Consider the following 115,343-nt stretch of genomic DNA (forward strand, 5'->3'; position numbering starts at 1 on the left):
CGTAAACGAATCCACAGTAAACTTGGTTATTTATCGCCGGTTCGCTTTGCTGCGCTCTTTCAAAAGAAGAAGAATGCATAATAAATTTCTTAACGGAGTGTCTACTTTCTTGACGGTGGTCCAGTATTCCAGCTAATTCGTTTGTATAGAGCCAAAGTGTCGGAGAATGGATGAGTTAATGGGAGAAACTCCAGTTAGAACGTGGGAAGTTGGGCTCTCGCGGAAAAGTAACAGGAGTATTGGAGGTTGTCCTCATATGAGGTGATGTATGTTCATCAGGATATAAGATTCCACCTCTGTTTGCATAAACCAGGTAGTTACTGTATCGTTTATGATGTTGGAGTAGCAGGTCTCGTCGTATGTATCCTGATAAGCCCTGTCGCATTTGGATTGGACATACTTCAATATATAGAATGAATAAATGACGTATGGGAAGTGAATAACAATGAATGGTCAACTAAGATCAACCATATCCGCAGGACTTGAAGTAGATATCGTACTGAAACAAGATCAACCAACGGGTAAGTTAACTAGAGGAATCGTTAAAGATATTCTTACGAATTCGCCGAAGCATCCTCATGGGATTAAAGTTCGTTTAACCAGTGGACAGGTTGGACGCGTGCAACATATTATCCAGAAATAACTAGGTAACGAATGAATATTTGTGAACATAACAATTACATTGATATCCGTGAACATAACAAAGGCAGATTAGAACTTGGTTAATCAAGTTCTAATCTGCCTTTGTCTTGTGCATTAAATGTGATGAGATGCTATTGCATCATCCCAAAACGTTCTAATTGATCCCACAAATTCTCTTCTATTAATATCTCTCGCTGCTTAGGACCGAGAAGATCGAAATGTGGAAACGTCGTTCGATTATGAATATATTTAGGTGGTAAGTCATGAGCGATACACCATTCCGATAGGCGATTTACATCCGCACAGCCTACTTTTGTAACGGTATTGAAATTTGGAAATCGAGGGTCGATCCAATAATGAGTCAGGTAGGCAATTTCGCCTCTGTTTACGGCAGCTTTCCACTGTAATAGTTCTTCTCTTTTTATACCAAATGCCATATCTGCTGTTCATCCCTATCTGTTTATTACTACTCATTATACATGGGTTGTATGTAAGATTCTATTTTGTATGTTCTAAGGTTCTAAAGATTCTAAAGATTCTAAAGATTCTCAAGGGTCTAAAGCTTCTGAGGTTCTATAGGTTCTAAATGCTCTAAATTCTCTAAATTCTCCAAAGACTCAAAGCTCCCACAAACATTTGTAACTTTATGAATATTATTCGCGTTATAAGGTAGATGAATTTAAGAAAGGGTAGGTGTATTCAATGTCATCATGGCATAAAAAGTGGACCAAAACAGGTATAGTATTGCTTGCTATACTAACCGTATTTCTTAACGTATTCTCCACAAATAGTACGGTATCTGCTGATAAGGCTGTCATCTCTATACAAAACTCTGTTAATAAATTAGAGGTTCCCCTGGTGATGCCAGCTTGGACTTTTACGGTAGACAAATCAACTAGTGTAAACTCAGACATGGCTCAACAAAAGGCTGTAGCTGAAGAAGGGAAAGTGTTCGCTTTCGTTAATAAAAAGTTGATTGCTGTAAATGCGGTCACAGGTAAGAAAATATGGTCATATGGTGCCCAACTGCAACCTATAATTATCTATCATCAGGGGATACTGATCGGGTTGACTCAAGATCATAAAATCTACGCGCTCGATGCCAAGTCTGGTCAGAAAAAATGGTTATCTTCCACCACAATCATGGGTGAAGGAACTCTTATACCTCGAAATGACACATTATATGTTCTCCAGTCCCAAACAACACATTCGATTGATCTGAAGACCGGAAAATTGAATTGGTCTGCAGATGAGCTATCTTCAGTGGGAGGTTCAGGAACGGATATCATAGAATCAGATGGGGTTGTGATTCGTTCTTTTGTGGTGCAAGGGGCACTATCCTATATTCAAACGGATGGGTTTGATCAACAAACGGGTAAGAAACGATGGGAGATTTCGCATCAGAGTTTCCCTATAGCCGTGAAAGATGGACTTATGTATTCGGTTTCTTATAATTACGCATTGGATACGAATACGATGTATGAGCGTCACCATATTATGAATGTATTTAATGTGAAAACAGGTGAAAAGAAGGGTGAGCGGATTTATAAATGGAAGCTCCCAGTTGATTATTATAATCCGGGTCTGCAAGGTGGAATGAACGGATCCATGTTCGTTGACGGCAATGATCTGTATGTATTTCAAGGTAACGTCATTGCGAAGTATGATTTCGCTAATTATAAGGTAGATGGTAAGCCCGTTCAGAAATGGAATGCTCCTTCTGAGGTCAAACCCCCATTACTGACACTTCATCAAGGAAGAATGTTCTTCCGAAGTTCATCTGATGTGCTTCTATCAGGGATGAAGCTTAATGATGGCCAACAGATTGGGTGGTACGGCGACAATCCGGCGGCACAAATTGATATCTATGGGAATGGGATATACAGAGCGCAGACAGATGGAGTGTTCTATGCGTATAATCTATTAACCACAAGTTCTGTATTGAGCGTGATAACAGGTTCTAGAAACTATGGACCTACTTTAAAGACGGGACAGATGGCTATCATCCAAGCAGAGGGTAAATTAATAGGAGTGACTATTCCAACCGCATTAAAGTAAGTAAGTCATTAAATAATGTCACAATAATATGTTTTGCGAGAGGAGAGGGGACAGAAATCTCTTCTTTTTTTACGTACTTCGTACTTGTGACAAACTATCCTATTTCAAATGTGAGAACGTTTCTAATCGACAAATAACTTGGGTATTCGACAACGAGGCTATGATATATTTACGGGTGCTTCTCTACAGCATTTATACGAATTAGGAGGAACATCCATTGAGTATTATTGAAGTGAGACGATTAACTAAGTCATTCCGACAAGCTGTGAAGGAACCTGGTTTGAAAGGGGCCTTGAAACATTTAGTAGTACCAAAATACATAGATAAAATAGCTGTAAAACCGCTGGATCTTACCATAGAAGCAGGAGAATCTGTCGCCTATGTTGGACCGAACGGGGCAGGTAAATCGACAACAATTAAGATGTTAACAGGCATTCTTGTGCCGACCTCTGGCACGATTGCCGTTAATGGTATTAATCCACATAAGAAAAGAATGGAGAACGCACAGCAGATTGGAGCGGTCTTCGGTCAACGGACACAGTTATGGTGGGATATTCCGATTGTAGAATCATTCTCGTTACTTAAGGATATTTATCAAATTCCTGAAGCTACATACAAATCGAATCTGGATCAGTTCATTGAGATGCTAGGAATGAATGAGTTCATTCATTTATCCGCTAGAAAACTTTCTCTGGGTCAACGTATGCGTGCTGATCTAGCTGCTTCTCTTCTACATAATCCACCAATTCTATATTTAGATGAGCCGACGATTGGATTGGATGTATCTGTCAAACAACGAATTCGCGAGTTTATCAAGAAAATTAATCAAGAGCAAAAAACGACAGTGATGCTTACTACACATGATCTGGGTGATATCGAAGATTTATGTAAAAGATTGATTATCATCGATCAAGGATCGATCATATATGACGGTACCTTAGAACAAGTGAAACGTCACTTTGCGAAAGATCGACGTATTTTTTTCCAAGTGACATCCCCTCGTCCGTTATTATTGGCAGAAATCTCAGAAATTCCAGAATTACAACTGGACGTCCTTAGTGAGTTAGAGTTCTCCATCTCATTTGATCGATACCAGTATACCGCGAGTGATATTGTCAGTCGGGTGATGAAGCATGGGGAAATACAGGATTTCCGGATGGAAGAGTCTGATATCGAACATGTCATTAAAGCGGTCTATGATGGGAATTTGGATTTAAATCAGACGTTGTAACTGTAAGGAGGACGTTAATTTCATGGTAAATATCAAAAAATATAAAAGTATCTCGAATCGTTCTCTACAAAATGTATTAGCCTATCGAACATCCTATATCATCACGGTTGCGTCTAATTTCGTGAACTTATTGGCTATTTATTTTCTATGGCAAGGTATTTATGGCGGACGAGCTGAGCTCGGAGGATACACATGGGACCAGATGAAGACGTATTTACTCGTGACTTTTCTAGCAAACTCAATTCTTTCCTGGTACTCCGAGACATCGGTATCTGGCAAAATACTAGACGGTAGTGTCGCAGCGGATTTACTGAAACCGATTGATTTTCAAAGTGCGAGATTTGCAGAAACATTAGGATCAAGTGTACTAGAAGGCGGAATGAGTGCCATCGTTATAGGTACATTCATGTTATTTACTCCGGGTGTCACGATCCCACATTCACCGTGGGTCTGGTTATTATTTCTCGTAAGTATGTTTGCTGCAATGATCGTGAAATTCGGCATCGTTTATTTAGCAGCTTTGCTATGTTTCTGGTCAACGGGTTCAATGGGGGTCGTATTAACTCGTATTGCGGTTACCAATTTACTATCGGGTGCTTTGGTACCGTTGGCATTCTTCCCAGGCTGGTTAGAGAACTTAGCGATGTTTCTTCCCTTTCAGAGTATTATTCATACACCAACGGTGATCTTCTTACAACAAACCGATAGTTATGAGATGTTGAAGCTGATCGGAGTTCAATGTTTGTGGGGATGTTTGTTATGGATGGCAGGTAAATGGATGTGGAGTTGGGCTGTTCGTCAAGTGACCATACATGGTGGTTAATAGGATAGATTACAGTCAACGCGCATATTTAACTTTTAAATACAGGTGAGATGGGGCGAGATCAGATGCAGCTTTCACGAATTCTTTTTTTGTATAAAAGAATGTATATCCAGCAACTCAAGTCAATCTTAGAGTATAACAAGGACTTCTACATATTGATGTGTTCGGCAGCCTTGACTCAGGCACTTGGTTTTATCTTCTTATGGGTCATTTATGATCGGATCCCAGATATCAATGGTTGGCAGTTCTGGGAAGTGGCATTTATGTATGCGATGATATTTCTAACAGAAGGCATTGCATCCTTATTCTTTGAAGGAACGTGGAGGATGGGTGGGCTTGTGAACCGAGGAGAGTTGGACCGATATTTATTGCGTCCTGTCCCGGTGATTTTGCAAATTTTCTGTACGGGAATTGGTATAAACGGCATGGGGAATTTACTTATTGGAAGTGTGATTGTGTGGCAAGCGTTTAGCCATGGTAATATAGATTGGTCCGTGGCCAAAGTAGGGATTATCCTTCTGCTCATGATCACAGCGATTATCATTCGTGTATCTATTAATCTAGCAGGCAATTCAGCAGCGTTCTGGATTCGAAATGCGGGAAATGCCTTCCCATTAATGGTGCATAGCTTAGCCGATATGGCTAAGTATCCGATTACCATATTTAATCAGGGAATACGTATCTTTATTACGACGTTCATTCCTTATGCATTTATTAGCTTCTATCCTGCTACCTATATTTTTGATAAAAGTGACTGGTACGGTTGGTGGATGTTAGCACCCGTAGTAGCTGTAATTAGTGCGTTCGCGGCATATGGCATATTCCGTGTGGGACTTTCACGATATGAAAGCACAGGGAATTAGAGCGATTTTGATGGATTTATGAATGCTTGCTTAAGATCTTGAATCCTTAGGGGGGAGGACTAATATCGATGAAATATATTCAACTAGTAAAGGAAATTATGGATTGTGCACAGGTTCGTAAGGACCTCGACCTTGTTCGGGAATTGAACCTTCCACAGAGTTGTATCGCTGCAGGATATGTACGAAATCGTGTATGGGATGCTCTGCATGGGTATGAGCATGAGACACCGTTGAATGATATGGATGTGATCTATTATGACCCTACAGATCTATCCGAGGAGAGGGACAAGTTTCTTAGCTTAACGTTGATTATGAAGGATAAGAAAGAGGGTTGGTCCGTGAAGAATCAAGCACGCATGCATCTACGGAATCATGTACCTCCTTACGATTCAACAAGTGACGCTATGAGTTGTTGGCTAGAGACAGCAACGGCTGTTGGAGTGTATCTTGATGGGTTAGATCATATACAGGTTATTTCTCCATTGGGTCTGGATGATCTATTTCAATTAAAGGTAAGGCAATCTCCAAGATACTTCGATACAGCTCATTTCATGAAAAGAGTGACAGAAAAGCAATGGCTGACACAATGGCCGAATCTTACTTTATGTGAATAATGAGATAGGAAAGTCATGGTGGAAGAGGTTGAGAAATTTGCCTCTTTTTTGTTGTTTTTGAATATCATTTTCATTAACTGTTAAATGTTGTTAGAATGATTAAAGGGAATTACCTCCTATCAGCGAAACTATATTAGTGATAAGGAGCATAAAAGGAAGGGAGCCGATTGATTTGAGTAAATTCACCAGATTGTTCAAAAGTGAAAAAAAGATGGTCGAAGCAAAGCCAAGTCTTGTGGTATCTTCTTTAGAAAAAAGACATATCGCTATATACTTAGATGAGCAACCACTTGTTGTCATAACAGGAGAGACTGCAGACGCTCGTCATTTACTTTCTAAGAGAATGAAAGAGCTATGTAGGAAGAGTGGGTATACGTTCCTGGAGGATACTTCAAGAGAAGAAATGACGGTCCTTACGAAAGACAATACATACAAACTAATAGTCGATTATTATTATGAAGTTCATGAAGGGGAAGTTAAGCTTCATATGAATGAAATGGTGATATTGTTTCCGCAAAAAGATAATAAAGTAGATTTTTCAAGTGCTCATCACTTTCTAAGTTCTACCTTTTTTCATAAACTATAACATGATGAGGAACATGTACAGAGCATGTTCTTTTTTGTTTTGATTCAGACAATATATGAGAAGTTCAATCACATAAGGTGCGTCTTAGTTGATATTCTCCATCAAACCCTTTAAAGTAACGTAATGGAGCTATTGTGATTTGAACCCATTTGCTGGAGGTATACACCATATGTTAATTAACGTGAAATCATATATTCACAAACCGGAAGTAGCAGAACTACTCTCTTACGCTGTTTTTCCAGATGATAAGTCCTTAAGAACTGCGGTACAACATTATGAGGAGACGGACTCATTGAAGTTGTATGGCTTTGAGGATGAGGAGCTATTAGTTGGATTAATCGGCTTTGAGATGGATGGGGATAGAGTCCTCACGGTTCACCATTTGGCTGTCTTGCCAGAGAATAGACTGAAGGGATATGGACGGGGAATATTCTTTGAGTTAATTAAAGCTCAGAAGCCATCTCAGATGATCGCAGAAACCGATGAGGATGCCGTAGACTTTTATCGTAATATTGGATTTGTGGTTATCAGTCTAGGTGAGACATATCCGGGTGTGGAACGATTTAGATGTATTTATGATGTTGAGGACGAAGACGAAGAATAATCATAGGATAGAAGAATTAGACCGAAGGAGAGTACTCTGGATGGTCTTTTTTTTTTGTTCTGATAAGCCCTTTAGTTTAGATGTTTGTAAACGATTTTTCAGATTTTTTTCTGAAAAGGGGTGGAATCATTTATAAAAACGTTAATAAGTAATTTATATTCATAAATACATGAACTAATTAATATATATGTTTTCATAAACGTTATTTTTTATTTTGAAAGCGAATACATCTAGCGTGACTTGAATGATTATCTAGATGGCATTACACAATGTGATATCACAATTATTAGGAGGGTTATACATGAAACAAAAGTGGTTGATTGGGGTTATGGTTATCTCCATGTTGCTGTTTCTAGCGGGTTGTGGCAAGTCATCCAATAATGCGGATGGGAAGACTTCAGTTCTAGATGGTGGAGCAGGCGAGACGGCAACTGAGCTATCCTATTGGACATTTGTAGAGTTACATGGACAACATTTTGAAGAGATGCTTAAGAAATGGAATACAGTCAACCCAGACCGTCAGATCAAGTTGAATGTTACTGTCATGCCTTATGATGATATGCATAATAAATTGTCCATTGCAGTTCAGACGGGTGTAGGAGCACCAGATATCGCAGATATTGAGCTTGGGAAATTTCCAGACTTTTTGGCAGGAACACCGCAGTTAGAAACGTTGAACGATGTAGCTGAGCAATATAAAGAATCGGTTGTCCAATCTCAATTGGATCTGTACAGCAAAGAAGGAAAACTCTATGGATTGTCCACTCATGTAGGAGCAACCGTCGCCTTTTATAATACCGAAATATTGGAGCAAGCAGGCGTCAACTATAAGGATATTGTGACATGGGATGATTTTAAAAAAGCAGGGATTCAAGTATATGAAAAAACCGGAAAATACATGGGTACAGCAGATACAAGTGCAGGATGGCAGGCTTCGTTGTTGCTAGCGCAACAAGGTGTTGATTTCGTAGATGATTCTGGGAAACCGAAAGTTAATTCAGAACAAATGATTAAAGCTATGAGCATGCTGAAAGATCTGCAAGAAAACAATGTTGTATCTACAATCGCCGGTGGCCAACCGGATACGGAAGAAGCGTATGGTGAATACAATGCGGGGAATTACGTTACAGCTTTCATGCCTTTGTGGCAGATGTCGAGATATACGAATTACATGGCTGATCTGCAGGGTAAGATTGCTTTAGCACCACTTCCGGTATTTGAAAAAGGAATGCCTAGATCATATGGTGGTGGCGGAACGGGGACTGTGGTGACCAAAACAGCTAAAGACGTTAAGTTGGCAAAAGAATTTGCAGCGTATGCCAAATTATCACTAGATGCCAATATCGAAATATGGAACACGCTCGGGTTCGATCCGATCAATATGAGTGTGTGGGATATGAAAGATGTTACACATAATCCTGATAATCAGTTCGTGAAATATTTTGTGAATAATCCGTTTGATGTATTAAATGAAATTCGAGATGAAATCAAGTTGATTAAGTCCACATCCGTATCACCAACGATTAATAACGTTCTTAATACAGTTACATTCAATGAAATCTTTGAAGATGGTAAAGATATTACACAATCATTAAATGATGCCCAAGCGCAGATTGAGCAAGAGTTGAAATAACAGGATTGCAAAAAAATAGGGGCTACTCTTAATCAGGGTAGCTCTATTATAAAGGAGTAAGGTGATGATAAAAAGATTCCTATACTCACAGAAGGTCGCTCCTTACGTATTTGTGTTGCCTTTTATCATTATATTCATCGTATTCTGGGTATACCCTCTAGCGAATTCATTCCAAATGAGTTTTCAAAAAGTAACACTTGGTCAAGAAGCAAGTTGGATAGGTGTAGATAACTACACCAAATTGATGGGTGACAGCATTTTTTTAAAATCGATTTATAACAGTGCCATATATATGATCCTGACATTGGTGGTCTTAATTCCATTTCCGATGCTCTTTGCAGTACTGATTAACAATAAATTCATGTGGGGTAGGGGATTGTTCAAATCGGCTTTTTTCTTTCCGGCCCTTACTTCAGTGGTTGTAGCTGGAACGATCTTCAGATTGATGTTTGGGGAAATGGAAGGGTCGATGATCAACAATATACTAGGTATATTCGGAATTGAGCCCACGAAATTTCTGAAGGGACAGGTGACAGGATTTATTGCGTTACTGTCGCTAGCCACTTGGAGGTGGACAGGTGTTAATATGCTCTATTTTCTATCAGGATTGAAGAATATACCGGATGAATATTATGAAGCTGCTTCTATTGACGGAGCATCCGCATTCCAGAAGTTCACGAGAATAACGATGCCTTTATTGAAACCTACCACAATCTATGTGCTAACGATCAGTATCTATGCCGGTCTATCGATGTTTATCGAGAGTATGATGCTGTGGAATGGAAATAACTCTCCCAAGAATATTGGACTTACCATCGTAGGTTATTTATATCGTCAAGGGATTGAGAAGAATAACCTGGGATATGCCGCAGCTGTGGGGATTGTACTATTGGTCATTACGATGATCATTAATCTAACACAACTATCCTTTAGTGGCATGTTTAAGAAGGAGGATTAATATGAAAAAGGAGAATGTAATTCGAATAATCCTCTTCATTTTCTTTGTAATTCTTAGTGTTCTGATTCTATTACCATTTTACGCAGTTACCATATCTTCTTTTAAGCCAGGTGAAGATTTGATCCGATATGGGCTTAACTTGAAGTTTGATCTATCCGTTATGAATTTCGATAACTTTAACTATTTATTTACGGGAAATCATTCGTACTTTACATGGTTTGTTAATTCGATTGTATTAACGGTTGTACAAGTAGCCTTGACGTTGATCGTAAGTGCTACAGTAGCTTATGGGTTTGCAGCATATGACTTTAAGGGCAAGAACTTTCTATTTATATGTGTCTTGCTAATCATGATGGTTCCTTTTGAGATATTGTTATTGCCTCTTTATACTTTGACCTACAAGCTGGGGTTGATGGACAGCTATGCTGCTATTATTCTACCGGGGATTGCGAATGCGGCAACGATTTTCTTTTTCAGACAATATTTAAGAGGAATTCCTAGAGAATTGATTTCAGCCGGTAGGGTAGATGGGGCTAGTGAATATGGAATCTATATTCGGTTGATTCTGCCTATTATGAAGCCGTCCTTTGCGGCTATGGCGATTCTAAATGGAATGAATAGTTGGAATAATTTCTTGTGGCCATTTATGGTTCTGAGCAGCGATACGAAATATACACTTCCGATAGGTTTGAAGACGTTACTTACGCCGTATGGGAACAATTATGATCTGCTTATCGTAGGATCGTTTTTTTCTATTCTGCCTATCTTTATTCTATTCGTAGCTTTCCAAAAGTACTTTATCGATGGCATGACAGCAGGTGCGGTGAAAGGATAAGTTGATCTGGATTTGTATGTATAGATATGTCTCGAGTAATTAAGGTGGCGACTTGAACAAAGGAGAAATCATATATGAGTACAAATAAGAACTATATCAATCCACTAGTTGAGCAACGAGCGGATCCATGGGTATATAAGCACACAGATGGTTACTATTATTTCACGGCTTCTGTGCCGGAATATGACCGGATCGAAGTGCGGAGAGCAACAACGATTCAGGAGTTACCTGAGGCACAGCCAGTAGTCGTATGGTATAAGCATGAGTTCGGCCCAATGAGTATCAATATATGGGCACCTGAAATTCACTTTATTGATGGTAAATGGTACATATATTTCGCAGCTACTCATACAACAGAGACGAAGGATGGGGTATTCGACCATCGTATGTATGTATTGGAGAATGAATCTTTCAACCCTTTGGAAGGAACGTGGAATGAGAAGGGACAAGTGATAACAGCTTGGGAATCCTTCGCTCTGGATGCGACTTCGTTTGAACATCAAGGTATCCAGTATTTCGTATGGGCGCAGAAGGATCCAAATATTCCAGGTAACTCTAATCTCTATATTTCAAAAATGTGTAATCCCTGGACATTAACGGGACCGCAGACTATGATCTCTACCCCCGAACATGCATGGGAGAATATCGGGTACAAGGTAAATGAGGGTCCAGCTATACTGAAACGTAACGGGAGCATATTCATCAGTTTCTCGTGTAGTGCAACTGACTTTAACTACTGCATGGGACTGTTGGTAGCGAATGAAGATACTGATCTATTGAACCCTCGTCGTGGACCAAATTGCCAGATCCCGTATTCCAGACGAGTGAAGAGAATGGACAATATGGTCCAGGCCATAACAGCTTCACAGTCAATGAGGACGGAGAAGATGTGATCATCTACCATGCTCGTAATTATAAAGAAATCATAGGTGACCCTCTTTATGATCCAAACCGCCATACCCGTGCTCAAGTCTTCCATTGGAATGAGGATGGCTTCCCGGATTTTGGGGTGCCTGTTCGAGATGGGAATGAGGAATGAAATGAGGCATTAGATACAAAATCCCGGTGGAGAAGATCCCACCGGGATTTTGTAGTAATAGAACGATTGAAACTTAAATAAACAATCGAATAATATCATTTACCGTTTCGGGGTCATTAATTGATCTCCAAATAATCAATGTAAGCATCCCATGTTCCGTCATCCGCTGTTACAACGAGCTCAATCTCTTGATTTCCAGTGCCGTGGCTAACATTGTTTAGGGAATACACCGCAGGGCTGCTCCCACCGAAGTAAAAGGTACCCTTTGTCTGTCCACCGATTTTCAAGTCGACTCTGGCCATACTGGAGTTATTCGAAGCGCCGCGGAGTGAGAAATTATGGGTGCCGTTCGCGAAATACTGTGTGTATTTTACCAAGTCGTTGTTAGCGTATAACGCAACTCCTGAGAACGGAGAGCTGATATTTCCAGTGTACTGGCCGCTTTTGGTCATACTTTCGGCTTCCTTTTTGGTACCTGTACTTGGAGGATTTGTTCCTCCGTCTCCACCTCCGTCGTCAGGAGCGACTGCCCTTCCGGTACTCGGCGAGATCTTACCAGAACAAAAGCCGCGGCTCTTGAGATTCTGAGCGATCTGTGGGATCGCTTGGAGTGTAGTCTGATACTGATCATGCATCAGAATCACATCACCGTTTTGTAGTCTACCTGCAGCGGCTACGATCTGGGCGGTGGTGGCGCCATTCCAGTCCTGGGAGTCAACGTTCCATAACACTTCGGTAAGGCCATTTTGGGCCAAGATGGACTTCAAGGTCGCATTAGTCTCGCCATAAGGCGGACGGAATAGATTCGGTGTGGTTCCACTAGCTGACTGGATCGCCTGCTGCGTTCGTGTTATTTCTGAAGTTATTTGTGAGCTGCTCAGTGTAGTCAAGTGTGGGTGTGTATAGGAGTGGTTACCAATCCACATGTTAGCACTTACTTGGGCCTGTACCAGAGACGGGTTATTCTGCGCATTTTGCCCGAGATTGAACATCGTTGCTCGCAAACCTGACTGTTTCAGCGCATTGAGTAGATTAGTCGTGTTGCTGCTATTGGGGCCATCGTCGAACGTAAGACCTACGTAACCATTTGGGCAATTGGCATCGGCAGCATTAACGATAGGCATCATTGGACTAGAGAATAATGGACATAAGAGTGCCAAGGCAGCCACCCCTTTTACTAGAATTGATTTGAACATAAAATTATACCTCCTCTTAATAAATTGCCAGTATAGTTGCTCAGGTCACTCCGTACCGATTCAACTTTCTTTACTAGATTAGGTTGTAGGCAACATCTCCTTCCGAATATTCAAATTAAAAGAGCGCTTACAATAAATAACTGCTAACTCTACCTTTTCGTTGGTGAGAATAACTTGTGCAAGGTGAACAAAGTATAAATGATGCGAATATGAAAGTAAACTTCCAATTTAAACATTTTATAGTAGTTTTTAATCTTTGTTATTTTCAACTTTTAAATACAAAGATCTATACTTTTCACTGTATAATCTTTAATTTGTTAATGGATGAATAAGGAAAAATTTGATAAATTTATATTTGTAAACGCTTACAAGTAAAGTGTTAAAAGGAGGTGATGACGTTAGCGGTTGCCTAGTACAGGCAGCACAGCATTATAGTAACACTAAATGCAATTTAATTCATAAGGAGGACTGTTTAATGAAACCAAAGAGATTGAGGTTAATGGTCGCGATTTTAACTTGTTTTGCGCTTATATTACCTGCAGTAAGCGTACAGGCGGCAACAACGATCACCAGCAATTCAGTTGGCACCCATGAGGGCTACGATTATGAATTCTGGAAGGATAGCGGTAATGGAAGTATGACTCTCAATAGTGGTGGTGCGTTCAGTGCCGATTGGAATAATATTAATAATATTTTATTCCGTAAAGGCAAGAAATTTAACGAGACGCAGACACATCAGCAAATTGGGAACATATCCATAAACTATGGTGCCAACTACCAGCCAAACGGTAATTCATATTTGACTGTCTATGGGTGGGCGGTTGATCCACTCGTAGAATATTACATCGTCGATAGCTGGGGCAGTTGGCGTCCGCCAGGAGGAACGTCGAAAGGCACTATTAATGTAGACGGGGGTACTTATGATATATATGAGACTACCCGAGTAAACCAGCCATCTATAAAAGGTACTGCAACTTTTAAACAGTACTGGAGTGTTCGGACATCGAAACGCACAAGTGGTACCATATCTGTTAGCGAACATTTTAATGCGTGGGAGAGCAGAGGAATGTCGATGGGTAAGATGTATGAAGTCGCGCTTACGGTAGAAGGTTATCAAAGTAGTGGAACTGCTAATGTATATAGTAATACTCTAACTATCGGTGGTAGCTCAGGAGGAGGAGATGGTGGTACAACTCCCCCAAGTACGAAAAAAGAAGCCGAAAGTATGACCAAAAGCGGTCAGTACACCGGAAACATCAATTCCCCGTTCTCCGGAGTAGCTTTATACGCCAACAACGACTTGGTGAAATACACGCAAAATTTTGCGAGCGGCACGCATAATTTTTCACTCCGCGGCTCTTCGAATAATTCCAATATGGCTAGAGTCGACTTGAAAATTGGTGGGCAAACGAAGGGGACCTTTTACTTCGGCGGGAGCAATCCTGCGGTATATACTCTAAACAATGTTAGTCATGGTACAGGAAATCAAGAGATTGAGCTCGTTGTAACCGCGGATGACGGAACATGGGATGCATATATTGATTATTTGGAGATCAATTAATTTCCCAGAAGAGGTAAATGATCTTTGAGTTATTGATCTGAATTCATATCGTGTTTTCAAACAAAAGTCCGGGCGGAATTTTCTCTGCTCGGACTTTTGTGGTATCCCCGCAAGAAGATATACTGACTTTTCTTAATGAATTTCTTACTTTTGTTTATGTTTATTATCACTTATCTTTCCTATAATGAAAGCGTAGTCAAAGTTGAAGGAGGGTTGGTACATGTCACACAAAAAATGGATTTCGATGTTTATGATCGTTCTAGTACTGCTAGTATCTGCTTGTTCTAATGCTGCAAACAAAACAAACAAGGAGAGCGCATCACCGTCAACTACACCTGCATCAACCACAGCTGAGAGCACTCCACCTGATGAATCGGCCAAGTCAGTAGAACTTCGTATGTCTTGGTGGGGTTCAGATGAGAGACATGAAAAAACACTAAAAGCAATCGAACTATTCGAACAGAAAAATAACGGCATTAAGATTACAAGTGAATACTCAGGATTTGATGGGTATATGGATAAGCTGAACACTCAGATTGCTGCAGGTAATGCACCCGATTTGATCCAAATGGGCGGCAATATTAAAGAATACGTGGATAAAAAAGCAATGCTCGATTTGACTCCTTATGTGGGTAATGTGATTAAGCTCGAAGATTTCAATCCAACCTTAGTGCAATCTGCTACCTTCGATAGTAAATTATATGGGGTTACGCTTGGGGTTAGCTCCTCTGCATTACTGTATAATGCGAATATGTTTGATAAAGCAGGCGTAAAAGTTCCAACAGATCAATGGACGTATGATGAATTAAAAACGATGGCTATTACGATTTCTCAAAAACTAGGTAAAGGCAATTATGGTGTTTATGACCTTTCTAGCGATGCTGCCACGTTAGGATCTTTTCTTGGAAGCCATGGTAAAGAACTGTATCGTGATGGTGGACGTCTGTTTGAGAAAGAAGATATAGTGAATTGGTTTACGATGTGGGAAGAAATGCGTGCAGCGGGTGCAGTTGTACCTGCAGACGTTCAAGTGGCCAGCCCGTCTTCAGCGGTAGACAAATCCTTAGTTGTTAAAGGGCAAGTTGCTATTCAGAGTGCATCAGCTTCCCAAATATTCGGTTATCAAGAGCTAACAGAAGATACGCTTGGGCTAATTATGTATCCGAATGGATCTGACGGTAGCGGCATGATTCCTCCGATCTCTGGTCAATACATTACTTCCTATTCAGGTACCAAACATCCTGAGGAAGTTGCGAAATTTATTAATTTTATGGTGAACGATCCTGAAGCTGGTGTCATCCTAGGAAGTTCAAGAGGCGTTCCTCCTGCGGGTGCAATCCGCGACTTATTAGCTGCACAGTCTACACCTGTAGATAAAGTGCTGTATGATTATATTTCACTGGTATCGGATACAGCTCCACCCGTGATCTATCAGCAATTCCCACTCGATAACGAATTCACGAAGCTGCTCCTACTGACAAGCGAGAAAGTAGCTTTCGGTGCACAGAAAATCGATGTTGCGGTTGATGAATTCATGTTGGAATTTGATAAACTGCTCGAAAAAGCGAAGCAACAATAATACGTGGTCTCAGTAATACCATTTATATTGGGATGATGGTGAGCCCTTAGGGGCTCGCCTTTCCTAAGAAGGGGAGCTAACAGATGGGAAAACATAAAACGTATATGGCTGGTTATTTATTTCTGTTACCATGGCTCATCGGTTTTATCTTTCTATATGCCAGTCCGATCATCGCTTCGTTGTATTTATCTTTTACAAATTATGATTTGCTGTCCACACCTAAATGGGTTGGCTTAGCTAACTATAAGACGATGTTTACGGAGGACTTCCGTATGGGGGACTCCATTAAGGTCACATTTCAATATGTATTCCTGTCGGTCCCGGTCCGTCTTGCATTCGCACTAGGTCTGGCTGTATTACTTAATCAGGGAATGAGATATCTTAACTTTTATCGCACGATTTACTATATTCCGTCCTTACTTGGTGGGAGTGTAGCTATCTCCGTATTGTGGAAGCAAGTATTTGATAAAGAGGGAATATTCAACGCGGGGTTAGGGATGTTCGGTATCGAAGGTCCCAATTGGATCGCCGATCCGAATTCCGCTATTTATTCGTTAATCGGATTATCGGTATGGCAGTTCGGAGCAGTTATGATCATCTTTCTAGCAGGACTTAAGCAAATTCCTCAAGAACTATATGAAGCAGCGACGGTAGACGGAGCCGGTGTCTTTCGTAAATTTATGCGGATTACAATGCCGCTACTGACGCCCGTTATATTTTTTAATCTAACCATTACTATAATTCAATCGTTCCAAACATTCACCAAAGCATTCATCATTAGTAACGGGACGGGTGGTCCTATCAATTCAACGCTACTCTATTCATTGTACTTGTACATGAAAGGGTTCACATTTCTAGAGATGGGCTATGCTTCAGCAATGGCTTGGTTATTACTTATCATTGTTGCAGCCTTTACTGGAATATTGTTCTTATCCTCACGGTATTGGGTGTTCTACTCAGATGGGGGGGAATAACTCATGGAAATGCAAAGAAAAGTAAAATCTATTGTGTTCCACGTCCTAGTGTTAGGGTTCGGAATATTGATGCTATACCCTGTGTTCTGGCTAATCATTAGTTCTTTGAAACCAACGGCAGAAATCTTCACTACTAGATTGTGGCCATCGAAGTTTACACTGGAACATTATTCAAATGGGTGGAATGGTTTGCGTAATATTCAATTTGGTCAGTTCTTCCTGAATTCTTTCATGTTATGTGTCATTGCTGTTGTTGGTACAATTGTTAGTTCGTCTATGGCTGCCTTTTCATTCGCTCGTATGAATTTCCCTTTAAAAAACTTGTTATTTGCGTTGATGCTGGGCACGATTATGCTACCTGGCCATGTCACGCTGATCCCACAATATATTATGTTTCACAAGCTTGGGTGGGTAGATACTTATTTACCGCTTACCATACCGAAATTCGTCGGGGACGCTTTCTTTATCTTTCTGATTGTTCAATTTATAAGAGGAATCCCTAAAGAACTGGACGAGAGTGCCAAAATCGATGGGTGCGGCTCGCTCACTTTATATTTACGCATCATTATGCCACTTAGTATGCCAGCACTGATTACGGCAGCTATCTTTACATTTATGGGAACATGGGACGACTTCTTCAGTCAATTAATATATATAAGTGATATTAAGAAATTCACGGTTCCACTTGGTTTGCGTCTATTCTTGGATTCTAGCGGGAGTTCTAACTGGGGAGCTGTCTTTGCTATGTCAGTGTTGTCGATCTTGCCAAGTTTAATTATTTTCTTCCTGGGTCAAAAGTATTTTACTCAAGGGATCGCAACAACCGGCATAAAGGGATAAAATGGACATATTTACATAAAATGAAGAGGGCTGAAAGTGATGCGCAAACGGTTTAAATATCCTACAAAACTATTTACGCTCATGGTGCTTTATTTCATCGGATTCAGTAGTCTACTATTACTGATTTCTGGCATCGTTTATTATGGGACGTATTCCGAACTAGCCTATCGCGAAATACGGGCAACAAAGGAAGAGTTGCTTGATGAGACTTCTCAAAAGCTTACGAATTATGTGAAGAGTATTCAGGATACGGCCCTATTCTTGGTAACGAACTCGATGGTACGCCAGTACTTATCGGTAGCACCGGACAACTTTTTTGACTATGTATCCAGGAACCGTGACTTCTACGAAGAAATTCAGCAGTGGGTTACTGTGAAAGAAGGTGTTATTTCCATAGAAATATATACCGACTGGCTTCAAGACTACGAACCCATTCAAGAAGGTTTCATGCATAGGATTACGGATGCTGAAGAAGAAGGATGGCTTGGGCGTATGGATCAATCGGATGGATTCTGGCTTCCGTCCCATGAATATCTGGTTTCCGGAGATATGATTAATGTTGTTAGTTATGTACATCGAATTATTGGTGTCCGAGGGCAAATTCTGGGGATCGTAAAAATCAACATTCCCGATCAGGAGCTTTTCGATATTCTAAACAAGCGTAACTCTCTATCAGACAATTATAAATATTACGTGGTGATAGACTCACAAGGCGATTATATTGCATCTGTACTACCAGAGGACATTACCGTACGTAATCATCTAGATGAGATGGTAGAGGAAGTCTCGGATACTAAGTATGATCTCATCCAATCGGATACGAATACGCAATCTTTAAGGCTTCTGCAGCTCATTAGTAAAGAGGTGTTGAAGCAGAGTGGCAAGGATATTAGGATGTTAATCATCGGATTGTTGGCGGCACTAATCATTCTGTCCATTCCGATAGCTTTCTGGGTATCCAGGAAGTTAACTTCTCCAATCTATGCCATTGTCGAAGGGATGTCTTCGATTGAAAAGGGTGATTTCAACGTACGGATGAACAAGTCCAACATTCAAGAGTATTTCTATCTCACAACACAATTCAACCGAATGGTATACCGATTGAAAGATTTAATCGGACGGTTAAATCAGGAGCATCGTGATCGTCGTGAAGCGGAAATACAGTTATTACACGCGCAAATTAAACCTCACTTTCTATACAACACGCTCGACCTGATTCATTGGAGAGCTCTCGATTATAATGCGCATGAGATTAGTGAAATGGTTCAGCAATTATCTAAGTTATTCCGTATAGGAATCAGTAATGACAATTGGTATGTTACCGTCCGTGATGAGCTTGCCCATGCTCACTGTTATATGGCGATTCAAGGGTACAGGCAAAATTACAGTATAGAGTATGTAGAGAATATTCAGAGTGATCTACTGGATGTCTATATTCCGAAAATTATATTACAACCTTTTCTTGAGAATGCCGTTATTCACGGATATCCACATCGGAATGAAAACGCATTCATCAAAGTGAGTATAGATCACCTAAATGGAGCAAGGAATCAACAACTTCTGGTGACCATTTCGGATAATGGAATAGGATTGCCGTACGGATTTGATATTGGAATGACACGCGGTATTGGGATTCGTAATGTTATGGACCGGATACATCTATATTGCGGTAAGGATTATGGCGTGAAGGTCAGATCAGGAGATCTTGGAGGAACAGAGGTCATCATTAATTTACCGTTGATTCATCGTGAAGAGGAGATGAAGAAACTGACAAGGAGTTTTTACGATGAATACGATTCTTTTGGTAGATGACGATGAATATGTCATCAATGGATTGCTGAAGCATATACCATGGCATGACATGGGTGTACGTTCGGTTGGAACGGCTTCTGACGGGCAAGAGGGCTTAGAGAAGTTCCGTGAATTGAAACCGGATTTTGTTATTACTGATATTTATATGCCCATTATGGATGGATTTCAGCTAACAGAAGCGATCCATGCGATTGATCCTAGTGTTCCTATTGTGATCCTAAGTGGATATGATGATTTAGCAAACGCAAGAAAAGCCGTATCCTCTGGTGTTCATCATTTTCTACTGAAGCCACCAAGTATTGCAGAGATCGAGTTTGTCGTACGCGAGGTTCTTCAATTACTGAATGAATCTCAAGTGCAAGATGAACTGCTAGCCAGCTATTTACAACAGCAAGAGATCGTTCAGCGTTCGATGAAAGATGCCTTTTTCCGGGATGTATTGTCTACTCGGTACCGATCAGAGGAGCTACCAGCTAGTAGAATTGCATTTATGGAGCTGCCGGAATTGACAACAGTACAAGTATTGACATTCAGCCTTATACGTCCGAATCTCTCTGCAGGAGAAGAACGAGATTGGCAATTACTACGTTTTGGAACAGGAAATATTATAAGGGAAATGCTGAATGTCAATCTGAATGATCATTCACTTCTGTCTGCTGAAGTTTTGGAATATTCCGATCAAGAATTCTGTGTCATTTTTATGGGTGATCCAATTCAGAACGAACACCAGCAGGAATTCATCATGGAAATATCACATGTGATGCTGGATAATATACTTCAATATATGAAACTGTCCGTGTTAGCTGGACTTGGTTCTGTTCGGAATGGCTACCACCAAATGATAGATTCATACTTGGAAAGTCGTAACGCTGTGGAGACTGCAGAAATGAACGAGTGGAATCGTGTATATGCCTATACAACCATTAGTCTATCAGAGCCAAATAGGAGCGTATCTATGGATACCGTGCGCTTCCTTCACGATGCCATGTTTCAGAAACAGTGGCAACAGGCCTATGATCTATGGAACCAGTTAAAGAACGAAATGGTGAGGAGTAAAAGATCCCTCTCTGTTAATAAAGGCATTTGTTCAGGCATATTAAGCGTCCTATGGACGGCCTCGTTTACGATGGATACACCGTTGGAAACAACGAATTATGGACTGGAAGATATACTAACCCAACTAAATAGGTTCGGATCCTCCTTAAATATGCTCGAATGGATGAATGATACGGTTACACAGATGATCGTTCAGATAATGGAAGAACAAGTTGGTAAGAAAAGTCATGCTTTAGTAGATCGTGTTATTAAGGATTATATTGAACAATGTTACCATGAGGATATCTCGTTGGAAAGGATTGCGGCCAGTCTTCACGTGAATCGAAATTATTTAAGTCAACTTTTTAAGCGAGTCACTGGCGAACCATTCGTAACTTATTTCAATAAATTCCGTATTCGAAAGGCGATTGAATTAATCCGTACAGGCAAATACCTAGTCTATGAAATTAGCGAGAGGGTAGGGTTTCAGAATCCTACTTATTTCAGTCAAGTATTCAAATCGATTACAGGGTACAGCCCATCGGAATATGATAGTAAGTCTTCCAATAAAGGAGCACTTCGCTTATGACTAATCTAATAGAGAAATTGCGAGCCATCGATGTGATCGATAGAGCGGGTGTATGTAACTCGGAATCAGGAAAAGAGATCCATGCTGAGTTCATCTCTTCGGGTGTCAAATTCGCCGCTTCACCGGGGTTGTTGGAGGATGTATATTATTCGGCTATAGGTAAGCTGGCAGATTGCATCCGCCCAAATGTTAAGGGGAAGTCCGTATTGCAAGAGGGTGGTGTCTATGACGGTTGTTGGTTGGAAAGTACGGGGACAATCAATGCCGAGATCTTAGCTCGCTTCTGCCCAGAAGTGGCACAGTCGACATTCGCGCAGTTCGCCGATCATCAACGTAAGGATGGATTACTCCCTTATAAAATAACGAGTAGTGGGCCAGTATTTAAGCAAATTCAATTGGTTACTCCACCAGCTAGAAGCGTCTGGAATCACTATAGATTGAATGGACGGGACCTTACATTTCTAAGAAAAATGTATGAATCACTTATACGTTATGATGAATGGCTGGCGACGTATCGTAATACCCGTGGAACGGGTTGTGTTGAAGCTTTCTGTACGTTCGATACCGGACATGATTTATCACCTCGATTCTGGCATGTACCCGATACCCCTTATGAAGATGATCCGAAGAAATATGATCCACATTCACCGCTAATTCCACTTCTTGCCCCTGATCTTACGGCCAGTGTATATTGTAACCGCCGCTATTTATCGGAGATGGCTAACGAACTTGGACTTGTCGATATGAGTCACACCTGGAAGCAAAAGGCGGATGTGACGCTGAAAAGTTTAGTCACTCATTGCCTCTGTGAGGAGGACGGATTCTATTACGATGTAGACAACCATGGAAGATTCAATCGTGTCCAATCTGATGTACTATTGCGTGTGCTCACCTGCGAGATAGGAGATGACGCCTTTTTTGCTTCTTCACTTTCAAGGTATCTGCTGAATACCCGTAAGTTTTTCGCGAAATATCCACTTACGTCCATCGCCATGGATGATCCTCGATTTGATCCCTTTACCGTGTATAACACTTGGGGAGGTGCGGTTAACTTCCTAAGCTTAATTCGGGCACCACACGCATTTGAACATCATGGGCGACATGTCGAGTTGACTTGGGTGATGCAACCGATTATCTCAGCAATATCCCGAATGACTCGGTTCGGTCAATGTTTGAGTCCATGGACAGGAGAAGAGGGGTATACAGAGACATATTCACCAGCTATTCTGTGTGTGCTAGATTATATTGAACGATTGTGCGGTATTCAGCCGACGCCGAACGGAGAACTTCTATTCACCGGGTTGCTTCCACAGTCGCTGGATCATGGGATTCATCTTGCGGATGAGACAGCATACAGTCGATATGTGGATGGTTATCATTATGAACTTCACAATACACGGGAGGAATGTTCCATATTTCAAGATGGTCAATTACTATGTCGGTTTCCCACAGGTGTACGGATCGTGACGGACCGATTAGGTAATGTACTTAAGTTAGTGGGTATGTCGGTACGAACCGTGAGGGGAATGTTACACCTAAATGATCGGGACATTCCGTTGAGTATAGAGGGAAATGAGACGTTGCTGTATAAGGCTGGACATCTCCATGTGGAAACGGTAATAGGCGTTATTCTCCCAACAACGTAATTGAATATACAGGAAAGGAACAACTGCCACGATGTTAAATAAGGAAGAGATCCATATGAGGGACCCTTTTGTGCTCAAGCAGGAGAGCGAGGGATTTTATTATTTATACGGGTCGACCGATCCTGATATTTGGAAGGGGAAAGCGATTGGATTTGATGTATATCGGAGTCGTGATCTAACAGTTTGGGAGGGACCATTTCCCGCTTTTCGCCCTGAACCTGATTTCTGGTCTGACACGAACTACTGGGCACCCGAAGTGCATGCCTATCAAGACAAATATTATATGTTTGCTACATTTAAAGCAGAAGGTGTATGTAGAGGGACTCAAGTCTTAGTTGCTAATCACCCATTGGGGCCATTTTATCCCCATAGCATAGGTCCAGTAACACCTCACGATTGGGAGTGTTTAGATGGTACACTATGGATTGATTCAGACAATACCCCGTGGATAATATTCTGTCATGAGTGGGTTCAAGTTAAGAATGGTACGATCTGTGCCTTACAGTTAACTCCTAAATTGGATCGAGCATTGGGTGATCCAATTCTGTTATTCTCTGCGCAAGATGCATCATGGGTAGAACCAATTAAGGGTGGTTCTGCTTACGTTACAGACGGCCCTTACACTTATCTATGCGATAATGGTACATTGTTATTGTTATGGTCTAGTTTCAGGCATGGCAGGTATGCTCAAGGAATTGCTAGTTCGGCCTCTGGTAACATACTTGGACCTTGGATTCAGGAGACTGCCCCTATTTTCGAGAACGATGGTGGTCATGGTATGATCTTCCGAACGTTTGATGGGAAAATGATGTTAGCGCTACATACTCCCAACGAAACACCGAACGAGCGCCCGGTGTTTATTAAGCTAGTAGAAGAGAACGGGCGAATAAGCGTACGGTGATACACCTATGAAGATGAAGAATGATTAGAAGTAAGTCGGGTTAAAGAGCAAGAATCGTCGAGTGTTGGATATGAATTTTATAATAAGATTGGCTGGTGATTGGAGTGAATATATGGATTACTCAAAAGATGTTTCTTACGCATTAAATTATATTGAGCAGAATTTGGAAGACGATTTATCATTGAAGTCCTTATCCCAAATCTCACCTTTGTCTCAATACCATTATCATAGAATATTCTTAGCTCATATGGGTACATCAATAATGAATTATATTCGAACTAGGAGAGTTGTTAGAGCATCTTATCAGTTAATTTTATCGGATAGTACAATTACTGATGTTGTATTTAATTCAGGATTTGAATGTATAGACACATTTACAAGAGTATTTAAAAGATTGTATGGAATTACTCCTTCTGAGTATCGTACTTTTCACTTGAAAAACAATAGTTATATTCAACAGGAGGTTCTATTAATGAGTGAGCAACAAATATTTAGTAAGTTAGAGAATTGTACCTTAGAAGAAAAGAGGGAATGTTTGAATGTGCTAGAAAGGGTAATTGATTTATCTAAAAAAGCACACAAACATGGCTTGCTATCGCTAGAAAGTGAACTGAATATCGGGCAAAGTTTATTTCTGAATAAGGGATTAGAACTACTATTAGCGGGAATAAAACCTAATCAACTAAAAGAGATCTTATGGAATTATGTTAAAGTTGGTAAGTATACTTCAAAGGAAGTCCTTGAAAGAATGATAGTACTTCATGGAATACTTCTCATTCAAAAGGGAGAATATCCTTGGATAATCAGAGAACAATTAAGTTCATTTTTTGGTGAATATTTTATTGGAGAGATCGATGATTGGTATGGTATTAATGAGAACAGAAGTAATCGTATTTTGGAATTCAAAGATAAAATAGGAGGCAAGAAACCTTTTTCAGATGAAACAACGATACTTGAAAAAGAAATTAAGCATATGGATGTAAGGTCGATCCAACGTCTAGTAAGAGAATTAGACATTATTATACTAGCATTTGCGATTGAAGGGACTAGTGGAGAAGTGAAGTTGAAATTAATGAATGGCCTTTCAAAGCAGAATCAACAGATTCTACTAGAAACGTTCGAACTACTTTCAGATATTTCAATAGCACAAATCGTTGATAGTCAAAAAGAAGTATTAAAAATCATTAAAGCATTACGATTAAGCAAAGATATTAAGTGAGTTAAGACTATACATAAAACACACAAGACATTTATGGATATGGAATCGAAGAAGAAAGGGTAGCGAATTAAATTCTTAGCATTAGGAACCCTCTATAATCTTTAGTAATCTCAGCAGATAAAATTTAAAGGAGCGTTCTCAAAATTGACATCCGATTGTTCTATGCATTTCGCTTATGGGGAGCACTGATCACAGTTTGGTGTTCTTCGTTTACCTGATTTGGCTGGACGACATCCAGTGATTATTGCTATACACGGTGGTTTTTGGCAGTCCCGGTATGGGCTTGAAGAGAATGACAACCTTGCTGAGGACCTTACTCGCCGTGGTTATGCAACTTGGAATATCGAATATCGTCGGGTTGGTGAAGAAGGGGGAGGCTGTAGACACTTTATTTAAAGAATAATGATGATTATGATAACTACTTTGCTATTTAGTTATCGAATCACGAGCTAAAGATAACACATATTCCTGCTGCGAGGACACGATATAGAGGTGCACACGATCAAGTAGGCAGGGCGTGGATAACAATTTATTATGAAATCAATCATTATTTCTGTTCAGTCAAAAGAATGTATAAATATAACACTCTTGCATATGAGGTTAGAACGTAAACTATTGGGAAGATCCAGATCAGCAGAAAGCTTACTATCAGGCATATAATCAAGCTGATGACGAAATGGAAAGACAAGGGATACATAACCGACGTCAGGAATGCTAAACGTTATACGCTACGCAATACCCTAAAATATATTTATGAGATCATTATTCAAAGCGAGGAGTTTTGTGATGAATATTTGTTTGAAGTTCGGTGATACAAACTTTATCGGATTAGTTAATGACATGGAATATAAGTCTTTCGTAAATGAAGATTGGGAATTAGTTGAATTATTAAATCATTTCTCAAGTGAGATGTTAATTGGAAATATCTTGGTATACCAAATGACAATTGAGGGAATTGAACATTCTTGGAATATAGATATAGAAATTGGTTCAGAGGTCAATGATGAATAATGTTTTAGAAAGGCTGAAGGTTATATAAAAGTTACGAATAACAAACTGTATATATTGGACTACGATTGTTTAACTATGTCTGCACAGTTTGAAGATAATAAAGTCCCAGATAAAAACTGTGAGAAGAATCAAATCAATCTAAATAACGGGGACTTACAAAGTATCCTTTTACCAGTATTATAATGTGGATGAGAACAGATTTATTGGTAGAACAGATATTGATATTAAGATTATTTTCAATTTAGTATCTAATTTCGAGGAAACGACAGACAAAGTACTCTGGTGCACATTCTTCTAGAATGCTTAATCGACGAAGAGGGTACTGCGTATAAGATTATATGAAATTACTAGAAGAAAGAGATGTTAAACCATGAAACAAATTAAACTAAATAATTGGCACTTAGAATTTGATTACGATAAAACCAAAGAGTTCTATGCTTCTTATCACTTGATAACAGATGATTGTGAATGTTTGAATTGTAAGAATTTTGTTGAAGCAATAAATTATTTACCTAAGGACGTTTTATCATTCATCGCAAGATTTGGTATTGATCTTAGGAAAGAAGGCGAGGTATCGGAGTACTGTGAGAGTGGAGATGGAACTCATTTGTATGGTGGGTTCTTTCATATAGTAGGTAGATTAATAAGTGGACCTGATGTTTGGGTGAAGACCAATGAAGAAGGCACACATTCTTATTTGGATAGTAGTTTATATGAATTGAGTGGCTTCAGCTTTGGTTTTACATATGGTATAAGTTTAGTGCCTGAGGGATTCCCAGAACCAGTGTTACAGATCGAATTTCAAGGGAATATACCTTGGGTTATTTTAGAGAAGCCTGGTAACATCATCTAACATAACATTTCTGCGTCGTCGCATTCGCTCCTAGTCGCCAAGAGGATTTTCGGAGAAGTGTTATCAGGCCACACATCCAACCGGCTAAGTGGCAGAGCACCCGGACCTGCGGTCTTTAAGCCGTTCGGACGTCAGAAATGTGCAACGTTAGATGAAAGATAGACTACATTTATTTTTATGAAGTATTTCAATGGAGGAACTAATTCTATAAAAGATTATTATTGAGATATTGAGAGGTGGTTAAGCTTGTGGGAGAGGCTTGTAACTTGAGTTGCGGGAACTGCTCTTTTAATCAAAAAGTGTATTTAGGCATTGGCTTAGATATATAACTTTGATATCCATCTTGGAATGGTATAAAGAGGATGTCGGTAGACAACATATCAGAAAATTTATTAACGAGAAGGATATGACTTATGATTGTTTTGATGGTCTGTATGTATGTCAGAAGTGTAACTATCTATTGAATGAAATATATCTAGATTTGAGATCCGAATCTGAATCTTATACGAATAGTTATGTTTGTCCACGTTGCACAACTCCAATGCCATCAAAGCCTTTAGAAGATTTTAAAGATATTGAACTAGATTGTCCTGATTGTGGGGAAGAAAAGTTAGTGATTAATTTTTTTATGGATTGGGATTAAGAGGTCTATTTTTGAAGGCCTATCCATTATCTAATGCTACATTTCTATTGCGGGTATTCGCCCTTGATCGCTAAGAAGGATTTTCAAGGGGATTATTCAGGCGACACATCCAACTAGCAAAGTCTGAAGACCGGTTCCCTTTGGTCATTTAAGCTGTTTGGACGTTAGGAATGCCAAACGTTATCTGAAATCGGCATAAAAACAAAAAAATAATAACGTTAGTTAACTTTCTAACGAATAAAAGGATGACTTCCTTGAAAATTAAATTAATTATTTATTTTAGTGTGATTGTAGTTGTTTTAAGCGTGTGGTTATCATGGAATAACGATTATTCGGAAGATGTTCCTTATCTGACAGATGTATATCAATTGCTACAAGATCAAAAGTTTTTTACTGCAAGAATTGAAAATAAACAAGTCATATTAAAAGATGAGGAATTCGAGGAAATTAAAAGAATAAATATACAGACAAATAAAAAAGTGATAAAGGTAAAGGCTATATTCAAGGAAAATGATCAGATGTTTTTTGCAATCAACGGATCAACAGATGATAATGAAGGGGTCATGTTCGTAAAGGATAGTTCTTACATAAATGTGGATGGTTTGTGGAAGATAAATAGACTATCTGGTGATGCATTTTATTATTCTACTAGAAAGTAATAATAGGAGTTAAAGAGATTATTATGAGTTAAGTCAATGAAGTTGCCGACATCTGATAACTATGCATTTCTGTATCGTCGCTATCGCTTCTCAGTCGCCGAGAGATTTCAAAATGTAGTTTCAGACGACATATCCAACCGACTTAGTGGCTGAGCCACCCGGAGCTGCGATTCTTAAATCGTTTGGACGTCAGAAATGAGCGAACGTTATACGAACATCAACAGAAGCAAAATTAAAATTATCACGGTGAAGTACGTACTTCCTCTTTATTAGGGAGAACGTTTAAGTTGGATTTACTTGGCACAAGTTTAAGACTAAGGGAGGGAAGATAAATGAGTGAAATAAACTCTCATAATTGCAATCTAAATATATGGTATTATCTACCTGATGAAGTATGGGATAAAGTTTCTAATATATATAAGTCTATGCCTGGTTGGATAGGGTATAAAAATGGAATTCCATATTGGTTTGGGCAGGAAGCTAATGATGTTTATATTGAGGCATCAGTTGAGTCGAGTGGATTATCATTTTATGCACAGATGAATACTAGCGATTGGGATTCTTGGCTAGAAAGATTTAAATCGGAAGCAACGAATGTACTAGGTTTTGATGTTGGTGAACCCGAAGATGGATTTATGTAACAAAAAACAGGTGGGATTTTTTAGAATTGAAAATAGTAGTTGGACAATATAATAGAAATAAAGATAGGGTAACTCCGGTTGGCATCGCATAACATAGCTTTCCTACCGCGACATTCGCCCTTGATCGCCAAGGGGAATATCAATGAAGTGAATTCAGACGACACATCCAAACAGCTAAGTCTAACGACTCGTTCCCTTTGGTCACTTAAGCTGCTTGAACGTCAGGAATGCGCGAACGTTATGCGCCATTACCGGAATTATTAAAGATAATATTTAAGGAGATAATTTATGAAAGGTAAGATACTCTTATTATTTTTTATAACGATAGTGTTTTCATCTTGTCAAAATAGTAGTCAATCGACTACCTTGAACAGCGAAACTAAATCAATAATAAATTCTGAAATGCCTCCTGATGTAGTGAGTACAGGTAATGGAACAGAATCGAAAGAAATAACTGAAGGTCGATCAGTTCCTTCTAACAATGAAGTGTTATCCATGAGCATTGGGAACTATGATTTGACTGGAGATTTTTATGATGAAATGCTTCGAAATCCTATAGATCATGATTATGAAGTGGAATTTAATGAATTTCAAAATTCCAAAGAGATTATTACAACATTGGGATGGGGGGCGTTGGAAGGTAAATATACAGAGATTTGGGATAAAGAGTTGAATCAAATATATAAAAAGCTTCTTTCTAAATTGGATAGCGAACCAAGAGAAGCACTAATTGAATCGCAGAAAGAATGGTTACAGTATCACTTAAGGGAGACGAAATTTGTTGAGAAGACATTTATTAATAATGGTTACCTTGGAACACAAGGATCGGTAAGCCTAGCTACGGTTATACGGGAGCGAATTAGAGAAAGAACAATGCAATTATTTGAATATCGATATTTGCTAGATGGTGAAGTTGAGTTTTTATACCAAAATAAAAAATAGAGTTGGAATCTTGATCAAAGGTTTTTAGGTAATGCTTCGAAGACATTAACGGCGCATAACGCTGTATTCACGCTGCGGGGCTACCACCCTTTGGTTGTCAGATGTATAATCATGGAAGAACACTCAGACAACAAACGACCCAGCCTAAGATAAGAGCTATCTAAGGCTGGATCGTTTCGTGAATAAAGAACGTTATGTTCAATTCTTGCAAAGATATTAATTAAACTTGTTTACCTCTTCGTCTGAATAAGAACAAATCAAAATAAAGCTATTAGTTACGCTGACTTGGTTCTTCTAGATTTTCATAAAGATTAATGCGCCAATCGTTGCATTGCATAATGCTCTCTGGCGGGTATTCGAAGGAGCACTCGGTGACGAACGAGAAGTTGAGTTTCCTGCATATTGCGTTTGAGGCAGGATTATCGACTGACGGAAATGCATGAATGAACCTATGTTTCTGCTCAGCACTTGCACTTGTGAGAGCAGCCATTGTAGCGGCAGCTGCTATACCTCTGCCCTGGAAAGGCGGCAAGACACCCCAACCGATTTCATAAATGGTTTTCTCCTGCCAGATACGCTCCCAGTACCCAATGTTGCCGACCTTTTCGTTTTCAGGAAGTAGAATGATGGAGAACATACGTCCAGTCCCCTTCCCAGCAATCTCAAGGTACCGTTTATGGCGTGTAAGGACTTGTTCCTCGGTTTCCAGACCTCCCAGATGTTCTAGCATTTCCGGTATATTGAGACGATAAAGCAGAGCAAGGTCGGAATCTGACCAAGGATCAATTCGTACGTTAATTTGCATTGTTTCCTCCTGCGACAATAGTGGCAGTAAATGAATGTGAATTTCCGAAAAAAGAAGAGCATGTATTATTTATAACATTTAAAGGTGAGGTAATCGGTGGGAATGAAGAAACATATTTTAACGAAGGTAATAAGTGATTTTGGCGTCGAGAACACACCAACGGGACCATGAATTTGCCTGGAAATCGCACACACGGTAGCCTGGTAAAGAGCTGTTCGGAGGTACGAAGAGCCCCCCGTTTAGATATTCGATTCTTTTTAGATTTGAAGGTTCCTGATTCGTGAACAGCTGAATCGGGGTATGAACAAAATGCGAGGGCATAAAACACTTTATGCGACGGGATCTATGTCCCAACAAAACATGCGTTTTCAGCCCAATGTATCCTCCAGTATAAAGAAAAAGTTCATCCCCGAGCCAGTCGGGTATGAACTGAGAATACCAACAAAATATTCCTAGGTCGTCGCTTACGCTCCTTGGTCGTCAGGAATGCCAAACATTAGCTGAAATCAACGAAATATTATTAATAAATCGAAAGGACTATTTTAATGAAAATGAATCAAATCCTTATAGAACCAGTTAATAAACATAATTGGGAAGTTGCAATCTCGATATCTTTACTGGAGACTCAAGTGAAACTTGTACCAACTGTTATCGAATCTCTTGCGTATGCTTACATTAAACCGTGGGATGAAGCTTTTGATCCATATATATTGTGTCAGGGTGATAAAACATTTGGATTTTTCTATTTATCCTATACACCAAATAGTACGAATAATTACTGGATCGGTGGCTTTCAGATAGATAAGGAATATCAAGGGATGGGATTAGGAATACAATCTCTTAAAAGAATACTAGAATTCATTCAGGAAATACACAAACAATGCGAAGTAATCTCTCTAACAATCGAAAAAAGTAACGATCATGCCAGAAAGCTTTACGAGAAATTAGGATTTGTAAATCAAGATAAAGAGAACCAAGATGGCGAGATTATATATAAATTAAAGTTGAAATAATACTAATAAGAATTTACTAGGTTAATCATAAAAAACACAAGCAAGACACCCATTTGCCTCTTAAGATTGTTATACCCACCTATCCATTCATTTTTCATGTTTATTTCAATTCTCAAAATAATTTTACTCCCCTCGATATACATATTATTTTAAATAGAAGAAAACGATAATCGCGAACTTATCTAATGAAGGAAACATTAAAATTGATAGTAGATCATAAAAGGGATTCCGTCGTCTAGCGTGAATGTGTTCCTGACGACCACCATAAGGTGGATATGTCATTTGAATCTACTTCTTGAGATCCCTCTGATGGACCAAGGGGCTTAGCCCCGCAGTAGGAGAATGCTCTTTCGTTCAGAGAAAGGTAGTGAAAGAGTACTGAGAGATTTGATCTAAAATCTTCTATAGAATAATAAAATCCAAAAGAAATGGGGGAGAATTATGAATGCAATCACTGTATTTGTGTTCATACTCATAGGACTACAGTTCTCATTGGACAAAGTAATATTAGAGTCTAAACGTAAAATAAGCGATACTGAAGTTGGGTATTACTTTTGATAGCTTCAACATTTTTAACACCAATGAATAGGCCAAATCTAATTTTTGCTCTTTTGATGACATTCATTTGTGCTTATCGTGCCTTCATGGAATGGAAATATAATAAAGAGTCAAAAGGTTATATCGTTCAATTAGCTTTATTGATAGGATCAATTTTATTTACCATCATCGCTTTAGTTGTTGGTTAATTTTCTTAATTTAAGAGCGATTGAGATTAAAGGTTTATCATTTATGGACTTCCGTCTTAGCATAAAGTGATAAAAAAAGTAGGAATAAGAATTGATGTAGTGATTAATATACAGACACAGATACAGTTTAAATATATAATCCGTATAACTAAAGAATTTGAGATAAATGTGTAGGGAAATTCACAGAAATCAATAACTTCATCTAACATTGCATTATCACAGTGTGGTCACCAAGAGGACTCTTGTCGAAGTGATTTCAGGTGAACACATCCAACCAGCTAAGTGGAGAAGCCACCCGGACCTAAGGTTCTTAAGCCGATTGGACATCGGTAATGCGCGAACGCTAGACGAAATCTCTACAAGGAATAAAAAAGAATCAGGGGTTGAGTCAATAACTCAACCTTTGTACCTAGAAAATAAGCCGATCCTTGGATGCCAAAGATATCAAAGGTTCTGCCATCGTACACACCACCTGTGGTTTGCCTGTGAAGATTGTCTTTGTGCGCAACAGGAATAAAAAACGGGAATGGCTTGCGATTTTGAGTACTGATGTAACGCTAGATGCTGCTGGAATCGTAAGAATCTACGGCATGCGTTGGAGTATTGAGACCGTTTTCAAAGTCACTAAAAGCTATTTGACATGAGTTTAATTCTCGAAATGTCGCAAGCGAAAACTAAGAAGAACAAAACAGCTGTTTTGGGTCAACTACAGGATTGGATCTCTAGTTTACCCAGCTATATCACGGGTTTGTTTAGAGATTTGAGCTGCGAAAGTTGAGCTGTGTAAATATTATATTTAATGTTGAAGGAGAGTAGATAATGAAGATAGATCGTAGATATCACTATGTTAACAAAGTAATCGCTTGTGTTCTGTCACTCGTATTGATAATTATGGCATTCGCGGTACCTGTCCACGCTGAGGTAGAGAATATTGAGACTACGCCCTCCAGGATTCCGTTGTCATCGCTAGAGGAAACGATTGATTCTTATGTGGCAACGAATCAGAAGAATACCGCTGCTGTTTCGGTTGTGGCTATAAAAAACGGTGAGACTGTTGTTAATAAAGCATATGGCTTCGCAGATATTGAGCAACAAAGAAAGGCAGATACATCTACTGTTTTTGAATGGGGTTCAGCCTCTAAACTGTTGGTCTGGACTAGTGTGATGCAGCTTGTCGAGCAGGGGAAGCTTGATTTGGATACAAATATCCTGGAATATCTGCCAAAAGGATTATTAAAGAAGCTGGAATACGATGCTCCCATTACCCTCATGAACCTTATGCATCATAATGCGGGTTGGGAGGATAGACTGATCGACTTATGGTATTCATCTGAGAATGAAATTGTGGATTTAGGAGAGGCCTTGCAGAAATTTGAAGCGAGACAGATTTATGAGCCAGGGGACGTAGTGGCTTATTCGAACTTTGGTGTTGCTATGGCAGCTTACATCGTGGAAGTGCAAAGCGGACAACCCTTTTATGAATATGTAAATGAACATATATTTAAAGCGTTGAATATGAAAGACACTTCGATTCATCCGTCACAACAAGATCGTCCAGACGTAGTGTTAAGAAGAAATGAAATTCAAGGTTATACTACTAATTTGAAACTCATCCCCAAAAACAGAGTATACATGAGCTTTTATCCTGCAGGAGGGGCCATTGGCACAGCAGAAGATGCAGCAAAATTCCTTGCAGCTCTGATGCCTGTTGATAGTAGCAATTTATTATTCACTAATAAGGATACGTTAAACGAAATGCTGTCAACAAGTTTATATTATGATGGAACATCTCAACCTCGAATTGCACATGGCCTCTTTGAGGTAGAGTACTGGGAATCTGCACTGGAGCACGGTGGAAATACGGCGGCATTTTCAAGTAAGTTTGTTTTTGACCCGGAATCCAAGTTTGGGTTAGTGGTGATGACAAATCAGCTAAATGAAATGGCTTATTGTGTTGGTCTTGTTAATAAAGTGTTTGGAAATAGTTTTAACACTAGTTCTGTTGCATCAGAGAATGGAGGATATTATCTGCCTGCACGACGGGTTACTTCCGGATTTTCTAAGGGATATTCGCTGTTAGGTTTGCAGAAGTATTCAACATTTGATCTTAGTAACTTTACAAATGTTGTTGAGAGTAATGGTACTATTGAGAAAGTTTCCATTCCGTATTATGACTATTTGCCCGTATCAAACATAACAATAAACTTGATCAAAGTATCCTTAATTTCTCTCGCAATAGCCATCATTTTAAATTTAAGAGCTGTGATTGGCTATTTAATTCGGTTATTAATTTACAAATCGAAAAAATGGGAAAAACCTGGCACTATGTTTGATAAATATCATGTTGCTATTAATATCGCAGGTCTGGCATTTATTCTGAATACTATCCTATTGTTCATGCGCGCATTAGGTTTCTCTTCCTATGCTTCATTACGCATCCATTTCATCTTAAACATAGTTTATATGATTCTTGCTGTAGCGTATCTGGTCATGCTTATCTACAAGATGAGAAAGCTAAGTTGGAGCAAAAAGCAAAAATCAGTATACATCATGTCTGGAATTTCGGCTTTATTGTTTGCTATTTTTATTGTGGAATGGGATTTGTATTTTTAGGAAAACGAATGACACTTCCAGTTATATAAGGTTTTTTTGAAGATTTGAGTTGCGAAAGTTGAGTTAATAAGTATCATGATCAATCTGAATAATCGATATATGTTGGCCCAAGTTTGTTGAAGTAGAAGAGTGTATTCTAATTCAAAAGAGTTTAGAAAGTACCTTCAGAAGGACTATAATTTGCAAAGAGATCCAATTGGCTAAGTGGAAGAGCAACGCAGACCTTCGGTCTTAAGCCGTCTAGACGTCGGTAATGCGCGAACGTTATCTGAAAGATCAGAAGATTGGAATCATATTTATTCAAGTACTTTAATCAATGGACATGAGAACTGCACGACTGCACAAAACATCTTGAGGTTTTTTTTATTAGTCCGAGAAGCCACCGGCATCTGATAACAATACATTTGTGCGTCGTCGCTAGTGCTCTTAGGTCGCCAAGAGGTTTTTCGGAGAGTTGGAATCAGGCAACACATTCAATCAGCTAAGTCTGACGACCCGGTACGGATATTATTGAAAGAAAGTATAGGAGAATGAAAATGAGAAAAGTAGTTGTGTCTGAGTTTGTCTCGTTGGATGGCGTCATGGAGAATCCGCAGTGGACGATCCAATTTCGTAGTGAGGAAACAAAGCAATTCAAGTTCGATGAACTGAAAGCAAGCGATGCTCTTCTGCTTGGTCGCGAAACATATGTAGATTTTGCAGCGGCTTGGCCTAATATGATTGAGCAAGAAAGGGAATATGGCCGGATGATGAATGGTTACCCCAAGCATGTGATTTCAACAACTCTGAAAAAAGTGGAATGGAACAATTCATCGCTGATCAAGGGCAATATCGTGGAGGAAATATCCAAGATGAAGCAGCAGCCTGGTAAGGATATCTTGGTATTTGGTAGCTGCAAGCTCGTTCAAACTCTAATCCAGCTTGATCTCATCGACGAATATCGACTCATGGTTTTCCCAGTTGTGCTTGGGAAGGGAAAGCATCTCTTTGGAGAAGGGATCGATAAGAAAGTATTGAAACTGGCGGAAACAAAGACTTTCGGTTCAGGCGTAGTTGTTCTGACTTATCTTCCGGATAAGTGAGAATGATCAGGAAATTAACTAAGAGCTTGCGGGAAAACTGCCTAAATAAACCTATCCAGTAGAGAACGTTTTGTTGGATGTTAATTTCCAATTATGAACTCGAGAGTTTTAAAAGCTTGACCAGACGTCCACATTCCAAAAATAATGCGTAAAGGCTTGGGCATGGTTTCCCTTCGAAGGGAGGTGAAGCCATGGAAATAAAAGATGCATTAACGATAATGTTCCTATTTGGGATGTTTATCCTTGCTCTTTTAACATCAATAATAACAACAAGAGAAAATAAAAACCCACCCATAGATTAAGAGCCTAAGGTGGGTTTTAGTTCCTGAACGACTTAGAAGGGAATATACCATCCAAGTCAATTGTACTGACCAAGTGTATCAGCACTTGGTCTTTATTAAAAATATAATAACACACTTAAAAACATGTATCCAAACAGAAAATGAAAAAAATAATAAATAATATTAAAGAAAGATATATCCCCATTATATAACATTACATATTTGCGTGGTCGCTACGCACCCTTGATCACCAAGAGGAATATCGTAGAAGTTGATATTGATGATTGATGGCATATCCAACCGACTAGGTGGCAGAACCACCCGGATCTACGGTTCTTAAGCTGTTTGGATGTTAGAAAAGCGCAATGTTTTCGGAAATCTGTACAAATAAGGAGATAAAGATGAAGAAGAAACTTGTTTTGTTTCTTATTACAATAACTTTAACAACCGTAGCAATTGTTATATTTACGTATTTTTATCCTAAGAAGATTAATATTAATGCACAAGGTTTCAAATACCGTTTAGGAACTGAGCTTTTAGAGTCAGAAAAACATGTAAATGTAAATATTGAAGGAAAGTTATACAAAAGCATCTTCGGGGAAAGAAAATTTGAAGGTATTATAGACATAACGGGTGAAGAAATACCTGTTCCATTAGATCAGAGAAAACTAATTATATTAATTACAAATGAAGGTTGGGGTGCTATTAACTATCCGTATTTTAAATATAGAGAAGAGGATAATGCAACAGAAAGTTCTCATAATTATCAATATGGATCTCTAGTGATAGATAACGATTTCACTAAGGTAACAATATTAGTTTCGGATCAAAATCAATCAAAGGATAAGAGTGGTATTATTGGATGGAATTCAGAGAGTGGTCAAATGATAACAGCTCCAGCCAGTAGTAGAATTGAAGCAATTAGTATAACCAATGAGATAACAAAAAAATTTTTAAAAGGATTAAAACTAAAGTGATTAAAATAAGTGGTAGAAAAATCAGGATGGCACATCCGATAACAGCATAATCTCAACAAGATCAGTGTCAAAGATAGTTGTGGAGCATCCAGTATCCAAATGAGCAAAACGATTAATAGGAGACATTCGCTATACAAGTATTATTCAAAATAATGATGATGTTGATTTCGGGAGTTACATCATCTTCCGAGTATAAATATTATAGTGCGGAGTGGCCATCCATGGCTCCAACCATTGTATCAAAGGATCGTCTAACAGTTGATTCAACCTATTATAACGAACATATCATAGAGCGTGGCGACATTATTGTATTTACTGACTCAATTAATGGATCGGACTTCGTAAAGAGAGTAGTAGGATTATCGGAAGATACAGTAAAGATAACTGATAATAAACTTTATGTTAATGATGTAATACAAGAAGAGAAATATACACAGGCTGAAATTAGAATGAGCTTTTGATAGTAAAAATCTAGTAATGACAAAAATATTAAAAGATACTAAAGATACTCACGTTGGATGTATGTACATTGAAGCAATGGAATAGTTGGTCTACATCAAGCACAGGTACCACAATTGTTCTTAGTTGTGAGTGGTGAAGGAATCGTTAAGGGTAAAGAGGATAAATAATTAATTATTAAGGCAGGATTTGCAGCATATTGGGAAGCAGAGGAATGGCATGAAACAAAAACAGAAAAAGGATTAACAGCTATTGTTATTGAAGGTAACTCATTAGAACTAATGATGGAAGAGAAAGAATGGTTATAAACTAATTAATTCATCTCAAGGAGGTTTTGTATGAAGACCACTATTTATATGGTTAGACATGCCGAGTCACCATACAATGAAGGAAGCGAAAGGACAAGAGGACTTACCCCTAACGGTAAAATGAAAATTGAAAATGTAACAGAGATTTAAATAAATGAAGGAGTAGACATTATTATATCTAGTCCTTATGCTCGGGCTATTCTAAGTGTCGAGGGATTAGCTCAACAGTTAAACTTAGATATACATATATTTGAGGATCTCAGAGAACGACATTTTGCTGGAGAAGATTATAGGATTGATAATACAGAGTTATTGTCAATGATCCGAGAGAAATTTAATGAACCTGATTATTCTTTACCCGGAGGAGAGTCCAATACGGTTTGCCAGAATAGATCAGTCGCAGTGCTAACAAGCATATTGAAAGAATACGAAGGGAGAAAAATTGCTGTTGGAACGCACGGTCTTGTAATGACCTTGATGATGAATCATTTTGATTCAAATTATGGTTTAGATTTTTTAAATCAACTAAAGAAACCAGATATCTATAGAATGGAATTTGAAGATTCTAAATTGAAAGAAGTAACAAGATTATGGAATGATACCAACATAGAAGCCCACTTAAGATAAGAACTATCAAGGTGTCTGTCGTATATCTAATTAATATGAGGAGTAGAGGTGAGTCTATGAATAAAGGTCATTTTATAATCACGGGTACATCAAGAGGGATCGGTGAACAGTTAGCTAGGATGCTCCTTAATCAAGGTAATGTTGTTTATGGGATTTCACGTGGCGATTTTAATGGTTTAGATAAGTACAAGAATTACATTCATCATCATTTCGATCTGAGTAATATATTAGGAATCGAACGTATGTTGAAGGGGATTTTCAATCAAATGAACTTACATGATTCGGAAATGATATGCCTTATTAATAATGCTGCCATGCTCGAACCGTTAAAAACGATCGACAACTGTTGCGCTGAAGAGATGAATAAGAATATAGAAATTAGTCTAATTGCTCCTATGGTTATGACATCTTACTTTATAAAGCAATTCAATTCTGTCCCAATAAGGAAAAAGATAATTAACATTTCTTCCGGATCTGGGACATACCCAGCACCTGCCATGAGCGTGTATTGTACAGCAAAAGCTGGAATAAATATGTTTACTCAATGTATTGGAGCTGAGCAATCGAAACAACCATACCCCATAGAAATAATCGCTGTAGAACCAGGTATGGTGGAAACGGAATTACAAGTAACGGCCAGAGGAAAGAATGATCAAGATTTTGAAATGGCGAAGTTCTTTAGACAAGCACATGAAACAGGACAGTTACAATCAACAGAAGAGCTTGGGAAATACTTACTACATATTATTGATCAGAAGATGGAGTCGGGAAAGTTGATTCAAAGGCATATTAGCATATAGCGTATTAACCCTTTTGCACATCGAGGATAAAGAGACGGCATTAAATAATATTTACAATTCGCTTAAAAATAACGGTTTATTTGTATTATCAGTTAGCAAAGATGATGACTGGTTTGACTATGGTGACAGGAGGATAAAGCTTTATCCTATGGAATTAGATGAATATGTTCATCTTTTTCAATCCGTTGGTTTTCAAATTCAATCGATTCAGGAAACGGAAGGTAAATATGCAACAATCATGATTGGGAAGAAATAATATAAGGATGTTAAGGAGAATTGATATGCAAATCGAGACTCAAAGATTAATCATTCGTGACTTTAATAAGGAAGATTGGATAGATGTACATAAATATGCTTCGCTCCATGAAGTGACTAAATTCATGATCTGGGGACCTAATAGCGAAGATGAGACCAAGATGTACATACAGGAACAACTTGAGAAGCAACAATCGGTCGACAGAAATGATTATGAATTTGCTGTAATTCTAAAGGAATCTAATGTACTTATTGGTGGATGCGGGATTTATATTAAACAGCATAATGCTGAGATTGGGTATAGTTTCAACCCCGAATATTGGGGGGGTGGATATGCCACAGAGGCATCACAAGCATTGCTACTCCTAGGTTTTGAAGAATTTAACGTTCATAGAATGTTTGCGACTTGTCGTCCTGGAAATGTACCTTCTGCAAATGTACTGAGAAGAATAGGAATGAAACAAGAAGGACATCTAAGAGAACATATGTGGTTTAAGGGAGCATTTCATGATTCCTTTTTATTCTCAATCATTGTCAGTGAATTTTCTGAAATCATATAACTTCATATACTGACTAGGGGTAGCTTGATCCTATAATCGAAAGAAGGTAGCTATATGAGAAAAGTATTGATACTTTTGTTCACAGTATTAGTGGTTATCACTTTGTTTATTGGTATAAATCATGCCCATAACAATGAACCAGATATATGGGGGTCCATTAATCATGTTGAATGGGATTATAACGATAGTTTCCCAGGCTCAGGTATGTATTTTTTTGAAGAAAACAATAAAAAGTATTGTATGTTTATGCTCTATGGAAGTGGAGTCTATGTCATGGCACACCACCAATCTGAAGTTAAGATCATAAATAATCAGGAAATAGAGATCGAAATTCCTAATCATTTTATTCATTTAGCGGAATCGATCATGAGAATTAATAAACATAGAGTTAGATTAAAACAAGGAAATTTGATTATGGATAAGAAGATTTACAAAGCTTCCGAAACACCCAATAACTATAAACATATTTTGAAGTGAATTAATGTTTTTTTTAAAAATGATAGAAGGTAGAGGGGATTTATATGAGTTTAGATGAAATTCTATGCTTCCACATCGTACACTCATTTATTTCATGAAGGCGTTAGAGCAGTAGTTGAAGAATATAATTATAAATATACAGGTTGTTACCAATGTGGGAAATGTAAAGATGCTTGGAGGGTTGTTCCAGAAATACTACAGTTACTTAAAAATCAGCATGAACATTACTTATCGAAACTATAACAATTAATGAATTTTACTCAATTAAAAGGATGTGCAAGTGTTGTCTATTAAAACAATTCCAACCGAAAATTTTCAAAATCATTTTAGTGCAGACTGTGAAAAGTGTTTTGGTATATGTTGTGTGGCACTACCCTATGCCAAATCTGCTGATTTTGCTTTTAACAAACAGGGTGGGACACCTTGTTCAAATCTGCAAGCTAATTATCGTTGTAGTATTCATGACAAACTAAGAGTAAATGGTTTCAGGGGCTGTACGGTATATGAATGCTTTGGGGCAGGACAAAAAGTTTCACAAACCACATATAACGGAAAAGATTGGCGAGATCATCCCGAGACGGCTAAGGAAATGTTCGATGTATTTCTCATCATGCAACAACTTCATGAAATGTTATGTTACTTACATGAAGCACTTCACATAGCGGACGCTAAGCCTATTTATAAAGATTTACAAAAAGCCTTAGAGGAAACAGAACAACTTACATATCAATTCCCTAGCGCTATATTAGACCTACATGTACCAACACACAGGGCAATTATAAATCATTTACTTCTAGAAACAAGTGAATTAGTCCGTGTACCATTTAAGGAGAACATCGAGTACTGGAACCAGAAGGGAATAGGTAAGGGGAAAGACCACATTGGAGCAAGTTTAAGAGGTGCTAATCTTAAGGGTGTCAATCTGAGAGGCGTTTTATTTATAGCTGCTGACCTCAGAGATGCTGACATGAGGATGACGGATCTGATTGGTGCAGATTTGAGAGATGCTGATCTATGTGGAGCTAATCTTAATGGAAGTATCTTTCTCACACAAGCACAAGTGAATTCGGCAAATGGCGATATAAATACGATATTACCAGCACATCTAAGTAGACCACATCATTGGGTTAAGGAACAACTGGATAGCCTAATCCTATCTAAGAACCAGAAATAACATGATTCATGGGATTTTTGAGCCCTGAAGAGATATTAAAGAAGCTAATGAATACATACAATACTACTATACTAAAGAAATGAGACAGTTTTCTGACCATATTTGGAGGTGTAGTATGATTAGAGTAGGGATCGTCGGGGGTACAGGGAAACTGGGAAGTGATATTATTAGATTGTTAATGGATCATAACGAAATAACATTAGGTGCCGTTATCGCTCGAAAGAACAACCCCTTCGTTGGGAAAGATATCGGTTCTATCATTGATAATCAGAATACGGATATTAGAATCCAGGATGATGTTCTTGGATCAAGAGAAAAATGTGATGTATATATTGATTGTACAAATGCGGATTCATTTATAAATAATTATGAGGCATATGTTCTTAGTAATAAACCCGTGATCATTGCAACTACAGGGTTTGATTCCAACCAGATGAGAAAGATTCATGAGCTTGCTGAATCGATTCCTGTTGTTATATGTCCTAACTTTTGTATCGGAGTATACAAATTCCTTAAATTAATCAGATTGGCAGCTATAGAGTATGGATTAAATGCAGATATTGATATTTTTGAGTATCATCATAAACATAAGAAAGATAAGCCAAGTGGAACTGCTATGGCCATAGCTTCTACAATAAGAGACACAGGGCGTGAAGAACACATTAATTTGCATAGCGTAAGGGCAGGAAACATTATTGGTGAGCACAGTATTTTGTTTACCAATGATAACGAAAGAATCGAGATTTCACATAAAATATATTCCCGAGAAGGCTTTTCAAGGGGAGTTATTGAGACCATTAAATGGATGATCCATCAAGAGGCCGGTTTGTTCGGGATCGAAGATATTATTAGATAAGATTCATACAGCGAAAGGGACACAAAAATGAGTGATATCCAATATAATATACAATTTGAAAAATTATGTAGTCTTTTGCAAATTGGAGATATAGTCGGTGTACCTGAAGCAATATCGGGTGGGTTCTTACATAGAATGTACGCTCTTGAGACCACCCTTGGAAAATATGCAATTAAAGCATTAAACCCTCATATCATGCTTAGACCTGTGGCACGACAGAACTTTATCAATTCAGAACGAATCGCTCATATCGTTGCAAATAATAGGAACATACCTGCTATCCCAGCTACAATAATTCATGGAGCTTGTATACAAGAGATAGATAACCAATGTTATCTTGTATTCGATTGGGTAGAAGGTAGAAGTCTAAAGCCTAATGAAATCAATAGAGTCCATTGCTTACACATAAGTGCTATTCTTGCTGAAATACATATGACGGATTTTATAGAATCAGGTATAACGATAGAATGCTCGGATCATGAACAACATACAGATTGGAACTACTATTTGCAAAAAGGACAAGAGAATCATGCGACGTGGGTTGATTTACTTCTCGAACATATGGACATGCTGTACGATTGGAATGTCCAAGCCAATCATGCAGCAAAAGTGCTGTCATCAGAACGTGTGATTAGCCATAGGGATTTGGATCCAAAAAATGTGATGTGGAATCAAGATAAGCCGATGATTATAGATTGGGAGGCGGCTGGCTATATAAATCCGATGCAGGATGTAATTGAAACAGCTATTTACTGGTCTGAAAATGAACGAGGAAACATTGATAAAGATAGATTTCTGGCTTTTATCGGTGGATATAAAGAGAGAAACGGAACAGTGCAAGCGAATTGGAGAATGGTCTTGGTACATGGTTTTTTAGGTAAATTAGGTTGGCTGGAGTATAATTTGAAACGGTCTTTATGGATTGAATGTACGGATCATCAAGAACAGCAGATGGGTACAGCCGAAGTAATAGCAACAATTCATGCGCTTAGACGGTATGCAGAGATGATTGATGAAATAGAAGTATGGTTGAACGTCGTCTAACATAATGTAAATACCGTTATTACGATGCTGGCTTGGGTACATGCGACATATATGTTACGATTCAAGAGACATGTATTCGTTGACCGGCCATTGAAGCACCATCTTTAGCATGTTAACAGATTGTCCCTAATGATATATAGAGAGCAGGTTTATAGTGAATGGCAGAAAATAGACAGCAGAGCTTTCGTTTCAGCGAAGCACCCATCTGGGATTTGCAACGGACGTATTTTGAAGAACAAGGAATGCAAGCGTGGAATAATGACCAGGTTCCGCAATATATCACGAGTAACCCCATGATTGCCAATGCCTACGCAGAAATGATATTTGGATTCCTTCAAGACTGTGCCGGAAGAGGCAACACTACAGACCCCGTTATCATTCTAGAACTAGGAGCGGGAGTAGGACGTCTTGCATTCCATGTATTGCATAAGTTGTGCGAGCTTAGAGATTATGCAGGTATTGCGTTACCCCCTTTCTGTTATGTGATGACAGATTTGGCTTCAAAAAATGTTGTTGGTTGGCAGAATCATCCTGCTCTACAATCTTTTGTTCAACAGGGAGTGCTGGATTTCGCACGTTTTGATGCCGTGCATGATACGGAGTTGAATCTGGTTGAATCCCATACAACGATCTCACCGGGTGATCTGAAGCAGCCGTTACTGATCGTCGCTAATTATTTTTTTGACAGTATTCCGCAAGAGCTGATCTATGTGGGTGATGGTAAGATTTTTGAATGCGATGTGTTAATTGAGTCCCCGGAGAATTCCGAGCTACTTAAGCCATCAGAAGCATTGGAACAAATGACACTGAGTTACGAGCATCGCCGGGCGCCTGAATACGAAGAAGATTCCTACTTGTATAAAGATGTGATTTCACTTTATCAACAGGAACTTGAGGATTCGCATATTCTATTTCCAGTGGCTGGATTGACATGCTTGGAGCGGCTGAATCAGCTATCACAGGCCGGATTCATGTTGCTTACAGCGGATAAAGGTGACCACCGATTAGATAACTGGAAGTTTGCAGAACCACCTCAGTTAATTCTACACGGTAGTTTCTCTTTGACGGCTAATTATCATGCTATTCAACATGTGTTTGAGCAACGAGGTGCACAGACACTCTTTACAACACATCATTATAAGAATATAAATGTGGGATGTATTCTCATGTTGAAAACACCAAATAGCTATACGAATACTCGATTGGCTTATCGTCGTTTTATCGAACGTTTTGGACCAGATGATTTCTTCACTATGAAAGAATGGGTAGATCAGCAATTCGAGACGATGGGATTGCAGCATATTTTGGCCTTTTGGCGTTTGGGTGGGTATGATGCGGAGTTCTTCATCCAGAGTACGAAATGGTTCTCGTCTCTGATGCTTGAAGCGAGCGATGAAGAGATGTTAGATATCCAAAAAGGTATACACATCATGTGGTCATCCTATTATGCGATGGAACAGCGTTATGATTTAGCTTTAGACGCAGGGTTACTGTTGTTTGAGATGGAGATGTACGAGGATGCGAAATTGTTCTTGGAAAGCTCACTTCATGCAGACGAAGATGAGCCCGTGCCAACGGTCTTATACTGTTTGGCAATATGTAGTTATGAGCTTGAGTTGGAAGAAGAAGCACTGGCATACACACGTGCAGCCCTTGTTCTGGAACCTGAGCATGAAGAGGCTTTAGCGTTACTGAAATGTTTTGAATGATGTAATACTATAATCAAGTAAAGGGGCTACGGCCCCTTATTGGTTAGAAGAATCCACTTGATTTATTGAATCAAAAAAGGATAATATAGTATTTCAATGTATAAAAAGTTCTTATAACAACGATAATTAAACATCTATGATAGTGCTAGGAGTGTTAATATGAAAGAATTAATTGATTGTCATCCCTTGAACTGGATCGAGGCCAATACGTTACAACCATTATCATATGAATCGGATAAATATGAGTATAAAACGGTAGAAGGTGCTATTCCGAGAGGGTTTCAAGCTTACTGTAAAATACTACACGCTATGTACATAGACGAAACTGTGAGTGATAAGAGTGAATTGTGGGACACTTATGAGGATGTGGAACCTACCCTTTCAAGGCGAATCTATTGGAGTGATATCTCCAAAGAACTAGGGATCCCACTGAAACCTGAGATCAATGGATTTACCTTTTGGTGTCATTTTAATAAGAATTGGCCAAGGTATCTTGTCAGTGCTGAAGTCGGTACGATGGATAGTGATTCTTTTGAACAACTTATTGAACTACTTCCCAATGATGAGAGCTGCTATTATTACTATCATTTATTGAAATCAGAGAGTTATCATCCTCGTCTATTTCGGGGGAATCTATCGGAAGTGAATCCATTGATCCAACAAGATGACCTAAGAGGAACTCCCACATATATATGGTCTGAAGACAAACATTGGTGCGTGTGTACGGACTATGATTTGGATTTCACGATTGTTGGTGGAACGGAAGAGTTAATCGAAGAAATTTGTGCAAATGAAACGTTGGAGACACTACGAGTTGAGCTTACGACTCGAATTGATTATAAGTCATATGTTGTATAAAAAAAGAGATCCGAAGATGGTTAGTCTTATATTTCAACGCTAAACGTTTCTTCGCCGCTAAAGGACGGCGAGGTCGTTTATGCTTGCTATCTTTTTTATTTGAAAGAAGCAAATCCTTCATCAGCCATTACAACACTTCCGTTAATTGCACTAGCTTCTGGCAGAGAGAGTAAATACACCGTATCTGCTATTTGTTCAGGTTGAGTTAATTTGTTACCCATGACTTTTTTCTTCATATCATTAATCATTCCTTGGTCTTTATATCCTTGAATAATGGGGGTATCAACAGCACCTGGTGATGCCAAGAATCCAAATACAGAAGCGGTATTAATGATAACACCTTTGATTCCAAGCTCACGCATTTTTTTACCTGCAGCAATGATACCATGGGCTACACCGTGCTGATTGACATTAATGACACAATTTAATGGCGGTTTCTTTTCTGATTCCACTTGCTCCACCTGTTATTACGGCTACTCTTTTTTCTGTTATTTGAGTTTCCTCCTTGTGAAATATAGTTATACTAGGTATGAAAGGTTACTTGCTAACTAATTAAAATTTTAACATTAACAAATCTTAAATAAAATTTAACTATATTTAATAAGTATTAAGTAATAATTAATACCAGGAGAATGCGATCTATGAATTTAGAACAGTTAGAGAATATCGTTGAAGTTGCAAAAATAGGCTCACTTACCAAAGCTGCGCAGAACCGTCATATCACGCTATCTGCTATAATATGGACCTGTTAATGTCTTATTTGTAAGCAATAATACTCGGGCGATTGAGAATGCAGTGGCAGGGGGTATAGCGATCACGATTGGTCTAGATTATTCCTTTCTAAAAACATCCGGAGTCACGCATCAAATTATGAAAACCATTGAACTTCGTTCTCCTGATTGCGATACGAAATACTTCGCGTCTGTGATACCCACGGGTAAACATGCTTCGCAGATTGCGCGAAGGTTTATCCATAGGCTTAAATATGAATTTGAGGAAGTCTTAAGAGGTTAACGTTCGTCAATCTAGCATTTGTGAGAATACAGAAGGAAAATATCAGAGTTTGTCGAAATACTTATGATGATAAAACCTCCTAAATATTCCTTTATATTCAAAAGTGAACATAAAAGATGAGTAGCTAGCTGCTTTATGTTTTTTTTGGAGAGGTAAATACGAAGGTCAGATTACTAGAAATGAATAACGAATCATATGTTGTAGGTGTAGGAGGTACGGAGGTCAGTGACTCAATGGCTCAGCTTACATAAGTAATAAAAATGGAGATGAATAACACATGGTTAATAATTTGATTATCGTGTTTGTGTTGACAATGATCATACATACGGCAGAAACGTTATCTTATTCTGTTCGATATGCAGGAGTCAAGATTAATAAAATCACGGTTGCATTAGCGTTAACAGGTATTATTGTACTGGTATCAAGAACGGCTAACTTAATACAGGCACCAATGACGGCTACATTCGTTGACTTTGCTAAGGCTAATCCTTCTTTTGACTTAATGCATAATTTAAGAATTATCATATTGGCTTCATCTGTAGGTACATTACTGGCTATTGTTCTATTTCCTACATTCGTTAATATTTTTGTTAGAGTTATTTCTAAACTTGAAGTTGCCGGTTCACTTCCGAGATTAATCTCGAGTGTGACGATAGGACAATTGAAAAATACGAAATACTATTTAAAAAAGCCTTCATTTAAAGTTCATCAATTCAGGTACTTAGGGATCCCCAAGAGGTTTTTACTTTTAAACGTGTTTGTAACCGCATTTTATACGATAGGTGTTTTGTCTTCATTATATGCCGCTCACCTATTGCCTGAATTAAGTACAACTGCTTCACAAGCCTCTGGGTTAATTAATGGAATTGCAACGATCATCCTGACTATATTTATTGACCCTCAGTTAGGACTCATCACGGATAAAGCACTACATAACGAGAAATCTAAAGATCAACTGGGCAAAATATATGTATTGTTAATGGTATCGCGATTCTTCGGGACCCTGTTGGCACAAGCATTTATCATACCCGCGGCTTATTTAATTAGTATGATCGTAAAGTTGATGTAATCGGAATAAATCAGTTAACAACGGGGATTGGGAGGTTCTAATGATGAGTAGACCGCAGATTGTACTTGATGTTGCAGGAGTATTAATTACTAATCTAACTCTCGCATGGCAAGAAACAGCTCATCAAGCTGGGATGACTCTTGGATCCTTAAGTGAGGTATTCAAGAGAGAAGTGCGTGAACCTTTATGGAAAGGAGAGATGACTGAGAGTGAGTTCTGGATATGGCTTACTAGCTATTGTCCAACATTGGATACTACATATGCACGAAGGTTGATTGATATACACATGGCTCCGCTACCTGCTTTTGAACAGTTAGTATATTGGAGCCAGATTGCAGACATCCATCTTCTTAGTAATCACAGAAAAGAATGGATAGATGATATATTGAAAACTATTAAACCTTATATTAAGAGCATCACTATTTCTAGTGAAGTAGGCTTGTGCAAACCAGATCCTTCAATATATACACTTGTAAGTTCTCAATTTGATAGTGATACTCAACTCATCATTTATGTGGATGACCAAGAGAAAAACCTGGTGCCAGCAAATGACCTAGGCTGGATGACTTGCATTGCAGATGATGAGGGGTTATGGATCGATGAAATAACCACAATATTTGACGTGTCCGATTAAGGAGAGAGGTAAATGATAGATATTTCTGAAATACTTGAAACAGAACTAGTAAAGATTATTATTGGTGCCTCTTCACAAACGTATCCGGGTTGGATTCAGACACAAGAAAATGAACTGAATTTATTAGTAAGAGATGATTGGAATAGAAGCTTCGGAACAAGAAGAATTAACACCATTTTGTCTGAACATGTATGGGAACATTTAACCTATGACGAAGGCGTAGAAGCTGCACGGAATTGTTATGATTTCTTAGATGTTGGTGGATATATTCGTTGCGCTGTACCAGATGCCTACTTCCTTAATGAATGGTATCAAAATATAGTCCAGATTGGTGGTCCAGGACCGAAGGATCATCCCGCTGCTAGTCATAAGATTGTACATAACTATAAGACGTTAATGAGAATGTTCGAAGAGGTAGGGTTTGAAGTTCATTTACTTGAGTATTGTGATGAAGACGGTGAATTTCATTATCATGAATGGAATGCTGAGGAAGGCTTTATTTATAGATCATACAGGTTCGATCATAGAAACCAAGGGGGAGAACTAGGTTTTGTCTCGCTCATCGTAGATGCAAAGAAGCTAGTGTAAGTATTAGATATGCAGGAATCATCATTTAGTCAAATATGATTTCAGAACAACTCGAAATGTAACTTAATACCTTATATAACGTTATATCATTAGTGATTCCAAGTCAGTGGTCACGAAGAATATTTCTCATAGGAGGAGATCAACATGTCTAATTTTAATGGACCCCCTGGTTTTTTTAGTGGTGTACCTATCTTTTTCATCATCTTTGCAGGAATCATCATTTCTGGATTCGCTTATGTAATTATTAAAGGAATTACGTCTTGGAGTACAAATAATGCTGCTGAAATAGTAACACAGAGATGTAAGGTTGTAGATAAGCGAACGGAGGTCTGGGGAGGATCAGGTGATTCCAGTGCCAGTACGAATTATTATATTACTTATGAATTTGAAGATCACACACGAAAGGAATTGCATGTTAGAGATAACTATTATGGATTAATCACTGTAGGAGATCAGGGTGAGTTAACCTATCAAGGAACTAGATTCAAGGAGTTCTTAAGACAAACTAATAACTGAAGAGGTGCGCTTAGATGAAGACTAAGAGCTTATTTTTCATTATTGCGTTCTTATTATGTACGAATATCATTACCCTCTCGTTATTAACAAAGTCAGAACCATTAATTGAGGGAACACAAAGTAATACTCCTGAGTTCGAACTATATCAATTAGAGGGAAAAGGGACTAAGTGGGAAGTGGATAATTATAAGGTTATTAAAACTCCTAAGCAAATAATAAGAACCTCTGCAAGATTAGCATATCTGGATGATGTTAAAGAAATAGAGAAATCCACCTATTATAGTGTTGATATTATTGAAGATCATAAGGTTGTCTATTCTAATACTGCTTCCGGTGAGGGTGGACCGGTCGGTGTAGTATTAAATATTGATGATATAGGATCTATAGAAAATGACTTGACAGAGTTCGATAAGAACATCAATCGAGGGACAATTGATAACACCCAATTAAAAATAACTTGGAAAGATAGTAAGGGGCATATCAATGAAGAGACGGTTAAACTGTCAATCATTGATGAGTTAATTGATGTTACCTCAGACCAAGGAAGTGGTTCCTAGTGTGTACAAGTTTTGTGGTACATAAGGATAATACAATTATCGGAATGAATTTTGATATATCCAAAAGACCGATCAAGATGATATTACAGAAGAATAATCAATTCTTGATTCTTCAGTATGAGGATGGAGAGTTTCTTCCTGCGTTTGGATTCAATAATAGTGGTACGTTCATGAATTTATTAATGGTGGATCCGAACGAAGAAGGCAAGTATAGACGTGGCAAACATTGTGTTAATATCATGAAGTTATTTGATGAAGTTTTATCCGAAAAGATTGAATTATCTTCATTACATGAGTATCTACAGGATCATTCGATTGTGAATGTTCCTAATTTCAGTGTGCACAGTATGATTGCGGGGATGAATCGGAATTCTTTTATTATTGAGCCCGGTAGAAGCAATGTGAACATGAGTGAACTGGAACAGGACTTTATGGTATTAACCAATTTCTCCTTATCTGATCAGAGCCATGAGGATTATAGAGAAGTTATAGGACCTGGAAATGAACGTTATACACAAGCATATGAAACTATTCTGAGAAATAAAGAAACGTTTAATAAGGATGTTGGGTTCTCTGTACTAAAAAAAACAGCACAGCATGATGGTGAGTATCCTACTCAATTATCGGTTATATCAGTTCCTGCAGAAGGTCTCATTTATTTTACTTTAGACGGAGATTTTAATAAGACTTTTGAATTCTCATTCACTGATCTTCAGATCCGCACAAGTAAGGGATTCGTAAATTCGAAATATTGCACACTTACTAAAAAAGGAGTCCTACTTGAAGAACTTAAAGGATGGTAAAGGTTTAAGAAGGAGCTTAGCATAATGGGAGTTGGAGTTATCATCCTTATCGCAATCGATGATGATAAATTTATCCGATATACGGATAATTGGACCAATCGGTAAGAAAAGAGGCGGATTTTCGTTCGATTTATGAACGGAGGGTCGCCTTTCTTTAAGTTTTACTTTACGAAGTAGCGAAGAGAACGGAATTGTCCTGAAGAAGCGTTAGCGTTCGGCTACAAGATTTCCGTAGGAAATCTACATCGGAAGCATAATCTGGCCATCGGATTTCAACTGATATTGGGGTTATACAATCAAGAAATCTGAGGGCAATAGCGATCGTAAGGACAATCCGTTATCGTAGCGGTAATTTTTAAAAAGGAGTGAAATCATGATCATTATGATTAACGGAGCTTTTGGTTCAGGAAAGACAACTACAGCGAATAAGCTTCTTCCATTGATTCCAAATAGTATGATGTTTGATCCAGAAGAAATTGGATACATGCTTCGAAATATTATTCCTGAAGCGATCCGATTAGATGTTGAGAGAACGGATGATTTTCAGGATATAGAATTATGGAGAGTTCTAACGGTACAAACAGCGGAGGCATTACAACATCAGTATAATAAGCACCTCATTGTGCCAATGACGATATATAAACCTCAGATTTTCGAATACATCGTTCATGGATTTCAGAGAATGGATAACCAAGTTCACCATTTCTTCCTTATGGCATCAGAAGATACTATATATAAAAGATTGACAGGGCGGGGAGATGAAGCCCATGGTTGGACCTTTCAGCAAACAGTCAAATGTGTGGAGGCTTTTAAAAATGCTAGATTTGAAGAACATATTATAACGGATGAAATGACGTCAGATGAAGTTGTGAATACCATTTTATTAAGGACGTTACCACAAATCGAAGAAAAATAGTTTGAATAATAGAATGCCATATATGTATATGTGTTTTCCAAAGAATATTGACAGAATTAGTGTTAATATTACATAAAGGGACAAAATATATGAAAATAAAGACTTTTTTATTAATATCTGTTATTGTAATGTTTGCTCTATTCATAGTTCTCAAGATAGGTAATCAGCCAAAGGATTCCATGGTAGAGTCCATAATCGACACAACAAAGGATAATCACTATGGAGACACCTTACAAATTCAAGGGAAATGAACTGCTCTATACGAATTTATAGTGAGTAAGTTGTCAGGTAGTTACGGTATATACACGAATTATTTGGATAGTGATCAGAATCCCAACATGGCTACTGGACACGAGGTATTAAGCGAGTCGGAAGGGTTAATGCTGCGTTATTATGTGATGACCCGACAGCAGGATGCTTTCGTTTAGGAATGGGCGCTCGTTGAACACAACCTCAATCTTTCATCAGGATTCAGTTATCGATATAGTCCCAAATGACTTACGAATTATTCGTGCGCTCTATGAAGCAGGGGTTGTTATGATATATTAACTTAACAACTCTGGAACAACTTCCACTTTCATCCGATCACATCCAGCAAATCTCCACGAATATGCTTGAAATTATACAGAATGGGTATTTGTCTGATAGCTTTCCACTATACGAGACTCGCTATCAATATGAGACAAACTCCTATAACTCAGAGAACATAAACACCGCTGAATCTTTACTTACTATACTTTCCCTTGCTGAAGTGAAGCAACAGAACCCATCGAGTATTCGGTATCTCAAAGAGCTTGTTAAAAAAGGTACATTATATGGCTAATACACCCGTGAGGGAACTCCAACAAATGATATTCAGTCCACTGCCATTTACGTTATTACATCGATGATCGGTTCTCAGATCGGAGATAAGGAACTTATGGTAATGGACTATATTTCAATGCGCCTGATTATGATAGTCAAATAGTACGGATGTTGTCTCGTCACAATCATTATTCATTGATTTGAATTTCTATAGTAAATATGGGTTCATATCTATTCTGGAATATTACATGGCGAGTCCAGACCAAGCGGGTAAATTGTTCGATCTTAGTGCGAAAAGTGCGTTTATTATCCGACCTCCTGCTATGGGGAATTACGAGAAATCGGTAGGTCATACTCCAGGGGAACAGACGACTTTCTTCTCAGGATATAGCCTATTGAAGAAAAGCATAACCCCTAGAACTTTTGGATTCATTGTCATTTGGATCGTTGTCATCATCGGTCTGTATATACCAAGTTTTATTACAGCTTTAAAGGCAAAAAGAATAAGAGAGGCTAGTCGACTACCGTTTAGTCTTACATTTATTTTATTTGGTTTATCGGGCATATTGGTTTCGATTATTGGAGCTCATAGCAGATATCATCCGGCGTCGTTTGTTGCGTGGAGATCAAGAAGGTGAGGAATAACATGTTTCTCTCAGTAAAATGGAAAATGCTCGTTATAACCTTAGTTTTTATTATGGGGATTTCGTGTTCTAATGTACATGCATCTGAACAAGTGCCAAGTCGTGTCCTTCTTCTTTATGATAGTTTGGCGAAAGGTACATCCAAAGAGGGTAATATTGAGTCTATGCAAAGGTTGCTATCCTCCTTTGGATTACAAGTAACCCAATCGACGTTCGACACCTATAAACAGGGCTCTTTATCACGGTATACTAAGGTCATTGGAATTCGGAATTTGGATGAACTTACAGTGAATAACAAAGACTTTTTGGATGACTTTAAGACCTACGAAGGTGATTATCTCCATATAGGAACATCGGTACCTAGCAAAGTAGAAGATGAGCTGGATATTCAAACGGTAAGCGCTAGCGATCTTTATATTAAGCTCTCTATTGATCAATTCTCAGAATCAAGAATTCATCTGTTGAATGTTCCTTATATTTTAGAAGCTGAGGGAATGGCTTATGGTCGTATTACGTCTGATCATGGTGATGTTCATTCACCCTATGGGGTTCGAGGTGAGCGTTATGCATACATCCCTTACTATGAACAAGGTAACCTCAGTGAAGTTGCTATATCTTATATTATAAGGGATTGGTTAGATACCACGAAACAGGGACAAACATACCTTATATTCAAAGAAATCTATCCATTCTCAGATTTAAAATTGTTAGAGTCCATGGCGGATAAACTCTATGGAGCAGGAATCCCGTTTATGGTCAGTACTAGACCTGTATTTAGTAACACGGATTATCCGGCTATGTTGCGCTATATGGAAACGTTAAAGTATGTACAATCTCGGAACGGAAGTATCATCGTGAATACACCCGTTGTATCATCGATCACGAGTGATAATGGACCCGTTTTACAAGCTCAAATGGAGTCCTATGTAGATGTACTAGCAGATTATGGTGTTGTACCTTTAGGTATTGGTGCGGAAATGTACTGGTCTTATGATCAACTATATGCTGAATATGGTATGGGATTGTTCGATTCTTCCGTTCTATTTCCAAATGAGAATGTTATATATCGATCTCAGAGTGATTCATCGCAGTCCTTCCGGTCTTCTTTGTACAGTGTGCCGTTAGCTTTTCTGAAGCAATTAGACCATTCTGATAAAATACTGCCCAATCCTCCAATGGACTCCGTGATCACTTATGATTTCCCAGGCAATGAGGAACAGCAAAATCAGGTGGTTCAAGAACTCATAGATAGTTGGATCACGTTCTCCGACTATAAATACGGGAATCACAACGTTATTACACAGAAGAATAGTCTTTCATCAAATAGCGGTTTTCTGACTGTAAATGGTCATAGAGTAGATTTGAATGATGCATATAGCAATATTGATTCTGATTATACGTATACGGTTAAGGAAGAGCAAAGTTTTACGAAACTATTTAGTATTCAGAATAAAATTTTCATCGTGCTTATTGTTATAACGTTGATCATGTTCGGAGGGCTATTTATTATTGGCTATCGATTTTATTTACGTAAATACATCAACCAGAGGAGAGATTTATGACAATTGCAGATGTCTTAATGTTACTTTCTGTAATCTGTAGTTGATCTCTTTTACTCGTGAATGTGGCTCTCATTGTGGCTGGTTACCTTTACTATGTTCAATGTGAAGGTGAGGAGATTCCAGAATTCCTCGGTGAGATTCCTTTTGTCTCTATTATGGTACCTGCACACTATTCTGGATATAATGATCGGGATCTTTCTCTGTGTTGGGTTATTGAATACAGCGGTTGGTGTCTCGGTCACCTTTGTGATACTAAATCTATTCGGATGGAACTATTGGATATCGACATTTATGGGGAATTCGATCGGGGCGGTTGTTAGTTATTTTCTAAATAAACATTTTACGTTTAAAAGTAAGGTATCCAATAAAGAGAACATGTGGAAATTCGCAATCGTCATTCTATTATGTTATCTCGTGTCGTATTCTGTCAGCTATATTCTATTCGAATTCATGTTTGGGCAACTCATTCATAATAATGTCATTCATACCAATCTAACCGCTTTAGTTGGAGCGGGAATCTATACCATGATGAACTATTTTACGCAAAAGTATGTTGTGTTTAAAAGAAGTGATGATATATAATAAAACCGTTAATGCCCTGTCCTTGTAGCCTTTTGCGAGCTATCTGGTGGGGCATTATGTAATTTAAGAGATCAGAATCAACATCCTATTAAAATTATTTGAATAAGTATCTATCAATCAAGATTAAACCATGTTAATATAAATTGTGACAGCAATTACTAAATATGGTTATAAAACCTATTTATTGATTTCTCGACCTCTGACATTATTATTCTATTACAATCGCACTACCATAAATCCTTTACTCCTCTTGAAATTAGCTTTTCTCGCCATGAAAAACCTACTGAATCTTCACAGGTTATAGGTTGCCTCACTCATTTCACTCAAAATAAAGTCATTAATTATCATCTTTTGTAATACACTCTACTCTTCTTTTACATTTTACAATCATAACGTAGGTTAATAAACTAAAATTTGAATTTGGGATAATAATAGGGGCCTATAACAGGTTTGTTTTCGTTAATTGTAGATTCTTGAGAGGGGGTGATAAGAAAATTCGTTCAATTTGGAAGGAGGATAAGTGATGCACCTTTGAAAGTAATGATGTACATGATCATTGAGAAAGGAAGGAACGGATGGGTTTGAAAGCGGTTACTTGTCTTAAGAGGAATTATGTGGAAAGTTCTCTAGTTTTGAAAATGCTCTATATTAATAATATGAAGGAGCTGAAGACATGACAAGTATATTTAGGAAGAAGTCTTTTAAGCTGTTTGTTCTCTTAACGTTCCTTATTGCGACTTGGGTACCTTTCGGAAGTGATAATAGTTATGCTGCTGAAGCCCATGTGGATAATCCTTTTGTTGGCGCAACACAATATATTAACCCCGACTATGCCAATCTGATTGACACTTCGATTGCGCAAGTTAATGATCCAGATCTTATTGCTAAAATGAACACCGTTAAAACTTACCCAACAGCCATTTGGTTAGACCGCATCGCGGCGATCTATGGTGGTGAGGCTAATGGTGGACGGAAAAGCTTAGAAGAAACATTGGATCATATCCTGACACAGAAACAAGGGAACACGCCGATCTCGGCAACCTTTGTTATCTATAATCTGCCAGGTCGCGATTGTCATGCATTGGCGTCGAATGGGGAACTCCCATTGACACAGGCTGCGTTGCAGACTTACAAGACGGATTATATTGATGTTATTGCGGATTTATTCGCTAAACCTAAATATGAAGGAATCCGAATCGTGACGGTCATCGAACCGGATTCCTTACCTAACCTAGTAACGAACTTAAGTACTCCTGCTTGTGGAGCAGCTAACTCGACGAACATCTATCGTGATGCTACTCGTTATGCACTTGATCAGTTACACGCAGTACCGAACGTATACACATACATGGACATGGGTCACTCTGGTTGGCTTGGATGGGATACGAATCTAGGACCATCTGTTGATCTGTTCACAACAGTCGTTGCTGGAACAACAGCAGGACTTAGTAGTGTAGATGGGTTCATTACGAATACAGCTAACACGACTCCAACGGTAGAACCGAACTTACCAGATGCAAGTCTGAGTATTGGGGGACAACCACTAAGATCTGCTAAGTATTATGAATGGAATCCATACTTTGATGAAGTAGACTTTACAGCAGCATTGTACGCTTCTTTTGTATCCAAGGGTTGGCCAAGTAGTACGGGCTTCTTGATTGACACTTCACGGAATGGATGGGGTGGTGTCAACCGACCAAGTACTGCAAGTGGAACTACGCCCACTGCGTATGCAGATTCCGGTCGTATCGATAAACGGTATCATCGTGGTAACTGGTGCAATGCAAGTGGTGCTGGTATGGGGATTCCACCAACCGTCGCACCAGCTGGGTATGCATCGTCACATCTTGATGCATTCGTATGGGTGAAACCACCTGGAGAATCCGATGGTTCTAGCTCTGCCATTCCTAACGATGAAGGTAAAGGCTTTGATAGAATGTGTGATCCTACGTTCACGAATGTGAATGGGACGTTGACTGGCGCATCAGCAAATGCTCCTGTATCCGGTCATTGGTTCCACAGTCAATTCGTTGAACTCGTTACCAATGCTTACCCGGTCATTCCAGCTAGCAATGGTGGCGGCACACCACAAATCCCTGCAGCACCAACAGGATTAGTTGCAACTGCGGGTAACTCTCAGGTGAGCTTAAGTTGGGCAGCAACCACAGGAGCTACGAGTTACACGGTGAAACGTGCAACGACTAGTGGTGGGCCATACACAGATGTAGCAACGGCTGTAACCAGCACAAGTTATGTGGATACAGGATTAAGTAATGGCACGACGTATTATTATGTCGTAAGTGCAACGAATACGGCTGGTTCTAGTGTGAACTCAGCTCAAGTCAGTGCAGTACCTGCCTCACTTGTAACAGTCCCAGCAGCACCAACAGGATTGGTTGCAACTGCAGGTGACGCTCAGGTGAGCTTAAGTTGGGCAGCAACCACAGGAGCTACGAGTTACACGGTGAAACGTGCAACGACTAGTGGTGGGCCATACACGAATGTAGCAACGGCTGTAGCCAATACAAATTATGTGGATGTAGGATTAACAAATGGCACGACGTATTATTATGTCGTAAGTGCAACGAATACAGCTGGTTCTAGTGTGGATTCTGCTCAGGTCAGTGCAGTACCTGAAGGTACAATTACTACATCTGATCTAGCTGTACAATACAGAACAAATAGCTCAAACAATGCAGGTAATACTATTCAAGCAAATTTCAATGTTAAGAACACAGGTACAACGGCTGTAAACTTAAGCGATTTGAAACTTCGTTATTACTTTACGAATGAAGGTAGTTCTGCACTTAGCTTCTGGTGTGATTGGGCACAAGTGGGTACTAGCAATATAAGTGGCACTTTCGCAACGATCACACCAGGTAGAACTGAGGCTGATACGTATCTGGAGATCTCATTTGGACCTTCGGCAGGATCTATTGCAGCTGGTGGCCAATCAGGAGATATTCAAGTTCGTGTGTCTAAGAATAACTGGTCTAACTTTGATTTCTCTGACGATTACTCATTTGACAGTACAAAAACATCGTATACGGACTGGAACAAGGTAACTTTGCACCAAGGTAGTACGCTTGTATGGGGTATTGAACCATAAAAGCATAAAAGATAAACAGAGCTAATGTGTCCGAGCGGATATGATCCACTCGGACATATCTGATGATAAAGGGGTACTGCATAATGGATTAGCGTATGCCGATATATATGTTATGTCATAGAATTAGGAGATGAGTGCATGTCTATATTGAAAAGACGCGCTAGGTGGCTACCAGTATTTCTGTCAGTAACCATGATGGTAGGACTGTTCTTGGTGTTAGGTGAAGATAAGAGCTATAGTGCTGCTACTTCAGGGTATTATCATACATCGGGCAATCGTATTGTTGATTCGAATGAAGAGCCTGCCGTATTTAATGGCTTGAACTGGTTCGGATTTGAGACAGCTAATTATTCACCACATGGATTGTGGCAAAATTCACTTGACTCGTTCTTTGATACCATTGAGGATCATGGCTACAATCTGATTCGGTTACCTTATAGTAACCAAATGTTTGATGCGGGTTCTATGCCTGTAAGTCTTAACACGGTGACTAATGCAGATCTGATTGGACTTACTCCCATTCAATTAATGGATAGAGTTGTTAAAGAAGCTGGAGACCGTGGCATAAAAATTATACTTGATCGCCATCGTCCTGATTCTGGTGGTCAATCGGACCTGTGGTATACCGCTCAGTATTCAGAAGAACGTTGGATTAGTGATTGGGTGATGCTTGCGAATCGTTACGTTAATAACCCTACGGTTATTGGTGCAGATTTGCATAACGAACCACATGGAGCGGCAAGTTGGGGAACAAATAATGTAGCGACAGATTGGCGGCTTGCTGCAGAGAGAGCAGGAAATGCTATTCTTGCAGCTAATCCGAATTGGCTTATCCTTGTAGAAGGAATTGCTAGTAATGTGCAAGGGGAGAGCGGGAATTACTGGTGGGGCGGTAATTTGAAAGGAGTAAAGAATAACCCTGTAAGATTGAATGTTGCCAACAGAGTTGTCTATTCTCCACATGACTATGGACCTGGCGTTTCACCACAAACATGGTTTGAAGATGCTAATTTCCCGAATAACATGACAGCGATTTGGGATGAGTATTGGGGTTATATTCACAAACAAAATATAGCACCATTACTTATGGGCGAATTCGGTGGTCGCAATGTGGATACGGTTAGCAAGGAAGGGAAATGGCAGAACAAACTCGTTGATTATATCAAAGCTAATGACCTTTACTGGACATATTGGAGCTTGAATCCCAATAGTGGAGATACAGGTGGTCTGCTATTAGATGACTGGAATACGTGGAATGAGCCGAAGCAAACGATGCTTAGTCGTATTATGAAGCCATTATCAGATGGTGGAACGATACCAAATCCAACAATCCCAGTAGCACCCACCGGGTTAACGGCAACGGCTGGTCATACTAGTGTTAGTCTGAGTTGGACCGCTTCGAGTGGTGCAACAAGCTATATTGTAAAGCGTGCAACGACTAGTGGGGGACCATACATTAGTGTGGAGACCGGAATTACGGCGAATACTTATGTGAACACGGGATTAAGTAATGGAACGACGTATTATTACGTTGTAAATGCAGTAAACGCTGTAGGGCAGAGTACCCCTTCGTCACAGGTTAGCGCAACACCAGCGGAAGCTCCTGTTCCTACGAGTAATCTTGCGGTTCAGTATAAATTGAATAACGCTAGTGCTACAGGCAATACAATTAATGCTTCGTTTAATATTAAGAATAACGGAACATCTGCGGTGAATCTTAGTGATCTAAAGATTCGTTATTATTTAACAAAAGAAGGTGGGGCAACACCTACCTTCTGGTGCGATTGGGCGCAAGTGGGAACGAGTTCCATTAGTGGCTCATTCAGCACAATCAACCCTGCTAAGATAGGGGCTGACACATATTTAGAGATTGGCTTTAATCCTACAGCAGGTTCAATAGCAGCGAGTGGTCAAAGTGGTGATATTCAGATTCGCATCACCAAATCCGATTGGTCCAACTTCGACCAATTGAATGATTACTCGTTCGATTCTACTAAAACAGCGTATACGAACTGGAACAAAGTGACGTTGTTACAGAATGGTTCATTATCTTGGGGAATTGAACCCTAACCAGTGTTATCACCTTGAAAATGTCCGAACAGTGGTTATCTGTTCGGACATTTTTTAATAATATAAGAATTTATAAGTATTTCTGCTTATAAATAGGATTATATTTCAACGCTAAACGTTTCATCGCCGCTAAAGGACGGCGAAGCCGTTTATGCTTGTATAGTAAGGTCATTGGACATGGATGAAGTAGGTGATATTATTCCTTATTCATGAAGGTTTGATAATAAGCTCTACGAAAATTCGTTGGTGTTATTCCTTCATACGCTTTAAATACTTTCATGAAATACTTCTCATCAGGTATACCGACTTCATGAGCGATTTGCTGTACCGTAAGGTTGCTTCGAGAAAGAAGCTCTTTCGCTTTTAATAGTTTTTGACGATGAATATACTCCTGTAGATTGATGCCGGTATGTTGCTTGAAGAAACGAGATAGATAGTCTCGATTATAGTTGAAATAGTTCGCCACATCCTGCACATTTAGCTTATCTCCACAGTGTACACGTGTCCACTCGATGATACTTGATATTTGATGCTCTTGTTTTCCTCCTGCTAGTACCCCTCGTATGTGTTGTAAAGCCTGTTCTGATACTTCAATCATCAATGATGTTAGTAAATAATGTGCGGCATAGGCATGATAATCGGGTGAGTTCGCTACGTGCATCAACTGACGAAATTGAATGTGAATTCGATCTATAATAGGTGGTGAGAAGAAGAAAGGGATATAGATGAATGGATTCTCATTTCTTGACGATGAATCTACAGAAGATTGTACTAGGCAGGTCTCTTGAATAACTTGCTCTTCATCGAGAATTTCTGTGGCCCCCTTAGCGTGGAAATGCACCCAATCAAAGGCTAGCCCAGGACGACATTCCTGATATCCTTTATGAGGACGAAAAGGTTCAAGGAGCATCGTATCACCTGGAGTGACTTCATGAGGGTTCTCCTCTTGCTGCATGTATAGCGTTTCTTTCATCCCGATAATGAACTCATAGGTATCTATTATTCGTTTAGAGTGAGTCCACGCATTAGGGGAAGTGAATTGACCTCCCCATGTGAATTGTAATGGATTTGAAATATTTATTTTAAGAAATTGCATGGATCAATGCCCCTCATATCATTATTAGGAAGGTCAGTATTATCTACCTAAAGTATTGCTGTGTCTACCGACAATGTCAATGTCTTTATGATAAGATCAAAGCATAAATGGATGAATTAATATGCAGTTTAACAACCTATATGATTCTAATACATGAAAAAGGATGTGGCTAGTTTTGAAATCTCCGTATACTTCTGTACCCTTAAAAAATGTAAGAATTGAAGACCTATTCTGGTCGCAATATGTACAGCTTGTTCGTGATGTCGTCATCCCCTATCAGTGGGATGCTCTGAATGATCGTATTGATGGTGCAGAACCAAGTTATGCCATACGTAATTTTCGGATTGCCGCGGGGAAAGAAGAAGGAGATTTCGGAGGTTTTGTGTTTCAGGATAGTGATCTAGCCAAATGGTTGGAAGCGGTAGGGTACTCGTTAACGATTCATCAGGATCCGTCTTTAGAAAGAATAGCAGACGAAGCGATTGAACTCATCGCAGATGCCCAACAGGAAGATGGATATATCAATACATATTTCACGATTAAAGCACCAGAGAAACGTTGGACTAATCTTACAGAATGTCACGAGCTGTATGTGGCGGGCCATATGATTGAAGCGGCTGTAGCTTATTATGAAGCGACGGGAAAACGTAGATTTCTAGATGTTGTTAGTCGATTCGCAGATTATATTATAAGTGTATTCGGGACAGATCCTGGTCAAATTCAGGGTTATGATGGACATCAAGAGATTGAGCTTGCGCTCGTGAAACTGTACAAAGTAACAGGACAAGAGAAGTATGTAAAGCTTAGTCAATACTTTTTGGATCAGAGGGGACAAGAACCACACTTTTTTATAGAAGAGTGGGAAGCTAGGGGCCGCCAATCATTCTGGGCAAGTCAAGATGGACCTTCATCTCAACCTAACCTGAAGTATCATCAGAGCTATGCACCTGTTCGCGAGCAAAAAGAAGCACATGGGCATGCCGTTAGAGCTGTATATATGTATACTGCAATGGCAGATATCGCAGTACAGACGGGTGACGAAGGGTTGCTTCAAGCATGCCGGAATCTGTGGGATAATATCGTTCATAAACAAATGTATATTACGGGAGGCATTGGATCTACTCACCATGGGGAAGCCTTCTCATTTGACTACGATCTTCCAAACGATACGATATACGCAGAGACCTGTGCCTCTATAGGTCTAATCTTCTTCGCTCAACGGATGCTACAGATTGAGCCTAATCGTGAGTATGCAGATGTGATAGAGAGAGCATTATACAATAATGTCATTGGGAGTATGTCAAAGGATGGGAAACATTACTTCTATGTTAATCCTTTAGAGGTCTGGCCAAAAGCATCGGAAGGGAATCCAGACAAACATCACGTCAAATCTGAGCGTCAAAAATGGTTCGGATGTTCTTGTTGCCCGCCCAACGTTGCACGATTAGTGTCATCATTAGGAGCGTATATGTATACGGTTAGTGATTCTGAGGTATACATTCATCAGTACATTGGTGGGGTAGCGAACGCTTCAGTTGGTGGACAGAACATAGAGATTCAACAAGAAACGAATTATCCGTGGGATGGTCGAATTAAGATTCAAGTGACCCCTGAGACGGAGGAACATTCATTTACATTAGGACTCCGTATTCCTGGTTGGTGTCAAAGTAGCAAGCTTTATATCAATGGAGAAGAGGAACGAATGATAGATTCGATGTGTGATGGATATGCTCTGATTAAGAGAACATGGCAAACCGGAGATGTCGTACACCTTGAATTGGCTATGGATATTCAACTTATTCAGTCCCATCCTGAGTTACGGGCTAATGCAGGCAAAGTTGCGATACAACGGGGACCATTGGTTTATTGTATTGAGGAAATAGATAATCAAGCCCCATTAGCAGCCATCACTCTTTTGACTGATCGTCCACTAACGATTCGTTTCGACCCGGATCTTCTTGGGGGAACGACAGTAATTGAAGGTGAAGCTTTACTAGATGAACAAGAACATTGGAGTAATGAATTGTATCGACCTTTCAAGTCTGAGTCTAATCCTGTGAAACTTCGTGCCGTACCCTATCATAGTTGGGGGAATCGCACTTCGGGTGAAATGTCCGTATGGATTCGTAGACAGTCATAGGTGGAAGATTCAATCCATGAGTACCTTTTATCTAGTAGGGTATAGCATGGTAATTATAGTTTATGGTCAATAGTCAGTAATACAAATACAGGTAGATCAAGATAGTTATCTTGGTCTGCCTATATTTGTGTTTGTATATGATTTGTTCTATTTATTCTCCGAGACCATGGACATTCTGCAGTTGCAGAACAGAATCAACATTCATAAACTATGGTAACCAGTTTTAATAGACATATTCAGGAGGTTGAATAATGTGGTATTCCATTACTCGGCGCTAGGAGATTCATTGACAGTTGGCTTCGGTGCATTACCGGGGAATGGATTTGTCCCTGTATATAGAGGGTTGTCGGAGCGTTATCTAGGAGCATTTATTGCTTATGACAATCTAGGTATCAATGGTTTAACTTCACAAGGTTTATACGACTATATAAGTAGAAACCCTTCTTTCAGACAATCCGTTACCGAGGCAGATATCATTTCAATATCCATTGGAGGTAATGATCTGATCCGGACAGCAAGGTCCTCGGGAGGAAATATATCAGCTCGTGAATTTAATCAAGCACTTGATAACTGTGAAGCCAACTTTGCCAAAATCATAAAAACGATTTACCAATTGAAGGGTAAATCGAATCGTCCCTATATCATCCGTGTAGTAGGACTATATAATCCTTTTCCTCAAATCGAAGCGGCATCCTATTATGTTCAGCAATATAATCGTTACTTAGAGAGTTACGTGAATGGTACATTTGCTGTTGCTAATATCTATGCTTCTTTCCGTGGTCGAGAAAGAATGTTGCTATCATTTGATCATCTCCACCCTAACGGACATGGATATAGTGTCATCGCAGAACAGTTATATCGGTTAGGGTATGGTTCTCTTGTTTAGAAAGTCTAACCTATTTTTCGGAAAATGCTTCGAACGGCCCATTTTCGTTCTTGGCGTTTTTTGTATTTAGGGAGTGAACGGTAAATTTCAATGGATTCACGGAAAGCATCGTTTGCTTCCTGTTTACGGCCCATTTCTTTATACATTACCCCTAATAGATACGAGGCTTCACAAGATGAGGAATGGATTTCTTGAAACTGTCTAACATATTGTTCTGCTTTTCTTTGATCGGTGTGCTGATATATTCCTGCTAAACGTAAGTAGGGTTGCCCATATTTCACGCGAGGATTAATAGCTAGTGCTTTAAGAATGTATTCTTCACCCTTTTGGACATGACCAAGTCGTAGATTGACCGTACCTAGATCATCCCAATATTCTGCGGAATGATCGAATTGTACCTGTATAGAATCAAGCAATTTGAGTGCTTCTTGGTATTTCTTGCGTTCGATGAGTAGTCGTGAAAGTTCATTCTTAGCTGTAACATCATTAGGATTCATTCGAATTTCTCCGCGAAGTGTAGAAATTTTCTTCATTCGTTTGTAAGGCTTCGTTAAGCTAGGAAAGACACCCACATAACGTCGATCCAATAAATAGACGACTGCTAGAATAATAATAATTGCTAGAATAGGATTGCCTATTATTCTCCACAACAACATAAACCCAATAAATTTAATCATATTAGCCTCCTAAGTTTACACAAAGTTATTCGTACATAAAGAACGTTATAGCTGTGTTAAAGCATTTCGTACACTTAAAATGTATTTTGACTGATCAAGTGGATCGACTCCCCGTCTAGGGCGAATCACATGGACATCGGATGGGCATTCCTGATATCTAGCAAAAGAAGAAGACATGATTCCTCTTCCACCGGTCATGGAGCGAAGCTTCACAGGATATTCAAGCGAAGTAGCAACAGGCAAAATGCCTTCTACCATGAATCTTCCCTGAAGAATAGATGGGGGTTCAAATTCTGCCCTCATCTGAACGAGATCACTAAGAATTTTTCCACCATACTCTTCTGGTGTAGTAATTCTAAATTTTAACATGGGTTCAAGGAGATTTGTATCTGTATTGGCTAACCCATTCATAATTCCCATTGGAGTTGCCACTACGAAATCAAGTGGATGGGTATGCCACACGTGATGTTGTCCTTCCGTTAGCGTCACTTTTAGATCTGTAACTTCCCAGCCATGAAGACCTTGTCGTAGCGCCTCGGGAACTCGATGAGCTACTTCATTCTGATAGCGTATAAGAAGATCATCAGATCGAACTTGCGAATGATACACAAGGCCACTACCACGAGGAAGAGGCTCAATGTGGAAACGAAGAACTGCCCAACAAGGTTTAGGCATCGTATAGGCAATAAATCCTTCGCCAGATTGTTTGGGAGTCTCCTTATATATGACAGATGGCTGATCAAATATTACCTCAAGATCGAAACGACTCCTTAATAAACTTGATAGAATCTCTAATTGTATAGCCCCCATGACCTTAAGGTGAAGTTCTCGTTCTTCTTGGAGCCATTGTAGATCAAGTAATGGGTCTTCATCTGTTAACTCTTGTAGTGCTTCTACTAACTCAGGGAATCGGTGGTTATCTTGGATATGTACTTGAACGGTTAGTAATGGAATTGCTATTTCAGATAAGGGAGGTATACCTACAGAACTACCCAGAATATCACCTATTTTACTTTGAGTTAGTCCATATACCGCAGCTATATCTCCAGAGAATAGCTGTCCGAGATCCGTAGATTTTTGTCCCTCTACTTTTCGGATTTGTGTTATTTTCTCATGGAAATCTCTTGTGACGTTATGAATTAAATCCCTATTTTGAAGATAACCATTATAGATTCGAACATATGTAGCTCTTCCCATAGTCTTATCTCGTTCAATTTTATAGATGATTCCAGATAAAGGAGCTTCGTTATTTCCTGATGGTGATGGTAAATAATCGATGATGGTATCCATTAGTTCAGACACACCAATGGATTTCTGGGATGATCCGAAGCAAAGAGGGAACAACTTTCCCTTCTTCGTGAGGGTCTGGAATTGCTCCTGTAGTTCTTCAATGGGGATATGGTCACCTTCGATATAACGCTCCATAAGTTGCTCATCTTGCTCTGCAATAGATGCTAGCACATGAGCTATATCGATTCCAAATTGCTGGGTATCTTGTACCGTATTCCATACGGGTAGGACACCTGAGAAATACTCGCCTTCACCTTGTGGTACCTGTAGTGGAACAACGGAGGGAGAAAGGAGTCGTGTAATTTGATTCATCACATCCTTGACGGATACCCCCAGACGATCCATTTTATTGACAAATAGAATGGTGGGTATACCAAGGGAAGTTAGCGCATGCCATATGGTTTCAGTCTGTGCTTGGATTCCTTCTGCCGCAGATATAATTAATATTGCGCCATCCATTACTCTTAATGAACGTTCCACTTCGGACAGGAAATCAACATGTCCTGGTGTATCTATTAGATTGATATTAACATCTCGCCAGATGAGAGAAGTGGAGGCAGCACGAACCGAGATTCCCCGTTGGCGTTCGATGTCTAAGTTGTCTGTTTGCGCCGTTCCAGTATCGACACTACCCAGCTTCCGAATCATGCCACTATGAAATAACATTTGTTCTGTTGTCGTTGTCTTTCCCGCATCCACATGAGCGAAAATACCGACGTTCCTCATTATTTGACTAGCCATGTATACATCCCCGTTGATTACAATTTATAGTTAATTTTATTAATTATATCACAGGGGTGGGAGTGTACGAACAGAATTTCGGTATATAATCTTCCCTTGGACCTGAACTCTTCCATTGGTATGATCAGGATTTGTTATTTTGTCCATGATTGTTTTCAATGCTAATTGTGCCATCTTCTCAATATCAACTTCTACCGTCGTAAGTTTAGGCGTGGTCAACGTCGCGTATATATCGTTATCAAACCCAACAACGGAAAAGTCCTCAGGAATGCGATAACCCAATGCATTTAATCTGTCGTATAAATTGTAAGCAACCTGATCGCAATTGCAGACAAACGCGGTTGGTGTTTCTTCAGGTATGACAATGTCGATGTACGTTCCACGTTCATCTCTATCATTAAGAATAAGGTTTGGGTCTAATACTAAACCATGTTCTAGCAGGGATTTATAGTAACCTAAGAACCGATCCTGAATGCTACTAGTGGAGTAAATGTTACCAACGTAAGCAATCCTCTTATGGTTATTTTGAATTAAATAGTTGGTGATTTCGTAGGCTCCATAGAAATTATCGCTGACGATTGAATCAATAGAAGAATGTTCATCATAAAAGTCTAAAAATATTTTGGGAAGATCCATGCTTTGGATCGTCTCAATATAAGGTTTACTGATCTGACCTAAGATAATGATGCCATCTACTTTTTTCTCATTATATATTCTAGGGTAACTAAGACTCTCTTCTTCATCACTGCTTAAGATATTCAATATCCCAAAATAGCCATATTGTTCGAGATGTAGAGAGATATGCTGATATACCCTCATGTAGAAGGAATGGGATATGCCAGTAAATCGTTCTGGGATCAATACACCTATATTATAAGATAGTCCATCTTTGATAGATTTGGCGGCAGTATTATAGCGATAACCCATTTCTTCAGCTAAATTTTTTATTTTGATTTTTAAATCATCGCTGACGCCTTCTTTATTGCTAAGTGCTTTAGACACCGTTACACTACTAACCCCAAGTTTCTTCGCTATATCTTTCATCGTAATGTTACTTTTCAACGTATTCACCTTCCTAATTTGCAATTCCTTTAGTTAGTTCAAGTTCATTTTACTAAGTTTGCTAAGTAATTCATACAACAATATTAACAAAGTTAATTAATTAACTTTACCGTTAACCTTATATTTTAACAATTAACAGCGTTATTCATTATATTATTAACCTTATAATGAATTGAAATACAAAGGAAAAATATTATTATATATACATACATATATGGCTATTTATCTACACTTTTATGAGTTTTACTATGATTTGGAAAATAGTAATTGACTAGAAAGCGTATTCAATATAGATAATTTTGTAGTTTATCGATAACTTAATTTTTATTGAGAGGGGTTAAGGTATGAGAAAAAGCAAACTGCTTGTGGGGTTAATGGCACTAGTACTTGTATTTACAACGGCTGCGGGTTGTTCGAAGAACAACAATGAGGGACAAAATGCAACAAAGAATGCAACCGGTAACAACGAAACAACGAAAGAAGATACGGACAAAAAGGTTTCTGGGGATATCACAGTTATCACACAGAGAACGGATATCGTTGATACAGTCTTCAAAGATTACGCTGCGGAGTTCAATAAGGAATATCCTGACGTGAAGGTTAATTTCCAAGCGTTGTCTGATTATGAAGGTCAGATTAAGATTCGTATGAACTCTGACGATTATGGTGACGTATTATTGTTACCTACAAGTATTCCACTAGCGGATACACCTCAATTCTTCGAGCCACTTGGAGAGTTGGAACAAATGAAGGCCCAGTACATTGGATTAGAAGAAAGATCAGTTGATGGGAAAACTTACGGAATTCCAATGACGGTGAATTTCTCGGGAATTCTTTATAACAAGAAGGTGTTTAATGACGCGGGTGTAACAACGACGCCAAGAACGCCAGATGAGTTCCAATCTGCTCTTCAAAAAATTAAAGACAAAGGTGATGCAGTTCCGTTGTATACCAACTATGCTGATAGCTGGCCTTTAACTCAATGGGAAGCTGTATTAACAACATCTGCCGGAAATGTTGATTATGTAAATGTGACACAGCCTAATACGGACGAAAACTTTGTACAAGGTCAACCACACTATGAGCTTTATAAAGTAATGTATGATGCTGCAAAGAATGGTCTAATTGAGAAGGATCCTACGACAACGAACTGGGAAGCATCTAAAGCCGATCTTGCTAATGGCAAAATCGGAGCTATGGTTCTTGGGTCATGGGCAATTGGTCAAGTGAAAGGCATTGCAAGTAATCCAGATGATATCGCATTTATGCCATTCCCTACGAATGCTAAAGAAGTGATTATGCCATTGGCTGATGACTATACTCTTGGAATAAGTGTTCATAGTAAGAATAAAGAAGCTGCAAAAGCATGGGTTGATTGGTTTATTAACAAATCTAGTTACCCTACAACAGAGGGTGGAGGTATGAGTCCTATCGTGGGTGCTGAACTTCCAACAACATTGAAACAATTCGAAGGTACCGATGTGAAATTCTTATTGCAGACTCCAGCTCAAGCAGGTCAAGAAGGCTTGGTTGATAAGATCGACAAGGATTCTGAAATTGGACTTTGGCAAGCTGACTTTAAGAAACGTATTATTGAAGCTGCCATTGGAAATAGAAGTGAATCTTATGATGATATTATGAAAGATTTGAACGATGCATGGGTGAAATCTCGCGCTAAAGCAACAAAATAGTTAGTAGATGATTGGATATCAAAAGAAGATAAGGGTGCACACCAGGGTGCGTATCCTTATCTTCCCAATATAGATAGAGGTATGACATATGGAGGTGTGAGATGTTCAGAAACCTTAGCTACAAGTCACAACGTATCATTATTATCTTGGCGTTCTCTATAATTCCTGTAGCTTTACTGTTTACATTAGCTTATCTACCTGTAATTAATATGTTCAAGTATAGCTTTACGAACTGGAATGGATACAGCAAACAGTTTGATTATGTAGGATTTGAAAACTATAAAACGATCTTTACTGATCCCAAATACTTCTCAGTATTTAAGGTCAGTTTATATTATTTCGTAGGTTCCTTTATACAATTAGGTTTAGCATTATATTTTGCTACGATATTAAGCTTTAACGTCCGTTTTAAGAACTTTTTTAAAGGGGTATTATTTTTTCCTTATCTATTAAATGGTGTTGCAATCGGGTTTATCTTCTTATTCTTCTTTAGACCAGATGGCACATTTGATACGTTACTTCAAGCTATTGGGCTTGCTGATCTAACGCAAGGATGGCTTCTCAATCCTAAAATTATTAACGTTTCATTAGCGGGTGCGTCCTTATGGAGATATATGGGTTTTAACCTTATTATTTTTCTAGGAGCCATCTCATCCATAGGTAAAGATGTCTATGAAGCCGCAGATATCGATGGGGCTAATCGATGGCATCAATTCCGCCATATTATTCTTCCGAGTATCAAGAAAATTGTTCAACTCAACATGATCCTTGCGATAAGTGGTGCAATCAGTGCATTTGATATTCCATATATCATGACGGGTGGTTCTAATGGTAGTAACACATTCGTAATACAAACCGTAGACGTGGCGTTTAAATATGGTAAATTGGGTCTGGCTTCTGCGATGGCGGTTGTCCTGCTCATTATCGTTATTATCGTTACGCTGCTTCAGAAGTTCTTGATTAAAGGGGAGGATTAAATATGTATAAACTCAAATATCGTGTGGCTAGCATATTTAAATACCTCACATTAGTATTGGGCGCATTTATGGCTCTAATGCCAATTGTAGTTGTATTCTTTGCCTCCTTGAAGACAGGAACGGAATATAGTTCTGCAAGTCCGTTATCTCCCCCAGCCGATTGGTTGAACTTTGCCAATTACACGAAGGCATTTGTGAACGGTAAAATGCTTCTAGGCTTTGCTAATACCATCTTTATTTTAATTATTTCTATAGTAGGAGCAACGTTAACAGGTTCAATGATTGCCTATGTATTAAGTAGATTTAAATTTCGTGGGAAAAAGTTGCTTATGGGTGCTTTCTTGTTAGCAACGTTGATTCCTAGTGTAACTACGCAAGTAGCAACATATCGGATCATTAACACATTTCATCTAGTAGATACGCGGTTTGCACCCATTCTGTTGTATTTAGGAACAGATATCATTGCGGTGTATATATTTCTACAGTTTCTGGATTCTATATCAGAATCACTGGATGAATCGGCCATGCTAGATGGTGCTTCATACTTCACCATTTTCTTTAAGATTATTCTACCTTTATTGGTCCCTGCAATTGTGACAGTTGTAATTATCAAAGGTGTCGGAATTTATAATGACTTTTATACGCCTTTCCTATATATGCCGATCGATAACTTACAAGTCATATCGACAGCCTTATTTAAATTCAAAGGACCATATGGTTCACAATGGGAAGTTATCTGTGCAGCAATTATGATCACTATTATACCGATTACACTCGTATTTGTTAGTTTACAGAAGTACATTTACAACGGTTTTGAAGGGTCAGTTAAGTAATCCATACTAATGAATTGAAAGGGGAATTGATATGAATAAAGTAAGAATTATTGGAGAGAATCTAGCAAATATGCCTTGGGAAGATAAACCAGAGGGAGCGGTGGGACCTGTATGGAGACATAGTGAGAACCCAATCGTGAAGAGAAACCCTGCTAAAGGAATTGCCCGAATATTCAATAGTGCCGTAGCTGCATACGAAGGTCGGTTTGTCGGTGTGTTTCGGGCTGAGACTATTAATGGTCGTCCTCATCTTCACTTAGGTTGGAGTGATGATGCCTTGAATTGGTCGATTGAAGAACAACGAATTGACTTTGTGAATGAAGAGGGACAACCTTTTCAACCTAATTATGCGTATGATCCTCGCTTGGTTAAAGTGGAGGATACATACTATATTATCTGGTGTACAGATTTCTACGGTGCTGCCATAGGGGTAGCGAAAACCGAAGAATTCAAAACATTCGTTCGTTTAGAAAATCCATTCTTACCGTTTAATCGTAATGGTGTACTATTTCCTAGAAAAATCAACGATAATTTCGTCATGCTGTCTCGTCCAAGTGATAGTGGGCATACACCATTTGGTGATGTGTTCCTAAGTGAAAGTCCTGATTTTGTATATTGGGGTAAACACCGTCATGTGATGAGTAGGGGTGGTCAAGGTTGGTGGCAATCTGTGAAAATTGGAGGAGGACCTGCTCCGATTGAAACGACGGAAGGTTGGCTTATGTTTTATCATGGTGTAACCGGAACATGTAACGGACTTGTTTATAGTATGGGTGCTGTCATATTAGATCTTGATGAACCATCTAAAGTGAAATATCGTTCTTCTAATTATGTGCTAACGCCTGAAGAATGGTATGAAGAACGTGGATTTGTTAGTAATGTTGTATTCCCATGTGCGACCTTACACGACGCAGAGACTGGGAAAATTGCTATTTACTACGGAGCAGCAGATACCTATGTTGGACTGGCTTATACGACCATAGATGAAATTGTTAAGTATGTTATCGATACGACAGAAGTCATCGGCGACGATGAGGAAATCGGCACAATTTAATAATCAACATGAAGAACGGGTGATTGTCTATTGATTACCCGTTTTTTTTGTTTTATTGATAGTAAAATAAAGGAATATATTATATATTATTCTTGTGGGTCTATATACATAGATATTTATGAAAAGAAAGTAGTGATCAGGATGGGTAGAAAGACAAAGTCAACAAAAGATGATACCAAAGTGGCTGGTAGAAAGTCTTGGTTACATGTCATATTAATGAAACCATCTGAGTCTGTAGGGGTTCGCTTATTTCTTATTTTTTTCATAGGTTCGATGATATTTGTCCTATCACTAGGTATTATATCCTATCAAATGTCCAAAGCAACAATCCAGAATAATGCTAAGATATCCAATCAACAGATGATCAATCAGACAGCGGAGAGACTTAACTTAATACTGAATAATTATGAAGAATCGATTGAGAAATCATTGTTCACCCCAGCGTTTAAGGATTGGGTTAGACAAGCATCTTTATCGAGTCTCGAAGATAACGAACGTGACCTATTGAAGAATAAATTATCTAATGAATTGGGCAACTGGGTATTTGCAAATAAAGGAGTATTAGGGGTCTATTTAATACCTTCTAATGATCAAGTGGTAAATATCGCAACAGGGACTACGGTAGACCATTTTTTAGATCATGTGAAAGAAAAAGATTGGTATAAGACTCTTCAAGAAGCGGGTAGTTCAACTTGGATGAGCGATGAGCTAAAGGTAGATGACGTGGAGAACTCTTCTGTGTTTCGATTTGCTAAATCGTTGTTTGGTAAGTCGGGATACATGATTGTAGTAGACTTCAAAACAAGCATAATTACAGCTGAGCTGGAAAAAATTGATTTAGGAGACAACACAGCCATCCAACTTGTCGCAACAGATAACCAATTAGTGGCCTTTTCAGGTGCTAACAAGAAACTTTCTACTGATTTGGTTGCTAAGGACGGGCAGGAAGATATGGGAAGCATACAAGCTAAAGATGCTAATGGGAATGCTGTACTAACCGTTTACAGTACGTTGGATGGTTCGGAGTGGAAGCTTCTAAGTATTGTTCCAATTGCCAATTTAGTAAAAGACGCAAAAAAAATATTGCTGACTACGTATATAACCGCAGCGATCGTTGCACTTATTGCTATACTAGTAGGCCTATGGATGGCTAGAGCGATATCCCGCCCATTAGGTTTAATGGGGAGTTTAATGAACGAAGCAGCTAAAGGTAACCTGAAAGTTAGAATGAAAGCCCAAAGTCGAGATGAAATTGGTAGATTGTCAATTTCATTTAATAGCATGATGGAACAAATCACGGCCTTGGTAAGCAAAACCAATCAGACGGCACAGGTAGTGCTTGAGACAGCAGGAGAACTTGGCGATGCATCTAGAAAGACAGCGATATCAGCACAAGAGATTGCAACAGCTACGGAGGAAATTGCTATTGGAGCTACCAAGTTAGCTGAGGAAGCAGAAGATGGAAATGAACTCACAGAGCAGATTTCTAGTCAAATGTGTCATGTTATGGCTACTAATCGTGAGATGGGAGAAGCTGTTCAAAATGTAAGTGAGTCAAGTGGACAAGGCATGATGCAGCTTGAAGAACTTCTGAAAGTAACGAATGCTACAGAAGAAATGACAGGGAAGTTAGTGGATAAGGCGATGGGTCTTAAGGAAACAGCATCATCTGTTATTAAGGTGTTAGATGTCATGCATAATATTACGAAACAGACGAATATATTGTCACTCAATGCTACAATCGAAGCAGCACGTGCAGGAGCGGCTGGTAAAGGGTTTATGGTGGTAGCTGATGAAATTCGGAAACTTGCTGAGCAATCCAGACAATCGATTGACATCGTGGGTCAGATTACAGATCAGATTATGAACGAAGTGAACGAGACGGTTATTGTTTTATCTGAAGTTACACCGATGTTCGGTCAGCAAGTGACAGCGGTGAAGGATACGAACCATATTTTTGCATCCGTACAAGATGAAATGATGAATTTGGTTAACCACCTTGAAGTTGTAACGGTATCCATTGAAGGCTTGAATCAATCTCAAGTGGTACTGTCGGAAGCCATGGGTAACGTGAGTTCTGTAGCAGAAGAGTCTTCTGCAACATCCGAAGAAGTAGCATCACTTAGCAATGAACAACAGATCATCAGTGGGATACTCGTTACTCTCTCAGAGAATCTAGAGAATGCCTCCAATCAGCTTAAAGAAAAAATGGAGCAGTTCACGATTTGAGGATAAATTAGGATATCAATTATATAGAACTTATAGGGGCTGTTCCATAAGTACATTTTCATCATTCTCAATCAGTAAAAAAGTCAACAGAGTAGCGATTCTCCCATTATTGGAGGATCGCTACTCTGCGTTTTTGATCAATCGCGGCGTGTTTCAGTAGATTGTGGGTAAGTGAAAACCACCCGACCTAGCGTTACTTTTTCCATGCCATGAAGCAGTAATCTCCGCCGTAAATTTTGCAATTTGACGGGAAGAATAGATACGCTGGGTGTTGGTGTGAATGACTTGGGTAAGCATTTTAAGATGGTAGCTGTCCCTTCCACCACCGGAATAGGCTACGTCAAAGATCATCGTCCAGCCGATTTACGAGACGAACGAGGTGATTCTGTGGAATATCTTCTTCTAAATCCAGTTGGTCGAACTTCCATTTTGTCAAAAATGGGCAATTTTCTTTTATTACGGTTGAGAAGTTGCAAAAATATGCTTAAGGTAGCGCAGAGGACGGAACGATTTCGTAAAAGCGATAGCGGTACCGTCGTACCTAAAGATAATATGCTTCGTCAAATGAATGACCTCGAGCAGAACATAAATAAAGGCGATTTCCCATTCAATTCTGAATGAAAAGTCGCCTTTATTTTTGATTATTTGTTATTTCATTTCTAAAATCTGTACACCTCGACCTGCGATTTGGACCGAACCTTTAAGATCTGTCTCTGTAAGCAAATCACGAGCTTGAAGTTGTCCGAGTTCGAATGATTGCTCTGTTGCATTATGATTCATTACGAATAGATAATCTTGACCCTCTTTGGAACGACGACTCACTTCAACACCTGCAGGAGTCACTAGTAATGGTTCAATTCCTTTCGCATCACAAAGTGATTTCAGAAGGCCGTCAATGAAGCTATCTTCTGGATCAGATGCCACATACCATGCTTCACCTTTGCCAAATGAATTGCGAGTTAATACAGGCATGCCTTGATAGAAGTCTTCGCCATATTCAGCTAATACTTCAGCGCCTTCACTATGCAATAAATCGCATAACAAGCCACAGTTGTAATCGCCTTGAAGATCTCCAAGGGTATTGGTCATGACAATCTTGTTGCGTGCATCAGGGAATAGGGCATCAATTTCTTCTACCCAAATTCCTAACAACTTGCGAAGTTCACCTGGGTAACCACCTAAAGTAACCAAATCTGTTTCGTTAACAATTCCACTGAAGAATGTCGTTAAAAATGTACCCCCAGCTTGAACAAAGTCTTCTAGTTTCTTAGCTACACCTGGTTTAACCATGTATAGGACTGGTGAAATTACGATATCGTATTTGCTGAAGTCACTATCTACACTGATGATATCTGTAGAAATGTTACGACGGAAAAGAGCAGCGTAATATTTGTGAACTTGATCTACATAATTGAGTGCAATGGTAGGTCCGCTAGATTTCTCTACTGCCCACCAGTTCTCCCAATCGAATAGAATTCCAACTTTGGATTCTGTCACCGTATCTAATGTTTTATCTCCTAGTAATTGAAGTTCTCTACCTACTTCAGCTACTTCGCGGAATACACGAGTATTCTCATGACCGACATGTTCGATTACCGCACCATGGTATTTCTCACAAGCACCTGCAGAGCGACGCATTTGGAAGAACATGATTGTATCTGCACCATGAGCTACAGCTTGGTAACTCCACAAACGCATAATGCCTGGACGCTTGAGGGAGTTATAGGCTTGCCAATTCTGTTGGCTTGGTGTCTGTTCCATCAACATGAAGGGTTGTCCGTCTTTAAGTCCACGCATGAGGTCATGAGCCATCGCTGTGAAGCTTACAGGGGTATCAAGGCCTGGATAACTGTCCCATGAGATGATGTCCATGTATTTAGCCCACTTGAAGTAATCAAGAGGCTTGAAGAATCCCATTAGATTCGTTGTAATCATAGAATCTGGAATGACTGATTTGATCGCATCGTATTCCAAACGGTAGCAATCCAGAATTCCATCCGAGTTAAATCTAGAATAATCAAGTGAAATGCCTTGGAAGGTGGAATTGTTATTACCCCAATGCTCACTGAGGTTCGTTGGCGGAACTATTTCTTCCCAATCATAGAAAGTATGTCCCCAGAAGTTAGCATTCCAAGCCCGGTTAAGGTTCTCTATAGTACCATACTGTTCTTTCAACCATACACGGAATCCAGCTGCACAGTTATCGCAATAACATTCGCCACCATACTCATTGGATACATGCCATACGAGAATGGCAGGGTGATCCTTGTAACGCTCTGCTAATTTATGAGCAATACGTTCGGAGTATTTACGGTAAGTAGGACTGTTTGGACAAGAATTGTGACGTCCACCAAATTTCCGTTTATGTCCATCTGTATCTACGCGTAGAACGTCAGGATATTTGGTCGCCATCCAAGCGGGATGTGCTGCTGTACTTGTTGCTAAACAAACATAGACGCCACTGTTATATAGACTATCGATTAATTCGTCAAGCCATTCGAAGTTATATGTATCTTCATCAGGTTGATTAAGTGCCCAAGAGAATACATTAATCGTAGCAATGTCAATTCCAGCTAATTTAAACATGCGTAAATCTTCTACATGGGTTGCCTGATCGTATTGTTCAGGATTATAATCGCCGCCGTAGAACATTTTGGGTAGTTTATTACTGATCAAGTCCTTCACCTCTTCATATAAGAATAATACTATCTTATAGTATTTATATTCCCTTTAAAATATAATAAAAGGTATACCTTATATAACAATTCGGAACTTTAATGTTGTATTTTTGATGAATTGGAAAGGGGAATTGTATGCACGCTCAGCATCGTCGATTTTTTACCAACTTTAGAGAACGACAGCTACCACTATATATGGAAAGTATTGGATTCAATCAAGCACAAGAGGACTTTAATAGACCTAGTGGTTATCCTTGTTATCACTGGTTGCAGACGGTTCGTGGAGAAGGTGAATTTACTTTTGGTGGAACCACATTATTATTGAAGGAACATTCAGGCGTTCTATTACTTCCAAATGAACCTCATGAATATAAGCCGACTATGAACACATGGGAGACAGTGTATATCACCTTTATGGGTTCACAAGCAAACGTAATCCTGTCCTCTCTAGGGTTGAATCAATCTTCCTTTTACCAGTGGGATCAGAAAAGTGAGTTGCAGAACTATGCTTCACGGGTATTAGATTCCATTGCTAGCGACCGGGAAGTATCTGAACTTGATGTGTCGGGAGATATCTATCGATTCCTCATCTTATTGAAGAAACATGGTCAAATTAATAATTTACCGTCCATTTCACATGCGATCGAGCGGCTTACACCAGTTCTCTCTTTAATGGAACGGAACTATGGTGATCCGAATCTAGGACTTGAACGTATGGGACTCGAGATAAGAATTAGTTCGCGTCATTTGAACACCATGTTTAAACAGAGTTTTGGTATGACAGCATATGCTTATTTAATTATGCTTCGAATTCGTAAAGCGAAGGAAAGAATGACAGGTGACTCTAGCGTTACAGTGAAGGATACAGCCCACTACGTCGGGTTTAGGGATGTTAGTCATTTTGTGGCGACATTTCGGCGAATTGAAGGAGTGACACCTGAGCAATACCGTACATTATACTAACTTATTGTCTTTATTATATTAGTTATAGACTGGGACAACTTCCCATATTAAAATGTAAGTGGTTTCATATAGAGAATAATATAATGATGATGATTAAGGAGAGGAATAAAAGATGAAGCTTACAAAGAATGATACGCTTTTATTTATTGGAGATTCAATTACGGATTGTGGACGCCAGTTTCCTGTAGGGGAAGGTGGATTTAATCAACTTGGGTATGGGTATGTAGCTCAAGTAGATGCATTATTGAATGCTGTTTATCCAGAGCTTATGATTCGTACGTTAAATACGGGCATAGGAGGAGATACAGTACGTCATTTGAAGACACGTTGGCAAAGTGATGTGCTAGATTTAAAGCCAGATTGGTTATCTATAATGATTGGGACGAATGATGTATGGCGTCAATTCGACCAAGCGTTAAATCCGAAGGAACACGTCTATCTTGATGAATATGAGAATACTCTTCGAGAACTTGTTCGAGATACATTGCCATTAGTGAAAGGACTAGTGTTGATGAGTCCTTATTATTTGGAACCTAATTTGAATGATCCCATGCGTGCCACGATGGATGTGTATGGTGGTATAGTGAAGAAAATTGCTGAAGAATTTGATGTTATATTTGTGAATACACAACAAGTATTCGATCAGTTATCTGAACACGTATATCTATCATCACTATCGACAAGCTGGGATCGTGTACACCCTGGTCAGAGAGGCCATATGACCCTAACACATGAATTTTTAAATGCTATAGGATTCTCATGGAATCGAGACAACAACTAAGGATTTGTTAAAAGGAGGTTATTACGTATGGAACCATTGAAAGTCGTTGTTCCTACAAATGCTACATTAGGAGAAGGTCCAAGTTGGGACGCAGAAGGGAATAGATTGTTGTGGGTGGATATCGAGAGTCATCAATTACATATCTATTATCCTGATTCGGGAGAAAATGTTACTTATGAAGTGGGGCAGTTAATTGGTGCTGTTGTTCCTTATCGTGAAGATGAGGTTATTGTAGCATTATATGAAGGTTTTCATAAATATCGGTTATCTACAGGAGAACTTACATTTATTGTTAACCCTGAACAGGATCACCCTAACAATCGATTTAATGACGGGAAATGCGATCCGTTTGGCCGATTCTGGGCAGGGACGATGAGTCTTGAAGATCAGAAGAACCGTGGGTCGCTTTACTGTCTAGATCATGACTCATCCATTCGTAAGGTATTATCTAATGTGTCAACGTCGAATGGATTAGGATGGAGTCCAGATGGTTCAGTAATGTATTATATTGACACACCGACTAGTCAAGTAGATGCCTTTGATTATGATGGAATTACGGGTTCGATCAGTAACCGCCGAGTAGCATTTAAGATGCCAGAAGATGCTGGCTTCCCGGATGGAATGACAGTGGATTCGGAAGGAATGCTGTGGATTGCAGAGTGGGATGGAGGAAGGGTGGGACGTTGGAATCCACATACGGGTGATCTTTTAGATACCATTGAGGTACCGGCTGGTCATGTGACTTCATGTGTATTTGGCGGTAGTGATTTGGAAGATCTATACATCACAACAGCCTGCGCCGGAATGAAAGATGAAGATATGGAAGCGCAACCTCTATCCGGAAATCTTTTTCGAGTCCATACAGGTATTAAAGGCCAACCAACAGTTCCTTTCAAACAAATATGAAAGATCTTATTCTAAACGACGGTATGAAAAAGATTATATAATGACCTCTTGTGTCCGATAAATATCTTGAGGTGATTATATTGGCTAAGAAAGGACAAGTATTTAGTTCTTATAGTCTGGATACGAAGAAAAAGGCTGTAGATATGCGTCTTCAAGGTATGACCAAGAAAGAGGTCGCTGCTATACTTGGAATTGCCGATATTGGACGACTCAAGGTGTGGATGAGGAAATATCGAGAGCTAGGAGATTTAGGTCTTGTCGATCAAAGAAAACGTGATCAAGAGCCGAAAGAATTGTGAAACTGTGGTTGGTAATTGAATTGTTAACATGGGGAGGCTCTGCATAGGGTCTCCTTTTTGAATGGCCATTTTCGGTTGTGATTGTTGAAATGGGCGTAAATCGCTCTTTAAAATGGGGGAATGACTAGACCGCGGGGACCCTCTGCTACATATCCTACAATATGTTAAAGGGAAGGGAGGAATTGAAATGAGCGAAGTTGGCTATGGAGTTGGCCCGAGTCCTTTCACATCAACTGGTGCAATTTTGGTTCTGTTCATCTTATTGGTTATTATTACACGTGCGTTTATTCTCTAAGCATCATGGAATAATTCAAACATCACGATCGACCAAAATGTAGAATATAATTGCCTGTCCTGAACTTTAACAGATGGTAAGATTTAATTTCCTTTGAAAGGAGGAAAATACATGAGCGGTTATGGAGCAGTTGGAGGAGTTGGAGCTGGATGTGGTTCACCTTTCACATCAACAGGAGCAATTCTTGTACTCTTTATTCTATTGGTCATCATTACGTTAGGTCTAGGTCTTTGTTAATAATCCTATAATATAAATAACCTGGGGCGTCTGCTCCCAGGTTATTTTGGTCTGATGCCTCAATAAAGAACGCTAGCAGATTATATTACATCTGAGAATCGGAGGGCTAATATTGAATCCATTTGAATCATATAGACAAACGAGCCCATTCGGATTGCGTATGCATCCAGTATATAAAGTACTTAAATTTCACAAGGGAATCGATCTTGTTACTATCCCATCCAACGGACCGATATACGCATTTGTTCCTGGTGAAGTCATTTATGGTAAGGAAGGTGTGAAGGGTTCGGGATTTGGAGGATATGGGATCGTGGTGGCGATCAAAGACGTGAATGGTTATTTGCATTGTTATGCTCATCTGTTGAAAGCGTCTGTCAAAGTGGGTGATCGGGTACGGAGAAATCAGGAGGTGGGACTTCAAGGTAGTACGGGACAGAGCACGGGTGAACATCTGCATTATGAGATCCGCAAGGCAGATTCGCCTTTATTTGGTTACACGGAAACAGAGATCGGAGTGGTAGATCCAACGAAGTACTTGCAAAATTTTTATTCAAAAAAAGAGGAGTTACCCAAAGTGGATATGAAAGATGCTAACGCCATTATTGATAAATATTTAAAACCAGCATGGGGAGCTGCTAAAACACCAACGGAAAAAAAGGAAATAGGGCGATTAGCGGATATCCTGCGGGAAGCGTCAGGGCAACCGAAACAAAATGGTTAAGAAATTGGTTTTGGAATCAAAAAAAATTGGACGCCCCTTGCAGGGCGTCCTCATGGGAGAGGAGAAACCGGACGAAGAGCTTATGGGGAAACGTAAGTCTTCTACGGTTGTCTACGACATTCTTTTGATGCCGATAAAGTAAGCATTCCCTGTACGGTCTTTTTTATACATAATAGATAAATAAACCTACATCCAAATGTTGATGGTTTTTCAAAGTAAGCTATTGTGTGGTACGATATCGTCATAAAAATGCTAAATAAAGCATTGGACTTCAGATAGAGAATGGGTGAATAGAACTAGTGAGAGTGGTATCGGGAAGCGCAAAGGGGAGACCTTTAAAGAGTGTTCCTGGAACGGGAACAAGACCGACGACAGATAAAGTGAAAGAAGCTGTGTTCAGCATGATTGGTCCTTATTTTGAAGGAGGGACTGTACTGGATTTATTTGCTGGAACAGGAGGCTTGGGCATTGAGGCTCTGAGTCGAGGTATGGAACACGGTATATTCATTGATATGGATCCCAAAAGTATTGAGACAATCCATGCGAATCTTAAGGCTACTCGATTGGAGAGTCAAAGTGAAGTGTTCCGTAATGACGCGGAGAGAGCGATCAAAGTTCTTGCTAAGCGTGGCGTTCTTGTGGATGCCGTATTTCTAGATCCCCCGTATCGCATGAAGAACGCGGACGATTTACTACAGCAAATGCACGAGAGATCGTTACTTCAAGATCTAGCAACTATCGTCATTGAACATGAGTCGAAATACGAATATCCAGATGAGTTTGGTCATTTCTTTTGTACTCGTAAAGCGTTGTACGGGGAATCTGCCATTACTATTTATGAGTATAACTTAGGTGAAAAGACCGAGGAGGAACATCATGAAAGAACAGATTAATGTACCACGCGTAGGAGTATATCCGGGAAGTTTCGATCCGGTTACTCTAGGACATATGGATATTATATTACGGGCTTCAAAGCAATTCGATATTCTTATTGTGGCTGTGTTGAATAATCTCAGTAAGAATGCATTGTTTACTGTTGAAGAACGTAAGGAACTGTTGAGACAGGTAACAGCCAATATTCCAAATGTGCAAGTGGATAGCTTTCGTGACCTCCTAGCTAATTATGTAAGAGATAAAGATGCACATGTTATTGTACGCGGTATTCGGACGGTGACGGATTTTGAATATGAGCTACAACTCGCTTCTACAAATCATAAATTGAACCCTGATGCAGAGACGATATTTATGATGACAAATCCTAAATACTCCTATTTAAGTTCAAGTCTGGTCAAAGAGATTGCCCATTTCAATGGTGACCTGACAGAATGGGTTTCTCCAGAAGTTGGACAAGCCTTACATCAGAAGTTTAATGGGAACGACGAGAAGTAAATAAGACGATTCCTAATGATGCTAGAAGTAAGCTAAGTAATACGAGAACTTGCCATTCTAACATGACAGGTATGCTAGACCACAGACCGGAAGTTTCTCTTGTGTGCGTGGAGTAGCTAGGCAAATAAGAGAATGCGGGCTCGGATTCAAGAACAAAGCGTTGTAGGGGCTTCCATATGAGTAATGTTAGTCCGAAAGCATAAGCGCCATGTAACAATCTAATTATAATAAAAGGTAAGCGTCTTATCCCTATTTTGGCTAGGGGTGAGATCGATTGTAACAGAGCACATACCCCGCTCCATCCAAGCATGGCTGACAGTAACGACCATTGGATAGCGGGTGTTAGAACCGTGCTTGAGCTGATCGCCTTCGCTCCCAAATGAAGTTCAAATATTCCAGCTACGTAATATGAAGGGACTCCGGGGATCATATAATAGCTTACCAGATGAATGATGACGGCCATGATGATAATATATCCTCCAACGACCATCAGTGTCTGAACGGCGTGACTTACCGACTCACCCAGAAGTTTGCCGAAGCTTCGACCATCCCGAACGTGGGCCTTATCCATGGCAATCCATACTCTTCGGATCAGAGGAGGCTGAGAATGTTGAATACCCCCTTGGACGATGACTGGGTTTGCTGATTTATGATGTCTAATACGTTTGCTGAGAAATGTGTATGTTAAAAAAGCAAGAATACCAGTAATCCAATGGATACCTAGTAGCCAATAACCTGCTGATGGTCTATTAAATAAACCGATTCCGACGAAAATAATGAGCGTCATGGGGTTACAGAAGTGAGATAGCCAAGTGACCCGTTCCGCTTCACGTGGGGTGAGCTCGCCTTGATCGACCAATTGTAATGTGGAATGAGCACCACCAGGGAAACCTGTTGTCATTCCCATAGTTAGCGCCCATCCACTAACTCCAGGTAGGCCGAACACCTTTCTCATAAGGGGTTCTAATAGGACTCCAATCCCATGAACCCATCCATAGGCTATAAGCATTTCGGAAAGTACGAGAAAAGGAAGCAATGAGGGGAAAACAATATGCCACCACATCGATAGTCCCTGTAATGATGCTTGAAAGGTCTGTTCAGGAGAACTAACGATTCCCACGACAAGTAAAAAGGAAAGAATGCCTAATAAGAACGTGATCGAAGAAGGCCTGAATAGATATTTGCTGCGACTAAACATGGTCATTATCACCTCATGTAAATAAATATTGCAGAGCCGTATCGCAATGAAACAAGCTATGTAATACCCAATTTATGCGTTGATGAGGAACATAATACCAGCTTGGATCTGAAAGATGCAGGGGGAAGAGAAGAATATGAAGGGTTCTAATAATAAATCACAAGCCATAAGGGTGTTCAAGTATATCTTTATAATCGTCCTTGTTTGTTATGTTGTGGTCTACATGCCGACACCGTATATCGTATACCAGCCAGGTAGTGCAGAAGAGGTAAAGCCTATGATTACGGTAAAAGATGGCGATAGTACGGAGCAAGGAACCTTTATGATGACAACGGTATCAGCAAGTTACGCTAATATTGCACTACTGGCATTCTCTGCTTTTAACTCGCATGCGGAAGTGGATAAGAAGGAAACTAGATTAGGTGATAAGAGTAAAGAGGAATATGCAGCGGAACAGTTGTTTTATATGAGTGACTCACAATCATCTGCTGTTGAAGCCGCATATGAGGAAGCTGATGTACCTTATGAAATATTAACGGATTATCTATTTGTATTCTCTACACCTAAAGATTCTACGAATAGCCAGTACTTCCAACCGGGAGATAAGGTTCTTGAAGTCGACTTGAAGCCGATCGGTAATAATGTGGACTTAGCAACGCTCTTAAAGAGCAAGAATATCGGTAATATTGTATCGGTGAAGTTAGAGAGAGCCGGAAAAATGATTGTTGAGAAGGTTCCCTTAGTATCTATCCAAGATAGTGAGACAAACACCACTCGACCTGGACTGGGTATTATGATTGGTGCGATGCAGAAAGTGACTGCGAAAGATCCTCAAAAACAAGTTGAGTTTCTGAATACGAAGGTGGGTGGCCCTTCCGCAGGACTTATGTTCACGATGGAAATCTATAATCAATTGACACCTGGGGATTTGTCAAAAGGTTACCGTGTTGCCGGTACAGGTACAATTTCAGCAGATGGCACCGTAGGGCCTATTGGCGGAGTCAAACATAAAATCGTTGCAGCGGATCGTGAGAATGCACAGTTCTTTTTCGTTCCTAAAGACAACTACAACGAGGCCAAGACTAAAGCGGATGATATTGGAACCAAGATGAAGCTGATTCCAGTATCAACTTTGGATGACGCTTTGCATTATATGGATCAACTTCAGACTACATCCTAATAGGGGGCTCATAATAATCTCTGAATATTTCACGAGTATTGGGTTGATTGTAGGCGTTGGCATACGCATTTGCGGCTTGTAAATCTCGTTCAAGATGATGATGATTGAGAGTGGAAGCTTTGATTACAATTGGCAAAGTCGCGGTTTTCTTCATACGTTTTAGCAGTTGTTGACCATGACTATTAAAACCGAGAATCCGTAAATATCCAGGTCCCTCTAATAAATTGGTGGGTGACATCTCTTCTTTTGTATGCTGAAGTAAGATGTGCGTCAACATACGTTGTAATTTTGTATGGGTATAACGCTTTGTTTTCAAGCTATGGAGTAGTTCCATGATAGTTACTTGGGATAGAACAGGCAGAAGCTTCTTAATTCGGTATTCTAAGCCTTCTGTAACTTCATGCAACAGAGACAGCTGGGATGTCGTGTGTGTCATTAATAGATGCATTAGAGGCTGTCTGAACGACTCCCAATGAATGGGCCCGCGCCCGGCTGCAAATTCTCTACGCATGATCTCTAACGTGTATGGCGGAACATACGAAGTTGCCGTATCTAAGTCGTTATCTAGAATGAGCTTTCGAACAGCAGTAGCACTCGCGATGTTAGAATGTGAAGGAGTAATATCATGATAACCCGCTTTTTCTCTTGGGATGGTTAGGGGAACAATGGCACTACCGAGACGTTCAAGCGCTATAAGGTAGTGAAGAGCCAACGTGTGATTAGGCTGTAGAAGGAGTTGACGAATATTCTCCTTTTCTTCATCACTAGTAAACAGTGCACCTGCTGCTGAGCTATACGCGGTCGGGTAATTGATACCTTGATCTAATAATCGGGTAAGCTCCTGCTTCAACGTGTTATTCTCATTAGCAAGTTCCTTTGCAAGGGGTAGAAGTTGAGTAAGCGTGCCACTCTCTGTTCCAAAACAAAGACTATCCACGATACCCGTAGCTTCTAGTAAGGACACAGCACCATACGCGAACCATTCTGCTGGCTGAACAGCATAATGGATGGGTAACTCTATAACTAAGTCCACACCCATCTCGAGGGCCATCTCTGCACGTGCATATTTACTCAGAAGTGCAGGTTCACCACGCTGTAAGAAAGGGCCACTAAGAATAGCGATGGAATGTTCTGCTCCCGAAATCTCTTTGGCTCTGTTATAATGATGGACATGACCGTTATGTAATGGATTGTATTCCACAATAATGCCTACAACTGTACCCAATTTGAGCTCAACTCCTTGATAAATTTATTGATCTATAACGACAGCGAAGTCGTTATTACTTAATTATAGGGTTCTTTAAAAATATATCATAATTATGATCAAGTTCAGAAAGAATAACGGTGTGTAATGTGATTCTTGTTGACAAACCTACTCATATCTCGGTATAATAATTTTTGTTTGTTTGGAGTGATAAAAGTGCATTTTGAATTTCGTAAAATTGTAAAGTTAGACGGACCCTTACATTTTCAAGAACAAGTGAATGTAGATCGTGCCATTGAAGGTCGCAAAGATATTATTGCTGCAGAATCGGTTCATGTCGATTTAGAAGCGTCTTTTGTGGGTGATGACACGGTAGAGGTTCAAGGTAAGCTTACTGGACAAGTTGATATGGCGTGTTCGCGCTGTTTGACAGAAGTTCCTGAGCAATTGTACATTCCGTTTCATGAAATCTTCAAGTTGGTGAAGCAGTCTGAAGAGATTCAGGATGAAGATAGTGATATCATTTACGTGGAAGATGATGTTGTGGATCTTGTCCCATTTGTGGAAGAAGCTTTTCTGCTGTATCTGCCTCAGATTCCGTTATGTAAGGCATCCTGCAAAGGACTTTGCCAGAAGTGCGGGACAGACTTGAATGTAAGCACATGCAACTGCGACACGAAAGTAGTCGATCCACGGCTTGCGGCGCTGAAAGATTTTTTTGAACAACAATGATGTAACATTCTTCTCGTTATTGACGAGTTGATTGAAATAAGGAGGTGGGAACATGGCAGTACCTCAAAGAAGAACGTCCAAAACACGTCGTGACAAACGTCGTACTCACTTTAAACTGGCAGTGCCGGGTATGGTGAAATGTGAACAATGCGGAGAATTGAAGCTTGCTCACCACGTATGTAAAGTGTGCGGAACGTACAAATCGAGAGAAATTATTTCGCAGTAATTAACAAACAAGTAGTACTTCATCTTTGGTGAGGTGCTATTTTTTTTGAAATATAAGAAAGTATAGGTATACTAGAGGATTACGAGGGGACTTTCTTTTTAAGGCATCATGATTTATACTACATATTAGTACCAGGTTCTAAAATAAAATAATTTTATATATTTCTATAAATGGTTGTAAGCTTCTATTTAAAAGATGTAAGGAGGTGTACCGTCATCGAACGATTACCTAAGAAGATGCGCCATCGGCAGTTGATGGAGTTGATCGAAGCGAATCCATTTGTCACGGATCGTGAACTGACACGAGAATTAAAAGTTAGCATCCAAACGATTCGTTTAGATCGAATGGAACTAGGAATACCGGAGCTACGCGAACGGATGAAGCAGATGGCGGAGCATTCGCATGATCAAGTCCGCTCCTTACCTTTGAATGAAGTGGTGGGGGAGATCGTGGACTTGCAGTTGGACAAGAGCGGCATTTCCATATTTGAAATTCGAGATGAACATGTATTCTCCCGAACACACATTGCCCGTGGGCATTATGTATTTGGACAAGCGAACTCGTTAGCAGTAGCTGTCATTAATGATGAGATTGCATTGACAGCGTCGTCTGATATTCGATTCCTTCGTTCTGTTCATTTAGGAGAAAAGTGTATAGCTAAAGCCTATGTCAGAAATATGGCTAATCATAAAGGTAAGGCCAAAGTTGAAGTGTTTACCTACGTGGGTGATGAAATGGTCTTCCAAGGCAATTTCCTTATTTACAGATCCACTGTGGAAGAGAACAACGAGGGAGGAATGCAGCATGAGGATCGCCATTGATGCTATGGGTGGAGACCATGCTCCTCAGTCTAATATAGATGGGGCGCTAGCGGCTGCCGCTGAATGGAAAGACATAGAGATTATTCTCGTAGGAGACCGAGCTCAGATAGAGTCGTTACTTAATGGTCAGACATTACCTGCTAATGTTATCATCGAGCATGCGAGTGAAGTAATCAACTCTGAAGATGAGCCTGTTAAAGCAGTGCGTCGTAAGAAAGATGCCTCTATGGTCGTTGCGGGACGGATGCTGAAGGAAGGTAGTGCAGATGCTTTGATTTCCGCTGGCAATACGGGGGCACTTATGACTACAGGATTACTCGTCGTCGGTCGCATGGAAGGCATAGAACGTCCAGCATTGGCCCCTATGATTCCTACGTTAGATGAGGTTGGGGTGCTTGCCTTAGACCTAGGTGCTAATATGGATTCTAAGCCACAACATTTGGCTCAATTCGGCCTAATGGGTAGCTTATACCGTCAGAAGGTACAGGGTATCGCTAAACCACGTGTAGGTCTTCTTAATGTGGGAGTTGAACCAGGTAAGGGTAATGAGCTGACGAAGGAGGCTTTTCCTCTTTTACAGGAGATGCCGATTCACTTTGTGGGTAATGTTGAAGCACGTGATGTCATGTCTGGTAATTGTGATGTGCTTGTATGTGATGGATTTGCCGGAAATATTCTACTGAAGAGCATTGAAGGAACTGCTGGAGCTATGTTCAGTTTACTGAAGGAGCAATTTAGCCAATCTTTTAAGAGTAAGATGGGGGCTGCATTATTGATGCCTCAGTTAAAAGCACTAAAGAAGAAATTAGATTATACTGAAGCTGGAGCTGCGCCTCTGCTTGGATTAAGTAGTCTAGTAATGAAAAGCCACGGCTCTTCAGATGGAAATGCCATCAAGAATGCAGTAAGACAGACAAGAATTGCCCTTGAGAATGAATTGGTACCGAGTATATCAAAGGAAATTAGCGGGAAGTGAGTGACGGGATGAAGGAATTACGTGCGGTAGGGATACTAGGTACAGGGAAGTATGTTCCAGAGAAGATTCTTACGAATAGTGATCTGGAGAAGATGGTTGATACCAATGACGAATGGATTGTAAGTCGTACAGGTATAAAAGAACGGCATATTGCTGCACCAGAGCAGGCTACATCGGATCTTGCCTATGAAGCTGCTATAAAAGCATTAGAATCCGCTGGGATGACAGCAGATCAACTTGATTTGATCATTGTGGCTACTGTTACACCGGATACATTCTTTCCATCGACAGCTTGTATACTTCAAGAGAAGTTAGGGGCTAAGAAGGCAGCGGCATTCGATCTATCAGCAGCTTGTTCTGGATTCGTATATAGCTTAGCTACAGCTACGAATTTTATTAAAACTGGGATGTATAATAATGCCCTTATCATTGGTGCTGATTGTTTATCGAGAATTACAGATTATACGGACCGTAATACTTGTGTATTGTTTGGAGACGGAGCTGGCGCGGTTGTTATAGGTGAAGTGCCAGAAGGAAGAGGTTTCTTATCCTTTGATCTGGGAGCTGAAGGATCAGGCGGTCACTTGCTAAATCTTGCAGCTGGGGGTTCACGTGAACCAGCATCATCTGCAACGATTGAAGACAAGAAGCATTACATTTACATGAACGGTCGCGAAGTGTTTAAATTCGCGGTACGTGTTATGGGTTCCGCAACTGAGGCAGTTATGGCTAAAGCTGGGAAGACCAAGGAAGAAATTGATCTATTTGTACCACATCAAGCGAACATACGTATTATTCAATCTGCTATGAATCGATTGGATTTACCACCAGAGAAATGCGTTATTAATGTGGATAAGTACGCGAATACGTCAGCAGCCTCTATTCCACTTGCACTTGTAGAAGCAGCAGAGCAAGGCCGAATGAAAGAAGGCGACACGGTCTTAATGGTCGGTTTCGGTGGCGGATTAACTTGGGGAGCTTGTGTTCTTGTTTGGTAATATTATGATAAACAAAGAAGAAGTTTGTTCTTGAGGAGATGGACCATGGGGAAAATGGCATTTGTATTTCCGGGACAAGGAGCTCAAACGGTAGGCATGGGAAAAGATCTATATGATGCCGTTCCTCCTTCTCGAGAGGTCTTTGAAATTGCTGATAAAGTATTAGATTTCGATCTATCGACGATGATCTTTGAAGGCCCAGATTCAGAATTGAAGCAGACCTTTAATACACAACCGGCTTTATTAGCTACAAGTATTGCCTATTTAGAAGCTTTACGGCTAAAAGGGATACAACCAGACTTTGTTGCTGGGCATAGCTTAGGTGAATATAGTGCTCTTGTAGCTGCGGGGGTTCTTTCCTTAGAGGATGCGGTAGCGATTGTTCGTGCGCGTGGTCATTATATGGAACAGGCCGTTCCTGGCGGCGAAGGTGCTATGGCAGCAGTACTAGGGGCTGATCGTGAGGCATTATCACAATTATGTGCCCAAGTTAGTGAGAGTGGACATATTGTTGAACTAGCCAATATTAATTGTCCTGGACAGATTGTTATTTCGGGTTCTCAGTTAGGTGTTACAGCTGTAAGCGAGCGGGTCAAGGAAGCGGGTGGCAAAAGGGCAATCGCGCTTGAAGTGAGCGGTCCTTTCCATTCATCGATGATGAAAGTAGCAGCGGAACAGCTTGCTGTTGAGTTGAATGCCGTTCCTTTCCATGAACCTAAAGTCCCAGTCGTAGCTAATGTAACAGCAGAGTTGGTTACTAGTGGGGATCGTATTCGTGAACTCTTAGTTGAACAAGTTTACTCACCTGTTCTATGGGAAGATAGTATTCGCTTTCTAATTGAGCAAGGGGTAGATACGTTTGTTGAAATTGGGCCAGGTAATGTATTGACAGGTCTAATTAAGAAAATCGATAAAACGGTGAAGTTAATTAACATCAATAGTCTAGAAAGTCTCGAAATGGTATTATAGAAGTTCTACAGTTTACAAATGTATACTTGGAGAAAGGAGGAACTTTGAAATGTCCAAACCTTTAAGCGGACAAGTTGCACTTGTAACGGGGGCTTCACGTGGTATAGGGCGTAGCATAGCTCTTAATCTAGCCAGTTTAGGTGCAAATGTCATAGTTAATTATTCAGGTAATGAGGTCGCTGCACAAGAAGTTGTTGCTGAGATTCATGCTTTGGGAGTAGAATCAGTAGCTCTGAAAGCGAATGTCGGTAATAGTGAACAGGCAGAGAATTTGATTAAAGAAACGATTAATGCCTTGGGACGTATTGACATTCTGGTGAATAATGCTGGTATTACTAGAGATAATCTAATTATGCGTATGAAAGAGGAAGAATTCGATTCTGTTATTGAAACGAACCTCAAAGGTGTGTTTAACTGTTTAAAAGCGGTGACCCGTCCCATGATGAAACAACGTTATGGTCGGATTATTAATATTTCATCCGTTGTAGGCGTTCTTGGTAATGCAGGTCAAGCCAATTATGTTGCAGCGAAAGCAGGTGTGATTGGGCTTACCAAATCATCTGCTCGTGAGCTTGCTTCGCGAGGGATAACCGTTAACTGTGTAGCTCCTGGTTTTATTGATACGGATATGACCAAGGAGTTGTCAGAAGACTTGCGGGGCAAGCTTATAGCTGATATCCCACTAGCACGCCTTGGACAGCCAGAGGAGATCGCCAAAGTGGTGGCTTTCTTGGCTTCTGATAGCGCGTCCTATATGACAGGCCAGACCTTACATGTGGATGGCGGAATGGTGATGTAGCATTTTGAAAAAAATTCTCGTATAATACCAAAGAGGAGGAGGTGAACCGGATGTCCGATGTATTGGAGCGTGTAAAACGCATCGTCGTCGATCGCTTAGGTGCTGACGAAGCCGAGGTTACATTAGAATCATCTTTTAAAGATGATCTTGGTGCTGATTCTCTTGACGTTGTTGAATTAGTTATGGAATTGGAAGATGAATTTGATATTGAAATCTCTGATGAAGATGCAGAGAAAATTACAAGCGTGGGAGAAGTTGTTAACTACATACAATCTCACACCTAAAATCCTTCATTGGTAAGTCCCGATCCTGCTTATAGGCGGGACTTCTCCATATCTTCGGGACGTTACTGATGTACAAGCGTTCTTAGTTCAAAGTTAAATAACGAAAATTATGCATATGCAGTCTATTATAGAGGTGAATGCGTTGAATCATAGAGTAGTGATAACCGGTATGGGCGTTGTGACTTCATTAGGTCAAGATTTAGATAGTCTATGGAGTAACCTCATGGCTGGCAAATCTGGAGTTTCTCAGATAGAGTCTTTTGATGTTAGTGATTACAGCACAAGAATTGCTTCTTCAGTGAAGGAATTTAATGCCGAAGACTACGTAGATCGTAAAGAAATGCGTAAGATGGATCGGTTCGTTCAGTTTGCGTCAGCAGCTGGAATGATGGCGGTACAGAACAGTGGTCTCGATATTGCTAATGATTCCGATCCGGAACGTGTCGGTGTAATTATTGGTTCTGGTATTGGGGGCTTAGGAACGTGGGAAGATCAACATAACATTTTGTTGGAGAAAGGTCCCAAACGTGTAAGTCCGTTCTTTATTCCTATGATGATCGGTAATATGGCGTCAGGTCATTTATCTATCTTACTAGGTGCTAAAGGGCCGAATCTAGCTTCTGTATCCGCTTGTGCATCAGGTTCACATGCCATTGGAGACTCTGTTAGATGGATCCAGAATGGTGAAGCCGATGTAATGATCTGTGGTGGTGCTGAAGCAACAATACGCCCCACGGGCGTAGCGGGATTCTGTGCTATGCGTGCGATGTCTACACGTAATGATGAACCCGAGAAAGCAAGTCGTCCTTTTGATACAAACCGTGATGGATTCGTCATGGGAGAAGGGGCTGGCGTGCTCGTCTTGGAATCGTTAGAGCATGCACAGAAGCGCGGTGCGAATATTATTGCAGAAGTTCTTGGTTATGGTCTGAGTGCAGATGCTCATCATATGACAGATCCAGATCCTAATGGTCCTGCTCGTTGTATGAAGATGGCGATGAGAACGGCGGGAATTCGTCCTGAAGACGTCGATTATATCAATGCTCATGGCACATCAACGGGTGTAGGCGATATATCAGAGACGAAAGCCATCAAGATGGCTCTTGGAGATCACGCATATAAGGTAGCGGTTAGTTCTACTAAATCCATGACAGGACATTTACTTGGTGCTGCGGGTGGTGTAGAAGCTGTCATATGTGCTCTCGCTTTGCGTAATCAAACGATACCTCCTACGATTAATTTGGATGAGCCTGATCCTCAATGTGATTTGGATTACGTTCCAAATGTTGCTAGACCAGCAGATTTAAATATTGTAATGTCCAACTCTTTTGGATTTGGTGGACACAATGCATCGATTATATTAAAAAAATATGAAGTTTAAGGGGACAGTTTGTTGAGCGGTGATCTGAAGCATTTACAGCAACAACTTCATGTCCAATTTCATAATAAACTTCTCTTGAAGCAAGCCTTTACTCACGCTTCTTATGTCAATGAGCACCGTTTCAGCCAGCATCATGATAATGAACGCCTAGAATTTCTAGGAGATGCTGTGCTGGAACTTACGGTATCCGAATTCTTGTACAACCTGTTTCCAACGAAACCGGAGGGTGAACTTACTAAACTTCGTGCAGCGATTGTATGTGAGCCATCTCTTGTTAAGTTCGCTGAAGCTTTGAGCTTTGGTCAATATGTATTGCTAGGTAAAGGTGAAGAACTAACAGGGGGACGTACGCGTCCAGCTTTACTTGCTGATGTTTTTGAAGCTTTTATCGGGGCATTATATTTGGATCAGGGAATTGAAGCAGCTCGCTTATTTTTGGAACGATATGTATTTCCGCAAGTATCTGAGAGCGGAAAGCTCCAAATGAGTGATTATAAGACTGAACTACAAGAATTCACCCAACATCACAATATGGGACAGTTAGAATATCGAATCGTTGAAGAACGAGGCCCGGCACACGAACGTGAATTTGTTTCTGAAGTTTATATGGGCAATGAACGTATCGGAAAAGGTAACGGTAGATCAAAGAAAGAAGCTGAGCAGCAAGCTGCGGCAGTTGCACTCAGTCAGTTGAAGCTAACCGAATCATAAGATTCGTAAGTTAGAACATTCATAACTTAAGAGCAAAGAGCAGTCGTGCAAGATGGGCAGATGTATGAGCCAAAGACTGCTTTTTGCTCTTTATTTAATGAAATGGTTGAAGTGGAATTAATAATGTTGGAGAATGAAGCCATGTTTAACTTTTGAAGTTAACCAAATGCTTTTTTTAGTAGTGTTTTCACTTGAAGAAGTTGTGGTATTATAAGGTTTAGAGGTGATTTAGGGAATATGTTTTTGAAACGGATTGAATTAGCAGGTTTCAAATCTTTTGCCGATAAAACAGAAATGGAATTCGTCAGAGGCATAACGGCTGTAGTCGGCCCTAACGGTAGCGGTAAGAGTAACATTTCTGATGGTATTCGTTGGGTTTTGGGAGAGCAAAGTGCTAAATCACTACGTGGTGGCAAGATGGAAGATATCATATTTGCCGGTAGTGATTCACGTAAAGCTGTTAATTTTGGTGAGGTTTCACTGACGTTAGATAATGAGGACCACGTCCTGCCATTAGACTTCAACGAAGTAACGGTTACACGCCGAGTACATCGTAACGGAGACAGTGAATATCTAATTAATAAGCAATCATGCCGTCTCAAAGATATTACTGAATTGTTTATGGATACAGGGATAGGTAAAGAGGCTTATTCCATCATCGGACAAGGTCGTATTGAAGAAATTCTTAGTACACGCTCAGAGGATCGTCGGGGGATATTTGAAGAGGCTTCTGGGATCGTAAAGTATAAATCTCGCAAAAAAGATGCGATGCGTAAACTAGATGAGACGGAACAAAATTTGTTGCGTATTCATGACTTAGTGAGCGAATTGGAAGTCCAGATTGATCCTTTAAAAGAACAGTCGGAGAAAGCAGTACATTTCAAGCAACTTCGTGAACAATTGAAAAGTAAAGAAATTTCGATGTATGTTCATCAAATAGAACAAATCCATACGAATTGGACCGAAGCTACGAACAAGCTTACAGGCTTGCAGCAACAACAACTTGAACTATCTACTGTTGTATCTGCTCATGATGCGATGTTAGAAAGTGATCGTTCAAAACTTCGGAAGCTTGAGCAAGAAGTTGAGACATTACAAGATGAGTTGTTGCAATATAGTGAAGCTTATGAGAAGAGTGAAGGACAGGGTGAAGTTCTTAGGGAGCGAAAGCGAAATCTAGAAGGACATCGGGAACAGTTGGTGGAGACGTTATCGACTGGGGATGAGAGAGTCGAGGACAGACGAGCTGAATTGTCCCTCATGAAGAGTAAACTGGAAGCATTACAGGAAGAACTTAAGGAACTACGTCATCATTTGTCCGGTGAAGAAGCGAAGTTGGTTGGAGTCACAGGTGGAATTAGTCAACAACAAGAAGAGACTCTAAAAGGTTCACTACTTGAACTGATGAATGAAATGGCACAAGCCCGTAACGAAATCCGTTATGCAGACCAGCAGAAGGAAACACTTTCTCGTCGAATGAACCGTGCTGAAGAAGAGACGGGGAAATGGGAAGGTCAGAAGGAAGAGCTGTTGGAACGCAAACTGCATCTCGATAAGGCTATAGAGAAATTTGCAAATGAGATCAGAGAGCTACGTGGAGGATATATAACTGAGAGCGAACGTTATCAATCTGTACAGAAGCTCTTAGAAGAAACCCAAGGTACATTACGTAAATGGGAACAGAAACGTGAAGCACAGACTTCACGTCGTGATACCATGAAGGAAATGCAAGATGACTTCGATGGATTTATGTTGGGTGTAAAAGAAGTCCTGAAGGCTTCCCGTAAATCTCTACTTAGTGGTGTGCACGGAGCTGTCGCTGAACTTATTACCGTACCAGAGAAGTTAGAACTTGCCATGGAGACGGCGATGGGTGCATCTCTTCAACATGTTGTTATGGATAATGAATCTGTATCCCGTCAGGCCATTGCCTTTCTGAAACAGCGTCAACTTGGACGTGCGACTTTCTTGCCTTTGGATGTTATGAGAGCAAGAAATATCTCGGCAAGTGATCGCTCTATTATTGAAGGAGCGGGTGGGTTTGTAGGTATAGGAGCAGATTTGGTACAGTACGATGCAACCTATGCTTCAGTTGTAGGTAGTTTGCTTGGGAATGTTATTATTGCGGAAACGTTAGAAGACGCAAATAAAATCGCTTCCAGATGTCAATACAGATTCCGAGTAGTTACCCTTGAAGGTGATGTAGTCAATGCGGGCGGATCAATGACAGGTGGTAGTCAACATAAGAAGAATAACAACTTACTTAGTCGTAAACGTCAGTTAGATTCCCTGGATCAAGAGATTGCAGAGACAGAGAAACATTTAATTAAACTTCAAGAGAATATTCAACAACTTAAGAATCAATTAACCAAGACCCAGAAGAAGCTCGATGATCTTCGACAAGCTGGTGATGATAAGCGGATAGAAGAACAACAAGCTGCAGGAGACCTGAAGCAACTCCAGCATGAGTTACGTCATGTGATGGAACAGGTTGAAGTAGCAGGTCAAGAGAAGACTGGATTTACAGAAGAGAATAAAGTGCTAGACCAGAGTCGTGAACAGGCTGTGAAGAAACTTGCTGAATTAGAAGAACGGGAACAGTCTGCTCATCAGGCACTTCAAGCGGCAGAGTTCGCTCGTAAAGCCAGTGAATCTGCGAAAGACGAGCTTATGAGTCAGTTAACGCAGCTCAAAGTAAAAGAAGGAAAGCTTGATCAGGAATGTTTCTCACTGGAAGAACAACTTCTACGTTCGCAAACAGATTTCGATTCTCAGGACCGAGATTTACGTCAAACTAAAAATTTGTTAGCTTCTATTGAAGCGGACCTAGTTACGAATGCTAATGAAGCAGCCCAGCAAATTGAGAACATGAACCAGTACAAGCTGAAGAAGGAAGAGTCATCTCAACAACTTGATTTCAAACGAGCTTCCCGGATGCAGTTATCTAAAAAACTGGAATTACAAGAGAACGAAACGAAGGAACAACGGACACAACTTCGCACGGTAGATGAACAACTTCGTCAGACGGAGGTTGGCGTAAATCGACTGGATGTAGAGTTAGATAATATCCTTAAAAAGCTTAGTGAAGACTATGAACTGAGCTACGAATTGGCTAAGCAACGTTATCCTATACCAGACGATGTGCCTGCGGTTCAGAATGAAGTTCGAGATCTGAAACGTAGTATAGCATCTCTTGGTGAGGTGAATCTGGGAGCTATCGAGGAGTATCAACGCGTCAATGAACGCTACGAATTCTTGAGTGAGCAGAAGGAAGATCTCATAGGCGCCAAGACAACATTATATGAAGTGATCCGTGAAATGGATGACGAAATGTCCAAGAGGTTCAAAGCGACATTTGATGCGATCCGACGTGAATTCGGTACGGTGTTTATGAAGCTATTTGGGGGAGGTAGAGCAGATCTTGTTCTCCTTGATCCAGAACATATGTTGGATACTGGTATTGATATTGTAGCTCAACCACCAGGTAAAAAGCTTCAGAATCTACAACTCCTCTCTGGAGGGGAACGTGCTTTGACTGCTATGGCACTCTTGTTTGCTATTCTACAGGTTAAGCCGGTACCTTTCTGCGTATTGGATGAAGTAGAAGCTGCGTTGGATGAATCCAATGTCGTTCGGTTTGCACAATATTTGCGTGAATTCTCGGAACAGACCCAGTTCATTGTGGTTACCCACCGTAAAGGAACCATGGAAGAAGCCGACGTACTTTATGGCGTAACGATGGAAGAAGGCGGCGTGTCCAAGCTGGTATCTGTGAAGTTAGAGAATGATGAAGCTGAAATTGCTTAATTAGAGGTAGATATAGAGATGGAGGAAGCATATGAGTTTTTTTAAAAAACTGAAAGAAAATATTTCGAACAAAACAGAAGCTGTAACGAAGCAGTTTCGTGATGGGCTTGAGAAAACACGCAAGGGATTTGTAGAGAAGGTATCGGATCTAATGATTCGACGTAAGAAAATAGATGAAGAATTCTATGAAGAACTCGAAGAAATCCTGATTGGTGCAGACGTAGGAATTAACACAGTCATGACTTTGATCGATGAGTTACGTGCTGAAGTGAAGAAACAGAGAATCGAGAATGCTTTGGAACTACAGCCTATCTTGTCTCAAAAGTTGATGGAATTGCTCCGTGGGGATGATGATAATGCCCTAACAATGAATAAAGATGGTATAACTGTCATTCTATTTGTTGGCGTAAATGGCGTAGGGAAAACAACGACGATTGGAAAAATGGCTTATCGCTTTAAACAAGAAGGTAAAAAGGTGCTATTAGCAGCAGGGGATACCTTCCGTGCGGGAGCTATTGAGCAATTAGAAGTATGGGGTCAACGTGCAGGAGTAGATGTGATTAAACAGCAAGCGGGTTCAGATCCTGCAGCTGTTATGTATGATGCTGTTCAAGCGGCGAAGCAACGTCAGGTGGATGTGCTTATCTGTGATACAGCAGGACGCTTACAGAATAAATCTAATCTAATGGAAGAGCTGAACAAAATATTCCGTGTTATTCAGCGTGAGATTCCAGGTGCGCCTCATGAAGTCTTGATGGTATTGGATGCTACAACAGGACAGAATGCCCTGAGTCAAGCTAAGCTCTTTGGCGAGAAGAGTGGTGTGACGGGTCTTGTTCTTACGAAGTTAGATGGTACGGCTAAGGGTGGGATTGTTGTTGCCATTCGTCAGGAAATGAACATTCCAGTGAAGTTAGTAGGTCTAGGTGAGAAAATGGAAGACTTACAACCCTTTGATTCGCAGCAGTTCGTTCATGCCTTATTTGCAGGATTGATTCAAGAAGAAGAGGATGCAGATGAGTCTTCTCATCCGGAGGCATAACTACATGTTGTTATAATAGATAGGCATTTGCAGATTTCAGAGCTGCAGATGCCTTTTTAAATTGACATGTGTGATGTGGATTCTAATGTTTAGCAGGTGTATAATTAATATATAAGTATCTATTGAAAGGATCTTTCATTTATGGCTAATACGCATGTTTACACACGCCGTGAGGAAGTGGCTAATGCGATCACTCATGGCATTGGAACGGTTCTTAGTATTGTGGCACTTGTATTACTGATTGTGTTCTCAAGTTTGAAAGGGACGCCGTGGCATGTTGTAAGTTTCACCATCTACGGAGCATCCATGCTCATTTTGTATTTAAACTCGACACTAGTTCATAGCTTCAGGGAAGGTAAAGTAAAGGATCTGTTTGAAATCTTTGACCATTCGTCAATTTATCTTTATATAGCAGGTTCTTATACACCCTTTATGCTTGTTGCCATTCGAGGACCCTTGGGATGGTCTTTATTCGGAATTGTGTGGGGGTTTGCCATTCTAGGTTGTTTCTTCAAGGCATACTTTGTCAAAAGATTTCTATTCATGTCGACAATCTTCTATATCTTGATGGGTTGGATGATTGTGATCGCATGGGTTCCGTTAACAGCCGCTATACCTTCGGGAGGAATCATACTCCTAGCTCTTGGCGGAATCATGTTTACATTGGGAACGGTATTCTACGTATGGAGGGGATTTCCTTATCACCATGCCATATGGCATCTGTTCGTATTAGCTGGAAGTATACTTCATTTCTTCTCTGTGTTTCTGTATTTACTGCCCAATCAGTGAGCATTCTTAGGCAGTTGAAGTAGGGAAAACCTTTGGTGAGAGATGACAAGGATATTTGCTTGACATCTCTCTTTATTTTATGTATTATTAGGGACGTTGAGTGTAAAGTGTTTTTCCTTGACGAAGGGAGTGTTCTTAATGAGTCAGGATGATAGGCTCGAGAAGACAAACCGAATAAATCGGCTGTTTGATTTCTATGAACACCTGCTGACTGAGAAGCAGCAGACTTTCCTTAAGTATTACTTTCATGATGATTTTTCCCTTGGGGAAATTGCTGCTGAGTTTGAAATAAGCCGGCAGGCAGTCTATGAACACATTAAACGTGCAGAACAAGTTCTAGATATGTATGAAGAGAAATTAAGTCTTCTACAAAAGTATGAACAACGTAATTATGAACTAGAACAATTAAGACATCTACTTACTACGGTGGATGTTTCAACAGAAGATATGGATAAGATCGTTACAATATTAGATCGTTTGCAAGTATATGAATAGTTGTAGGGAGGTGGCAGCGAATGGCATTTGAAGGATTAACAGGTAGGCTGCAGAACGTGTTTAGTAAGCTTCGCGGCAAAGGCAAAGTGTCTGAGGACGATGTAAATGAAGCGATGCGTGAAGTACGTCTTGCTTTATTGGAAGCAGACGTTAATTTCAAAGTAGTCAAGGAATTCGTTGCCAAAGTGAAAGAAAAGTCCATTGGCAAAGAAGTTATGGACAGCTTTACTCCAGGCATGATTATAATTGACATTGTTAATAAAGAATTGACTGAACTAATGGGTGGAAGTCAGGCTAAGCTTGCGAAGTCCAATAAACCTCCTACTGTGATTATGATGGTTGGTTTACAGGGTGCAGGTAAGACAACAACCTCTGGTAAATTAGCTAAGTTGCTTCAGAAGCAGAATAGTCGTCCTTTACTTGTAGCTGGAGATATTTATCGACCTGCAGCCATTAAGCAGTTGGAAGTGTTGGGAGAACAAATCAAAGTTCCCGTATTTTCACTCGGAGACAAGGTTAGTCCTGTTGAGATTGCTAAACAAGCCTTGCAGCATGCTAAGGATCATGGACATGATTATCTGATTGTAGATACAGCCGGACGACTTCATATTGATGAAACCTTGATGGAAGAATTACGTCAGATTCATGCTGAAGTTAATCCAGATGAGGTCTTGCTTGTGGTAGATGCCATGACTGGACAGGATGCGGTAAACGTTGCGGATAACTTTAATAATCAACTTGCACTCACAGGGGTTGTACTCACCAAGTTAGATGGTGATACACGTGGGGGTGCTGCTCTCTCAGTCAAAGCAGTAACGGGTTGCCCGATTAAATTTGCTGCACTAGGTGAGAAAATTGATGCTTTGGAGCCTTTCCATCCAGAACGGATGGCTTCACGTATTCTAGGTATGGGAGATATGTTATCTCTAATTGAGAAAGCCCAGTCTAACATCGACGTTGAGAAAGCGAAGGAAATGGAACGTAAGATGCGTAATTCAGAATTTACGTTCGATGATTTCCTAGAGCAAATGGATCAAGTGAAGAAGTTAGGACCGCTTGACCAAATTATGGACATGATTCCTGGTATGGGCAAGATGAAGCAGGCTAAAGATATTAAAGTAGACGATAAACAAATGGGTCGTATTGAAGCCATTGTGTTCTCAATGACGAAACATGAAAAGCAACATCCTGAGATTATTGACCATAAACGACGTAAACGGATTGCAGTAGGTAGTGGAACCAATATTGCCGAAGTAAACCGACTGATCAAACAGTTTGATGAGATGCGCAAAATGATGAAACAATTCTCAGATATGATGGGACCTAAAGGTCCAAAAGGCAAAGCAATGAAGCAGTTAAAAGGATTAGCAGGCAAAGGCGGCATGAAGTTTCCTTTCCGTTAAAATACTAAATCATGAGTTTATTTTTTGAAGGAGGTGAATTTTGTGGCAGTACGTATTCGTCTTAAACGCATTGGTGCTCATAAAGCGCCGTTCTACCGTATCGTGGTTTCGGATTCCCGTTCCCCGCGTGATGGTCGTTTTATCGAAGAAATTGGTTACTACAATCCAGTTGAACAACCGGCGGTAGTTAAGATTGATGAAGATAAAGCTTTGGCATGGCTTCAAACAGGTGCACAAGCATCAGATACAGTTCGTAACTTGCTTAGTAAAGCAGGCGTTATGAAGAAATTCCATGAACTTAAGTTACAGAAATAATGACTGATCGTGAGGGGTATCTATGGAAGAATTAGTTAGTGTTATTGCTAAGGCTTTGGTGGATCATCCTGAAGATGTGACCGTGAAGACGGTGGAGAAGGATCATCTTGTTGTCTATGAATTGTCCGTTCATCCTGATGACGTGGGTAAGGTTATAGGTAAACAAGGTAGAATTGCCAAAGCCCTTCGCTCAGTAGTCACATCTGCAGCAGTCAAAATGGACAAACGCGTAACCGTGGATATCATATCTTAAAGATTTACGAAAGTGGGTTAGGATGCATGTCCTAGCCCTTTTTCGTACATGCTGAAGATGTAAGATTAAGCATGAACTAAAGTATTCTGCGCGTAAGAACGCTTTTTTTGTAGGAGGAGAATATGTCTGAGCAATTATTAACAGTTGGTAAATTGGTGAATACGCATGGAATTAAGGGTGAAATCAAAGTATTGCCGATCACAGATTTTCCAGAAGAACGTTTCGCAAAAGGGAAACGTTTATTCTTGATTCCTGGGGACGGAACACCATCATTCTGGATTACTGTAGAGTCCGCACGTTTCCATAAGAATATGTACGTTCTCAAGTTAGAAGGCTTTACAAACATAAATCAGGTTGAGAAATACAAAGGAAGTATGCTTAAAGTATCTCAGACTGATCTTGTTGAACTGCCAGACAATGAATACTATTATCATGAAATCATTGGATGCAGTGTGTTTACGGATGAGAATGAAGATAAGCCACTTGGCATAATTACTGAGATCATATCTCCTGGTGCAAATGATGTGTGGGTAGTTAAACCAGCTTCTGGTCCAGATATTCTAATTCCAGTGATCGACGATGTCGTGTTAGATGTGGATGTTAGTAATAAGAAGGTTAAGGTTTACCTCATGGAAGGATTGTTATAATTATGAAGGTAGATGTGCTTACCTTATTTCCTGAGATGTTTACAGGGGTATTCGAGAGTAGTATTTTAGGCAAAGCGAACGACAAAGGAATCGTGTCTTTGAATGCCATCGATTTCAGAGACTTCTCTTTAAGTAAACATCATACGGTCGATGATACTCCTTATGGTGGAGGAGGCGGTATGGTGTTGAAGCCGGAACCTATTTTTGCTGCTGTAGAACATGTTATGACTTCTAGCGATAAGCCGGCACGTGTGATCCTAATGTGTCCACAAGGAGAAACATTTACACAGAAAAAGGCTGAAGAATTATCACAAGAGGAACATCTCATCTTTATATGTGGACATTATGAAGGATACGATGAACGAATTCGTGAACATCTAGTCACGGATGAGTTGTCTGTAGGTGACTATGTTCTTACAGGTGGAGAGATTCCTGCTATGACTGTTATCGATGCTGTAGTACGATTGTTACCAGGTGTATTAGGTAATGAGATGTCAGCCGTGACAGATTCATTCAGCACAGGTCTTCTAGAGTATCCACACTACACAAGACCTGCTGAATTTCGTGGCTGGAAGGTTCCGGACATGCTGTTGAGTGGTCATCATGCTAATATAGATGTATGGCGTAGACAGCAAGCGTTGAAGCGAACTTTTACACGTCGTCCGGATCTACTTGATAAGCTTGAGCTTACAGCGCAAGATAAGAAGTATCTGAAGGAGCTCCATAATACTAATCATTTATAGAATGGAAGGGGAGGAACAAGATGGATTATAAAGTCTATTTCGAAAACCTAAGAGAACAACATTTAAATGAATTAAAAGAATGGTTATCCATACCGAGTATCTCTGCCCTATCTGAACATAAGTCAGATGTTATACGTGCGGCAGACTGGCTTGCAGATTCGTTAACGAAAGCAGGCCTTGAGAATGTAACCATTCATCAAACTACGGGACATCCGATTGTAACGGCTGACCATTTACATGCTCCAGGTAAACCGACTGTACTTGTATATGGACATTATGATGTACAGCCAGTTGACCCGCTAAATCTGTGGGAGACACCTCCATTTGAACCAACGATTCGTGGAGATAAGATCTTTGCTCGCGGAGCAACAGATGATAAAGGTCAAGTATTTCTACATATCAAAGCCGTGGAAGCACTTCTTAAGCAAGAGAAAGAGCTTCCTGTAAATATTAAATTCTGTATCGAGGGTGAAGAGGAAGTAACAAGTCCGAACTTACCATCCTTCTTGGAAGAACGCAGTGCGGAATTGGCAGCAGATGTAGTGCTAATCTCGGATACATCGTTGCTTGAAAAAGGTAGACCTGCGATATGTGTCGGCTTACGTGGACTTTGTTCTCTAGATGTTCAGATCACAACAGCCAATACTGACCTACATTCGGGTACGTTCGGTGGAGGCGTTCCTAACGCACTACATGCGATTGTGACACTTCTAGCTACGCTTCATGATGATCAAGGTCGTGTGAACGTGGAAGGGTTCTATGAGGATGTACCTGAGTTGTCACCTGAGATGCGAGCTGAATTTGTAAAACAATCGATTGATGAGAATAAATTACAACAAGATCTAGGTCTAGATGCCCTTTATGGAGAGGAAGGATACTCCTTTGTGGAAAGAACAGGAGCTCGTCCAACTCTAGAGCTAAACGGCGTATATGGTGGATTCCAAGGTGAAGGATCGAAGACTGTTATTCCGAAGGAAGCACATGCGAAGATTACTTGCCGTCTTGTAGGATATCAGAAGCCACAAGATATTCTTGATAAAATCGAACGACATATTCATGCCAATGTACCTGTGGGTGCTAATGTGTCTGTTATTCAACGTGAAAAAGGAAATCCGTTTACGATGGATACGACTACACCTGTTCTACAAAAGGCTGCAGAAGCATTTAACGAGGTATATGGGGTTCGTCCCGTATTCACAAAAGATGGAGGTTCCATTCCAATTGTCGAAACATTTGGCCGTTTGTTAAACGTTCCTGTTGTATTGATGGGTTTTGGATTACCTGATGAGAATCTACATGCACCAAATGAACATTTCAATTTGGACAACTTCGATAAAGGTCTTCTGACCATTGTAGAATTTTTGAAACAGGTTTAAGAAGCAACATGTAAATAAAAAAGCCACCTTGATCTGATGTGCTACTAACATCATGTCTTCGGTGGCTTTTTTATATAATATGTATGATTAGGACAATTTGTCCTGATTAGTGGATTTCTCCTTGACTATGGATGTAAAGAATTCGTATTTATCTTGCTCGTTGTGAGGTTGTGGTTGTTTATGTGTCTCATAGAATTGATTAATCATCTCCAAGAATTGTTCGACTTCCTCTTTCGTCAGGTAGACGGTTTGATTGCTGATATGGGCTTTACTGTTATTATCGATACTAACCATGCTGAGAAATCGTTGTTTATTCTTTTCATATATGTCCCCAAGTAATTTCTGTGTTTCAGATAGAACATTGTGAGTAGGAGTATCGGTTTCACTACGTTTAACAGCAATCGTGCCCTGAAAAGCTTGATAATACTTCGCTGTAATACCGTTGATTTGCTGTGTATGGTCCAGTGTAAGTAGTCCAATACTCATTAGTTTTTTGGCGTGATAATATACCTTAGCAGGTACTTCACCCATAATATCTGCAATTTCCTTAACGGTGGCGGGTCGATTTAACCTCTGAAATTCATCGATGATATCCATTCTGTAAGGGTCTGAAAATATTCTGATTTCCTCAAGAGTCGTTAATGTTATTGTCTCCATCCACGTGCACCTCAATCATAAGATCCTGTATTTATGCAAGCTCTGCACTTACTCATTATAGTCTGCACGTGGATAAAGTTCAAAAAATTGAATTATACTTTCATGAAACTCTTCTGAGTCACTAAAAAGACAGCTGGAATCATCAGAAATCCACCTAATATGAGATATATGATATGCACGGGTATGAGTTCTGCAACTATTCCTGCTAATAGACTTCCTACAGGCATAGCACATGTGCAGACCACGTTGAATAAAGAACCAACTCTTCCAAGCATTTCTTTGGGTGTAACCTCCATTAAATAGGTTCCTGTAGGTGTGCTTACAAGAGGAGTGGCAATACCCATTCCAAAGCTAAAGAGTGCAGCTGAATAAAGGGAATAGGTAGGAAAAGCTACGGGTATGAATAATAATGCGTAATTTATGCCGAGTAGTATGAACCCACATACGATCAGAACGCTTTTTCTATAAGAGGAACCTTTAACACTTACCCATAGACCACTGGCAACCATACCCGTCATTAGCGCGATTCCAAGTATAGATAACCCAATAGGTCCTGCGTGAAGCAGTTCTTTTACATAGACAGTGTTCAGTACATTGAATGGAGCAAGGCAAAAGTTAACAAAGACGGCTACAAACATAATGATCAGTAGGAGTCTATGAGAAGCGATGAATGTAAATCCTTCTTTAAATTGTTGAAAGTAGGATGTAGGTTGTGTATTCGATGGACTCGAGGCAGTAGAAGGTTCAGAAGGTATAGCGATACAAGCGATTAGAATTGCTGAAACTATAAAGGTTAATCCATCGAGGATAATGGCTCCTGATATTCCCAACAGTCCAATGAGTGCTCCTGCAGTCGCGAGTCCAGCCAATTCAGCTATCCGTCCAGCAGAAGAACTGAGGGAATTGCCGCTGAGTAGAAGTGCTTTGGGAAGAATACGAGGAACAAGTGACATTTCTGCAGGAGAAGCAAAAGATTCAAACGTGGAGTTGATACATGTGAACAAGAATAAATGCCAAGGTTGTAAAAGTCCTGACCAGTATAGTAATCCCGTTACAATCACCATAGTACCTCGGCTTATATCAGCGATCATGATGATTATACGCGGATTCCATCGATCTACAAATACACCAGTGAAGATACTGAAGAGAATCCCTGGTATGAAATTTATGGAAAATAAGGTGCCCATGAGAACTTTAGATCCCGTGAGTAAGTAGACCATCCAACTATAAGCAATCGAATCAATGGAATCACCAAAGCGCGAAATGACTTTAGCTACAAGAAGAAGCATAAAAGGTCTGTTAACTTTTAATTCTTTTAGTCCTGGTTTTTTGGATAGGGCAATCTCAGCCATGTGAATCACTCCTACAAATTTTTGTGAACGTTATAATTATTTTGACGTTATATTTATTTTATTCAATATCCATGATTTGTCAATGGGTTGTTGAGTGCGATCAAAACTCGTTAAGAAAGAAGTATGGAATCTATTTAGGTTGATAGAATGTAAAAAATCTTGCATGGAGATAGATACCTATGCTATACTTAATCCTGTTGTGTATGAATACGGTGGTCCTCTGTCGATAATGAAAAAGAATATTATTTCTTTGGAAGAGGCAAGAACACCTGTATGGAAGGAGGGAATTCTAATATGAATATCCTACAAGCGATTACTCAAGATCAACTTCGCACAGATTTGCCAAACTTTCGCCCTGGAGATACTTTGAAAGTACATGTAAAAGTTATCGAGGGAACACGTGAGCGTGTCCAATTGTTCGAAGGTGTTGTCATTCAGCGTCGTGGTGGCGGAATCGGAGAAACTTTTACAGTACGTAAAATTTCTTACGGTGTTGGTGTGGAAAGAACTTTCCCGCTTAACTCGCCTAAACTCGAGAAAATTGAAGTGACTCGTCGTGGTAAAGTGCGTCGTGCTAAACTCTTCTATCTTCGCGATCTACGCGGTAAAGCAGCAAGAATTAAAGAAATTCGCCGTTAATAAACGGACAACGTTAAGGGGCTTGATTTCAAGTCCCTTTCGTTTTAGGATAAATAGGGTATATGGTTAAATTATGCCTTCATTTATAAGGTAATGAAGCTCCTGTAAGGAGCTTTTCTTTTCGAGAATGTTAAAAAGACGTTTTCTATCCTTTTTTCCAATTGCATTTCATTAGGTTTAGAGAGGGCGATGAATGATGCAGCAGGACTCGGAAGTTCAGCCAGATACAGCTGAATTGAAAGATCATGATGATAAACCAGCGAAAAAAGGAAACAATGAAATAATGGAGTGGCTTAAGGCGATTATTATCGCAGTGATTCTGGTTCTACTTATTCGTTGGCTTCTTTTTAAACCATTTATTGTAGATGGACCTTCTATGAAGCCTAACTTTCACACGGGTGAACGCTTGATTGTGAATGAAATTCTGTATGATATTCGAGACCCTAAGAAGGGTGAAGTTATTGTCTTTCATGTTCCTTCTGAAGGTAGAGATTTTATTAAGCGAGTTATTGGCGTTGCTGGAGACACCGTTAAGGTGGTTGGGGATACCGTTTACGTGAATGGGGAACCTATTGATGAGCCTTACATACAGGATGAGATCGACAGCAGACACAAAGAAAATATGACATATAACAATAAAGACTTCCCTAACGAAGATTTTCCAGATGGTACAGTACCTGAAGGACATGTTTTTGCGATGGGAGATAACCGTTCAGATAGCACGGATAGTCGGATGATTGGATATGTTCCACTTGGTGATATTGTAGGCCGTGCGGATGTAATTTTCTGGCCAGTGAAAGATATGGAATGGATTAACCATTAACACCATGAGATTCATGGATTCGTTGTGGTAAAGAAGATGAGGTGATGACGGTGACGATTCAATGGTTCCCTGGTCATATGACTAGAGCCCGCCGCCAAATTCAAGAACAATTAAAGCTAATAGATGCGGTTATTGAACTGGTTGATGCACGACTTCCGCTATCAAGCCGCAATCCGATGATTGATGAAATACTTGGGGGGAAACCTCGACTTATTATTCTCAATAAAGCGGATTTAGCAGATGCGGAAGTAACAAGAGAATGGTTAGATTATTTCAAAAAAGAAGGACATCTAGCTTTCCCTGTTGATGCATCAACAGGTACAGGAATGAAAGAAATTCCAACACAACTTAAAGTATTGTTGAAAGCAAAGATTGATAAGCAGATTTCTAAAGGCATGAATCCAAGAGCTATTCGTGCATTGATTGTAGGTATTCCTAACGTAGGTAAATCTACATTGATCAATAAGCTTGCGGGACGAAGTGTTGCTATAACAGGAGATCGTCCAGGTGTGACTAAAGGTCAACAATGGATTAAAGTGAGCAAGGAAATGGAATTACTGGATACACCAGGGATACTATGGCCTAAGTTTGAAGATATGAATGTAGGTTATCGCCTAGCGGTAACTGGAGCGATTAAAGAAGAAACCCTAAATGCAGAGGATGTAGCTTTTTTTGCAATTAAATATCTTGCGAAATACTATTGGGTTCCTTTCAAAGAACGGTTTGATCTTCAATGTGAACAACCAACGGATTACGAGAATCCTGACGAAATTGTTTCGATCATGGAGGAAATTGGTCGTAAACGTGGTTGTATTGTTAGCGGCGGAAGAGTGGACTTGGAGAAAGCTTGTCGTACGTTACTCCGGGAACTCCGTGCTGGTAAATTAGGCCGTTTTTCAATGGAAGCACCATATTAAAGACGAAGTTTGAAGCCTCCGATATCCTTCGGAGGTTTTTTTTAATCTAAGAAAGTATAAGTTTCCTCTAAATCCAATTCATAATCTCCGAAAAAAGGACGGAATTACCATTTCTTGAGTTATCGCAGTTCTAAATAGATATGGTAAGCTAAGTGGAGGCTATGTGGTGAAATGGTATACAAGAATGTGCAAGATATGTAGAAAGGATTGAGTGAATCTAGTGAGTAAAACAGAGGACGACATGATTAACATGCTCCAATATGAGACGAATTACTGGGAAAAATGCTATCCATATATTGCAGGCATCGATGAAGTTGGAAGAGGCTGTCTATTTGGTGATGTAGTCGCAGCAGCCGTTATTCTTCCACAAGGTCTATTGATTGATGGCGTTAATGATTCTAAGAAACTAAGTGCGAAAAAACGTGATTATTTATACAATATCATTATGGAGAAGGCCATTGCGATAAGCGTTGGGTATGCAGATGCGGCTACCATTGATCGAATTAATATTAAGCAGGCATCCAGATTAGCTATGAAAAGAGCTCTAGAAGGCTTATCTATGACACCTAACTTTCTACTTGTCGATGCAGAAAAGGTAGATTCTGATATTCCACAGCTTTCCATCATTAAAGGAGATGCTAACAGCCAGTCCATAGCAGCAGCTTCTATTGTTGCAAAAGTGACGCGCGACAGACTGTGTGAAGGAGCTTGGGAAGCTATGTATCCCGAATACGGAATCGCGATCCATAAAGGGTATGCAACGAAACTACATAGAGGGCAAATTATGGATTTAGGAATAACACCGATGCATCGTCGTAGCTTTCTTAAGAACCTTGAGGCAGAGAAACAAACATTGTTTTAAAAAAGAAGTGCTTAAGCGAATTGGGTAAACGGCCGATATAGAGAGAAAGAGCGATTTGAAAACGGAGGAAGAACTGTGAATATCGGATCATTAATACGAGGTTTGTTGGGTGACAGCAAACCGGGGGATATGAAACAATTAGATGTAAAGACGGGACAAGTAGTTCGTGGCGTAGTTCTAAACGTCTCTGAGGATGGTACAGAAGCAGATATCCAAATTCAGGGTGTGAAAGTTCATGCTAAGGTAGAAACACCCCTACAACAAGGACAGGCTACATTATTGCAAGTCCAACCTCCAGCAGAGGATGGAGCGATGGTATTAAAGCCTTTAAGTGATTCTCCTTATACATCAATCTCTGCCAAGTCTATGGGCGAGGTATTAACGGCGGTAGGTCTAACTGATACAAAAGCTAATCGTGAAATGATTCAGACGCTTCAAGCCAGTGGTGTACCTCTTACGAAGGATAATGTAACACTATTTAAAGGTATTATGATGGAGAAGCCACCAGGGGTATCTTCAGAGCAATGGCTTCAATCCGCCGCTATCGCTTTTCAACGAGGACTTCCCATGAGTGGGGAAAGTGTGAGAGGGTTGCAACAGGCTGTCTTTGGTCCTCCACTACACCAACTGTTATCCGGTCTAAGTGAACAGCTTACCTTGCTAGTTGCTAATTTAGGCGAGGCAGCTCAACCCAATGGAAAAGCAGAACTTCAATCATCCTTAGGAGCAACACCATTGCCTGGAACGTTAGGGAATCAGGATGCGACTGGGAAGTCAGGGAATCTAGTAGGGGCTCAGACCGCCCAAGGAACGCAGACGCAAACTGTCGGTGATGCCGGGCAGAGGAACACTACGGCAGCGACAACCTTGGGAACAGCGGTATCGAATAGCACCGCTGTTGCAACACCGTTGCAGCCACTTCTAGCGAAGCTGCAGGATGTGTTACAGCAGCTTCGCTCGTCGCCGCAGGGCACAGCAGCGGCGACGACACAACCCGCCACGGCTACGCCAAGTGGCGGCGGTGTAGTGCCGCCAGCTACGCAGTCGGCGGCGCTACAGCCCGCGCCTACCCAAGGCGAAGCCCCTTGGGTAGGGCGCATGTTGAAGTTGCTCGGTGCGGAGCACGAGCAACAGGCTGTGCGCAGCGGCACGACGTCGCCGCAAGCGCAAGCCCCGCAGGGGCCAGCCGCGGCGGGGAGTGCGCCGCTAGGCACTACGGCTGCAGCGCTTCAATCGAACGCTGCTACACCAACAGCTAACGCACCGTTAGCTGCTCAAACACAAGTAACTCAGGCTGCAAACGATGCGAACCTAGCCCAACTGGCTAAAAATATGCCAGAAGCGGTGCTTCGCGGAGTTAACTCTATGCCTACTGTAGCTGGACAGGGGGTAAGAACAGAGATAGCCGGTCTGAATCAGGACTCATTAAAGGGTCTTCTTCTACAATTGGTGGATCGTACAGATCTTCCTCCTGCATTGAAGGAAGCTGCTCAACAGCTTGTTCAGCATATGACCGGTCAGCAGTTGTTGTTAAATACAGACCGCACAGCTCCATTTGCACAAGTCACGATGTTTATTCCTCTGAATGGACAGGATGGTCAGGAGACAGCGTCTGTTCATATTCAGGCTCGTCGGGGTAAAAAAGGAGAACTAGATGCATCTAATTGTCGTTTATGGTTTGATCTAGATATGAAACATCTAGGTAGTACGCTTGTAGATGTCCAAGTGGTCGACAAAATCGTTAGTCTGAAAATCCATAATGATCATGAATGGATGACATCCCTTATCGAAGATCGTCGTGAAGAAATATCTCAAGCTATGCACTCCATTGGCTACCAGTTACTTAGCCTCAAAGCGGAACCGTTGCCTATACCTAAAGTATCTGAAATAGATAGTAAACAGGGTAGCGTGACGTCGGAGTATATTCCTCCTACCTATAAAGGAGTGGATATGCGGATATGAGTGAAATGTCTAAGGAAGAAGTTGCGCTCTCTAAGAAAAGAGCAGTTGCACTGAAATATGTACCTGGCGAATCCGAAGCTCCTATTGTTGTAGCCAAAGGGAGTGGTAGACTAGCAGAGACTATTCTTGAGAAGGCGAAAGAGCATGGTGTTCCTGTACAAGAAGACGCAGCTTTAGTAGAAGTCTTATCTCAACTAGATCTTGATCAACAGATTCCTGCTGAATTATATCAACTTGTGGCTGAAGTACTCTCGTATGTCTATCGAACAGATAGCTTAGCCAAAGAAGGAAGGCACCGCCATGGACGTTGATCATGGACGTACAAAAGATAAACGTAAGGAAAAAGGTGCTGTCGCGGAAGAACAAGCTGCTAGTTACTTACTAGAACAAGGATATGAAATAATAGATCGCAATTGGCGATGCCGCAGTGGTGAGTTAGATATTGTGGCTCGCAAAGATAATTTCTTAATTTTTATAGAGGTAAGAAGCCGTAGTGGAAATTCAAGGTATGGTACACCGGCAGAGTCTGTGAATGTGCACAAAATTAATCAAGTGCGTAAAACAGCTGAAGTCTACCTATTGTATAAACAAGCTGATTTAGTTACTACAATGATACGTTTTGATGTGATCGCCGTTCTGTTACATGCTGATATGACTGTAGCTAACTTGGAGCATATTACAGAAGCTTTTTAATATTCAATGCATACATACAATGCTACACATGGGTTTGTTGGTCCAACAGAAAGGCTCGTAAGCCTGCAATCCCTACTGTGTTAGGAGTTCCTGCTTCATAACGATCTGGACGAAGAGTTAGCTGTTCTTTCTCTTCAGACTGACTTCCAGTCCCGTCATGAACTAGCGGTTCCAGGTCCACATTTCTGACATCTTCTTTGAAGTGTGTTATCAATATTAGACATGTGACAGTAGCAGTAGAATATACAACAGAAATCCCCGTACTGAATACATATTCAGTACGGGGATTTCTTGCTTTAGTCTTACCAAGTAAACATCTTACACCATTATATACGAATACTATTCGTTTATTTCAATTTGAGAATAGTTAATAAGGCAATGTAAGTAAGGTGAAAAGGAGTGAATAGTATGAATCAATTATGCATTGGTATATATATAACCCATCAGGACGCCTCTATAGCGGTGGAAGCCCTAAAAAAAGAAGGGATTAACGAGAAAAAAGACATATCTTTCCTTTCAAGAGATATTAGAGATTTGGAATGGTAAGCAAAGATAGCGGGGTGAAGAAGCCAGAAGCCGGTGCAGGCAATTCAGGTATTTGTGGTTATGTGAAAGGTTTGGTCTCACAATTAGATGTTACTCCTG

111 protein-coding genes and 8 pseudogenes (1 of these 119 running past the window's edge) are annotated in these 115,343 nt (G+C 39.9%); 104 read left to right on the top strand and 15 right to left on the bottom strand.

Annotation, left to right across the window (positions count from 1 at the left end):
- Positions 1 to 445 precede the first annotated feature (445 nt).
- On the top strand, positions 446 to 643 hold the full coding sequence (locus tag AC1D7X_RS03005) for a YwbE family protein (protein WP_068531721.1): 198 nt from the start codon (positions 446 to 448) through the stop codon (positions 641 to 643).
- 130 nt (positions 644 to 773) lie between these two features.
- Here the strand turns inward: AC1D7X_RS03005 and AC1D7X_RS03010 are convergent, their stop codons facing one another.
- Positions 774 to 1,079: a hypothetical protein gene (locus tag AC1D7X_RS03010; protein WP_495456377.1), complete on the bottom strand. Its 306-nt coding sequence runs from the start codon at positions 1,077 to 1,079 to the stop codon at positions 774 to 776.
- A 265-nt stretch (positions 1,080 to 1,344) separates the two neighbouring features.
- Between AC1D7X_RS03010 and AC1D7X_RS03015 the strand changes: the two genes are divergently transcribed.
- The 11 genes and pseudogenes from AC1D7X_RS03015 (at position 1,345) to AC1D7X_RS03065 (ending at position 11,886) form a co-directional block, all read left to right on the top strand.
- Positions 1,345 to 2,700, top strand: a complete 1,356-nt coding sequence (locus AC1D7X_RS03015; RefSeq protein ID WP_495474633.1) for an outer membrane protein assembly factor BamB family protein — start codon at positions 1,345 to 1,347, stop codon at positions 2,698 to 2,700.
- A gap of 217 nt (positions 2,701 to 2,917) precedes the next feature.
- On the top strand, positions 2,918 to 3,931 hold the full coding sequence (locus tag AC1D7X_RS03020; protein ID WP_495474634.1) for an ABC transporter ATP-binding protein: 1,014 nt from the start codon (positions 2,918 to 2,920) through the stop codon (positions 3,929 to 3,931).
- A 22-nt stretch (positions 3,932 to 3,953) separates the two neighbouring features.
- Positions 3,954 to 4,754 (top strand): ABC transporter permease, encoded by an 801-nt coding sequence (locus tag AC1D7X_RS03025; RefSeq protein WP_495456374.1) that lies wholly within the window; start codon positions 3,954 to 3,956, stop codon positions 4,752 to 4,754.
- A gap of 65 nt (positions 4,755 to 4,819) precedes the next feature.
- Positions 4,820 to 5,617 carry an ABC transporter permease gene (locus tag AC1D7X_RS03030; protein ID WP_495474635.1) on the top strand — a complete coding sequence of 266 codons (798 nt, stop codon included), beginning with the start codon at positions 4,820 to 4,822 and terminating at the stop codon, positions 5,615 to 5,617.
- Between the two features lie 68 nt (positions 5,618 to 5,685).
- On the top strand, positions 5,686 to 6,231 hold the full coding sequence (locus tag AC1D7X_RS03035) for a nucleotidyltransferase family protein (protein ID WP_495456372.1): 546 nt from the start codon (positions 5,686 to 5,688) through the stop codon (positions 6,229 to 6,231).
- A 172-nt stretch (positions 6,232 to 6,403) separates the two neighbouring features.
- Positions 6,404 to 6,817, top strand: coding sequence for a hypothetical protein (locus AC1D7X_RS03040; RefSeq protein ID WP_495456371.1), 414 nt, complete (start codon positions 6,404 to 6,406; stop codon positions 6,815 to 6,817).
- Positions 6,818 to 6,986: 169 nt separating this feature from the next.
- The gene (locus AC1D7X_RS03045; RefSeq protein WP_495456370.1) at positions 6,987 to 7,421 is read left to right on the top strand and encodes a GNAT family N-acetyltransferase; all 435 of its coding nucleotides are present in this window, start codon (positions 6,987 to 6,989) and stop codon (positions 7,419 to 7,421) included.
- Positions 7,422 to 7,722: 301 nt separating this feature from the next.
- Positions 7,723 to 9,054 carry an ABC transporter substrate-binding protein gene (locus tag AC1D7X_RS03050; protein WP_495474636.1) on the top strand — a complete coding sequence of 444 codons (1,332 nt, stop codon included), beginning with the start codon at positions 7,723 to 7,725 and terminating at the stop codon, positions 9,052 to 9,054.
- A 64-nt stretch (positions 9,055 to 9,118) separates the two neighbouring features.
- Entirely contained in the window at positions 9,119 to 10,012 is an 894-nt protein-coding gene (locus AC1D7X_RS03055) for a carbohydrate ABC transporter permease (RefSeq protein ID WP_495474637.1), read from the top strand.
- Position 10,013: 1 nt separating this feature from the next.
- Entirely contained in the window at positions 10,014 to 10,847 is an 834-nt protein-coding gene (locus AC1D7X_RS03060) for a carbohydrate ABC transporter permease (protein ID WP_495456367.1), read from the top strand.
- A gap of 74 nt (positions 10,848 to 10,921) precedes the next feature.
- Positions 10,922 to 11,886: pseudogene (locus tag AC1D7X_RS03065) on the top strand (glycoside hydrolase family 43 protein).
- Between the two features lie 116 nt (positions 11,887 to 12,002).
- Here AC1D7X_RS03065 and AC1D7X_RS03070 read toward each other — a convergent pair.
- Entirely contained in the window at positions 12,003 to 13,082 is a 1,080-nt protein-coding gene (locus AC1D7X_RS03070) for a polysaccharide deacetylase family protein (protein ID WP_495456365.1), read from the bottom strand.
- A 475-nt stretch (positions 13,083 to 13,557) separates the two neighbouring features.
- Between AC1D7X_RS03070 and AC1D7X_RS03075 the strand changes: the two genes are divergently transcribed.
- The 15 genes from AC1D7X_RS03075 to AC1D7X_RS03145 all read left to right on the top strand — a co-directional run bounded on the left by AC1D7X_RS03075 (position 13,558) and on the right by AC1D7X_RS03145 (position 29,987).
- The gene (locus AC1D7X_RS03075) at positions 13,558 to 14,643 is read left to right on the top strand and encodes a glycoside hydrolase family 11 protein (protein WP_495456364.1); all 1,086 of its coding nucleotides are present in this window, start codon (positions 13,558 to 13,560) and stop codon (positions 14,641 to 14,643) included.
- 220 nt (positions 14,644 to 14,863) lie between these two features.
- On the top strand, positions 14,864 to 16,222 hold the full coding sequence (locus AC1D7X_RS03080) for an ABC transporter substrate-binding protein (RefSeq protein WP_495474638.1): 1,359 nt from the start codon (positions 14,864 to 14,866) through the stop codon (positions 16,220 to 16,222).
- 83 nt (positions 16,223 to 16,305) lie between these two features.
- A complete protein-coding gene (locus AC1D7X_RS03085) occupies positions 16,306 to 17,196 on the top strand; it encodes a carbohydrate ABC transporter permease (protein ID WP_495474639.1) in 891 nt (296 codons plus the stop codon).
- A gap of 3 nt (positions 17,197 to 17,199) precedes the next feature.
- Positions 17,200 to 18,036: a carbohydrate ABC transporter permease gene (locus AC1D7X_RS03090; RefSeq protein ID WP_495474640.1), complete on the top strand. Its 837-nt coding sequence runs from the start codon at positions 17,200 to 17,202 to the stop codon at positions 18,034 to 18,036.
- A gap of 39 nt (positions 18,037 to 18,075) precedes the next feature.
- A complete protein-coding gene (locus AC1D7X_RS03095; RefSeq protein WP_495474641.1) occupies positions 18,076 to 19,848 on the top strand; it encodes a cache domain-containing sensor histidine kinase in 1,773 nt (590 codons plus the stop codon).
- Positions 19,823 to 21,472 carry a response regulator transcription factor gene (locus tag AC1D7X_RS03100; protein ID WP_495474642.1) on the top strand — a complete coding sequence of 550 codons (1,650 nt, stop codon included), beginning with the start codon at positions 19,823 to 19,825 and terminating at the stop codon, positions 21,470 to 21,472. The genes AC1D7X_RS03095 and AC1D7X_RS03100 overlap by 26 nt, the downstream gene beginning before the upstream one ends.
- Complete coding sequence (locus tag AC1D7X_RS03105; protein ID WP_495474643.1) at positions 21,469 to 23,118, top strand: MGH1-like glycoside hydrolase domain-containing protein; 1,650 nt, start codon at positions 21,469 to 21,471, stop codon at positions 23,116 to 23,118. The genes AC1D7X_RS03100 and AC1D7X_RS03105 overlap by 4 nt, the downstream gene beginning before the upstream one ends.
- 55 nt (positions 23,119 to 23,173) lie before the next feature.
- Positions 23,174 to 24,019, top strand: a complete 846-nt coding sequence (locus AC1D7X_RS03110) for a glycoside hydrolase family 43 protein (protein ID WP_495474644.1) — start codon at positions 23,174 to 23,176, stop codon at positions 24,017 to 24,019.
- 70 nt (positions 24,020 to 24,089) lie between these two features.
- The gene (locus AC1D7X_RS03115) at positions 24,090 to 25,238 is read left to right on the top strand and encodes a helix-turn-helix domain-containing protein (protein WP_495474765.1); all 1,149 of its coding nucleotides are present in this window, start codon (positions 24,090 to 24,092) and stop codon (positions 25,236 to 25,238) included.
- Positions 25,239 to 25,475: 237 nt separating this feature from the next.
- Complete coding sequence (locus AC1D7X_RS03120) at positions 25,476 to 25,634, top strand: hypothetical protein (RefSeq protein ID WP_495474645.1); 159 nt, start codon at positions 25,476 to 25,478, stop codon at positions 25,632 to 25,634.
- 390 nt (positions 25,635 to 26,024) lie between these two features.
- On the top strand, positions 26,025 to 26,249 hold the full coding sequence (locus tag AC1D7X_RS03125; RefSeq protein ID WP_495474646.1) for a hypothetical protein: 225 nt from the start codon (positions 26,025 to 26,027) through the stop codon (positions 26,247 to 26,249).
- A gap of 370 nt (positions 26,250 to 26,619) precedes the next feature.
- A complete protein-coding gene (locus tag AC1D7X_RS03130) occupies positions 26,620 to 27,102 on the top strand; it encodes a hypothetical protein (RefSeq protein ID WP_495474647.1) in 483 nt (160 codons plus the stop codon).
- An 897-nt stretch (positions 27,103 to 27,999) separates the two neighbouring features.
- A complete protein-coding gene (locus AC1D7X_RS03135; RefSeq protein ID WP_495474648.1) occupies positions 28,000 to 28,404 on the top strand; it encodes a hypothetical protein in 405 nt (134 codons plus the stop codon).
- A gap of 332 nt (positions 28,405 to 28,736) precedes the next feature.
- Positions 28,737 to 29,045 (top strand): hypothetical protein, encoded by a 309-nt coding sequence (locus AC1D7X_RS03140; protein WP_495474649.1) that lies wholly within the window; start codon positions 28,737 to 28,739, stop codon positions 29,043 to 29,045.
- Between the two features lie 288 nt (positions 29,046 to 29,333).
- Entirely contained in the window at positions 29,334 to 29,987 is a 654-nt protein-coding gene (locus AC1D7X_RS03145; protein ID WP_495456360.1) for a lysozyme inhibitor LprI family protein, read from the top strand.
- A gap of 271 nt (positions 29,988 to 30,258) precedes the next feature.
- On the opposite strand, the gene AC1D7X_RS03150 is transcribed toward AC1D7X_RS03145, so the two are convergent.
- Positions 30,259 to 30,792, bottom strand: coding sequence for a GNAT family N-acetyltransferase (locus tag AC1D7X_RS03150; RefSeq protein WP_495456359.1), 534 nt, complete (start codon positions 30,790 to 30,792; stop codon positions 30,259 to 30,261).
- Between the two features lie 545 nt (positions 30,793 to 31,337).
- On the opposite strand from AC1D7X_RS03150, the gene AC1D7X_RS03155 reads away from it, so the two are divergent.
- The 17 genes and pseudogenes from AC1D7X_RS03155 to AC1D7X_RS03235 all read left to right on the top strand — a co-directional run bounded on the left by AC1D7X_RS03155 (position 31,338) and on the right by AC1D7X_RS03235 (position 46,631).
- The gene (locus AC1D7X_RS03155) at positions 31,338 to 31,805 is read left to right on the top strand and encodes a GNAT family N-acetyltransferase (RefSeq protein WP_495474650.1); all 468 of its coding nucleotides are present in this window, start codon (positions 31,338 to 31,340) and stop codon (positions 31,803 to 31,805) included.
- A 614-nt stretch (positions 31,806 to 32,419) separates the two neighbouring features.
- The gene (locus AC1D7X_RS03160) at positions 32,420 to 32,551 is read left to right on the top strand and encodes a DUF4181 domain-containing protein (protein WP_495474766.1); all 132 of its coding nucleotides are present in this window, start codon (positions 32,420 to 32,422) and stop codon (positions 32,549 to 32,551) included.
- Positions 32,552 to 33,012: 461 nt separating this feature from the next.
- Positions 33,013 to 33,329, top strand: a pseudogene (locus AC1D7X_RS03165) (hypothetical protein); the annotation flags it as partial.
- 41 nt (positions 33,330 to 33,370) lie between these two features.
- Positions 33,371 to 35,164 carry a serine hydrolase domain-containing protein gene (locus AC1D7X_RS03170; protein WP_495474651.1) on the top strand — a complete coding sequence of 598 codons (1,794 nt, stop codon included), beginning with the start codon at positions 33,371 to 33,373 and terminating at the stop codon, positions 35,162 to 35,164.
- A gap of 536 nt (positions 35,165 to 35,700) precedes the next feature.
- The gene (locus tag AC1D7X_RS03175) at positions 35,701 to 36,246 is read left to right on the top strand and encodes a dihydrofolate reductase family protein (RefSeq protein ID WP_495474652.1); all 546 of its coding nucleotides are present in this window, start codon (positions 35,701 to 35,703) and stop codon (positions 36,244 to 36,246) included.
- A 191-nt stretch (positions 36,247 to 36,437) separates the two neighbouring features.
- Positions 36,438 to 36,548 (top strand): putative holin-like toxin, encoded by a 111-nt coding sequence (locus AC1D7X_RS03180; RefSeq protein WP_495456352.1) that lies wholly within the window; start codon positions 36,438 to 36,440, stop codon positions 36,546 to 36,548.
- A gap of 380 nt (positions 36,549 to 36,928) precedes the next feature.
- Positions 36,929 to 37,504 carry a hypothetical protein gene (locus AC1D7X_RS03185; protein ID WP_495474653.1) on the top strand — a complete coding sequence of 192 codons (576 nt, stop codon included), beginning with the start codon at positions 36,929 to 36,931 and terminating at the stop codon, positions 37,502 to 37,504.
- A gap of 152 nt (positions 37,505 to 37,656) precedes the next feature.
- On the top strand, positions 37,657 to 37,965 hold the full coding sequence (gene lepB, locus AC1D7X_RS03190) for a signal peptidase I (protein WP_495474654.1): 309 nt from the start codon (positions 37,657 to 37,659) through the stop codon (positions 37,963 to 37,965).
- A 336-nt stretch (positions 37,966 to 38,301) separates the two neighbouring features.
- Positions 38,302 to 38,898 (top strand): annotated as a pseudogene (locus tag AC1D7X_RS03195) (histidine phosphatase family protein).
- 56 nt (positions 38,899 to 38,954) lie between these two features.
- The gene (locus AC1D7X_RS03200) at positions 38,955 to 39,698 is read left to right on the top strand and encodes an SDR family NAD(P)-dependent oxidoreductase (protein WP_495474655.1); all 744 of its coding nucleotides are present in this window, start codon (positions 38,955 to 38,957) and stop codon (positions 39,696 to 39,698) included.
- A gap of 281 nt (positions 39,699 to 39,979) precedes the next feature.
- Complete coding sequence (locus tag AC1D7X_RS03205; RefSeq protein ID WP_495456349.1) at positions 39,980 to 40,513, top strand: GNAT family N-acetyltransferase; 534 nt, start codon at positions 39,980 to 39,982, stop codon at positions 40,511 to 40,513.
- 54 nt (positions 40,514 to 40,567) lie between these two features.
- Positions 40,568 to 40,990 (top strand): hypothetical protein, encoded by a 423-nt coding sequence (locus tag AC1D7X_RS03210; RefSeq protein ID WP_495456348.1) that lies wholly within the window; start codon positions 40,568 to 40,570, stop codon positions 40,988 to 40,990.
- 283 nt (positions 40,991 to 41,273) lie between these two features.
- Positions 41,274 to 42,164 carry a pentapeptide repeat-containing protein gene (locus AC1D7X_RS03215; protein WP_495474656.1) on the top strand — a complete coding sequence of 297 codons (891 nt, stop codon included), beginning with the start codon at positions 41,274 to 41,276 and terminating at the stop codon, positions 42,162 to 42,164.
- Between the two features lie 115 nt (positions 42,165 to 42,279).
- Positions 42,280 to 43,020 (top strand): 4-hydroxy-tetrahydrodipicolinate reductase, encoded by a 741-nt coding sequence (dapB, locus tag AC1D7X_RS03220; RefSeq protein WP_495456346.1) that lies wholly within the window; start codon positions 42,280 to 42,282, stop codon positions 43,018 to 43,020.
- A gap of 27 nt (positions 43,021 to 43,047) precedes the next feature.
- Positions 43,048 to 44,064: an aminoglycoside phosphotransferase family protein gene (locus AC1D7X_RS03225; protein WP_495456345.1), complete on the top strand. Its 1,017-nt coding sequence runs from the start codon at positions 43,048 to 43,050 to the stop codon at positions 44,062 to 44,064.
- Between the two features lie 158 nt (positions 44,065 to 44,222).
- Complete coding sequence (locus AC1D7X_RS03230; RefSeq protein ID WP_495456344.1) at positions 44,223 to 45,773, top strand: class I SAM-dependent methyltransferase; 1,551 nt, start codon at positions 44,223 to 44,225, stop codon at positions 45,771 to 45,773.
- A gap of 159 nt (positions 45,774 to 45,932) precedes the next feature.
- Positions 45,933 to 46,631: a hypothetical protein gene (locus tag AC1D7X_RS03235; protein WP_495456343.1), complete on the top strand. Its 699-nt coding sequence runs from the start codon at positions 45,933 to 45,935 to the stop codon at positions 46,629 to 46,631.
- A gap of 95 nt (positions 46,632 to 46,726) precedes the next feature.
- Here the strand turns inward: AC1D7X_RS03235 and AC1D7X_RS03240 are convergent.
- Positions 46,727 to 47,050: pseudogene (locus AC1D7X_RS03240) on the bottom strand (SDR family oxidoreductase); the annotation flags it as partial.
- A 222-nt stretch (positions 47,051 to 47,272) separates the two neighbouring features.
- On the opposite strand from AC1D7X_RS03240, the pseudogene AC1D7X_RS03245 reads away from it, so the two are divergent.
- The 13 genes and pseudogenes from AC1D7X_RS03245 to AC1D7X_RS03305 form a co-directional block, all read left to right on the top strand.
- A pseudogene (locus AC1D7X_RS03245) lies at positions 47,273 to 47,368 on the top strand (LysR family transcriptional regulator); the annotation flags it as partial.
- A gap of 554 nt (positions 47,369 to 47,922) precedes the next feature.
- Positions 47,923 to 48,714: a lipid II flippase Amj family protein gene (locus AC1D7X_RS03250; RefSeq protein ID WP_495456342.1), complete on the top strand. Its 792-nt coding sequence runs from the start codon at positions 47,923 to 47,925 to the stop codon at positions 48,712 to 48,714.
- A 40-nt stretch (positions 48,715 to 48,754) separates the two neighbouring features.
- On the top strand, positions 48,755 to 49,348 hold the full coding sequence (locus AC1D7X_RS03255) for an HAD-IA family hydrolase (protein ID WP_495474657.1): 594 nt from the start codon (positions 48,755 to 48,757) through the stop codon (positions 49,346 to 49,348).
- 12 nt (positions 49,349 to 49,360) lie between these two features.
- Entirely contained in the window at positions 49,361 to 49,936 is a 576-nt protein-coding gene (locus AC1D7X_RS03260) for a class I SAM-dependent methyltransferase (RefSeq protein ID WP_495474658.1), read from the top strand.
- A 144-nt stretch (positions 49,937 to 50,080) separates the two neighbouring features.
- Positions 50,081 to 50,452 carry a DUF2500 domain-containing protein gene (locus tag AC1D7X_RS03265; RefSeq protein WP_495474659.1) on the top strand — a complete coding sequence of 124 codons (372 nt, stop codon included), beginning with the start codon at positions 50,081 to 50,083 and terminating at the stop codon, positions 50,450 to 50,452.
- A gap of 14 nt (positions 50,453 to 50,466) precedes the next feature.
- The gene (locus tag AC1D7X_RS03270) at positions 50,467 to 51,009 is read left to right on the top strand and encodes a hypothetical protein (RefSeq protein ID WP_495474660.1); all 543 of its coding nucleotides are present in this window, start codon (positions 50,467 to 50,469) and stop codon (positions 51,007 to 51,009) included.
- On the top strand, positions 51,009 to 51,812 hold the full coding sequence (locus AC1D7X_RS03275; protein WP_495474661.1) for a hypothetical protein: 804 nt from the start codon (positions 51,009 to 51,011) through the stop codon (positions 51,810 to 51,812). The genes AC1D7X_RS03270 and AC1D7X_RS03275 overlap by 1 nt, the downstream gene beginning before the upstream one ends.
- A gap of 373 nt (positions 51,813 to 52,185) precedes the next feature.
- A complete protein-coding gene (locus AC1D7X_RS03280) occupies positions 52,186 to 52,728 on the top strand; it encodes an AAA family ATPase (protein ID WP_495474662.1) in 543 nt (180 codons plus the stop codon).
- A gap of 989 nt (positions 52,729 to 53,717) precedes the next feature.
- A pseudogene (locus AC1D7X_RS03285) lies at positions 53,718 to 54,170 on the top strand (YfdI family membrane protein); the annotation flags it as partial.
- An 8-nt stretch (positions 54,171 to 54,178) separates the two neighbouring features.
- Complete coding sequence (locus AC1D7X_RS03290) at positions 54,179 to 55,738, top strand: hypothetical protein (protein ID WP_495456333.1); 1,560 nt, start codon at positions 54,179 to 54,181, stop codon at positions 55,736 to 55,738.
- 144 nt (positions 55,739 to 55,882) lie between these two features.
- Positions 55,883 to 56,320, top strand: a complete 438-nt coding sequence (locus tag AC1D7X_RS03295; RefSeq protein ID WP_495474663.1) for a GtrA family protein — start codon at positions 55,883 to 55,885, stop codon at positions 56,318 to 56,320.
- Positions 56,321 to 56,993: 673 nt separating this feature from the next.
- Positions 56,994 to 59,429, top strand: a complete 2,436-nt coding sequence (locus tag AC1D7X_RS03300) for a glycoside hydrolase family 6 protein (RefSeq protein WP_495474664.1) — start codon at positions 56,994 to 56,996, stop codon at positions 59,427 to 59,429.
- Positions 59,430 to 59,567: 138 nt separating this feature from the next.
- Positions 59,568 to 61,499: a cellulase family glycosylhydrolase gene (locus tag AC1D7X_RS03305; RefSeq protein ID WP_495456331.1), complete on the top strand. Its 1,932-nt coding sequence runs from the start codon at positions 59,568 to 59,570 to the stop codon at positions 61,497 to 61,499.
- 196 nt (positions 61,500 to 61,695) lie between these two features.
- Here the strand turns inward: AC1D7X_RS03305 and AC1D7X_RS03310 are convergent, their stop codons facing one another.
- Positions 61,696 to 62,595 (bottom strand): helix-turn-helix transcriptional regulator, encoded by a 900-nt coding sequence (locus AC1D7X_RS03310; RefSeq protein ID WP_495456330.1) that lies wholly within the window; start codon positions 62,593 to 62,595, stop codon positions 61,696 to 61,698.
- A 163-nt stretch (positions 62,596 to 62,758) separates the two neighbouring features.
- Here AC1D7X_RS03310 and AC1D7X_RS03315 point away from each other — a divergent pair, with 163 nt between their 5' ends.
- Complete coding sequence (locus AC1D7X_RS03315; RefSeq protein ID WP_495474665.1) at positions 62,759 to 64,735, top strand: glycoside hydrolase family 127 protein; 1,977 nt, start codon at positions 62,759 to 62,761, stop codon at positions 64,733 to 64,735.
- A 253-nt stretch (positions 64,736 to 64,988) separates the two neighbouring features.
- Positions 64,989 to 65,621, top strand: a complete 633-nt coding sequence (locus tag AC1D7X_RS03320; RefSeq protein ID WP_495456328.1) for an SGNH/GDSL hydrolase family protein — start codon at positions 64,989 to 64,991, stop codon at positions 65,619 to 65,621.
- Between the two features lie 5 nt (positions 65,622 to 65,626).
- Here AC1D7X_RS03320 and AC1D7X_RS03325 read toward each other — a convergent pair whose 3' ends face one another.
- The 3 genes from AC1D7X_RS03325 to AC1D7X_RS03335 are packed head-to-tail and all read right to left on the bottom strand — an operon-like array spanning position 65,627 to position 69,391.
- On the bottom strand, positions 65,627 to 66,298 hold the full coding sequence (locus tag AC1D7X_RS03325; RefSeq protein WP_495456327.1) for a tetratricopeptide repeat protein: 672 nt from the start codon (positions 66,296 to 66,298) through the stop codon (positions 65,627 to 65,629).
- A 45-nt stretch (positions 66,299 to 66,343) separates the two neighbouring features.
- Positions 66,344 to 68,329, bottom strand: a complete 1,986-nt coding sequence (locus tag AC1D7X_RS03330; protein WP_495456326.1) for a GTP-binding protein — start codon at positions 68,327 to 68,329, stop codon at positions 66,344 to 66,346.
- A 48-nt stretch (positions 68,330 to 68,377) separates the two neighbouring features.
- Positions 68,378 to 69,391: a substrate-binding domain-containing protein gene (locus tag AC1D7X_RS03335; protein WP_495456325.1), complete on the bottom strand. Its 1,014-nt coding sequence runs from the start codon at positions 69,389 to 69,391 to the stop codon at positions 68,378 to 68,380.
- A gap of 344 nt (positions 69,392 to 69,735) precedes the next feature.
- On the opposite strand from AC1D7X_RS03335, the gene AC1D7X_RS03340 reads away from it, so the two are divergent.
- The 5 genes from AC1D7X_RS03340 (at position 69,736) to AC1D7X_RS03360 (ending at position 76,175) form a co-directional block, all read left to right on the top strand.
- Positions 69,736 to 71,082: an ABC transporter substrate-binding protein gene (locus tag AC1D7X_RS03340; protein WP_495456324.1), complete on the top strand. Its 1,347-nt coding sequence runs from the start codon at positions 69,736 to 69,738 to the stop codon at positions 71,080 to 71,082.
- Between the two features lie 101 nt (positions 71,083 to 71,183).
- Complete coding sequence (locus AC1D7X_RS03345; protein ID WP_495456323.1) at positions 71,184 to 72,059, top strand: carbohydrate ABC transporter permease; 876 nt, start codon at positions 71,184 to 71,186, stop codon at positions 72,057 to 72,059.
- A gap of 2 nt (positions 72,060 to 72,061) precedes the next feature.
- Complete coding sequence (locus AC1D7X_RS03350) at positions 72,062 to 72,892, top strand: carbohydrate ABC transporter permease (RefSeq protein ID WP_495474666.1); 831 nt, start codon at positions 72,062 to 72,064, stop codon at positions 72,890 to 72,892.
- A 31-nt stretch (positions 72,893 to 72,923) separates the two neighbouring features.
- Positions 72,924 to 73,946: a glycoside hydrolase family 130 protein gene (locus AC1D7X_RS03355; RefSeq protein ID WP_495456321.1), complete on the top strand. Its 1,023-nt coding sequence runs from the start codon at positions 72,924 to 72,926 to the stop codon at positions 73,944 to 73,946.
- 141 nt (positions 73,947 to 74,087) lie between these two features.
- On the top strand, positions 74,088 to 76,175 hold the full coding sequence (locus tag AC1D7X_RS03360; protein ID WP_495474667.1) for a methyl-accepting chemotaxis protein: 2,088 nt from the start codon (positions 74,088 to 74,090) through the stop codon (positions 76,173 to 76,175).
- Positions 76,176 to 76,397: 222 nt separating this feature from the next.
- On the opposite strand, the pseudogene AC1D7X_RS03365 reads toward AC1D7X_RS03360, so the two are convergent.
- A pseudogene (locus tag AC1D7X_RS03365) lies at positions 76,398 to 76,611 on the bottom strand (transposase); the annotation flags it as partial.
- 44 nt (positions 76,612 to 76,655) lie between these two features.
- On the opposite strand from AC1D7X_RS03365, the gene AC1D7X_RS03370 reads away from it, so the two are divergent.
- Positions 76,656 to 76,796, top strand: coding sequence for a hypothetical protein (locus AC1D7X_RS03370; RefSeq protein ID WP_495456319.1), 141 nt, complete (start codon positions 76,656 to 76,658; stop codon positions 76,794 to 76,796).
- Positions 76,797 to 76,823: 27 nt separating this feature from the next.
- On the opposite strand, the gene AC1D7X_RS03375 is transcribed toward AC1D7X_RS03370, so the two are convergent.
- Complete coding sequence (locus AC1D7X_RS03375) at positions 76,824 to 78,851, bottom strand: beta-galactosidase (protein WP_495474668.1); 2,028 nt, start codon at positions 78,849 to 78,851, stop codon at positions 76,824 to 76,826.
- 137 nt (positions 78,852 to 78,988) lie between these two features.
- Here AC1D7X_RS03375 and AC1D7X_RS03380 point away from each other — a divergent pair, with 137 nt between their 5' ends.
- The 9 genes from AC1D7X_RS03380 (at position 78,989) to coaD (ending at position 84,444) form a co-directional block, all read left to right on the top strand.
- Positions 78,989 to 79,816, top strand: a complete 828-nt coding sequence (locus tag AC1D7X_RS03380; RefSeq protein WP_495456317.1) for an AraC family transcriptional regulator — start codon at positions 78,989 to 78,991, stop codon at positions 79,814 to 79,816.
- A 112-nt stretch (positions 79,817 to 79,928) separates the two neighbouring features.
- Positions 79,929 to 80,597 (top strand): SGNH/GDSL hydrolase family protein, encoded by a 669-nt coding sequence (locus AC1D7X_RS03385; protein ID WP_495474669.1) that lies wholly within the window; start codon positions 79,929 to 79,931, stop codon positions 80,595 to 80,597.
- 27 nt (positions 80,598 to 80,624) lie between these two features.
- On the top strand, positions 80,625 to 81,503 hold the full coding sequence (locus AC1D7X_RS03390) for an SMP-30/gluconolactonase/LRE family protein (RefSeq protein WP_495456315.1): 879 nt from the start codon (positions 80,625 to 80,627) through the stop codon (positions 81,501 to 81,503).
- Between the two features lie 80 nt (positions 81,504 to 81,583).
- Entirely contained in the window at positions 81,584 to 81,802 is a 219-nt protein-coding gene (locus tag AC1D7X_RS03395) for a helix-turn-helix domain-containing protein (protein ID WP_495456314.1), read from the top strand.
- A gap of 187 nt (positions 81,803 to 81,989) precedes the next feature.
- Complete coding sequence (locus tag AC1D7X_RS03400) at positions 81,990 to 82,097, top strand: YjcZ family sporulation protein (RefSeq protein ID WP_495456313.1); 108 nt, start codon at positions 81,990 to 81,992, stop codon at positions 82,095 to 82,097.
- A gap of 111 nt (positions 82,098 to 82,208) precedes the next feature.
- Positions 82,209 to 82,334: a YjcZ family sporulation protein gene (locus tag AC1D7X_RS03405; protein WP_495456312.1), complete on the top strand. Its 126-nt coding sequence runs from the start codon at positions 82,209 to 82,211 to the stop codon at positions 82,332 to 82,334.
- A 112-nt stretch (positions 82,335 to 82,446) separates the two neighbouring features.
- Complete coding sequence (locus tag AC1D7X_RS03410; protein WP_495456311.1) at positions 82,447 to 83,055, top strand: M23 family metallopeptidase; 609 nt, start codon at positions 82,447 to 82,449, stop codon at positions 83,053 to 83,055.
- A gap of 299 nt (positions 83,056 to 83,354) precedes the next feature.
- Positions 83,355 to 83,948: a 16S rRNA (guanine(966)-N(2))-methyltransferase RsmD gene (gene rsmD / locus AC1D7X_RS03415; protein ID WP_495474670.1), complete on the top strand. Its 594-nt coding sequence runs from the start codon at positions 83,355 to 83,357 to the stop codon at positions 83,946 to 83,948.
- Positions 83,932 to 84,444 carry a pantetheine-phosphate adenylyltransferase gene (coaD, locus tag AC1D7X_RS03420; protein ID WP_495456309.1) on the top strand — a complete coding sequence of 171 codons (513 nt, stop codon included), beginning with the start codon at positions 83,932 to 83,934 and terminating at the stop codon, positions 84,442 to 84,444. Before rsmD ends, coaD begins: the two co-directional genes overlap by 17 nt.
- On the opposite strand, the gene AC1D7X_RS03425 is transcribed toward coaD, so the two are convergent.
- Positions 84,422 to 85,642 carry a nucleoside recognition domain-containing protein gene (locus AC1D7X_RS03425; RefSeq protein ID WP_495456308.1) on the bottom strand — a complete coding sequence of 407 codons (1,221 nt, stop codon included), beginning with the start codon at positions 85,640 to 85,642 and terminating at the stop codon, positions 84,422 to 84,424. The genes coaD and AC1D7X_RS03425 overlap by 23 nt on opposite strands.
- Before the next feature lie 136 nt (positions 85,643 to 85,778).
- On the opposite strand from AC1D7X_RS03425, the gene AC1D7X_RS03430 reads away from it, so the two are divergent.
- On the top strand, positions 85,779 to 86,822 hold the full coding sequence (locus tag AC1D7X_RS03430) for a SepM family pheromone-processing serine protease (protein ID WP_495474671.1): 1,044 nt from the start codon (positions 85,779 to 85,781) through the stop codon (positions 86,820 to 86,822).
- Here the strand turns inward: AC1D7X_RS03430 and AC1D7X_RS03435 are convergent.
- On the bottom strand, positions 86,812 to 88,047 hold the full coding sequence (locus tag AC1D7X_RS03435) for a nucleotidyltransferase (protein ID WP_495474672.1): 1,236 nt from the start codon (positions 88,045 to 88,047) through the stop codon (positions 86,812 to 86,814). The two genes, AC1D7X_RS03430 and AC1D7X_RS03435, sit on opposite strands and share 11 nt — an antisense overlap.
- A 195-nt stretch (positions 88,048 to 88,242) precedes the next feature.
- On the opposite strand from AC1D7X_RS03435, the gene AC1D7X_RS03440 reads away from it, so the two are divergent.
- The 20 genes from AC1D7X_RS03440 (at position 88,243) to AC1D7X_RS03535 (ending at position 106,793) form a co-directional block, all read left to right on the top strand.
- Entirely contained in the window at positions 88,243 to 88,758 is a 516-nt protein-coding gene (locus tag AC1D7X_RS03440) for a YceD family protein (protein WP_495456305.1), read from the top strand.
- 52 nt (positions 88,759 to 88,810) lie between these two features.
- Positions 88,811 to 88,984 (top strand): 50S ribosomal protein L32, encoded by a 174-nt coding sequence (rpmF, locus tag AC1D7X_RS03445; RefSeq protein ID WP_036645943.1) that lies wholly within the window; start codon positions 88,811 to 88,813, stop codon positions 88,982 to 88,984.
- A gap of 170 nt (positions 88,985 to 89,154) precedes the next feature.
- On the top strand, positions 89,155 to 89,805 hold the full coding sequence (fapR, locus tag AC1D7X_RS03450; protein WP_495456304.1) for a transcription factor FapR: 651 nt from the start codon (positions 89,155 to 89,157) through the stop codon (positions 89,803 to 89,805).
- Entirely contained in the window at positions 89,789 to 90,781 is a 993-nt protein-coding gene (gene plsX / locus AC1D7X_RS03455; protein ID WP_495456303.1) for a phosphate acyltransferase PlsX, read from the top strand. Before fapR ends, plsX begins: the two co-directional genes overlap by 17 nt.
- 8 nt (positions 90,782 to 90,789) lie before the next feature.
- Complete coding sequence (locus AC1D7X_RS03460; protein WP_495456302.1) at positions 90,790 to 91,779, top strand: beta-ketoacyl-ACP synthase III; 990 nt, start codon at positions 90,790 to 90,792, stop codon at positions 91,777 to 91,779.
- A gap of 45 nt (positions 91,780 to 91,824) precedes the next feature.
- On the top strand, positions 91,825 to 92,748 hold the full coding sequence (fabD, locus tag AC1D7X_RS03465) for an ACP S-malonyltransferase (protein WP_495456301.1): 924 nt from the start codon (positions 91,825 to 91,827) through the stop codon (positions 92,746 to 92,748).
- Positions 92,749 to 92,797: 49 nt separating this feature from the next.
- On the top strand, positions 92,798 to 93,547 hold the full coding sequence (fabG, locus tag AC1D7X_RS03470; protein ID WP_495456300.1) for a 3-oxoacyl-[acyl-carrier-protein] reductase: 750 nt from the start codon (positions 92,798 to 92,800) through the stop codon (positions 93,545 to 93,547).
- A gap of 50 nt (positions 93,548 to 93,597) precedes the next feature.
- On the top strand, positions 93,598 to 93,831 hold the full coding sequence (gene acpP / locus AC1D7X_RS03475) for an acyl carrier protein (RefSeq protein WP_044877691.1): 234 nt from the start codon (positions 93,598 to 93,600) through the stop codon (positions 93,829 to 93,831).
- Positions 93,832 to 93,973: 142 nt separating this feature from the next.
- Positions 93,974 to 95,212, top strand: coding sequence for a beta-ketoacyl-ACP synthase II (gene fabF, locus AC1D7X_RS03480; RefSeq protein WP_495456299.1), 1,239 nt, complete (start codon positions 93,974 to 93,976; stop codon positions 95,210 to 95,212).
- Between the two features lie 12 nt (positions 95,213 to 95,224).
- Positions 95,225 to 95,923: a ribonuclease III gene (gene rnc / locus AC1D7X_RS03485; RefSeq protein WP_495456298.1), complete on the top strand. Its 699-nt coding sequence runs from the start codon at positions 95,225 to 95,227 to the stop codon at positions 95,921 to 95,923.
- A gap of 237 nt (positions 95,924 to 96,160) precedes the next feature.
- Entirely contained in the window at positions 96,161 to 99,730 is a 3,570-nt protein-coding gene (gene smc, locus AC1D7X_RS03490; RefSeq protein ID WP_495456297.1) for a chromosome segregation protein SMC, read from the top strand.
- Positions 99,731 to 99,761: 31 nt separating this feature from the next.
- Positions 99,762 to 100,772 (top strand): signal recognition particle-docking protein FtsY, encoded by a 1,011-nt coding sequence (ftsY, locus tag AC1D7X_RS03495; RefSeq protein ID WP_495456296.1) that lies wholly within the window; start codon positions 99,762 to 99,764, stop codon positions 100,770 to 100,772.
- Positions 100,773 to 100,913: 141 nt separating this feature from the next.
- Positions 100,914 to 101,561 carry a PAQR family membrane homeostasis protein TrhA gene (trhA, locus tag AC1D7X_RS03500; protein WP_495456295.1) on the top strand — a complete coding sequence of 216 codons (648 nt, stop codon included), beginning with the start codon at positions 100,914 to 100,916 and terminating at the stop codon, positions 101,559 to 101,561.
- Positions 101,562 to 101,699: 138 nt separating this feature from the next.
- The gene (locus AC1D7X_RS03505) at positions 101,700 to 102,056 is read left to right on the top strand and encodes a putative DNA-binding protein (protein WP_495456294.1); all 357 of its coding nucleotides are present in this window, start codon (positions 101,700 to 101,702) and stop codon (positions 102,054 to 102,056) included.
- Positions 102,057 to 102,076: 20 nt separating this feature from the next.
- Positions 102,077 to 103,459, top strand: a complete 1,383-nt coding sequence (gene ffh, locus AC1D7X_RS03510) for a signal recognition particle protein (protein WP_495456293.1) — start codon at positions 102,077 to 102,079, stop codon at positions 103,457 to 103,459.
- A 42-nt stretch (positions 103,460 to 103,501) separates the two neighbouring features.
- A complete protein-coding gene (gene rpsP, locus AC1D7X_RS03515) occupies positions 103,502 to 103,774 on the top strand; it encodes a 30S ribosomal protein S16 (protein ID WP_495456292.1) in 273 nt (90 codons plus the stop codon).
- A gap of 22 nt (positions 103,775 to 103,796) precedes the next feature.
- The gene (locus tag AC1D7X_RS03520) at positions 103,797 to 104,027 is read left to right on the top strand and encodes a KH domain-containing protein (RefSeq protein ID WP_495456291.1); all 231 of its coding nucleotides are present in this window, start codon (positions 103,797 to 103,799) and stop codon (positions 104,025 to 104,027) included.
- 122 nt (positions 104,028 to 104,149) lie between these two features.
- Positions 104,150 to 104,674 carry a ribosome maturation factor RimM gene (gene rimM, locus AC1D7X_RS03525; protein WP_495456290.1) on the top strand — a complete coding sequence of 175 codons (525 nt, stop codon included), beginning with the start codon at positions 104,150 to 104,152 and terminating at the stop codon, positions 104,672 to 104,674.
- A 2-nt stretch (positions 104,675 to 104,676) separates the two neighbouring features.
- Entirely contained in the window at positions 104,677 to 105,417 is a 741-nt protein-coding gene (gene trmD, locus AC1D7X_RS03530; protein WP_495474673.1) for a tRNA (guanosine(37)-N1)-methyltransferase TrmD, read from the top strand.
- A 20-nt stretch (positions 105,418 to 105,437) separates the two neighbouring features.
- A complete protein-coding gene (locus tag AC1D7X_RS03535; protein WP_495474674.1) occupies positions 105,438 to 106,793 on the top strand; it encodes a dipeptidase in 1,356 nt (451 codons plus the stop codon).
- Positions 106,794 to 106,880: 87 nt separating this feature from the next.
- Here the strand turns inward: AC1D7X_RS03535 and AC1D7X_RS03540 are convergent, their stop codons facing one another.
- Positions 106,881 to 107,450 (bottom strand): ArsR/SmtB family transcription factor, encoded by a 570-nt coding sequence (locus AC1D7X_RS03540; RefSeq protein ID WP_495456287.1) that lies wholly within the window; start codon positions 107,448 to 107,450, stop codon positions 106,881 to 106,883.
- A 92-nt stretch (positions 107,451 to 107,542) separates the two neighbouring features.
- On the bottom strand, positions 107,543 to 108,802 hold the full coding sequence (locus AC1D7X_RS03545) for an MFS transporter (RefSeq protein ID WP_495474675.1): 1,260 nt from the start codon (positions 108,800 to 108,802) through the stop codon (positions 107,543 to 107,545).
- Positions 108,803 to 109,096: 294 nt separating this feature from the next.
- Here AC1D7X_RS03545 and rplS point away from each other — a divergent pair, with 294 nt between their 5' ends.
- The 7 genes from rplS to AC1D7X_RS03580 all read left to right on the top strand — a co-directional run bounded on the left by rplS (position 109,097) and on the right by AC1D7X_RS03580 (position 114,698).
- The gene (rplS, locus tag AC1D7X_RS03550) at positions 109,097 to 109,441 is read left to right on the top strand and encodes a 50S ribosomal protein L19 (RefSeq protein WP_068531820.1); all 345 of its coding nucleotides are present in this window, start codon (positions 109,097 to 109,099) and stop codon (positions 109,439 to 109,441) included.
- 193 nt (positions 109,442 to 109,634) lie between these two features.
- Positions 109,635 to 110,264 carry a signal peptidase I gene (gene lepB, locus AC1D7X_RS03555; RefSeq protein ID WP_495474676.1) on the top strand — a complete coding sequence of 210 codons (630 nt, stop codon included), beginning with the start codon at positions 109,635 to 109,637 and terminating at the stop codon, positions 110,262 to 110,264.
- Positions 110,265 to 110,314: 50 nt separating this feature from the next.
- A complete protein-coding gene (gene ylqF, locus AC1D7X_RS03560; protein ID WP_495474767.1) occupies positions 110,315 to 111,181 on the top strand; it encodes a ribosome biogenesis GTPase YlqF in 867 nt (288 codons plus the stop codon).
- Between the two features lie 220 nt (positions 111,182 to 111,401).
- Positions 111,402 to 112,043, top strand: coding sequence for a ribonuclease HII (rnhB, locus tag AC1D7X_RS03565; RefSeq protein ID WP_495474677.1), 642 nt, complete (start codon positions 111,402 to 111,404; stop codon positions 112,041 to 112,043).
- Positions 112,044 to 112,118: 75 nt separating this feature from the next.
- Positions 112,119 to 114,005, top strand: coding sequence for a TP0910 N-terminal domain-containing protein (locus AC1D7X_RS03570; protein WP_495456283.1), 1,887 nt, complete (start codon positions 112,119 to 112,121; stop codon positions 114,003 to 114,005).
- Positions 114,002 to 114,316: an EscU/YscU/HrcU family type III secretion system export apparatus switch protein gene (locus AC1D7X_RS03575; protein WP_495456282.1), complete on the top strand. Its 315-nt coding sequence runs from the start codon at positions 114,002 to 114,004 to the stop codon at positions 114,314 to 114,316. Before AC1D7X_RS03570 ends, AC1D7X_RS03575 begins: the two co-directional genes overlap by 4 nt.
- A complete protein-coding gene (locus tag AC1D7X_RS03580; protein ID WP_495456281.1) occupies positions 114,306 to 114,698 on the top strand; it encodes a YraN family protein in 393 nt (130 codons plus the stop codon). Before AC1D7X_RS03575 ends, AC1D7X_RS03580 begins: the two co-directional genes overlap by 11 nt.
- A 52-nt stretch (positions 114,699 to 114,750) precedes the next feature.
- Here AC1D7X_RS03580 and AC1D7X_RS03585 read toward each other — a convergent pair.
- A pseudogene (locus AC1D7X_RS03585) lies at positions 114,751 to 114,882 on the bottom strand (cysteine desulfurase); the annotation flags it as partial.
- A 224-nt stretch (positions 114,883 to 115,106) separates the two neighbouring features.
- Here AC1D7X_RS03585 and AC1D7X_RS03590 point away from each other — a divergent pair.
- Together AC1D7X_RS03590 and AC1D7X_RS03595 are read left to right on the top strand one after the other, a co-directional pair.
- Complete coding sequence (locus AC1D7X_RS03590; RefSeq protein WP_495456280.1) at positions 115,107 to 115,244, top strand: hypothetical protein; 138 nt, start codon at positions 115,107 to 115,109, stop codon at positions 115,242 to 115,244.
- Positions 115,238 to 115,343, top strand: partial view of a hypothetical protein gene (locus tag AC1D7X_RS03595; RefSeq protein ID WP_495456279.1) — the 5' portion only. 68 nt of this gene lie beyond the right edge of the window; the window shows 106 of its 174 coding nt (coding positions 1–106); the start codon lies at positions 115,238 to 115,240; the stop codon falls past the right edge of the window. Before AC1D7X_RS03590 ends, AC1D7X_RS03595 begins: the two co-directional genes overlap by 7 nt.

The sequence above is a fragment of the Paenibacillus sp. Y568 genome (genome assembly GCF_059445545.1).

What these genes read in the sequence shown, in the direction of transcription:
- AC1D7X_RS03005 (WP_068531721.1), top strand. Translation starts at nt 446, where the DNA reads ATGAATGGTCAACTAAGATCAACCATATCCGCAGGACTTGAAGTAGAT.
- AC1D7X_RS03010 (WP_495456377.1), bottom strand. Translation starts at nt 1,079, where the DNA reads ATGGCATTTGGTATAAAAAGAGAAGAACTATTACAGTGGAAAGCTGCC.
- AC1D7X_RS03015 (WP_495474633.1), top strand. Translation starts at nt 1,345, where the DNA reads ATGTCATCATGGCATAAAAAGTGGACCAAAACAGGTATAGTATTGCTT.
- AC1D7X_RS03025 (WP_495456374.1), top strand. Translation starts at nt 3,954, where the DNA reads ATGGTAAATATCAAAAAATATAAAAGTATCTCGAATCGTTCTCTACAA.
- AC1D7X_RS03030 (WP_495474635.1), top strand. Translation starts at nt 4,820, where the DNA reads ATGCAGCTTTCACGAATTCTTTTTTTGTATAAAAGAATGTATATCCAG.
- AC1D7X_RS03035 (WP_495456372.1), top strand. Translation starts at nt 5,686, where the DNA reads ATGAAATATATTCAACTAGTAAAGGAAATTATGGATTGTGCACAGGTT.
- AC1D7X_RS03045 (WP_495456370.1), top strand. Translation starts at nt 6,987, where the DNA reads ATGTTAATTAACGTGAAATCATATATTCACAAACCGGAAGTAGCAGAA.
- AC1D7X_RS03050 (WP_495474636.1), top strand. Translation starts at nt 7,723, where the DNA reads ATGAAACAAAAGTGGTTGATTGGGGTTATGGTTATCTCCATGTTGCTG.
- AC1D7X_RS03055 (WP_495474637.1), top strand. Translation starts at nt 9,119, where the DNA reads ATGATAAAAAGATTCCTATACTCACAGAAGGTCGCTCCTTACGTATTT.
- AC1D7X_RS03060 (WP_495456367.1), top strand. Translation starts at nt 10,014, where the DNA reads ATGAAAAAGGAGAATGTAATTCGAATAATCCTCTTCATTTTCTTTGTA.
- AC1D7X_RS03070 (WP_495456365.1), bottom strand. Translation starts at nt 13,082, where the DNA reads ATGTTCAAATCAATTCTAGTAAAAGGGGTGGCTGCCTTGGCACTCTTA.
- AC1D7X_RS03075 (WP_495456364.1), top strand. Translation starts at nt 13,558, where the DNA reads ATGAAACCAAAGAGATTGAGGTTAATGGTCGCGATTTTAACTTGTTTT.
- AC1D7X_RS03080 (WP_495474638.1), top strand. Translation starts at nt 14,864, where the DNA reads ATGTCACACAAAAAATGGATTTCGATGTTTATGATCGTTCTAGTACTG.
- AC1D7X_RS03085 (WP_495474639.1), top strand. Translation starts at nt 16,306, where the DNA reads ATGGGAAAACATAAAACGTATATGGCTGGTTATTTATTTCTGTTACCA.
- AC1D7X_RS03090 (WP_495474640.1), top strand. Translation starts at nt 17,200, where the DNA reads ATGGAAATGCAAAGAAAAGTAAAATCTATTGTGTTCCACGTCCTAGTG.
- AC1D7X_RS03095 (WP_495474641.1), top strand. Translation starts at nt 18,076, where the DNA reads ATGCGCAAACGGTTTAAATATCCTACAAAACTATTTACGCTCATGGTG.
- AC1D7X_RS03100 (WP_495474642.1), top strand. Translation starts at nt 19,823, where the DNA reads ATGAATACGATTCTTTTGGTAGATGACGATGAATATGTCATCAATGGA.
- AC1D7X_RS03105 (WP_495474643.1), top strand. Translation starts at nt 21,469, where the DNA reads ATGACTAATCTAATAGAGAAATTGCGAGCCATCGATGTGATCGATAGA.
- AC1D7X_RS03110 (WP_495474644.1), top strand. Translation starts at nt 23,174, where the DNA reads ATGAGGGACCCTTTTGTGCTCAAGCAGGAGAGCGAGGGATTTTATTAT.
- AC1D7X_RS03115 (WP_495474765.1), top strand. Translation starts at nt 24,090, where the DNA reads ATGAATTTTATAATAAGATTGGCTGGTGATTGGAGTGAATATATGGAT.
- AC1D7X_RS03125 (WP_495474646.1), top strand. Translation starts at nt 26,025, where the DNA reads ATGAATATTTGTTTGAAGTTCGGTGATACAAACTTTATCGGATTAGTT.
- AC1D7X_RS03130 (WP_495474647.1), top strand. Translation starts at nt 26,620, where the DNA reads ATGAAACAAATTAAACTAAATAATTGGCACTTAGAATTTGATTACGAT.
- AC1D7X_RS03140 (WP_495474649.1), top strand. Translation starts at nt 28,737, where the DNA reads ATGAGTGAAATAAACTCTCATAATTGCAATCTAAATATATGGTATTAT.
- AC1D7X_RS03145 (WP_495456360.1), top strand. Translation starts at nt 29,334, where the DNA reads ATGAAAGGTAAGATACTCTTATTATTTTTTATAACGATAGTGTTTTCA.
- AC1D7X_RS03150 (WP_495456359.1), bottom strand. Translation starts at nt 30,792, where the DNA reads ATGCAAATTAACGTACGAATTGATCCTTGGTCAGATTCCGACCTTGCT.
- AC1D7X_RS03155 (WP_495474650.1), top strand. Translation starts at nt 31,338, where the DNA reads ATGAAAATGAATCAAATCCTTATAGAACCAGTTAATAAACATAATTGG.
- AC1D7X_RS03160 (WP_495474766.1), top strand. Translation starts at nt 32,420, where the DNA reads ATGACATTCATTTGTGCTTATCGTGCCTTCATGGAATGGAAATATAAT.
- AC1D7X_RS03170 (WP_495474651.1), top strand. Translation starts at nt 33,371, where the DNA reads ATGAAGATAGATCGTAGATATCACTATGTTAACAAAGTAATCGCTTGT.
- AC1D7X_RS03175 (WP_495474652.1), top strand. Translation starts at nt 35,701, where the DNA reads ATGAGAAAAGTAGTTGTGTCTGAGTTTGTCTCGTTGGATGGCGTCATG.
- AC1D7X_RS03180 (WP_495456352.1), top strand. Translation starts at nt 36,438, where the DNA reads ATGGAAATAAAAGATGCATTAACGATAATGTTCCTATTTGGGATGTTT.
- AC1D7X_RS03185 (WP_495474653.1), top strand. Translation starts at nt 36,929, where the DNA reads ATGAAGAAGAAACTTGTTTTGTTTCTTATTACAATAACTTTAACAACC.
- lepB (WP_495474654.1), top strand. Translation starts at nt 37,657, where the DNA reads ATGATGATGTTGATTTCGGGAGTTACATCATCTTCCGAGTATAAATAT.
- AC1D7X_RS03200 (WP_495474655.1), top strand. Translation starts at nt 38,955, where the DNA reads ATGAATAAAGGTCATTTTATAATCACGGGTACATCAAGAGGGATCGGT.
- AC1D7X_RS03205 (WP_495456349.1), top strand. Translation starts at nt 39,980, where the DNA reads ATGCAAATCGAGACTCAAAGATTAATCATTCGTGACTTTAATAAGGAA.
- AC1D7X_RS03210 (WP_495456348.1), top strand. Translation starts at nt 40,568, where the DNA reads ATGAGAAAAGTATTGATACTTTTGTTCACAGTATTAGTGGTTATCACT.
- dapB (WP_495456346.1), top strand. Translation starts at nt 42,280, where the DNA reads ATGATTAGAGTAGGGATCGTCGGGGGTACAGGGAAACTGGGAAGTGAT.
- AC1D7X_RS03225 (WP_495456345.1), top strand. Translation starts at nt 43,048, where the DNA reads ATGAGTGATATCCAATATAATATACAATTTGAAAAATTATGTAGTCTT.
- AC1D7X_RS03230 (WP_495456344.1), top strand. Translation starts at nt 44,223, where the DNA reads ATGGCAGAAAATAGACAGCAGAGCTTTCGTTTCAGCGAAGCACCCATC.
- AC1D7X_RS03235 (WP_495456343.1), top strand. Translation starts at nt 45,933, where the DNA reads ATGAAAGAATTAATTGATTGTCATCCCTTGAACTGGATCGAGGCCAAT.
- AC1D7X_RS03250 (WP_495456342.1), top strand. Translation starts at nt 47,923, where the DNA reads ATGGTTAATAATTTGATTATCGTGTTTGTGTTGACAATGATCATACAT.
- AC1D7X_RS03255 (WP_495474657.1), top strand. Translation starts at nt 48,755, where the DNA reads ATGATGAGTAGACCGCAGATTGTACTTGATGTTGCAGGAGTATTAATT.
- AC1D7X_RS03260 (WP_495474658.1), top strand. Translation starts at nt 49,361, where the DNA reads ATGATAGATATTTCTGAAATACTTGAAACAGAACTAGTAAAGATTATT.
- AC1D7X_RS03265 (WP_495474659.1), top strand. Translation starts at nt 50,081, where the DNA reads ATGTCTAATTTTAATGGACCCCCTGGTTTTTTTAGTGGTGTACCTATC.
- AC1D7X_RS03270 (WP_495474660.1), top strand. Translation starts at nt 50,467, where the DNA reads ATGAAGACTAAGAGCTTATTTTTCATTATTGCGTTCTTATTATGTACG.
- AC1D7X_RS03280 (WP_495474662.1), top strand. Translation starts at nt 52,186, where the DNA reads ATGATCATTATGATTAACGGAGCTTTTGGTTCAGGAAAGACAACTACA.
- AC1D7X_RS03290 (WP_495456333.1), top strand. Translation starts at nt 54,179, where the DNA reads ATGTTTCTCTCAGTAAAATGGAAAATGCTCGTTATAACCTTAGTTTTT.
- AC1D7X_RS03300 (WP_495474664.1), top strand. Translation starts at nt 56,994, where the DNA reads ATGACAAGTATATTTAGGAAGAAGTCTTTTAAGCTGTTTGTTCTCTTA.
- AC1D7X_RS03305 (WP_495456331.1), top strand. Translation starts at nt 59,568, where the DNA reads ATGTCTATATTGAAAAGACGCGCTAGGTGGCTACCAGTATTTCTGTCA.
- AC1D7X_RS03310 (WP_495456330.1), bottom strand. Translation starts at nt 62,595, where the DNA reads ATGCAATTTCTTAAAATAAATATTTCAAATCCATTACAATTCACATGG.
- AC1D7X_RS03315 (WP_495474665.1), top strand. Translation starts at nt 62,759, where the DNA reads ATGTGGCTAGTTTTGAAATCTCCGTATACTTCTGTACCCTTAAAAAAT.
- AC1D7X_RS03325 (WP_495456327.1), bottom strand. Translation starts at nt 66,298, where the DNA reads ATGATTAAATTTATTGGGTTTATGTTGTTGTGGAGAATAATAGGCAAT.
- AC1D7X_RS03330 (WP_495456326.1), bottom strand. Translation starts at nt 68,329, where the DNA reads ATGGCTAGTCAAATAATGAGGAACGTCGGTATTTTCGCTCATGTGGAT.
- AC1D7X_RS03340 (WP_495456324.1), top strand. Translation starts at nt 69,736, where the DNA reads ATGAGAAAAAGCAAACTGCTTGTGGGGTTAATGGCACTAGTACTTGTA.
- AC1D7X_RS03345 (WP_495456323.1), top strand. Translation starts at nt 71,184, where the DNA reads ATGTTCAGAAACCTTAGCTACAAGTCACAACGTATCATTATTATCTTG.
- AC1D7X_RS03350 (WP_495474666.1), top strand. Translation starts at nt 72,062, where the DNA reads ATGTATAAACTCAAATATCGTGTGGCTAGCATATTTAAATACCTCACA.
- AC1D7X_RS03355 (WP_495456321.1), top strand. Translation starts at nt 72,924, where the DNA reads ATGAATAAAGTAAGAATTATTGGAGAGAATCTAGCAAATATGCCTTGG.
- AC1D7X_RS03360 (WP_495474667.1), top strand. Translation starts at nt 74,088, where the DNA reads ATGGGTAGAAAGACAAAGTCAACAAAAGATGATACCAAAGTGGCTGGT.
- AC1D7X_RS03370 (WP_495456319.1), top strand. Translation starts at nt 76,656, where the DNA reads ATGCTTAAGGTAGCGCAGAGGACGGAACGATTTCGTAAAAGCGATAGC.
- AC1D7X_RS03380 (WP_495456317.1), top strand. Translation starts at nt 78,989, where the DNA reads ATGCACGCTCAGCATCGTCGATTTTTTACCAACTTTAGAGAACGACAG.
- AC1D7X_RS03385 (WP_495474669.1), top strand. Translation starts at nt 79,929, where the DNA reads ATGAAGCTTACAAAGAATGATACGCTTTTATTTATTGGAGATTCAATT.
- AC1D7X_RS03390 (WP_495456315.1), top strand. Translation starts at nt 80,625, where the DNA reads ATGGAACCATTGAAAGTCGTTGTTCCTACAAATGCTACATTAGGAGAA.
- AC1D7X_RS03400 (WP_495456313.1), top strand. Translation starts at nt 81,990, where the DNA reads ATGAGCGAAGTTGGCTATGGAGTTGGCCCGAGTCCTTTCACATCAACT.
- AC1D7X_RS03405 (WP_495456312.1), top strand. Translation starts at nt 82,209, where the DNA reads ATGAGCGGTTATGGAGCAGTTGGAGGAGTTGGAGCTGGATGTGGTTCA.
- coaD (WP_495456309.1), top strand. Translation starts at nt 83,932, where the DNA reads ATGAAAGAACAGATTAATGTACCACGCGTAGGAGTATATCCGGGAAGT.
- AC1D7X_RS03425 (WP_495456308.1), bottom strand. Translation starts at nt 85,642, where the DNA reads ATGTTTAGTCGCAGCAAATATCTATTCAGGCCTTCTTCGATCACGTTC.
- AC1D7X_RS03430 (WP_495474671.1), top strand. Translation starts at nt 85,779, where the DNA reads ATGAAGGGTTCTAATAATAAATCACAAGCCATAAGGGTGTTCAAGTAT.
- rpmF (WP_036645943.1), top strand. Translation starts at nt 88,811, where the DNA reads ATGGCAGTACCTCAAAGAAGAACGTCCAAAACACGTCGTGACAAACGT.
- fapR (WP_495456304.1), top strand. Translation starts at nt 89,155, where the DNA reads ATGGTTGTAAGCTTCTATTTAAAAGATGTAAGGAGGTGTACCGTCATC.
- plsX (WP_495456303.1), top strand. Translation starts at nt 89,789, where the DNA reads ATGAGGATCGCCATTGATGCTATGGGTGGAGACCATGCTCCTCAGTCT.
- AC1D7X_RS03460 (WP_495456302.1), top strand. Translation starts at nt 90,790, where the DNA reads ATGAAGGAATTACGTGCGGTAGGGATACTAGGTACAGGGAAGTATGTT.
- fabD (WP_495456301.1), top strand. Translation starts at nt 91,825, where the DNA reads ATGGGGAAAATGGCATTTGTATTTCCGGGACAAGGAGCTCAAACGGTA.
- fabG (WP_495456300.1), top strand. Translation starts at nt 92,798, where the DNA reads ATGTCCAAACCTTTAAGCGGACAAGTTGCACTTGTAACGGGGGCTTCA.
- acpP (WP_044877691.1), top strand. Translation starts at nt 93,598, where the DNA reads ATGTCCGATGTATTGGAGCGTGTAAAACGCATCGTCGTCGATCGCTTA.
- smc (WP_495456297.1), top strand. Translation starts at nt 96,161, where the DNA reads ATGTTTTTGAAACGGATTGAATTAGCAGGTTTCAAATCTTTTGCCGAT.
- ftsY (WP_495456296.1), top strand. Translation starts at nt 99,762, where the DNA reads ATGAGTTTTTTTAAAAAACTGAAAGAAAATATTTCGAACAAAACAGAA.
- trhA (WP_495456295.1), top strand. Translation starts at nt 100,914, where the DNA reads ATGGCTAATACGCATGTTTACACACGCCGTGAGGAAGTGGCTAATGCG.
- AC1D7X_RS03505 (WP_495456294.1), top strand. Translation starts at nt 101,700, where the DNA reads ATGAGTCAGGATGATAGGCTCGAGAAGACAAACCGAATAAATCGGCTG.
- ffh (WP_495456293.1), top strand. Translation starts at nt 102,077, where the DNA reads ATGGCATTTGAAGGATTAACAGGTAGGCTGCAGAACGTGTTTAGTAAG.
- AC1D7X_RS03520 (WP_495456291.1), top strand. Translation starts at nt 103,797, where the DNA reads ATGGAAGAATTAGTTAGTGTTATTGCTAAGGCTTTGGTGGATCATCCT.
- rimM (WP_495456290.1), top strand. Translation starts at nt 104,150, where the DNA reads ATGTCTGAGCAATTATTAACAGTTGGTAAATTGGTGAATACGCATGGA.
- trmD (WP_495474673.1), top strand. Translation starts at nt 104,677, where the DNA reads ATGAAGGTAGATGTGCTTACCTTATTTCCTGAGATGTTTACAGGGGTA.
- AC1D7X_RS03535 (WP_495474674.1), top strand. Translation starts at nt 105,438, where the DNA reads ATGGATTATAAAGTCTATTTCGAAAACCTAAGAGAACAACATTTAAAT.
- AC1D7X_RS03540 (WP_495456287.1), bottom strand. Translation starts at nt 107,450, where the DNA reads ATGGAGACAATAACATTAACGACTCTTGAGGAAATCAGAATATTTTCA.
- AC1D7X_RS03545 (WP_495474675.1), bottom strand. Translation starts at nt 108,802, where the DNA reads ATGGCTGAGATTGCCCTATCCAAAAAACCAGGACTAAAAGAATTAAAA.
- rplS (WP_068531820.1), top strand. Translation starts at nt 109,097, where the DNA reads ATGAATATCCTACAAGCGATTACTCAAGATCAACTTCGCACAGATTTG.
- lepB (WP_495474676.1), top strand. Translation starts at nt 109,635, where the DNA reads ATGATGCAGCAGGACTCGGAAGTTCAGCCAGATACAGCTGAATTGAAA.
- AC1D7X_RS03575 (WP_495456282.1), top strand. Translation starts at nt 114,002, where the DNA reads ATGAGTGAAATGTCTAAGGAAGAAGTTGCGCTCTCTAAGAAAAGAGCA.
- AC1D7X_RS03580 (WP_495456281.1), top strand. Translation starts at nt 114,306, where the DNA reads ATGGACGTTGATCATGGACGTACAAAAGATAAACGTAAGGAAAAAGGT.
- AC1D7X_RS03590 (WP_495456280.1), top strand. Translation starts at nt 115,107, where the DNA reads ATGAATCAATTATGCATTGGTATATATATAACCCATCAGGACGCCTCT.